General features: G+C 51.3%; 107 protein-coding genes (1 of these 107 running past the window's edge). 57 read left to right on the forward strand and 50 right to left on the reverse strand.

What is annotated here, in order from left to right:
* Nucleotides 1–524: 524 nt before the first annotated feature.
* Nucleotides 525–1,889 (reverse strand): DUF1501 domain-containing protein, encoded by a 1,365-nt coding sequence (locus ACN0YN_RS19515; protein ID WP_417386686.1) that lies wholly within the window; start codon nucleotides 1,887–1,889, stop codon nucleotides 525–527.
* A gap of 325 nt (nucleotides 1,890–2,214) precedes the next feature.
* Here ACN0YN_RS19515 and ACN0YN_RS19520 point away from each other — a divergent pair, with 325 nt between their 5' ends.
* From ACN0YN_RS19520 to ACN0YN_RS19535, 4 genes are all read left to right on the forward strand, one after another.
* Nucleotides 2,215–3,117 (forward strand): alpha/beta hydrolase fold domain-containing protein, encoded by a 903-nt coding sequence (locus tag ACN0YN_RS19520; RefSeq protein ID WP_417386687.1) that lies wholly within the window; start codon nucleotides 2,215–2,217, stop codon nucleotides 3,115–3,117.
* Nucleotides 3,118–3,464: 347 nt separating this feature from the next.
* The gene (locus ACN0YN_RS19525) at nucleotides 3,465–3,812 is read left to right on the forward strand and encodes a hypothetical protein (RefSeq protein ID WP_417386688.1); all 348 of its coding nucleotides are present in this window, start codon (nucleotides 3,465–3,467) and stop codon (nucleotides 3,810–3,812) included.
* A gap of 70 nt (nucleotides 3,813–3,882) precedes the next feature.
* On the forward strand, nucleotides 3,883–4,308 hold the full coding sequence (locus ACN0YN_RS19530) for a hypothetical protein (RefSeq protein WP_417386689.1): 426 nt from the start codon (nucleotides 3,883–3,885) through the stop codon (nucleotides 4,306–4,308).
* A gap of 46 nt (nucleotides 4,309–4,354) precedes the next feature.
* Nucleotides 4,355–4,699, forward strand: coding sequence for a hypothetical protein (locus ACN0YN_RS19535; RefSeq protein WP_417386690.1), 345 nt, complete (start codon nucleotides 4,355–4,357; stop codon nucleotides 4,697–4,699).
* Between the two features lie 150 nt (nucleotides 4,700–4,849).
* On the opposite strand, the gene ACN0YN_RS19540 is transcribed toward ACN0YN_RS19535, so the two are convergent.
* From ACN0YN_RS19540 to floA, 6 genes are all read right to left on the reverse strand, one after another.
* Nucleotides 4,850–5,332, reverse strand: a complete 483-nt coding sequence (locus ACN0YN_RS19540) for a TIGR03067 domain-containing protein (RefSeq protein WP_417386691.1) — start codon at nucleotides 5,330–5,332, stop codon at nucleotides 4,850–4,852.
* Between the two features lie 80 nt (nucleotides 5,333–5,412).
* Nucleotides 5,413–6,168 (reverse strand): SDR family NAD(P)-dependent oxidoreductase, encoded by a 756-nt coding sequence (locus ACN0YN_RS19545; protein WP_417386692.1) that lies wholly within the window; start codon nucleotides 6,166–6,168, stop codon nucleotides 5,413–5,415.
* Nucleotides 6,169–6,258: 90 nt separating this feature from the next.
* Nucleotides 6,259–7,158, reverse strand: coding sequence for an RNA polymerase sigma factor (locus tag ACN0YN_RS19550; RefSeq protein ID WP_417386693.1), 900 nt, complete (start codon nucleotides 7,156–7,158; stop codon nucleotides 6,259–6,261).
* Between the two features lie 1,185 nt (nucleotides 7,159–8,343).
* Nucleotides 8,344–9,993, reverse strand: a complete 1,650-nt coding sequence (locus ACN0YN_RS19555; protein ID WP_417386694.1) for an alginate export family protein — start codon at nucleotides 9,991–9,993, stop codon at nucleotides 8,344–8,346.
* A gap of 392 nt (nucleotides 9,994–10,385) precedes the next feature.
* Nucleotides 10,386–11,432, reverse strand: a complete 1,047-nt coding sequence (locus ACN0YN_RS19560; RefSeq protein ID WP_417386695.1) for a 3-oxoacyl-ACP synthase III — start codon at nucleotides 11,430–11,432, stop codon at nucleotides 10,386–10,388.
* 612 nt (nucleotides 11,433–12,044) lie between these two features.
* Nucleotides 12,045–12,989 (reverse strand): flotillin-like protein FloA, encoded by a 945-nt coding sequence (gene floA / locus ACN0YN_RS19565; RefSeq protein ID WP_417386696.1) that lies wholly within the window; start codon nucleotides 12,987–12,989, stop codon nucleotides 12,045–12,047.
* Between the two features lie 298 nt (nucleotides 12,990–13,287).
* Here floA and ACN0YN_RS19570 point away from each other — a divergent pair, with 298 nt between their 5' ends.
* The 9 genes from ACN0YN_RS19570 (at nucleotide 13,288) to hpt (ending at nucleotide 22,445) form a co-directional block, all read left to right on the forward strand.
* Entirely contained in the window at nucleotides 13,288–13,767 is a 480-nt protein-coding gene (locus ACN0YN_RS19570; RefSeq protein ID WP_417386697.1) for a RidA family protein, read from the forward strand.
* Nucleotides 13,768–13,955: 188 nt separating this feature from the next.
* Nucleotides 13,956–15,203 carry an FAD-dependent oxidoreductase gene (locus ACN0YN_RS19575; protein WP_417386698.1) on the forward strand — a complete coding sequence of 416 codons (1,248 nt, stop codon included), beginning with the start codon at nucleotides 13,956–13,958 and terminating at the stop codon, nucleotides 15,201–15,203.
* Between the two features lie 24 nt (nucleotides 15,204–15,227).
* Nucleotides 15,228–16,004, forward strand: a complete 777-nt coding sequence (locus ACN0YN_RS19580; protein WP_417386699.1) for an aldo/keto reductase — start codon at nucleotides 15,228–15,230, stop codon at nucleotides 16,002–16,004.
* Nucleotides 16,005–16,225: 221 nt separating this feature from the next.
* Nucleotides 16,226–16,972, forward strand: a complete 747-nt coding sequence (locus tag ACN0YN_RS19585; RefSeq protein ID WP_417386700.1) for a (Fe-S)-binding protein — start codon at nucleotides 16,226–16,228, stop codon at nucleotides 16,970–16,972.
* Between the two features lies 1 nt (nucleotide 16,973).
* Entirely contained in the window at nucleotides 16,974–18,344 is a 1,371-nt protein-coding gene (locus ACN0YN_RS19590) for a lactate utilization protein B (protein WP_417386701.1), read from the forward strand.
* Nucleotides 18,331–18,948, forward strand: coding sequence for a LutC/YkgG family protein (locus ACN0YN_RS19595; RefSeq protein WP_417386702.1), 618 nt, complete (start codon nucleotides 18,331–18,333; stop codon nucleotides 18,946–18,948). Before ACN0YN_RS19590 ends, ACN0YN_RS19595 begins: the two co-directional genes overlap by 14 nt.
* 141 nt (nucleotides 18,949–19,089) lie before the next feature.
* Nucleotides 19,090–20,766 carry a hypothetical protein gene (locus ACN0YN_RS19600; RefSeq protein WP_417386703.1) on the forward strand — a complete coding sequence of 559 codons (1,677 nt, stop codon included), beginning with the start codon at nucleotides 19,090–19,092 and terminating at the stop codon, nucleotides 20,764–20,766.
* 71 nt (nucleotides 20,767–20,837) lie between these two features.
* Nucleotides 20,838–21,911 (forward strand): tRNA pseudouridine(13) synthase TruD, encoded by a 1,074-nt coding sequence (truD, locus tag ACN0YN_RS19605; protein WP_417386704.1) that lies wholly within the window; start codon nucleotides 20,838–20,840, stop codon nucleotides 21,909–21,911.
* Nucleotides 21,912–21,923: 12 nt separating this feature from the next.
* Nucleotides 21,924–22,445, forward strand: coding sequence for a hypoxanthine phosphoribosyltransferase (gene hpt, locus ACN0YN_RS19610; RefSeq protein ID WP_417386705.1), 522 nt, complete (start codon nucleotides 21,924–21,926; stop codon nucleotides 22,443–22,445).
* A gap of 55 nt (nucleotides 22,446–22,500) precedes the next feature.
* Here the strand turns inward: hpt and ACN0YN_RS19615 are convergent, their stop codons facing one another.
* The 5 genes from ACN0YN_RS19615 to ACN0YN_RS19635 all read right to left on the reverse strand — a co-directional run bounded on the left by ACN0YN_RS19615 (nucleotide 22,501) and on the right by ACN0YN_RS19635 (nucleotide 28,763).
* Entirely contained in the window at nucleotides 22,501–24,996 is a 2,496-nt protein-coding gene (locus ACN0YN_RS19615) for a DNA gyrase subunit B (protein WP_417386706.1), read from the reverse strand.
* 110 nt (nucleotides 24,997–25,106) lie between these two features.
* On the reverse strand, nucleotides 25,107–25,451 hold the full coding sequence (locus ACN0YN_RS19620; RefSeq protein ID WP_417386707.1) for a DUF721 domain-containing protein: 345 nt from the start codon (nucleotides 25,449–25,451) through the stop codon (nucleotides 25,107–25,109).
* 3 nt (nucleotides 25,452–25,454) lie between these two features.
* On the reverse strand, nucleotides 25,455–26,585 hold the full coding sequence (gene dnaN / locus ACN0YN_RS19625; protein WP_417386708.1) for a DNA polymerase III subunit beta: 1,131 nt from the start codon (nucleotides 26,583–26,585) through the stop codon (nucleotides 25,455–25,457).
* A 535-nt stretch (nucleotides 26,586–27,120) separates the two neighbouring features.
* Nucleotides 27,121–28,149, reverse strand: a complete 1,029-nt coding sequence (locus ACN0YN_RS19630) for a DnaA ATPase domain-containing protein (protein WP_417386709.1) — start codon at nucleotides 28,147–28,149, stop codon at nucleotides 27,121–27,123.
* 38 nt (nucleotides 28,150–28,187) lie between these two features.
* On the reverse strand, nucleotides 28,188–28,763 hold the full coding sequence (locus tag ACN0YN_RS19635) for a glycine cleavage system protein R (protein ID WP_417386710.1): 576 nt from the start codon (nucleotides 28,761–28,763) through the stop codon (nucleotides 28,188–28,190).
* A gap of 275 nt (nucleotides 28,764–29,038) precedes the next feature.
* On the opposite strand from ACN0YN_RS19635, the gene ACN0YN_RS19640 reads away from it, so the two are divergent.
* Nucleotides 29,039–30,361 (forward strand): AI-2E family transporter, encoded by a 1,323-nt coding sequence (locus ACN0YN_RS19640; protein WP_417386711.1) that lies wholly within the window; start codon nucleotides 29,039–29,041, stop codon nucleotides 30,359–30,361.
* A 35-nt stretch (nucleotides 30,362–30,396) separates the two neighbouring features.
* Here ACN0YN_RS19640 and ACN0YN_RS19645 read toward each other — a convergent pair whose 3' ends face one another.
* The 18 genes from ACN0YN_RS19645 to ACN0YN_RS19730 form a co-directional block, all read right to left on the reverse strand.
* Nucleotides 30,397–31,602 (reverse strand): type II secretion system F family protein, encoded by a 1,206-nt coding sequence (locus tag ACN0YN_RS19645; RefSeq protein WP_417386712.1) that lies wholly within the window; start codon nucleotides 31,600–31,602, stop codon nucleotides 30,397–30,399.
* Nucleotides 31,603–31,617: 15 nt separating this feature from the next.
* Entirely contained in the window at nucleotides 31,618–32,688 is a 1,071-nt protein-coding gene (locus ACN0YN_RS19650) for a type IV pilus twitching motility protein PilT (RefSeq protein ID WP_417386713.1), read from the reverse strand.
* A 55-nt stretch (nucleotides 32,689–32,743) separates the two neighbouring features.
* A complete protein-coding gene (locus tag ACN0YN_RS19655) occupies nucleotides 32,744–34,492 on the reverse strand; it encodes a GspE/PulE family protein (protein ID WP_417386714.1) in 1,749 nt (582 codons plus the stop codon).
* Between the two features lie 18 nt (nucleotides 34,493–34,510).
* The gene (locus ACN0YN_RS19660) at nucleotides 34,511–34,846 is read right to left on the reverse strand and encodes an STAS domain-containing protein (RefSeq protein WP_417386715.1); all 336 of its coding nucleotides are present in this window, start codon (nucleotides 34,844–34,846) and stop codon (nucleotides 34,511–34,513) included.
* Nucleotides 34,847–34,856: 10 nt separating this feature from the next.
* Nucleotides 34,857–36,368 (reverse strand): GGDEF domain-containing protein, encoded by a 1,512-nt coding sequence (locus ACN0YN_RS19665; protein ID WP_417386716.1) that lies wholly within the window; start codon nucleotides 36,366–36,368, stop codon nucleotides 34,857–34,859.
* A 36-nt stretch (nucleotides 36,369–36,404) separates the two neighbouring features.
* Nucleotides 36,405–36,794 (reverse strand): response regulator, encoded by a 390-nt coding sequence (locus ACN0YN_RS19670; RefSeq protein WP_417386717.1) that lies wholly within the window; start codon nucleotides 36,792–36,794, stop codon nucleotides 36,405–36,407.
* A 58-nt stretch (nucleotides 36,795–36,852) separates the two neighbouring features.
* Nucleotides 36,853–38,319, reverse strand: coding sequence for a sensor histidine kinase (locus ACN0YN_RS19675; RefSeq protein ID WP_417386718.1), 1,467 nt, complete (start codon nucleotides 38,317–38,319; stop codon nucleotides 36,853–36,855).
* A gap of 210 nt (nucleotides 38,320–38,529) precedes the next feature.
* A complete protein-coding gene (locus tag ACN0YN_RS19680; protein ID WP_417386719.1) occupies nucleotides 38,530–39,609 on the reverse strand; it encodes a tetratricopeptide repeat protein in 1,080 nt (359 codons plus the stop codon).
* 2 nt (nucleotides 39,610–39,611) lie between these two features.
* A complete protein-coding gene (locus tag ACN0YN_RS19685; RefSeq protein ID WP_417386720.1) occupies nucleotides 39,612–41,993 on the reverse strand; it encodes a hypothetical protein in 2,382 nt (793 codons plus the stop codon).
* Nucleotides 41,994–42,052: 59 nt separating this feature from the next.
* On the reverse strand, nucleotides 42,053–42,709 hold the full coding sequence (locus tag ACN0YN_RS19690; RefSeq protein WP_417386721.1) for a hypothetical protein: 657 nt from the start codon (nucleotides 42,707–42,709) through the stop codon (nucleotides 42,053–42,055).
* Between the two features lie 108 nt (nucleotides 42,710–42,817).
* On the reverse strand, nucleotides 42,818–43,426 hold the full coding sequence (locus tag ACN0YN_RS19695) for a type 4a pilus biogenesis protein PilO (protein ID WP_417386722.1): 609 nt from the start codon (nucleotides 43,424–43,426) through the stop codon (nucleotides 42,818–42,820).
* Entirely contained in the window at nucleotides 43,419–44,165 is a 747-nt protein-coding gene (locus ACN0YN_RS19700; protein WP_417386723.1) for a PilN domain-containing protein, read from the reverse strand. The genes ACN0YN_RS19695 and ACN0YN_RS19700 overlap by 8 nt, the downstream gene beginning before the upstream one ends.
* A gap of 98 nt (nucleotides 44,166–44,263) precedes the next feature.
* Entirely contained in the window at nucleotides 44,264–45,334 is a 1,071-nt protein-coding gene (pilM, locus tag ACN0YN_RS19705; protein WP_417386724.1) for a pilus assembly protein PilM, read from the reverse strand.
* Nucleotides 45,335–45,372: 38 nt separating this feature from the next.
* Complete coding sequence (locus ACN0YN_RS19710) at nucleotides 45,373–45,954, reverse strand: GspH/FimT family pseudopilin (RefSeq protein WP_417386725.1); 582 nt, start codon at nucleotides 45,952–45,954, stop codon at nucleotides 45,373–45,375.
* A gap of 63 nt (nucleotides 45,955–46,017) precedes the next feature.
* Nucleotides 46,018–47,982, reverse strand: a complete 1,965-nt coding sequence (locus tag ACN0YN_RS19715; RefSeq protein WP_417386726.1) for a hypothetical protein — start codon at nucleotides 47,980–47,982, stop codon at nucleotides 46,018–46,020.
* Nucleotides 47,966–48,895 (reverse strand): PulJ/GspJ family protein, encoded by a 930-nt coding sequence (locus tag ACN0YN_RS19720; protein WP_417386727.1) that lies wholly within the window; start codon nucleotides 48,893–48,895, stop codon nucleotides 47,966–47,968. Before ACN0YN_RS19720 ends, ACN0YN_RS19715 begins: the two co-directional genes overlap by 17 nt.
* On the reverse strand, nucleotides 48,876–49,478 hold the full coding sequence (locus ACN0YN_RS19725) for a type IV pilus modification PilV family protein (protein ID WP_417386728.1): 603 nt from the start codon (nucleotides 49,476–49,478) through the stop codon (nucleotides 48,876–48,878). Before ACN0YN_RS19725 ends, ACN0YN_RS19720 begins: the two co-directional genes overlap by 20 nt.
* Before the next feature lie 444 nt (nucleotides 49,479–49,922).
* A complete protein-coding gene (locus tag ACN0YN_RS19730) occupies nucleotides 49,923–50,738 on the reverse strand; it encodes a HEAT repeat domain-containing protein (protein ID WP_417386729.1) in 816 nt (271 codons plus the stop codon).
* Between the two features lie 231 nt (nucleotides 50,739–50,969).
* On the opposite strand from ACN0YN_RS19730, the gene ACN0YN_RS19735 reads away from it, so the two are divergent.
* The 7 genes from ACN0YN_RS19735 (at nucleotide 50,970) to ACN0YN_RS19765 (ending at nucleotide 60,088) form a co-directional block, all read left to right on the forward strand.
* Entirely contained in the window at nucleotides 50,970–52,193 is a 1,224-nt protein-coding gene (locus tag ACN0YN_RS19735; RefSeq protein ID WP_417386730.1) for a protein-L-isoaspartate(D-aspartate) O-methyltransferase, read from the forward strand.
* A 363-nt stretch (nucleotides 52,194–52,556) separates the two neighbouring features.
* Nucleotides 52,557–53,633: a YgfZ/GcvT domain-containing protein gene (locus ACN0YN_RS19740; RefSeq protein ID WP_417386731.1), complete on the forward strand. Its 1,077-nt coding sequence runs from the start codon at nucleotides 52,557–52,559 to the stop codon at nucleotides 53,631–53,633.
* A gap of 98 nt (nucleotides 53,634–53,731) precedes the next feature.
* Nucleotides 53,732–55,069, forward strand: a complete 1,338-nt coding sequence (locus tag ACN0YN_RS19745; protein ID WP_417386732.1) for a hypothetical protein — start codon at nucleotides 53,732–53,734, stop codon at nucleotides 55,067–55,069.
* A gap of 156 nt (nucleotides 55,070–55,225) precedes the next feature.
* Entirely contained in the window at nucleotides 55,226–56,458 is a 1,233-nt protein-coding gene (locus tag ACN0YN_RS19750; protein ID WP_417386733.1) for an LL-diaminopimelate aminotransferase, read from the forward strand.
* A gap of 258 nt (nucleotides 56,459–56,716) precedes the next feature.
* Complete coding sequence (locus ACN0YN_RS19755) at nucleotides 56,717–57,433, forward strand: FKBP-type peptidyl-prolyl cis-trans isomerase (protein WP_417386734.1); 717 nt, start codon at nucleotides 56,717–56,719, stop codon at nucleotides 57,431–57,433.
* A gap of 272 nt (nucleotides 57,434–57,705) precedes the next feature.
* Entirely contained in the window at nucleotides 57,706–58,875 is a 1,170-nt protein-coding gene (locus tag ACN0YN_RS19760) for a hypothetical protein (protein ID WP_417386735.1), read from the forward strand.
* Between the two features lie 172 nt (nucleotides 58,876–59,047).
* Nucleotides 59,048–60,088, forward strand: a complete 1,041-nt coding sequence (locus ACN0YN_RS19765) for a ThiF family adenylyltransferase (protein ID WP_417386736.1) — start codon at nucleotides 59,048–59,050, stop codon at nucleotides 60,086–60,088.
* Nucleotides 60,089–60,114: 26 nt separating this feature from the next.
* Here ACN0YN_RS19765 and ACN0YN_RS19770 read toward each other — a convergent pair whose 3' ends face one another.
* On the reverse strand, nucleotides 60,115–61,635 hold the full coding sequence (locus ACN0YN_RS19770; protein WP_417386737.1) for an alpha/beta hydrolase-fold protein: 1,521 nt from the start codon (nucleotides 61,633–61,635) through the stop codon (nucleotides 60,115–60,117).
* A 116-nt stretch (nucleotides 61,636–61,751) separates the two neighbouring features.
* Between ACN0YN_RS19770 and ACN0YN_RS19775 the strand changes: the two genes are divergently transcribed.
* From ACN0YN_RS19775 to ACN0YN_RS19785, 3 genes are all read left to right on the forward strand, one after another.
* Entirely contained in the window at nucleotides 61,752–61,985 is a 234-nt protein-coding gene (locus tag ACN0YN_RS19775) for a SlyX family protein (protein WP_417386738.1), read from the forward strand.
* A 121-nt stretch (nucleotides 61,986–62,106) separates the two neighbouring features.
* The gene (locus ACN0YN_RS19780) at nucleotides 62,107–63,588 is read left to right on the forward strand and encodes a sulfatase (RefSeq protein WP_417386739.1); all 1,482 of its coding nucleotides are present in this window, start codon (nucleotides 62,107–62,109) and stop codon (nucleotides 63,586–63,588) included.
* Nucleotides 63,589–63,909: 321 nt separating this feature from the next.
* Nucleotides 63,910–64,956 (forward strand): fatty acid desaturase family protein, encoded by a 1,047-nt coding sequence (locus ACN0YN_RS19785; RefSeq protein WP_417386740.1) that lies wholly within the window; start codon nucleotides 63,910–63,912, stop codon nucleotides 64,954–64,956.
* Between the two features lie 84 nt (nucleotides 64,957–65,040).
* On the opposite strand, the gene ACN0YN_RS19790 is transcribed toward ACN0YN_RS19785, so the two are convergent.
* Together ACN0YN_RS19790 and ahcY are read right to left on the reverse strand one after the other, a co-directional pair.
* Nucleotides 65,041–66,060, reverse strand: a complete 1,020-nt coding sequence (locus ACN0YN_RS19790; protein WP_417386741.1) for a TIM barrel protein — start codon at nucleotides 66,058–66,060, stop codon at nucleotides 65,041–65,043.
* Between the two features lie 194 nt (nucleotides 66,061–66,254).
* A complete protein-coding gene (gene ahcY / locus ACN0YN_RS19795; protein ID WP_417386742.1) occupies nucleotides 66,255–67,586 on the reverse strand; it encodes an adenosylhomocysteinase in 1,332 nt (443 codons plus the stop codon).
* Between the two features lie 455 nt (nucleotides 67,587–68,041).
* On the opposite strand from ahcY, the gene metF reads away from it, so the two are divergent.
* A complete protein-coding gene (gene metF, locus ACN0YN_RS19800; RefSeq protein WP_417386743.1) occupies nucleotides 68,042–68,935 on the forward strand; it encodes a methylenetetrahydrofolate reductase [NAD(P)H] in 894 nt (297 codons plus the stop codon).
* A 12-nt stretch (nucleotides 68,936–68,947) separates the two neighbouring features.
* Here metF and ACN0YN_RS19805 read toward each other — a convergent pair whose 3' ends face one another.
* Complete coding sequence (locus ACN0YN_RS19805) at nucleotides 68,948–70,147, reverse strand: tetratricopeptide repeat protein (protein ID WP_417386744.1); 1,200 nt, start codon at nucleotides 70,145–70,147, stop codon at nucleotides 68,948–68,950.
* A 234-nt stretch (nucleotides 70,148–70,381) separates the two neighbouring features.
* On the opposite strand from ACN0YN_RS19805, the gene aroE reads away from it, so the two are divergent.
* From aroE to ACN0YN_RS19885, 16 genes are all read left to right on the forward strand, one after another.
* A complete protein-coding gene (gene aroE / locus ACN0YN_RS19810; RefSeq protein ID WP_417386745.1) occupies nucleotides 70,382–71,239 on the forward strand; it encodes a shikimate dehydrogenase in 858 nt (285 codons plus the stop codon).
* Between the two features lie 306 nt (nucleotides 71,240–71,545).
* A complete protein-coding gene (locus ACN0YN_RS19815; RefSeq protein WP_417386746.1) occupies nucleotides 71,546–71,983 on the forward strand; it encodes an SMI1/KNR4 family protein in 438 nt (145 codons plus the stop codon).
* Between the two features lie 94 nt (nucleotides 71,984–72,077).
* Entirely contained in the window at nucleotides 72,078–72,899 is an 822-nt protein-coding gene (locus tag ACN0YN_RS19820; protein ID WP_417386747.1) for an ADP-ribosylglycohydrolase family protein, read from the forward strand.
* The gene (locus ACN0YN_RS19825) at nucleotides 72,880–73,332 is read left to right on the forward strand and encodes a hypothetical protein (protein ID WP_417386748.1); all 453 of its coding nucleotides are present in this window, start codon (nucleotides 72,880–72,882) and stop codon (nucleotides 73,330–73,332) included. Before ACN0YN_RS19820 ends, ACN0YN_RS19825 begins: the two co-directional genes overlap by 20 nt.
* An 11-nt stretch (nucleotides 73,333–73,343) precedes the next feature.
* Nucleotides 73,344–73,841, forward strand: coding sequence for a hypothetical protein (locus ACN0YN_RS19830; protein ID WP_417386749.1), 498 nt, complete (start codon nucleotides 73,344–73,346; stop codon nucleotides 73,839–73,841).
* 9 nt (nucleotides 73,842–73,850) lie between these two features.
* The gene (locus ACN0YN_RS19835) at nucleotides 73,851–74,291 is read left to right on the forward strand and encodes a DUF6188 family protein (RefSeq protein ID WP_417386750.1); all 441 of its coding nucleotides are present in this window, start codon (nucleotides 73,851–73,853) and stop codon (nucleotides 74,289–74,291) included.
* A gap of 43 nt (nucleotides 74,292–74,334) precedes the next feature.
* Entirely contained in the window at nucleotides 74,335–74,775 is a 441-nt protein-coding gene (locus ACN0YN_RS19840) for an NUDIX hydrolase (protein ID WP_417386751.1), read from the forward strand.
* A 49-nt stretch (nucleotides 74,776–74,824) separates the two neighbouring features.
* The gene (locus ACN0YN_RS19845) at nucleotides 74,825–75,829 is read left to right on the forward strand and encodes a hypothetical protein (RefSeq protein WP_417386752.1); all 1,005 of its coding nucleotides are present in this window, start codon (nucleotides 74,825–74,827) and stop codon (nucleotides 75,827–75,829) included.
* 29 nt (nucleotides 75,830–75,858) lie between these two features.
* Complete coding sequence (locus tag ACN0YN_RS19850) at nucleotides 75,859–76,518, forward strand: hypothetical protein (RefSeq protein WP_417386753.1); 660 nt, start codon at nucleotides 75,859–75,861, stop codon at nucleotides 76,516–76,518.
* Nucleotides 76,519–76,572: 54 nt separating this feature from the next.
* The gene (locus ACN0YN_RS19855; protein WP_417386754.1) at nucleotides 76,573–76,842 is read left to right on the forward strand and encodes a hypothetical protein; all 270 of its coding nucleotides are present in this window, start codon (nucleotides 76,573–76,575) and stop codon (nucleotides 76,840–76,842) included.
* A gap of 20 nt (nucleotides 76,843–76,862) precedes the next feature.
* Nucleotides 76,863–77,315 (forward strand): hypothetical protein, encoded by a 453-nt coding sequence (locus ACN0YN_RS19860; protein ID WP_417386755.1) that lies wholly within the window; start codon nucleotides 76,863–76,865, stop codon nucleotides 77,313–77,315.
* Between the two features lie 86 nt (nucleotides 77,316–77,401).
* Nucleotides 77,402–77,656, forward strand: coding sequence for a hypothetical protein (locus ACN0YN_RS19865; RefSeq protein ID WP_417386756.1), 255 nt, complete (start codon nucleotides 77,402–77,404; stop codon nucleotides 77,654–77,656).
* 191 nt (nucleotides 77,657–77,847) lie between these two features.
* On the forward strand, nucleotides 77,848–78,669 hold the full coding sequence (locus tag ACN0YN_RS19870) for a hypothetical protein (protein ID WP_417386757.1): 822 nt from the start codon (nucleotides 77,848–77,850) through the stop codon (nucleotides 78,667–78,669).
* Between the two features lie 126 nt (nucleotides 78,670–78,795).
* Entirely contained in the window at nucleotides 78,796–79,290 is a 495-nt protein-coding gene (locus tag ACN0YN_RS19875; RefSeq protein ID WP_417386758.1) for a GNAT family N-acetyltransferase, read from the forward strand.
* A gap of 196 nt (nucleotides 79,291–79,486) precedes the next feature.
* Nucleotides 79,487–80,239 (forward strand): hypothetical protein, encoded by a 753-nt coding sequence (locus tag ACN0YN_RS19880; RefSeq protein ID WP_417386759.1) that lies wholly within the window; start codon nucleotides 79,487–79,489, stop codon nucleotides 80,237–80,239.
* A 73-nt stretch (nucleotides 80,240–80,312) separates the two neighbouring features.
* Nucleotides 80,313–80,771 (forward strand): hypothetical protein, encoded by a 459-nt coding sequence (locus ACN0YN_RS19885; RefSeq protein ID WP_417386760.1) that lies wholly within the window; start codon nucleotides 80,313–80,315, stop codon nucleotides 80,769–80,771.
* A gap of 12 nt (nucleotides 80,772–80,783) precedes the next feature.
* Here the strand turns inward: ACN0YN_RS19885 and scpB are convergent, their stop codons facing one another.
* From scpB to ACN0YN_RS19905, 4 genes are all read right to left on the reverse strand, one after another.
* Nucleotides 80,784–81,539: an SMC-Scp complex subunit ScpB gene (scpB, locus tag ACN0YN_RS19890; protein ID WP_417386761.1), complete on the reverse strand. Its 756-nt coding sequence runs from the start codon at nucleotides 81,537–81,539 to the stop codon at nucleotides 80,784–80,786.
* Nucleotides 81,540–81,615: 76 nt separating this feature from the next.
* Nucleotides 81,616–82,089 carry a zf-HC2 domain-containing protein gene (locus ACN0YN_RS19895; protein ID WP_417386762.1) on the reverse strand — a complete coding sequence of 158 codons (474 nt, stop codon included), beginning with the start codon at nucleotides 82,087–82,089 and terminating at the stop codon, nucleotides 81,616–81,618.
* A 159-nt stretch (nucleotides 82,090–82,248) separates the two neighbouring features.
* Nucleotides 82,249–83,004: a Crp/Fnr family transcriptional regulator gene (locus tag ACN0YN_RS19900; protein ID WP_417386763.1), complete on the reverse strand. Its 756-nt coding sequence runs from the start codon at nucleotides 83,002–83,004 to the stop codon at nucleotides 82,249–82,251.
* A gap of 192 nt (nucleotides 83,005–83,196) precedes the next feature.
* Entirely contained in the window at nucleotides 83,197–83,895 is a 699-nt protein-coding gene (locus ACN0YN_RS19905) for an NAD(P)H-hydrate epimerase (RefSeq protein WP_417386764.1), read from the reverse strand.
* A gap of 210 nt (nucleotides 83,896–84,105) precedes the next feature.
* On the opposite strand from ACN0YN_RS19905, the gene ACN0YN_RS19910 reads away from it, so the two are divergent.
* From ACN0YN_RS19910 to rpsR, 3 genes are all read left to right on the forward strand, one after another.
* Nucleotides 84,106–84,912 carry an SDR family NAD(P)-dependent oxidoreductase gene (locus ACN0YN_RS19910; RefSeq protein WP_417386765.1) on the forward strand — a complete coding sequence of 269 codons (807 nt, stop codon included), beginning with the start codon at nucleotides 84,106–84,108 and terminating at the stop codon, nucleotides 84,910–84,912.
* A gap of 165 nt (nucleotides 84,913–85,077) precedes the next feature.
* On the forward strand, nucleotides 85,078–85,347 hold the full coding sequence (rpsN, locus tag ACN0YN_RS19915; protein WP_417386766.1) for a 30S ribosomal protein S14: 270 nt from the start codon (nucleotides 85,078–85,080) through the stop codon (nucleotides 85,345–85,347).
* Between the two features lie 119 nt (nucleotides 85,348–85,466).
* The gene (gene rpsR, locus ACN0YN_RS19920) at nucleotides 85,467–85,748 is read left to right on the forward strand and encodes a 30S ribosomal protein S18 (RefSeq protein ID WP_145045814.1); all 282 of its coding nucleotides are present in this window, start codon (nucleotides 85,467–85,469) and stop codon (nucleotides 85,746–85,748) included.
* A gap of 91 nt (nucleotides 85,749–85,839) precedes the next feature.
* On the opposite strand, the gene ACN0YN_RS19925 is transcribed toward rpsR, so the two are convergent.
* The 6 genes from ACN0YN_RS19925 to ACN0YN_RS19950 all read right to left on the reverse strand — a co-directional run bounded on the left by ACN0YN_RS19925 (nucleotide 85,840) and on the right by ACN0YN_RS19950 (nucleotide 93,057).
* Entirely contained in the window at nucleotides 85,840–86,340 is a 501-nt protein-coding gene (locus ACN0YN_RS19925; protein WP_417386767.1) for a 6-pyruvoyl trahydropterin synthase family protein, read from the reverse strand.
* Between the two features lie 54 nt (nucleotides 86,341–86,394).
* Nucleotides 86,395–87,798 carry a hypothetical protein gene (locus ACN0YN_RS19930; RefSeq protein WP_417386768.1) on the reverse strand — a complete coding sequence of 468 codons (1,404 nt, stop codon included), beginning with the start codon at nucleotides 87,796–87,798 and terminating at the stop codon, nucleotides 86,395–86,397.
* Between the two features lie 25 nt (nucleotides 87,799–87,823).
* Complete coding sequence (gene hisI / locus ACN0YN_RS19935; protein ID WP_417386769.1) at nucleotides 87,824–88,309, reverse strand: phosphoribosyl-AMP cyclohydrolase; 486 nt, start codon at nucleotides 88,307–88,309, stop codon at nucleotides 87,824–87,826.
* Nucleotides 88,310–88,810: 501 nt separating this feature from the next.
* Entirely contained in the window at nucleotides 88,811–89,800 is a 990-nt protein-coding gene (locus ACN0YN_RS19940; protein WP_417386770.1) for a helix-turn-helix transcriptional regulator, read from the reverse strand.
* Between the two features lie 440 nt (nucleotides 89,801–90,240).
* Nucleotides 90,241–92,547 (reverse strand): TolC family protein, encoded by a 2,307-nt coding sequence (locus tag ACN0YN_RS19945; protein ID WP_417386771.1) that lies wholly within the window; start codon nucleotides 92,545–92,547, stop codon nucleotides 90,241–90,243.
* Between the two features lie 192 nt (nucleotides 92,548–92,739).
* Nucleotides 92,740–93,057 (reverse strand): DUF962 domain-containing protein, encoded by a 318-nt coding sequence (locus tag ACN0YN_RS19950; RefSeq protein ID WP_417386772.1) that lies wholly within the window; start codon nucleotides 93,055–93,057, stop codon nucleotides 92,740–92,742.
* A 218-nt stretch (nucleotides 93,058–93,275) separates the two neighbouring features.
* On the opposite strand from ACN0YN_RS19950, the gene ACN0YN_RS19955 reads away from it, so the two are divergent.
* The 3 genes from ACN0YN_RS19955 (at nucleotide 93,276) to ACN0YN_RS19965 (ending at nucleotide 97,396) form a co-directional block, all read left to right on the forward strand.
* On the forward strand, nucleotides 93,276–94,448 hold the full coding sequence (locus tag ACN0YN_RS19955; protein WP_417386773.1) for an isocitrate/isopropylmalate dehydrogenase family protein: 1,173 nt from the start codon (nucleotides 93,276–93,278) through the stop codon (nucleotides 94,446–94,448).
* Nucleotides 94,449–94,654: 206 nt separating this feature from the next.
* Nucleotides 94,655–96,019, forward strand: coding sequence for a hypothetical protein (locus ACN0YN_RS19960; protein ID WP_417386774.1), 1,365 nt, complete (start codon nucleotides 94,655–94,657; stop codon nucleotides 96,017–96,019).
* Between the two features lie 165 nt (nucleotides 96,020–96,184).
* Nucleotides 96,185–97,396, forward strand: a complete 1,212-nt coding sequence (locus tag ACN0YN_RS19965; protein WP_417386775.1) for a cofactor-independent phosphoglycerate mutase — start codon at nucleotides 96,185–96,187, stop codon at nucleotides 97,394–97,396.
* A gap of 70 nt (nucleotides 97,397–97,466) precedes the next feature.
* Here ACN0YN_RS19965 and ACN0YN_RS19970 read toward each other — a convergent pair whose 3' ends face one another.
* Nucleotides 97,467–97,892, reverse strand: coding sequence for a ferritin-like domain-containing protein (locus tag ACN0YN_RS19970; RefSeq protein ID WP_417386776.1), 426 nt, complete (start codon nucleotides 97,890–97,892; stop codon nucleotides 97,467–97,469).
* Nucleotides 97,893–98,301: 409 nt separating this feature from the next.
* On the opposite strand from ACN0YN_RS19970, the gene ACN0YN_RS19975 reads away from it, so the two are divergent.
* Nucleotides 98,302–98,661 carry a co-chaperone GroES gene (locus tag ACN0YN_RS19975; protein ID WP_002645001.1) on the forward strand — a complete coding sequence of 120 codons (360 nt, stop codon included), beginning with the start codon at nucleotides 98,302–98,304 and terminating at the stop codon, nucleotides 98,659–98,661.
* Nucleotides 98,662–98,689: 28 nt separating this feature from the next.
* Here the strand turns inward: ACN0YN_RS19975 and ACN0YN_RS19980 are convergent, their stop codons facing one another.
* The gene (locus ACN0YN_RS19980; RefSeq protein ID WP_417386777.1) at nucleotides 98,690–99,790 is read right to left on the reverse strand and encodes an XdhC family protein; all 1,101 of its coding nucleotides are present in this window, start codon (nucleotides 99,788–99,790) and stop codon (nucleotides 98,690–98,692) included.
* Between the two features lie 16 nt (nucleotides 99,791–99,806).
* On the reverse strand, nucleotides 99,807–100,973 hold the full coding sequence (gene eboE / locus ACN0YN_RS19985; protein ID WP_417386778.1) for a metabolite traffic protein EboE: 1,167 nt from the start codon (nucleotides 100,971–100,973) through the stop codon (nucleotides 99,807–99,809).
* A gap of 330 nt (nucleotides 100,974–101,303) precedes the next feature.
* On the opposite strand from eboE, the gene ACN0YN_RS19990 reads away from it, so the two are divergent.
* The 5 genes from ACN0YN_RS19990 to ACN0YN_RS20010 all read left to right on the forward strand — a co-directional run bounded on the left by ACN0YN_RS19990 (nucleotide 101,304) and on the right by ACN0YN_RS20010 (nucleotide 105,857).
* The gene (locus tag ACN0YN_RS19990; protein ID WP_417386779.1) at nucleotides 101,304–101,921 is read left to right on the forward strand and encodes an RNA polymerase sigma factor; all 618 of its coding nucleotides are present in this window, start codon (nucleotides 101,304–101,306) and stop codon (nucleotides 101,919–101,921) included.
* A gap of 31 nt (nucleotides 101,922–101,952) precedes the next feature.
* Nucleotides 101,953–102,477, forward strand: coding sequence for an anti-sigma factor family protein (locus ACN0YN_RS19995; protein ID WP_417386780.1), 525 nt, complete (start codon nucleotides 101,953–101,955; stop codon nucleotides 102,475–102,477).
* On the forward strand, nucleotides 102,449–103,750 hold the full coding sequence (locus ACN0YN_RS20000; protein ID WP_417386781.1) for a hypothetical protein: 1,302 nt from the start codon (nucleotides 102,449–102,451) through the stop codon (nucleotides 103,748–103,750). The genes ACN0YN_RS19995 and ACN0YN_RS20000 overlap by 29 nt, the downstream gene beginning before the upstream one ends.
* Nucleotides 103,751–103,877: 127 nt before the next feature.
* The gene (locus tag ACN0YN_RS20005) at nucleotides 103,878–104,612 is read left to right on the forward strand and encodes a hypothetical protein (RefSeq protein WP_417386782.1); all 735 of its coding nucleotides are present in this window, start codon (nucleotides 103,878–103,880) and stop codon (nucleotides 104,610–104,612) included.
* Nucleotides 104,613–104,927: 315 nt separating this feature from the next.
* Complete coding sequence (locus ACN0YN_RS20010) at nucleotides 104,928–105,857, forward strand: leucine-rich repeat domain-containing protein (protein ID WP_417386783.1); 930 nt, start codon at nucleotides 104,928–104,930, stop codon at nucleotides 105,855–105,857.
* Between the two features lie 24 nt (nucleotides 105,858–105,881).
* Here the strand turns inward: ACN0YN_RS20010 and ACN0YN_RS20015 are convergent, their stop codons facing one another.
* Genes ACN0YN_RS20015 through ACN0YN_RS20025 form a run of 3 tightly spaced genes read right to left on the reverse strand, consistent with a single transcriptional unit; the run spans nucleotide 105,882 to nucleotide 108,931 of the window.
* Nucleotides 105,882–106,655 carry an NAD-dependent epimerase/dehydratase family protein gene (locus ACN0YN_RS20015; RefSeq protein ID WP_417386784.1) on the reverse strand — a complete coding sequence of 258 codons (774 nt, stop codon included), beginning with the start codon at nucleotides 106,653–106,655 and terminating at the stop codon, nucleotides 105,882–105,884.
* Between the two features lie 42 nt (nucleotides 106,656–106,697).
* On the reverse strand, nucleotides 106,698–108,035 hold the full coding sequence (locus ACN0YN_RS20020) for a dipeptidase (RefSeq protein ID WP_417386785.1): 1,338 nt from the start codon (nucleotides 108,033–108,035) through the stop codon (nucleotides 106,698–106,700).
* Nucleotides 108,036–108,094: 59 nt separating this feature from the next.
* Nucleotides 108,095–108,931, reverse strand: a complete 837-nt coding sequence (locus ACN0YN_RS20025; protein WP_417386786.1) for a Rieske 2Fe-2S domain-containing protein — start codon at nucleotides 108,929–108,931, stop codon at nucleotides 108,095–108,097.
* Between the two features lie 123 nt (nucleotides 108,932–109,054).
* On the opposite strand from ACN0YN_RS20025, the gene ACN0YN_RS20030 reads away from it, so the two are divergent.
* The 4 genes from ACN0YN_RS20030 to ACN0YN_RS20045 form a co-directional block, all read left to right on the forward strand.
* On the forward strand, nucleotides 109,055–109,597 hold the full coding sequence (locus ACN0YN_RS20030; RefSeq protein ID WP_417386787.1) for a 5' nucleotidase, NT5C type: 543 nt from the start codon (nucleotides 109,055–109,057) through the stop codon (nucleotides 109,595–109,597).
* 309 nt (nucleotides 109,598–109,906) lie between these two features.
* Nucleotides 109,907–112,363, forward strand: coding sequence for a DUF1549 domain-containing protein (locus ACN0YN_RS20035; protein WP_417386788.1), 2,457 nt, complete (start codon nucleotides 109,907–109,909; stop codon nucleotides 112,361–112,363).
* 55 nt (nucleotides 112,364–112,418) lie between these two features.
* Entirely contained in the window at nucleotides 112,419–113,756 is a 1,338-nt protein-coding gene (locus ACN0YN_RS20040) for a DUF1501 domain-containing protein (RefSeq protein ID WP_417386789.1), read from the forward strand.
* Nucleotides 113,757–113,790: 34 nt separating this feature from the next.
* A protein-coding gene (locus ACN0YN_RS20045) for a pre-peptidase C-terminal domain-containing protein (RefSeq protein ID WP_417386790.1) crosses the window boundary here: on the forward strand, nucleotides 113,791–115,343 show its 5' portion. Its footprint extends 136 nt past the window's final position; 1,553 of the gene's 1,689 nt are visible here — the first part of the coding sequence; its start codon is at nucleotides 113,791–113,793; its stop codon lies beyond the right edge, outside the window.

Consider the following 115,343-nt stretch of genomic DNA (forward strand, 5'->3'; position numbering starts at 1 on the left):
TGAAGAAAGCAACGATGGCAGCTTCATTGGCGCACATCAAACGGGCCCGTTTCTCGATTTTACGGTGTTCATTTACGACGCAGACTGTGATACTATGCTTGTGAAGGTCGATGCCGGCATAAAACATGAGTGGTTCCTTTCTTTTGTGGAAACAAGGTTGAGAAAAACAATGTTTACCACGCGTTAAAGAATACCACCACCGGCTCGGCCTTCTTTCATAGTTTCACCCATTATTCTTTTTTTCGTGTGGTTTCGTGTTTTTCGTGGTCGTAAATCATAATGTATGACCCTGACTAAAATCGGGTGGCCTCGGATGCAATCCGAGGTTGTCGCAGACAACAGGAGGTTGTGCCAGTAACCTGCTGCGTCTGTGTTGAACTTGAGTTTCTGATCGATACTCGTGAATTGATCTCTACATGACAGGAAACCGAATCTGGTTTGAACGAGTGAGCTGCAACCTCCTGCTCGCTGCGCTCGGCCCGGATGTGCATCCGGGCTTACCCTGCCTGTTGGATGAACTTCACTCAGCTTTTCAGAAGCTGCATGATCGGTTTGGCGCCGTGGTCGGCGAGGGGGATCGGGCGGCCGATGTTGGACATGTTCTGCTGCTGGGGATCGAGGCCGAGGGCAGAGCAGATGGTCGCCATCAAATCGGGAACCGTGACCGGCTGATCGGTGACTTTCATGCCGTCTTCGCTGGTTTTGCCGATGACCTGACCGCCGCGTATGCCGCCTCCGCCGAGCACCGTGGTCCAGGCTGCGGGAAAATGATCGCGGCCCGTGTTCTGATTGATCTTCGGCGTACGACCGAATTCGCCCATCCAGATAATCAGCGTGGAATCCAACAGTCCCCGCTGTTCGAGGTCCGTCATCAGGGTTCCCCAGGCAGGGTCGAGGACTTCACTCAGACTTTTGACGGCTTCGAAGTTTTCCTGATGCGTATCCCAGCCGAACGCATTATTCCCCTGCACACCGTTGAGTGAGACTTCCACAAAGGGAACCCCCTGCTCAATCAGGCGACGGGCCAGCAGACAGCCCTGCCCGAAGCGATTGCGGCCGTAGGCATCGCGGAGTGCGGTCGGTTCTTTATCCAGCTGAAACGCCTCGATGGCTTTGGAGCGCATCATGCGGACCGCGGCGGCGTAGGCACTGCGATGACTGCTGGTCGGTGTGCCGGGATGCGTGGCGGCAAATTCGGTTTCCAGATCGTTCAGAATCGATAACCGCTCGTCGGCCTGCTTGCGGGTGATCCCGTTGGGCAGAGTCAGATTTTTGACCTTCAATGCGGCATCCACATTCGCATCATCGTTCTGGACGAATCCGGCGCCCTCGCCGACGACCAGCGGTGCGAACTGCGGTCCCAGGAAACCGGGGCCGTAGGCATTCGGGCTCAACGTTTTATTCGGAGCGATGCTGACGAAGTTAGGCAGATCGGCGTTTGTGTTGCCCAGTTCTTTACTCAACAGCGAACCCAGCGTCGGATAACTGAGAGGGCCGGACGGGAGATAACCGGTGCGCAGCAGATACGTCGCGCGGGTGTGGTCCCCTTCTTTGGTGCTCATCGAGCGAATGGGGGCCAGGTGCTTCATGACCTTTGCAAGTTGAGGCAGATGTTCGGAGATCTGCACGCCGGGCACGTCAGTGTCGATGGCTTTGAACGGGCCGCCATTTTCGTGCTGCGGTTTGAGATCGAAGGTATCGGTCTGACTGGGTCCGCCTGACATCCACAACAGAATGCAGCTACGTTTGCGCTGCAGGTTGTCGGCGGTTTCTGCGGCCAGACGTCTGAGCCAGCCCGACATACCTGTGCCGAGTACACCCATGGCAGAGAGCCGCAGGTAATCGCGACGGGAAATCCGGGGGCTCTGTCTGTCTAATCTGCCTCTCATCTGTGTGTCCTCCAGAGCGCATCACACTTTAGTATCGCATCGCTCGCATTATTATACTCGGTCCAACGGTCCCTGGAGACGTCGTAGTAAAACTGGACACAGTATATAGCGCTCTTTTCTTATTTTAGGGGATTTTTTGAAACAAATGCGAGACTTTTCCGGTAAGAATCATGAACCGTTGTCTGTTCCCGCCGGTCGCGGGCAGATTTTGTTTCAGTCGCTGTGATCCCTCTGATATGATACGGATCAGCGGCTGGTTTTATTTAACGGATTTCGTATTGGTGTCCGTTCTTCGACTTTTTATTTGCATGTCAGGCTTGAATTGATGGTGTGTGTTCCCCGATCCCGCGGCGTTGCGGCAGTTGCTCTGTTTGCGTTACTCCTTTGTGTTCCTGCTGTTAGAGCAGAAGAAACCGCTGACCTGCCTTATCATCAGCAGAAAAATGTGGTTTACGCGGAAGTGCATGGCGTAGGGCTGCTGCTGGATATCTTTACGCCCCGCTCCCAACCGAACGGGCTGGCCATTGTGGATGTGGCCTCGGGCGCGTATCACTCGGACCGGGGAAAAATCCGCGATCACAAGCGGGCACGGATGTTCGATATTTTCTGCAGTCGCGGCTATACGGTGTTCGCGATCCGACCCGGTTCGATCGCGAAATTTAACGGCCCGGAGATGCTGGAGAATGTCAATCGGGGGATTATCTGGGTCAAAGAACATGCCAGAGAGTACCAGGTCGACCCGGACCGACTGGCGCTGCTGGGTGCTTCGGCCGGCGGTCATCTGGCCTGCATGGCGGCAGTTTCCGCAGCGGATGCGAAAGCCAAAACGCGGGTGAAAGCGGTGGCCGTCTTTTTTCCCCCCACCGATCTGATGAACTACGGCGGCTTCAAAATTGACATCAGCGGCGACGATCAGCTGGCCCAATCCATCCGCCGCCTGATCACTCCGAAAGGATCAGAAACGATCGACGCCGACCGCCTGGACGAACTGCGAACCGCGTTCTCCCCGGCCCGCCTGGTGAAGCCCGGCCTGCCTCCGTTTCTGATCATTCATGGCACCGCGGATTTCATGGTGCCGATTCAACAGTCGCGGGTGATGGTCGCCGCCCTGCAGAAAGCGGAGGTGCCGGTGAAGTTCATCATCAAAGAAGGGGGCGGCCACCCCTGGCCCACGATTCACGAAGAAGTGGAACTGATGGCCGACTGGATTGACGGGCAGTTGAAGTAGGTTGGGTGGTCTGATCGTGTTTTTTCTACCACGAAAAGCACGAAATGACACGAAAGTAACTGGTTGGTGAGGTAACAACATTGGGTGGTCCCGAATGTAATTCGGGATTGTCGCAGACAACAGGAAACTGACAGAGAAAGTATTCGCATGATGGGTGTGATTTCGAATCAGGTTCCTGTTGGGTTCGGCTTTTCCTGAAATGAGCGCTTGCTCTGACAGTTTCCTGCTCGCTGCGCTCGGCCCGAATTTCATTCGGGCCTACCCTTTTTTACTATGATGGGACAGTTTTCAGATACTGTCGTTCCTACTGACAGATGTGATACGTGATAGATATCCGGAGCTGATGAATGACACTTCTGGTTAATGTTTTCAAGCGAGGTTCGAATGGAGAGATGCTGTTCATCCCAGTCGAACATCATAAAGAACTCGCAGGTTTTGAAAGCTGGAGGGAAACATTATATGGTTCTCCACAATCCATACAGTTGGGCTTACACCTGCTGTCAAAACTGAATCATGAAGATTTATACTGTGCTTCCCCAACGGATCTGGATCGTCTCCATACGGAATGCGATACTTTGCTCGCTCATCTTGATCAGTATCCACAAAATCCCGAGTCCATTACCTGTCGCATACAAAACATCATTGATGCCGTCGAACTTGCCAGAGAGTCTGAGGCGGAAGTCGTTATCTGGTGAGCGTAATCTACTGTCTCGTAAAGTATGATTGTGCTATTACTGCAAATAACTGTTGGACAGGATCAAATAAATGACGTGTGAGATTTCCTTTGAAGGTCGTTCTATCCAAATGAATCACAGACAGTTTTCAAATGTCATTCAATTCACGCTTGAATTAGCTGAGTCTGTTGCAAAGTCCGACGAAAAAGAACACGTCGTTCATATGTCTCAATTGCGTGATAAAGAATTCTGGCCCGGTCGAGGCATTCAGATTGAGAATGATTTCCCGAAAATCATTGAACGAAAGTTCTGGAGTAAAATGTTTTATGATACTGCTCGTGCGGTATACAATCGCGATGTTGGAAACCACGATCATTCCTATTGGCAAGCTCAGGCGATACACCAGATTTATTCGACTGGACAGCTTTTTGAGTATGCTGTGCAGCAGCAGGAACCAGGATGGTATGCAGACACTATGGACCGAGCTGAATTTAATAAGGTTGTAAACGGAAGTTAACAACATACTCTGTTTTTTAGCCTCAGGTTTGGCTTAAGGAGATTCATTGAAGACGATACAAGAGGTTCTCGAATGGATAGACTATGTCGAGCAAAATGCTCATCTGAGGCCACAGTTTTACGTGCAGGTTCCCATTGCATTAGAGGACCTTCTTTTAAATATCAACAACCTGAAATATATGATTATTGATGAAGAAGGTTTGTATGAAAGAGAAAGCTATTGCAAATTCTTACGAACTAAAGGGTATGGCGCCTACTGTTTCATTCAGAAAAATCAGCTTAACCAACAGGCAAATGATTCTGATGTTAGACAAGCTGACAAGGCAGACCTTGCAACAGAGTTCTGCGACTTCTGGCAGGATTATTTAGAGTGGAGATCAAATTTTAAATAACCTGATTTCCATTTTCAATTTAGTTGGGTTCGGCTATTCCTGAAATGATCGCTTGCTCTGACAGTTTCCTGCTCGCTGCGCTCGGCCCGAATTTTATTCGGGCCCACCCACTATTCTTTTTTCGTGTGGTTTCGTGGTAGTAAAAAAATATCAGGGAGACGCGGCTTTGCGTTGCAGGTTCAGCACCACATCCGCTTCGGGCAATTTGAATACATTTGGACGTGGTTTGCCGGTCCACTTTTTCTCTTTCCAGGCACCCACGACACAGGAAACTTTGAGTCGGTCGCCGTCCAGTTCATAGATTCCCAGAACATCACCTCCTTCCTTCTGGGCGGCGTGGGAGCGGTGGTCCCATCTTTTTGGCTTGGCTGTGGGATCAAGATCGAAGGTTCCCGACCAGAGTTCCTTGCCCTGCTGATCCAGTGCCGCGTAAGTCAGATCTTTGTGAAATACCAGTTGCGTTGCCTCTTTTGTCGCTCCTGCGGGTTCACTGGAAACGATCTTCCAGGTGCCGGCGAATTGCTGCAGCGCCTGTCTGACTTCCTGTCTGGGGGGCGCGGCTGCCGACTGTTCCTGTAAAGTCATCGTTGAAACACAAAGCAATAAAACGGCTGATGCATAATTCATATTCATTGGAATGTTCCTCTCGCTATTGAAGATGATGGAAAATCAGGGGACGCGTTTTCGTCGTGATTCAGTTCTACCGAGTCGTCTCAGCGCAGTCCCCCCGATGCCTGGATGATCTCGCCGGTCAGCCAGGCGGAATCGTCAGAGGCGAGAAAAGCGACCACGCGGGCAATGTCTGCTGGTGTGCCAATGCGGTTTAACGGAGTCATCGCGACCAGTTGTTTCTCGAAATCACTTTCACTGCCGTACAGGCCCGCTGCCTGCGTTCCCTCACTTAACGTCGCGCCCGGATTGACTGAATTGACCCGGATGTTGCAGGAGGCGAGTTCCTTCGAGAGTACCCCGGTTATCGCGTCGAGCGCGCTTTTGCTGGCGGAATAGATCGAAAAACCGGGGGGACACATTTTGGAAGCACCGGAGCCAATGTTAATGATGGTGCCCCCTTGAGAATCAAAGTACTGCAGCGACTCTCGGATGACTAACAGAGGACCAAGCACGTTGATATTGAATTCACGATGAAACTCTGTTTCAGTCAGTTCGCTCAATGGAGTCTCGCGATACACGCCGGCATTGTTTACCAGGATGTCGAGTCGACCAAAGGTTGAACAAACATCCTGGAATAAACGTACCACATCTGCTGCATTCGAAACATCTGCCTGCACCGCAACAGCTTGTCCGTTCTCCTGTTTGATTTGTTCTACCAGGGCTTCGGCACTCTGCCCATCGGTGGCATAATTCACAACCACAGCTGCACCTGAGGCAGCCAGTTCCCTGGCGATCCCCGCACCGATTCCCTTTGATGCCCCCGTGACTACCGCTACTTTTTTGTCCAGATTTAACATCGTATCTCCTCGTCTAAGTAATTGTGTTCGAGTGTCGCACTAATTCTTAGACGCAGTGAGGAGACCAGTGTGACAGTCGCCGCTTTATTTTCAGTTCAAACGTAACGCAGCGCGAATGCCCGGTTGCTCCAGTAGCTGTTGCAGCCAGTCGATTTGACTGGAAGGTTCCAGAAAGGGATGTGTGCGAAACAGGGCTGCATATTGCTGCTCCGTGGCGTCGTCCATTTTACGAATGGTATCGGAGGCCACTTCACTGATGCGCTGAACGTGTAATGGAACGAACAGTAAATGCTCGGGGTCGACGTGCCCCTCTTGGATGAAGCCCCTGGTTTTCTTCGGGCAGCGGCAGGGATTTCTCTCATTCACCAGACCACACTGGTTCTGCATGAACTGATATAAATCATTTCGGGCCCGTGACAGGCACTGCCGAAAATTGTCTGCCGACATCTCCATAATTTCACTCCCCACTTGATCGTTGGCTCCGAAGATTTCACCCAGAGTGAAGATCAGTCGTTGCCTGCGATCCAGACAGAGCAGCATTCCGGTTGTACACGCCACTTTCGCTTCTTCGACGAGCAGTGGCACATCCACGGGAACAGTCCTGGGATCTGGCAGATCCAGATCGGGAATGTCGTTAATCGCAGCGGCATAACTGGAAAATGTTTGCGGCTGAGCTTCTCCCCCGCGTCGTTTCATATTCAAAACGTGATTGACCGTGATGCGATAAAGCCAGGTGCGGAACTGACTGGTTCCCTGAAAAGTACTCAGCCTTGTGATGGCTTTGAGGAGGACTTCCTGCGTGACTTCTTCCGCATCGTGCGGGTGAAAAACCATCCGTATCGCGATGTTATATATCCAGGCCTGATGCCGGAGAACCAGCTTTTCGAGTGCACTGCGATCACCATTTTGGGCCTGATCAACCAGTTCGATATCCTGCTGATCATCGTCAACGATTTCGGTAAAGGGATTGTACATCAGGGGTTTGGGCATTTCGTCTCTCACTGATTGGAATGAACCTTTGGGTATTCTCTCCCTTTGACACATTCTGATACAGACTGTGACAGTCAGGCCAGTATTTTTTTAAAGAAACTTGCAGGGACCTGCTTCGTCTGTGCTGAACTTGAGTTTCTGATTGAAACTCGTGAATTGATTTCTACATGATCGGAAATCGAAGCTGGATTGGTTGAGTGAACTGCGACCTCCTGCTCGCTGCGCTCGGCCCGAATTTTATTCGGGTCCACCCATTATTCTTTTTTCGTGTGGTTTCGTGTTTTTCGTGGTAGTAAACAAAAGACACGAACACCGGGTGGCCTCGGATGCAATCCGAGGTTGTCGAAGACAACAGGAGGTTGCGATAGAATCCTGCTGCGTCTGTGTTGAAGCTGAGTTTCTGATTGAATCTCCGAAATGGATTTCTACATGATCGGAAATCGAATCTGGTTTGGTTGAGTGAGCTGCAACCTCCTGCTCGCTCCGCTCGGCCCGGATGTGCATCCGGGCTTACCCTTTTCTTTCGGTGGGTAGAGCGTTTCATATTCACTGTCGGGCAAGCCGACAGTGCCACCCGGGGGGTTGATTATGACACTCGTGGTGCTGATCACCGGTTGCTGATTTTCAGCTGGGCGGGCTGGGGGCTTTCCTTAAGATTCTCTCTGTGCCTGTGCGCGTTTTCTGATGCTGCGCGGGCCGCTGGCGGGAATACCTGGTTTGAGGGGAGAATCGGTCATGGGTTACCTATTGGAAAATGCTTTCTGTGGATTCTGGTTGCTGGTGGAGGGGGTGTTGTCTGTCATCCTGAGTGCGTCTGATCTTCGCGAACGGCGCGGCGGTGTCAACAGGGGTCAGAAGAAAACGGGGTGGCGATACTTGCTGACAGGGTCCCGATGTGAAGCGGTACGGGGGTGGTGCCGAGACGATGCTCGGCGATGTGTGGCGACCCGCAGGCATACAGGGGTCACCGGTGTAGAGAGTGCAGGTGAAGAACTGGAAAAAACGTCCGGTTTTCGCGTGAACCTCCGGAAGTGGTTCGCGCTGTTTCAGTGCACTGTAAACTGGTCACGCGCGCGACTCAGAACAGCGCTTATCGCTGTTGGCGCGGCGGGGTCAAGTACAAAGTGTGCAGAGACTCCGAGCGAGCAGTGCTCGGATGATTGTTATGCTAACCAATGGCGACGATTAGAAGCGGAGCGTGGTCTGCACGTAGAACTGGGTAGCGGTGTTGCGGGGTGGAATGTTAGTGCCTACAAAATCGCCGTACCAGAACCAGGAGTAACCGGCCTGGATGTTGAAGTTCGGGTTGAAGGTGTAGGTTCCGATCAGGTCGAATTCCTGTCCGATGTCGCGGCTGCCTCCCAGCGTACCGACGGGAGCACCGGCGACGTTGTAGAGATAGTCGTTGGTGGTGGCTTTTTCGAACCAGTGAAAGGCACCGACCAGTCCGACTTTTTTAGCGGGCTTGGCGTTCAGCTGCATACTCCAGTCATACAGGTTCTGACCGGACAGGTTATCGATGATCCCCCAGTACGCGTGTCCCAACGGGTAAAGGGTGTTGAAGGTATTGTTGGTGCTGCCGTTCGGATTGTGGTTACCGGAACCGTAATAGAACAGACCGCTCAAGCGGGGCGACCAGGGCAATGTGGTCCAGGTGTGACCGAGGACCGAGGTGAAGAAGCCGGCGGAGACGCGTTTGCCGTCATCGTTTCCGAACTGGTAGGCACCTTCGGTTTCGAAATCCCAGATGCGGGTGACTTTGCAGCAGTCGTCCTGAACTTCCCGGAGGGTTTTGAAACGACCGCCGGTTGTGTGCCGGGAACCATCGGGGCGATTGGGGGTGTTGGTTTCATCGCGCAACCAGAGGTAATACAGGTCGAGCAGTTCAGGACCGCCGTCCGACAGGATGGTGGCATAGATCCCGCTGAAGGTCACCGAGGTATCGGGTTTGTCTCTGCCGTTGTCGAACTGGCTCAAAGGCTGATTTCCGCCGCCGGTGTTCACAGGGTTGGTGATGAAGGCGTCGATGTGAACGGTTTCGGTATGGTGGAAATATTTAAACCCTTCAAAATTACGACGGGTGTTCGACCAGTCGAGTGGCGAGATCAGGTGCTGCGAACCGTAGAGCATTTCCTGTCGACCATAACGGAACCAGCCGGGTGCGCCGTTCCATTCGTGCAGCTTGACATCGACGAATGCGTTCTGAACATTCCAGCGGTTGATATCAATGGGCGTGGGAGGCAGATCGTTATCGAAAATGGAGGCATCGATGCCTTCAAAGTAAACGCGGGCGTAATCGCCGAGCTGGAAATCGAAGTACTGACGCCAGCGCCAGAGATTGTAATCGGTATTAACGGGTCCGCCTGGTCGCAGACGATTCTGTTCGTGCATCCAGCGATGACGCAGTTCGCCACCGACGGAAAGCGTGTAAGGCGAACAGTCATCGCCAAGCGGTATCTCCTTGAAGCGTTCCCCCAGCAGGTAAGGATGATCGGGATTGCTGAGGTAGGAGCCGAAGGTGTTATCGAAAAAGAGGCCTTTATATGGATCCGCGGGAGGTTTCACCGGCGCAGGATCATCGAAAATAATTTCATCTTCGGTCTCTTCTGGATTCAGGGAGCCTTCCGGTTGCGGATTCTGTTCTTCTTCAATCGAACCCGTTCCCGGCTGGAATACTTCCGCGACAGTTGTGAGTTCTGGTTCGACGCCGTCATATTCGGCCTGGGCCGCTGGTGCAGGAGGAACGGGAGCAAGTTCTGTTTCCGCGCGAAGCTGCGACCCGGCGAGGGCGGATGAAGCGACCACACTTAAAGATAAAATCACGCGAAGACGCATCTTGCATTCCTTGCTGTTTTTGTCTGGCGATAGAAAGTGCTATCCCGTTTGTCCGTTCGCGAAAACAAACTTTGAATTGATGACTGGCATGCGTCGCACCCTGATCCTGGATGATCGCGCAGTTTGGGTCTCCCTGCTCACAATCGGTCTGCCAGGTGTAATCGAACCATCCCGTTCAGTCAGATTTGCAGTAATAAACAGAACTTAGAAACCAATAAGGGTTAATTTAGCCAGAATCCAACCATCCAGCATAAGCAGCAAAATCAGTACAACTCCCCATTCCAGCCAACAGTGAGAAGCAACCCGGACGGTGATTCCACTCAGATAAACTGGTGAAAAGGTAACAGCAGACAGGTAGAATTATGAGCGACACAAGCCGTGTAGCGCGGCGACTACCATTGGACACCCAGCATGAGCGAATTGAGCCCGCTGCCGATGCCGAGCAGAGCGATGCGATCGCGTTCGTGGAGGATCTGATTTTCGATGCCGAGGGCCCAGGCCATGGGGAGTGCAGCGGCGCCGGTGTTGCCCAGCGTTTCGACGGTGGGATAGTCGAGACCGGAATCGAGGCCGAGTTGATCGAGCAGGAGTTTGCGATGTGCTTTACCGACCTGGTGGGTGAAGACACGGTTGACGTCTTCATTTTTCCAGCCGAGCGTGGTTCTGGTCTGTTCCCAGGTGGGAACAGCGAGGTTGACGCCGGCCACGAGCAGAGATTCGGAATCGGTCTGCATGCGGGGACGGTGATCGCCGTGCTTTTGGGCTTCGACACCGCCGGCGCAGAGTTCGTGGCTGGAGGTATCGGTCTGAAAGTGACCGCCGAGCAGACGATGTCCGGTCTGGCTAAGTCGTTTATCGCAAAGGAGAATCGCAGCGGAGCCACTGCCGATGGTCAGAGATGCAAAGTCGTTTTTAATGGATTTGCGGGTCAGGGTGTCGTCGTGCAGCAGATCGTGAATGGTGCCTTCAACGAGGTCGCGCCCGACTTCGGTGCCGACGACGATTCCGGCCTGGATCTGTCCCATTTCGATCATGTTGGCGATGAAGACCATGCCGTTGAGCAGACCGAGACAGGCATTACTGATGTCGAGGACGAGTGCAGAATTGGGAAGGTTGGCGGCATGATGCACGCCGCTGGCAGTCGCAGGTTCAAGCTGATCGCGGCAGACGGAGCCATGAATGAGGGCGCCGATGTACTTACGGTCGAGCTGACATTGATCGAGGAGTTTGTTGACGGTCTGGGCACTGATGGTACCGGGGAGTGTTCCGGGATCGAAAAAGCGGCGTTCCTGGATGCCGGTCATCAGTTCCAGTCGACCTGCAGGCAGACCGAGTCGATCATAAACGGGTGCCAGCTGCGCTTCGATTTCGTCGGATGTGACGATGTGGGGGGGCAGAGTACAGCAGACAGCTTCGACGCAAACATGCTCATAACGCATAAGCGGTAATAAATTCCCATTCCAACAGGATGATTAAACAGACGACATAACCGGGCACAAAAGTCAGAACTTCTGCGCGCAGAAAGAACGTCCTATTGAATTGGATCTGGGAATGAAACTCAACCTAAGCGCTGAGAAATCTTAGACCTGAGCAGCACTTTGTTTGCGAGGTGATGAATTCAGAGCATCGACGAGGGTTTCAATCTCGCTCAATTTCTCTGTGCGAGTGCGAACGTATTCCGTCGTCGGTTCTTCGACTCGCAATTTTTCAGCACTGCGTACATAGCGCAAACCTGACAACAGGAGGTCCAGTTGCTTATCCGTAATATTTATTGTTGTGATATCAGTCATAGGTAAACGAAAACTCTCTCGAGGTGATCCGGAGAATTCAGTCCACAACAACCTCCTGCTGCTGTTACTGACATAATTTTAGTCAATCACCAACCTAAATTTCAACCAGTAATTACAAAAACACATCCTGTCTGGTTTTTTCTAATCATCGACACATCAAAGAAGTTTGCTTTGAAAGCTTTTCCGGTGCTGTTGAATCCCTTACAGCCGGCCTGATTGAATCGATCGATACGCTTGAATTTAACTAAACACTCTTACAGATTAAATGGCTCGCAAATTGCCTTCCTGGAAGGAATCGGCCATGGCGAGCGGAATTTCGGCTTCGGCAAGGACCACTTTGGCCTGATTTTCCTGGGTCGTGGCGATCATTTCCTGTTCGGAGGCAACCGCTTCAGCCCGTCTTTCTTCTGCCAGGGCCTGAGCAATACGCATGTCCGCTTCGGCCTGATCGACGCGGAGACGAGCCCCGATGTTCTCGCCGACATCAATATCAGCAATATCAATGGAGACAATCGAAAACGCCGTCTGGGTATCCAGACCACGGTCCAGCACATTGCGGGCAATCACAGACGGATTCGCCAGAACTTCTTTATGGCTTTCGCAGGAACCGATGGCGGAGACAATTCCTTCGCCCACACGGGCAATAATGGTCTCTTCGGTGGCTCCCCCGACCAGCTGACTTAAGTTCGTTCGCACGGTGACACGGGCACGCGCCTTGAGTTGTATCCCATCCTTGGCAACGCCGTCCAGTGTGGGCCGACCACTTTTCTTGGGATCGGGACAATCAATGACTTTAGGGTCTACGCTGGTTTCGACGGCGGAGATGATGTTTCGTCCCGCCAGATCGATGGCGGCTGCAGTATCCCAGTCCAGATCAATGCGGGCACGGTGGGCGACAATCAGAGCATGAACGACGCGGTGTACATTCCCGCCTGCCAGATAATGGGCTTCAAATGCCTGGGTGGGAATGTCGGTCAGTCCGGCCTGCACCGCCATGATTTTCGTATCGACGATGACCGATGGTTTGACTTTTCGGAGAGACATGAAGACCAAAGCGAACGGACCAATTCTGGCACGGGAGCTGAATGCCTGGATCCATAATTTGAAATAACGGGCAAACAACGCCACGAAGACGATGCCCAGTAAAATTCCAACTCCAACGACGGCAAAAAATACAACTGGCCAGAGATCTTCCATTGTCTGCATAACTCCCTTGTTAGTATTTATTTCTGAGACAGCGGCCTCTGAAATATCATAACTGTCTGAAGGTCAAAACAAAAAGTATTTTTCAACAGCTTTTTGCATTTTTCGCATTAGTTCACACCAGAAAACGAAAACGAGCGGGAATTGGATCATTCTGTTTTTCAAAACAGTCTGGTTCAATCGATTGGAAATCGCTTTTCTGATCTTTATTCTGTTTTAAATAAACCATGTTTTTAAATTCCGTTGTTACCGGAACTGCGGATATTCGAATAGAACAGACTTCAAAAAACAGGAAAAACTTATGCCCATCGAAGCCAAGATCCAAGAACTGAATCTGGAACTTCCCGCAGCACCGAAACCGGGTGGGATTTATAATCCCGTGGTTCAGGTTGATGATATGCTGTATGTTTCCGGACACGGTCCCATCAAACTGGACGGCAGCATGCACACGGGACGCGTGGGCGACGATTTGACCGAAGAACAGGGCGTTGAAGCAGCGCGCGCCGTCGCTCTGACCATGCTGGCAACTTTGAAACAATATCTCGGCGATTTGAATCGGATCGATCGGTTCGTCAAAGTGCTGGGCATGGTGAATGCGGCTCCCGATTTCAAACGGCATCCACAGGTCATCAACGGTTTCAGTGATCTGCTCGTGCAGATCTTCGGCGAGAATGGTCGTGCGGCCCGTAGTGCGGTCGGCATGGGTTCTCTGCCAGGCAATATCACCGTCGAAGTGGAAGCGATTGTCCTGCTCAAAAAGAAAGAGCAGACCGTTCTCTAAGAGCACTCAGATACGAACTCTGAGCAGCAGGCAGAGGCTTTTTCTCGAAAACTGGTAATGTGAACAGTTCAATCGGGCTGATTCATCTTTCCGGATCGGGGAATTCCTAGTAAAACCCGTTATTCGCATGGTTTTGCGCTATCGGACCAGGGAATTGGTGCCTGCTGTATTGAGAAAGGATTCTCGGTGTGCCAAACGTTGATTTAATGATATTCGGAGGAGGTATCGCCGGCCTGTGGACAATGCACGAAGCCAGTCGACGGGGATACAGGTGCCTGCTGCTGGAAGCGTTCGCATTGGGCAGCGGGCAGACCGTCGCTTCACAGGGGATCATTCACGGGGGATTGAAATACACGCTGCAGGGCATGATGACCGGCTCCGCCCGCCGCATCCGTGAAATGCCGTCGATCTGGAGAAAATCACTGGCAGGCGAACAGCTGCCCGATTTGTCTCAAACCGAAATCCGTTCGAACAACTGCTATCTGTGGCGTACCGAATCGCTGTCTTCGCGTCTGGGAATGTTTGGCGCGAAGATGGGGCTGCAGGTGGTACCGAAAAATCTCGCTCCTGATGAAGTGCCCGACATCCTCTCTGGCTGTCCTGGTTCCATCGGACGAATGGACGAACAGGTGATTTCGCCTTACAGCCTGATCCAGAATATGGCGGATGCATTTCCCGAACAGATCTTCCGGTATGATCCGACGAATCTGAAATTCCTCCACGACAAAAACGGCACATTGAGCGCCGTTCAGATTCACGATCCGGACGGAACGCCGATCACCATTCAGACTGCGGCGGTCTTACTGACTGCAGGCAGCGGAAACGAAACACTGCTCAAGCTGGCAAACCCTGCTGCTACCGTACAGCAGAAAAGTGTCATGCAGAAGCGGCCCCTGCATATGGCTCTGGTCAGAGGAACATTGCCTCCTTTCAATGGTCATTGTGTGGATGGTGCGAAAACCAGAGTAACTATCACGTCAGACATCGACTGCCAGGGGCGCACGGTGTGGCAGATTGGTGGCCAGGTGGCAGAAACTGGCGTGAGTATGAATCGGCGCGAGTTGATCGAACATGCCGCCCGCGAGCTGTCGGCTTCAGTTCCCGGAATCGAATTGAACGGCCTGGAATGGAACTCTTACACGGTGGACCGAGCGGAAGGGGCCACGAAATCGGGTCATCGACCGGAAACGCCTCAGATCCTGCAGGATGGAAATCTGCTCACAGCGTGGCCCACCAAACTGGCGCTGGCACCACAGCTGGCGGAAGAAATCTGTGAGCGGCTCTCCGAGATTCATGTGGCTCCGACTCCGCTGGATGATTCCTGGAAGTCAGAGCTCAAGCGACTGCCTCGTCCCCAGGTGGCGCTGCCTCCGTGGGAAACAGCGGTCGACTGGGTCAGGCTTGATGAACAGTTTAGTCAACGAGAGGCGGCCTGATCTCTTTCAGGTTGAACTTCGAACATGCAATATCGTCCACTTGGAAATACCGGCTTTTCCGTCAGTGCACTCGGTTTTGGTGCGTTTAAAATTGGTCGCAACGAACAGATCAAGTACAGTCAGACTTATGATCTCCCGGATGATCAAACCACAGATCGCCTGTTGAATTCCGTGCTGGACCTGGGCATCAATCATATTGATACTGCGCCCGCCTATGGCATCAGCGAAGAACGTGTTGGCCAGTTTCTGTCACATCGTCGCAGCGAATTTCTACTGTCGACCAAAATCGGTGAGACGTTTGAAAATGGTGCCTCGTCTTACGACTTCTCACATAAAAGTCTGAAAGCGAGTCTGGAACGCAGTCTGAAACGTCTGCAGACCGATGTGCTGGATGTGGTGCTGATTCATTCGAACTGCTGTGAAGCTGAGATTTTGAACCACAGTGATGCCATCGAAACATTGCAGGCAGCGAAACAGGCGGGACAGATTCGCTGGATTGGTCTGTCTGCCAAAACACTTTCCGGTGCGATGTCGGCACTCGACTGGGCGGATGTGCTGATGGTGGAATATCATCTGCAGGACCGCAGTCATGAAGCACTTCTGACTCAGGCTGCAAAAAAGGGTGTGGGAGTCTTCGTGAAAAAAGGGCTCGCCTCAGGTCAGCTCTCTCCCGCCGAGGCCATCCCGTTTGTGCTGCGCAACCCGGGTGTCAGTAATCTGGTGGTGGGGGGCCTGAATCTCAAGCATATCCAGACCAACTGGCAGACCGCCTGCGACACCTCGATTGCGCCGGCTGCCTGATTCGAAACGCGTTCGATTTCTTTAAACAGCAGCGTTTATTGTAAGAAACATAAGTATTTCCTGCGCGGCCATTCTTCGCTGAAAAGCGGGTTTCAGCAGTGTACATCCCCTTTTCAACAGTGTCTGTCGGCTTGGCTTTCGAGGTGGTTCGGACTATAAAGGAGTAAAGCATCATCAATGTTTATCACGATCTTTACTGAACCCCTTTTGAGTCCCGCACTATGGCGCCCAAAGTCGGCTTGTTTATCCCCTGTTATATTGATCAACTGTACCCGCAGGTAGGCATTTCGACCCTGAAAGTCTTAGAACATTTCGGGGTGGAAGTGGAATATCCGGAAAGCCAGACCTGTTGTGGTCAACCCATGGCGAATACCGGCTGTACGAATGAAGTCGCGCCGCTGGCAAAACGCTTTCTGGAAATCTTCAAAAAGTATGACGCAGTGGTCTGTCCCTCAGGCAGTTGTGTCTCGATGGTGACGCATCACTATGATGAATACTTCTCGTATAACCCCGAGTATGAAGAACTCAAAGCGAAAACATATGAGTTCTGCGATTACCTGACGAGCGTCCTGGGAATCAAATCTCTGCCGGGCAAGTTTCCTCACAAGGTTGGTCTGCATCAGAGTTGTCATGGACTGCGTGAACTGCGACTGGCCAGCTCCAGTGAAATCATGGGGCCTCCGTTCGGCAATGTTCGTGAGCTGCTGCAAAGCATTGAGGGGGTGGAACTGTCTGAGCTGCAGCGGCCCGATGAATGTTGTGGCTTTGGTGGAACATTCGCCGTCGCGGAAGAAGCGGTCTCCTGCATGATGGGTGAAGATCGCGTGCACGATCACGAAGAGTCTGGTACGGAAGTTCTGACAGCCCTGGATATGTCCTGCCTGATGCACCTGGATGGAATTATCCGCCGACAGAAGAAACCGATTCGAGTCATGCATATCTCTGAAATTTTAGTTGAGTGTTTGTAAGATGCCTTCACATCCAAAACTAGCTGCGGAATTCGTTAAGAATAAAGATCGTGCACACTGGCACGATCAGTCGCTGTGGTTCGTCCGTTCCAAACGAGACAAAGCAGCACAACAGATACCGGAATGGGAACTGCTCCGCGAACAGGCATCGAAAATCAAGATGTATACGGTTTCGCATCTGCCTGATCTGCTGGAAGAATTCGAGCGCAATGCCACCGCCCGCGGGATTCAGGTGCACTGGGCCCGCAATGCCACCGAACATAATGAGATCGTCCATGGTCTGTTGAAAAAGCATAATGTGACGCGCGTGGTGAAGAGTAAATCCATGCTCACGGAAGAGTGTCATCTCAATCCTTACCTGGAACGCCACGGAATTGAAATCATCGATACGGACCTGGGCGAGCGGATTGTGCAGATGCAGAACAAGCCCCCCAGTCACATCGTGATGCCCGCCATTCATATCAAAAAAGAAGAGATCGGCGAACTGTTTCACGAACAGCTGGGAACGGAAAAAGGAGCAACGGACCCGCAATATCTGGCGGAAGCAGCACGCCAGCATTTACGACAGAAATTCATTGAAGCAGAAGCCGGAATTACAGGAGTGAATTTCGCGATTGCCGAGACCGGGGGCTTTGTCGTCTGTACTAATGAAGGGAACGCCGACCTGGGAACATCGCTCAACAAACTGCACATTGCCTGTATGGGGATCGAGAAGCTGATTCCCCGCGCGGGAGATCTGAGCGTGTTCCTGCGACTGCTGGCCCGTTCGGCGACCGGGCAACCGATCACCACATATTCCTCTCACTTTCATGGACCGGCACCCGGGGCAGAAATGCATATCGTGCTGCTGGATAACGGGCGGAGCGAAATTGCCGGCAGCGATGAATTTCGTCGTTCGTTGAACTGCATTCGCTGTGCCGCCTGTATGAATACCTGCCCCGTGTATCGACGCAGTGGCGGTTACAGTTACAGCAACACGGTGCCCGGCCCCATCGGTTCCATTCTGGGACCGGCCAAAGATCCGAAAGCAAACTCCACCCTGCCCTTCGCCTGCAGTCTGTGTGGTTCCTGCAGCGATGTCTGCCCGGTAAAAATCGATCTGCATCATCAGCTGCTGACCTGGCGAAAAGAGATTCGCATCAAAGGCTTTTTACCGTTCTCAAAACGAGTCTCGATGAAGATGATGTCCTGGCTGATGCAGGCACCGTCCCTGTATCGATTCGTGGGGAAAATGGCCCGTTCGATTGTGCCTTATCTGCCTCGCTTCATGCTCTACAACCGCCTGAACGACTGGGGCAAACAGAGAGAACTTCCCATCATACCCAAGCAGAGTTTCCGCGAGTGGATGAAGCAGAACCATGACGACAAGTAAAAACGACATCCTGAATAAGCTGCACAGTCAATCGATTCCTCAAACCGAGTTACCCGACCTGCAGTCGATTGAACTCTCCTCGCAGTGGATCCGCTATGAAGACCCGGCAGAGCAGTTCGCTGAGACACTCTCTGGTGTAGGCGGGCTCTGTTTCCGCGTCAAAAATGTGGATGAAGTCAATCAGCGCCTGACGGAGATCGCCGCATACCAGGAAGCCTCAAAAATCTGTTCGCAGATCGAAGGCTGTGGACAGGCGAATGTCAGTATCCCCGAGATCACCGACCCGCATGACTTTGAAGACATCGATTTCGCAATTTTGCCGGGGAAGTTTGCCGTCGCGGAAAATGGCGCCGTCTGGATCGCCAATGACGGGGGACCGGCACGAACCCTTTATTTTCTGTCACAACATGTGGCGCTTGTGGTTCCCGCCAGTGAGATTGTCCATCACATGCATCAGGCTTACCAGAGGCTGGGATTTGCTGAAAACGGCTTTGGAACTTTTATGTCCGGGCCTTCCAAAACAGCGGATATTGAACAGTCCCTGGTGATTGGTGCGCACGGTGCCCGTTCGCTGACGGTCTTTCTGGTCGAAGACGCTTTTTGAATTCACTGATCCGCTGATCAGATTTTGTCAGATTTTCTGTAACTTTCCCGGGTTCAAACAGGTACACTAAGCAGTACCCAGACTGTATCTGATTAATCTGACTTAATTCTTCTATCCGTTTTTCCATACCGGAGGTCCTCCGTGGCGACGCTGATTTCCAAATCCTTTGTGCAACGTGTAACGCTGACGCTCTGTTTTCTCTCGCTCGGTTCTCTGGTGCTGGCTCAAACCGATACTGAACCACGGGCTGAGAAAGTCGACTGGAATAAGCCGATTGCTGTTGCGTCGATCGCCAGCATTGACCGGGTTCTGGATGACATCGATTATACCTTTGCCACAATCAACAAGCCCGAATATCCGGCAATGATCAAAGGGTTTCTGGCACAGTATCGCAACCTGGAAGGCCTGGATAAAACAAAGCCACTGGGAGCATTCGTATTTCTGAACGAAGGCATTTCACCGCAGCCTGTCGTCGTGGGGTTCATTCCGGTGAAAAGTCTGGACGAGCTGACACAGACTCTGGGCGAAGTCGGCTTCCTGCTGAATCCGGTTGAAGGCAAAGAAGATCGCTACACGCTGGCGTTACCAATGTTCACTCTGCATCTCAAGATGGCCCATGGTTACGCATTTCTGCACATCAAAAGCGAAGCACTGGAGAAAGACTTTTACAATCCCGATGAGTTCACCAGCGCCCTTGCCAAAGAGTACGACATTGCCGGGTCGCTGTTTCTGAGTAATGTCCCCCAGCCGATGCGGATGATGGCCGTTGATCTGGTCAGTGCCCGTGTGGATGAACAGCTGCCACAAAAGCCGGGCGAAGACGATTTAAAATACAAGGCTCGAAAAGAAACAAGCTTGATGATGCTGAAGCAGTTTGAACGCGTCGCCCAGGATGGCGAACAACTGACGATTGGTTATAACCTGTCGAAAGAGAACAAGAACATTCAAATTCACCTGGGAGTGAAAGCCCAGCCAGGTACACCACTGGGCAAAGAATTTGAACAGTTGTCGAAATCATCCAGTGAGTATTCTTATCTCGACGAAAATTCGTCAGACTACTTAGGCTATGCAATACTCCCGTTGCGAAAAGATATTGAACAAAAAGCACTGATTGAACTACTGGAAAAATCAAAATCTGATGTACCTCCTGTCCTGCTGGGTGATGAGGTGAATCCGGGCCCGGTAGCAAAAATGCTTAAATCTGCCAAAGCAACCATTGAAGCAGGAAAGATGGATGCTCAAATTCAGATGCTGCAAACCTCTAAAGGCAAGCCTGCACTCATCGCTTCAATGAAAATATCAGAAGGCGAAACATTTAAACAAGGGCAGCAGGAATTGTTTGACTTATTAGAGCCTAATGAACCAAGCCCTAAATTTGAATCAAATGTCGCTGAAATCGATGGGGTAACAATACACAGTGTCACGCCTTCATCTCCTGGGCAACAAGCAAAAGACCTGTTTGGCGATAACCCCATGGTTTATATCGGATCAAATTCCGAAGAATTATGGCTGACAATTGGAGAAACTGAGTCTTTAGAGCAATTAAAAAAGGCTATTTCGCTTAACAAGACTCAATCCAAACTGAGAAAGCCTGGTCATCTCTTTCTGGTATCGATCAAGTTTATTCCTCTTATCGCCATGATTGAGGAAAGTGCCAAAGACCCCGAATTTGTTGAATCTGCGAAAGTGGCCTTCGCTTCCGGTGGCGATCTGATGACCATTTATCCTAAAATCACGGCCGATCAAGCCAGCCTGAACCTGGAATTCGGTGAAGGATTCATCAGGCTGATTTCTTTAGCCATTGTCAACCGCAAGTAGCCTGATTTCAGATTCACCTCAACGATGAGGCTTCCTGATTCTGAAACAGGCCCTGGAATAATTCACCCGCTATGCCTGAACCAGAAACTGAAGTACTCCCCTATCTGACAGAAGGTTTACCGGGAACCGGCGGTGAATTAAAGCAGACGCCTGAAGACTTTATTGTGGAGGAGATTCCGGTTTACGCACCTTCGGGTGCAGGCGACCACCTGTTTCTCTGGGTGGAAAAACGGGACGTCTCGGCACAGTTTCTGGTGAAGGTTCTGTCAGAACAGTTGAACGTCGATTCTCGCGAAATTGGCGTAGCGGGTCTGAAAGATCGCTGTGCCATCACACGACAAATGGTCTCTGTTCCCGCCGAATGCGAACCACTGCTGGAAAGTTTTTCTTTTGAAGGAATTCAAATTCTGCAGGCGACCCGACACGAACGAAAACTGAAAACGGGGCATCTCAAAGGGAACCGTTTTACGCTCTTGTTGAAAGGGACTGTGGAGAATGCGTTCGTCAATGCGACTGCGATCCTGGAAAAAATCAAAGAGACCGGCTTTCCGAATTACTACGGTACACAGCGGATGGGCCGGGATAATGAAACGCTGCGGATGGGAATGAAGCTCCTGAAAAATGAGAAGGTTTCTCCCAAATACTTTCGGAACAAATCATTAAAGCGGCTGGCTTTGTCGGCGGCGCAGTCCAACCTGTTTAACCGGGTGCTGTCACAACGGGTCTCAAATCATAGTCTGCATACCGTTCAGATGGGCGATGTCATGCAGGTCACTGAATCAGGGGGTCTGTTTGTCGTTGAGGATGTCGCTGCGGAGCAACAGCGGTTTGATCAACGGGAGACCGTCATCACCGGGCCGATTTTCGGTCCCAAAATGAAACAACCCACCGACGATGTACTGGAAACGGAGACTGCCATCCTGCAGGAGTTCTCCCTGGAACCTGCCTGTTTTTCACGTTTCAAAAAACTGACTCCGGGTGCCCGCCGACCATTCCTGATCTGGCCTGAAGATCTTAAAATCAGTCAGACAGAGGACGGCATCCAGTTTGATTTTACTTTGCCTTCCGGCGTGTATGCGACTATGCTGCTCAGAGAATTTATGAAGAACGAGACGGCTGTCATGTCACCGGGCGACTCGTTATGAAAGGAAGCTGCTGTGAAAGTTCTGATTGATCAGGGACAGATAAATTCGCGCGTGATTGAGCTGGGACGGGAACTTGCCCAGGAATATCAGAATCGCCCCTTAACTATCATCGGCATTCTGGCAGGCAGCCTGGTGCTGCTGGCTGATCTGATCCGGGCGATTGATGTACCTCACCAGGTAGGCGTTCTGCAGGCCTCCAGTTATCGAGGGAAATCAACCACGCCAGGTGAACTGCATGTGAACCTGGATTATCTGCCCGACCTGTCAGACCGCGATGTTCTGCTGGTCGATGATATTTTTGATACCGGCAAAACCATGCAGACCGTGCTGGCACAGATTCAGGACCAGAATCCGCGGTCACTGAAGTCAGCCGTCCTGCTCTGGAAAGAAGAAGCAACGCAGGTTGAACTGGAACCCGACTACCACTGCTTTAAAATTCCCGATCATTTCGTGGTCGGCTATGGCCTGGACTTCAACAACGAATATCGGCATTTGCCTTTCATTGCATCACTGGAAGGCTCGGATCTTGCTTAACGTCAATTTGTAGAACGCACACAACCCGCGTGCGTTCTACAGAATTCACGAACGATTACACATCCAGGTTCTTCACGTCGAGTGCATGTTTCTCGATGAACTCACGACGTGGTTCCACGATATCTCCCATCAACACGCGGAAGATTTCGTCAGCAGCGGCGGCATCTTCCATCCCAACCTGTAACAGAACCCGTTTTTCAGGATCCATGCTGGTATCCCAGAGTTCTTCCGAGTTCATTTCGCCCAGACCTTTGAAGCGGGTCAGTTTGAGACCTTTTTCACCGATGTCTCGCAGTGATGGCAGAAGCTGTCTGAGATTACTCAGCTTGATGGCATGGCTACCGCTGTTGATGCAAAACGGATAGATCGGTTCGCCGTTACGGTTTCCGGGAGAATAGAAATCTTTCAGATGGATTCCGTAACCTTTGAGCTTCTGCAACAGATCGTTGATCGTGCGGATTTCATGCAGATCGGTCACCTGCAGGGCACCTGTTTCTGCGAATTCATCTTCGTCTTCTTCGCTGCTTTCCGCTGTTTCGGCCTGGCCGTTGTCATCGGCAATCTGCAGTTCATCGCCGCGTTTGGTTTCTTCTTCTTTCAGGAACTTTGCCATCTCTTCCTGTGATGTGAACCAGAACTGCTGTTTGCCCAGGAAGATTCGATATTGAGGTAACAGACCTTCTTCGGTCGCAAAATTTAAAGCGACAAATTTCAGGTCGATGCCGCGACGATCCAGTGTTCCCAGTGGTTCTTCGAGATCAGAAACCAGGTCCACCAGTTTTTCCAGCATTTCGCCTTCAAAGATCGTCCCGTCTTCATGCTGCAGATTGGAATCGGAGAGAGCCAGTTCAACCAGCTCGTTCATCATTTCATCCTGCGTCTGCACGTAGCGGATTTTTTTGCCCTGGGTCACACGATACAACGGTGGTTGTGCAACATAGACACAGCCATTGTTAACCAGTTCCCGCATGTGACGGAAGAAGAAAGTCAACAGCAGCGTACGAATGTGGCTGCCATCGACGTCAGCATCGGTCATCAGAATGATCTTGCCGTAGCGACGTTTAGTCACGTCGTCAAAGGCTGCTCCGGGAGGAACGCCTACCGCTTTAAAGATGTTGGAAATTTCCGCGTTATCCAGAACTTTGACCAGCTGTGCCTTTTCCACATTCAGGATCTTACCACGCAGTGGAAGAATCGCCTGGATATTAGAATCGCGTCCGGTGTCTGCCGAACCGCCGGCAGAATCCCCTTCGACCAGGTAGAGTTCGGTAATGTCGAGTTCGCGGCTGCGGCAGTCGCGCAGTTTCTCGGGCAGCCCCCCTGTCGTGAGGGCTCCTTTGCGGCGGACCATTTCGCGGGCCTTTTTGGCTGCTTCGCGGGCTTCCGCTGCTAGCAGACCTTTGAGTGAAATCTTCTTCGCGACACCCGGATTCTCTTCGAAGAACTTCGTCAGTTTTTCGTTGACGACGGTCTGAACTATGCCTTCGACTTCGCTGTTTCCGAGTTTGGTTTTGGTCTGACCTTCGAACTGTGGATCAGGCACACGGACCGTAATCACTGCGGTCAGGCCTTCACGGAAATCGTCGCCGCTGGGCGTGAAATCCTTGAAGAGGTTGGCTTTTTTGCCGTACGCATTGATCGTACGGGTTAACGCACCGCGGAAGCCTGAGAAATGGGTACCGCCTTCAATGTTGAAAATATTATTGGCAAAGCAGCGTACATTTTCGGTGGAACCATCGTTGTGCTGCACTGAAATATCGACCTGCACTCCTTCGAGTTCACCCTGGATGTGAATGATTTCTTCGTAGAGCACATTCTCAGTTCGGTTCAGGTGACGTACAAACTCCACGAGTCCTTCTTCGTAATGGAATTCATCCGACTGGCCGGAACGTTCATCAGAGATGCGAATCCGCACGCCGGCATTCAGGAACGCGAGCTCCTGGAGTCGCTTGGTCAGCGTGTCGTAGACAAATTTGGTATCCGGGAAGATGGTACCGTCTGGCTTGAAGGTGATTTTAGTCCCACTTTTGTCGGTCTTGCCGAGTTTCTTGAGTGGAGTCTTTAGAATGCCCTGGTGGAAATCCATCGTCCAGACGTGTCCTTCGCGACGGACTTCGGCTTCCAGCCATTCGCTCAACGCGTTGACTGCGGTAATCCCGACGCCGTGCAGACCACCGGTTCCGGTTTTGTAGCCCCCTTCCCGGTCGAATTTTCCACCCGCGTGGATCTCGGTCAAAACCACTTCCAGAGCGGGCCTGTTATTCATGTCGGGCATGACGCCTACGGGAATTCCGCGACCGTCATCGCTACAGGTCACGCTGCCATCCGCGTTAATTTTAACGTTGATAATCGAAGCATAATTGTTCACGCATTCGTCGATCGAGTTATCGACGACTTCGTAGACCAGATGGTGCAGACCCCGGAGCGTGGTATCCCCGATATACATGGCCGGTCGAGTACGAATCCCTTCGACACCTTCCAGGGCACGAATATTGGATTCATCGTATCCCGATTTTTTCAATTCTGTCTGACTCTCTTCTTGATCACTCACGCTTTATCACTCCCGTGAATTTGTTTTCTGCTTCGCTGCTGCGAAACGTTGTCTGATCTTAGACCAGTCTCAAACAGTAATTTCACATTCCATTTTTTAATCTGTTTGAGCTACTTGTTAGATTTGGATTTCAGGCGAAATCGAATATCGCGGACATCCTGTTTCCCGTACTCCTGCTGTAATTTTGTCAGTAATGATTTCTTATGAAATGAATTCAGCTCATTCAACAGAGCCGAGTTTTCAACGCCTACCTGCACGATTCTGTTTTTGATGCCCATCACGGTTGTCAGACCGGCAATTTTTTCGCCGGCCGCCTGTTTCCAGGCATTGGTCAGCCGTTGATCGCCCTGCACCCGCGAGAGCCCTTTTAAGGCAATCAGCTCAGAAAGTACCTGTGAGACAGGCACCGGAGTTGGCACGGCACGACTCTGTTTGAACTCGTACTTCTGAGACATGTATTACCGTGCTTGCGAGAGAGGCATGATGACGTATGTGTAGCCATCGTCTGTTTTCAGAACCGCGGCGCTGTCGGAATCGATCAGCTGCAGTCTGATGTGGGCGGCTGAATCGAGCGTCTTCAGGAAATCAGCCAGGTAACGAACGTCAAACGTAATCACAATGTCTTCCCCTTCGAAGGGAATGGGAATTTCCACCTTGGATTCCCCGACAGAAGCGGCGACACTTTTCAGCGTCAACAGACCACTGGAGAAGATGAAATCGACTCCCCGTGTTTCCACATCGGTCACAATCTGTGCCTGACGGACTGCTCCAAAGAAAGTACCGACTTCCAGGTCGATGCTATGTGTCGGCTCGGGGGGAATCACATCGCGATATTTCGGGAAGCGACCTTCGACGAGACGACCAAAAATGGTAGAACGCCCGCTTTTGACGATCACATCGTTGGCTCGAATTGCGATCTGAATGTTTCCTTCATCGCCGGTCAGGCTCTTTTCGATCAGCGACATCGCTTTCGCAGGAATCACAGGGCGATTGTTTTCATACGCTTCGGATCCCTGGTAACTGCACGCCGATTCGACCATTGCCAGTCTGCGGCCATCGGTGGCGGCCAGGGTTAATTTATCACCTTCGACATCAAACAGAACACCGCCGAGTGCATACCGCGTGCTTTCCGGATCGGTGGCAAACACGGTGCGGCGAATCATTTCACGAAATGACTGCATCGGGATTTCGAAGAAGTTGGATTCGTTGAAGGTTTCGACAGCGGGGAATTCGGAAGGATCATGAACCGACAGACGGAATTCACTTTTGCCGGCCTGGATCAGAATGTAATCCTGCTCGGACTCTTCGTCTTTCTTGAGTTCAATTTCTACGGAATCAGTATGGGCTTCCCGCAGGATGGATACCAGTTCATGGACGGAGAGCAGAATCTGCCCGGGGATCGCGACTTCGACTTCTTCGAAATCAAAGCGAATACTGACTTCCAGATCCGTCCCGCTCAAGGTTGCTTTACCATCTGCTGCTTCCAGTTTGGCACACTTCAGAACCTCTTTCGGTGTGCGGGAACTGATAACGCTTCCAATAATCTGGAAGCCGGATAACAGGGTAGATCGAGAACAACTGAGCTTCATGTTTGAATCAACTTTTGTAAAAATGCGTGGAATTTGACGGCAGCCGCGGACATCGACGGGAACACTTTCTGGCTGCCTGAAATCTGTTCTTAAATGCTGATCTTATTTTATGTGATTTTCATGGGTTTCACAATCAATCTGAGGTCCCGAATCTCCACAACAACCTTGTTTTTCAAGGGAGTTTTCTTCTAAAAGATTTAAATTTAGAAGTAGTAGTATCAGAGGCGGGCAAAAATTGTGGATAATCCCAGGTTTATAGACGTAAGTATATGAAATAAAATGATTTAAATAAGGTTTGGCGACATGGATTTCTGTCGAAAACCTGTTGGTGGGATCTTGATGGGATGCAGACTGGCGGATCAGAAAGAGGAGGACTTTTGGAAGTCGCGATCAGCGCTGTTCAGAAACGAAAAACAACTCGACTTTTTGTCACAAACTATCAACAGTTTGTCGACAAAAATGGGCATCAGAAACCGTAAGGTCGAGCCTGGAAAAAGTTCTCTGATCCGATTTCTCTGTTTGAATTATCTGTCTGCTATAAAGGATATACCCCAAGTTGTTGCTTGATGCGAGAAATCTGCTGACGTAATCCGGGTGATTTTTCGAGATCGTTCTGAATTTGACGACAGGCATGAATAACCGTGCTGTGGTTCTTGCGATTAAAATAATTCGCGATATTTGCTAAAGATTCGCCGGTCAATTCCCGGGAGAGGAACATGGCACATTGCCGCGGCAGAACGATCTGCTGAGACCGGTTGGCAGAGCGGATCTGAGCCAAACTGGTTTTGAACTCTCGACAGACAATTTTGGTTATTTTGGCAGTACTGGTTCGAGGCGGAGTCAGATTCCCGTCCAGAAATTCCTGCACAAAACGACCATCGATCCGTTTCTGCTGAATGCGGCTGACCGTCTGCAGCTGATTGAGGAGCGCGGACAGCTCGCGTGGTGAGCACTCTTTCTGTTGTGCGATCAGAGTCAGTTCTTTTTCTTTGATGGGAATCTGTTCGAAATCGGCAAAGAATTTCAACAGCTCCAGCCTGCTCTGGTATTTCAAAGGAGCAATTCCCGCACAGACACCCCCATGAAATCGATTGATCAGCTTTTTCTGAAAATGGATCAGTTCACCGGGAGGCCTGGTCGACGTGATAATGGCGGTTCCACCCTGTTTCAGAATCGCATCTAGCGTCGAGAGCAGTTCCAGCTGTGTATGCATTCGGCTTTCCAGGCTGTGAATATCCTCCAGGACCAGCAGTTTCAGTTCGCGCAGTTTCTCCTGAAACGCGGCAATTTTCTTGTTTTTTGAAGCAACAGCATATTTGGCAGCAAATTCACTGGCTGTCATGCTGTTCCAGTCGGCGTCCGGATGGAGGGCAACAAAATCGGGTAACAGCGAGTTGATCAGAGCTGATTTTCCGCAACCCGAGGGCCCGTAAATATAGACCAACTGAGGATCAGGTACGTCTGCAGACTGCAATAACTGCGAAACAGCCGTAAACGCATATTGATATTCTTTGAATATCTTAAAGGGTCGTACGGTCGCAGATTGCCGGGATTTTGACATCATCTGGAGACTTCTTTATCAGAAATATCCTGCTCAGAGCCTTACAGCTTGAACATACGCGTCTGACTTTGAGAGCTGATAATGGCTGAATCGGATTCGCTGATGAAATCGACCGAGACACCCAGGTTACTGCAAATCAGTTCCATCACGCTTTGCATTTCCAGCACGTCCAGTGCTTTGGGAACCGCGATTTTGATCATCATTTCAAATGTTTGACCGTCTTCTGAACTCGTCGCTGAAAGGTCCAGAATATCCACTCCATCCTGGCCAAGTTGCGAGGAGATTTTTCTAAGGATCCCCGCATGGTTTTCACCAGAAATGGCAATCAGGTATTTTACACTTTCTCCCGGCGACATAATGGAGGGCACTTCGACTTCCGGATCTTTCACAGAAACATCAACATTGAAGGCGTTGCAGATACCTTCGATATGTTCCTGGATCAGTGTCGGATCGCGTTGTTCGGGAAAGTCAGCGGCGATCACAATCGAGAAAAAATTCTGGATTACAGCAATACTGGCTTCATGCAGATTGGCACCCAGCTCGTCCATGGCTGTGGTCACAGCAGCCATAATACCAACTCGGTTGGCGGACAGCAGAGAGATTATATAACGTTTCATACCAGACTCCGGTTCTGCAGAGACAGATAGACTGATCCCGATGCAAGTCATTCCTGAATGGGGAGTAGAAAATTGTATTGTAGCGAATTCGACAGAAAAATTGCGATTAGGATTCGAAAATATTAGATCTGATTACGGAAAAGCCCCGTTTCAGTGGGGAGGGAATCTGCCTATCTTTTCCGGTAAAATTGCTGTAAGTTGTTAAATACCATAGCGCCCGATCATCTGGTCGGTTGTACCGCTCAGTCGATAAATCAATTAAATGGAAATGGTTCATGGTACGGCTCGTTTCGCTTTGCGTCATCCTTTGCCTGATACTCGCTCTGGGGATCATGTTCTTCAAAGTGATCATGCCATTCATCCTGCCTTTATTCCTGGCAGCTGTTGTCGCGATGATCAGCCAGCCTCTGCTGAATTACTTTATCCGACGTACCAAGGGGCATGTCAGATTTGCCGCCGGTCTGACGACGACAATCATCGTCTCTGCCATTCTGGTTCCCCTGTGTGTGGGCATCTTTCTGGGATCGCTGCAGCTGTTTACGACGATCGTTGACACTCTGGACGAGGCGAACTGGAATAAAACGGTCAAAACGATTCGCGAAAAAGTCGAAATCAGCAATGATAAATTTCAGCAGTTTGTGAACTGGTCGCACGAATATCTGGAATACGATATGGACTCGCTGGTCACTACGGGCAAGTCGGGTGAGCCTAAGATCTCAGAAGATTTTCTCCGTAAAAATCTGCAGGCAACACTGGTTCCCATTGCCAAGCGTTCCCTGGGAGTCGCTGCTTCCACGGTCGGTCTTCTGGGGACATTGTTCTCGGCGGTGATCGCCTGGATCATGTTTATTATCGCCCTCTACTATTTTCTGGCGGATGGCTACCTGTTGATTGAGTCAACCCAGTCGCTGATTCCCGTGCACGTGGATTATCAGAGGCGGCTGATCGATCAGTTTCAAAAGGTGGTTCGCGCGGTGGTGATTGCCACATTTCTGGCAGCCATCGGACAGGGGCTGACTACAGCGATTGCCTTATCAATTGTGGGATTTGATCACTTTGTCATCTTTCTGATCCTGGCAACTATCACTTCCATGGTGCCTTTACTCGGTTCCTGGCTCATCTGGATGCCTTGCGCCATTTGGCTGATGTACCAGGGACACTGGGGCTCTGCCATCTTTCTGATCCTGATTGGAACCCTTGTTGTAGGCACGATGGATAATATTATTCGGACTTATGTGCTGCAGAGCGACGCGAAGCTGCATCCGCTGCTGGCCTTCGTCAGTGTGCTGGGGGGACTGCAGGTAATGGGGCTCTGGGGCGTGTTCATTGGGCCGATTGTCGCCTCCTGTCTGCATGCTCTGATCCAGATCTTTAATACGGAACTGAAAGCCTTTTCCCAGGAGAAGTTTCAGTCGCAGGGTCTGCTGGAAACCATGGCAGAGGTCCAGTCAACGGCAGCTACAGAAGAAAAACCAGCTGAGTCACCCGGAAGTGAATCACCTGCAGAAGCTTCAAAAGAGGCTGAGAAAGCGGAAAGCAAACCCGCTTCAGAACCAGCAAAAACGCCTCCCAAGCAGAAAAAGAAACGCCGCCGCTAGATGGATCGACGGCTCTTTATTCTGTTGTTAACGAATCAGTGACTGGTGCTCAAAGTGAAGATCGGCAACAGCATTGAGAGTGCAATAAAGCCGATAATCGAACCCATGCAGACCACCATGATCGGTTCGATCAGAGTGGTGGCAGATTTGATCGCGATTTTAACTTCACGGTCAAAGTAGTCACTGAGTTTATTCAGCACCATTCCCAGGCGACCCGTCGATTCACCCGAAGCAATCATCTGCTGCATGGTGGGAGGGAACAGCGTTTTTCCTTCCATTGCTTCATGAATCTGTTTACCAGTTGTCACCAGTTCGCTGATATCCAGCCAGCTCTGTCTGAAGTGCACATTATCGGTCACGCCGGAACTGAGTTCGAGAGCTTCCAGCATGGGAACCCCGGCATTGACTGTGGTTGCCAGTGTACGAATACTGCGACTGATGGCCAGTTTCTTGAGCATGGAACCAAAGACAGGCATGCGGATCAGCACCCAGTCAAAAGTAGATTTTCCCCAGGCCTGTTTCTTCACATAACAGAACGCACCAACCATTACAGCCAGAAACAGTAAAATTAAATACCAGTACGAAGTCATGGCGGTTGAGACCATTATCATGGCTTTGGTGGGAGCCGGAATGGCAGCGCCCCGAGAGGCGAACATCGGCATCAGTTTGGGAAAAACATACGTCAGCAGGAAAATACAGATACCAACACACATCACCAGCATGATGGCGGGATACATCAGAGCGCCTTTGACCTGCTGAATGGTTTCCTGTTCTTCTTCTGCCTGCGCAGCGATCCGGTTCAGCATTTGTGGCATGGTTCCACTGGCTTCACTGGCTTTAATCAGGTTGACATAGGTGCGATCAAACTGCCTGGGAAAATCTGCCAGGGCAGCCGAAAAGTCACTTCCGGATTCGACACTCTTTTGAATATGAGCCAGAATCTCGGCCAGAACCGGATTTTCAATCTGTTTCGAAATACCTTCCAGGGCAGTCGCGACCGGCACACCGGCGTCGACCATAATCGCCATCTGGTTGGTGAAATAAATGAGTTCTTTGCGGGGGACCCGTTTTTTGCGCGCAATGCTGATTGTGTCTGTGGAACTGGCATCAGATTCATCCAGCGCCAGCAGGTACAATCCTTCCTGCCGCAGTTTTGCGACGGCTTCTTCCCGGGAATCAGCGACCAGTTCACCGGTCTGATTCTGGCCACTTGTATTACGTGCTGTATAGGTAAACTGCATGGGAGTGCTTTCTGATTACGCGAGTAATCCCTGAGAATATTCTTTCGGTGCCTCTCCTTTTAACTCCTGCAGATGCTCATCAATGATGTCCGGATCGACTTTGCCATTCAATAATTGTTCTTTCAATGCCTGCTCCATCGTCTGCATGCCCATCCGCCGGCTTGTCGAGATAATCCCGGGGATCAGATGCGAAGTTGATTCTCGAATGCTGGTCTGAATGGCCCGGTTCATCAGCATGATTTCGAGAGCGGCGACGCGTCCTTTTCCTTCAATCGCTGGTAACAGTTTTTGTGTGATGACACCACGCAGGGTTTCGGCCAGGTGGCTGCGGACCTGAGACTGTTCTTCCGGCGGAAACACTTCCACAAGTCGATCTACAACCCCGGCTGCGGTGGAAACGTGCAGCGAGGCCAGAACCAGATGCCCTGTTTCTGCTGCCTGCAATGCGACACGGATGGTATCCAGGTCCCGCAACTCGCCGATGAGAATGACGTCAGGATCCTGTCGGAGAACATGTTTCAATCCGGAAGCAAAACCCGGACAGTCCTCGCCGATTTCCCGCTGCTCGATCAGGGATCTACCATGCTGAAACTGGTATTCAATCGGGTCTTCGAGCGTAATAATGTGCTTGGCATCCCGCTGATTAATGGCTTCAACCATGGCAGCAAGTGTCGTTGATTTACCGGAACCGGTCTGCCCGGTCACCAGGATCAGGCCGGTTTTCAGTCGCGTCAGTTCTTCGACTACCGGGGGTAAATCCAGGCTGCTTAATGAAGAGACTTCATTTGAGAAACGTCGGATGGCAGCAGCATAAGTACCACGCTGAACATGGATGTTAAAACGAAAACGTCCGAGCCTCGGCATGGTGATCGCGAAATCGACATCCTTCTGTCTCTCGAGTATTTCTTTCTGCTGTGGATTGAGGACCTGGTCACACAGGTCGCTGATTGTCGCCGGGTCGAGCGGTTCGAGAGCGGTTCTTTTCAGTTCCCCATCAATGCGAAACATGGGCGCAGCATCGATGGCGAGCAGAATATCAGACGCATTACTGTCAACGGCAGCATGTAACAGGTCATTCATTTCCATAGTGGAATCGCTTTCTCGAAATTCGATATATTCACACCGCAATTAAAAACGGTGATTAATGTTTGAGTGCGGACTTTCGCGGAATCCAGCCTTCATCACTGACTTTGAGGGCTTCCTCGATTGTGGTCAGTCCTTCTTTTGCTTTTCGCAGTGCATCATAGCGGAGCGGAATCATTCCATTGTTCTGTGCATACTCTTTGACCGATGCCACTGTGGGGTTTGTCGTAATGATTTCCCGCAGTGGGTCATCAATCGTCAGAATTTCATGTACGCCGATTCGGCCGGAAAAGCCGGTATTGCGACATCGTTTACAGCCTTTACCGCGATAAAACTCTCCGACGTCCAGTCCGACTCGTTCCACAGCCAGTTGCATTGCTTTGGGCAATTCATAGGGTGTTTTGCATTTCGGGCATAATTTGCGACACAGTCGCTGGGCCAGCGCCATGTTCAAGGCGGCTCCGATGAGGTAATCATCGACACCCATATTGATCAGTCGTGTGACAGCGGAAATGGCGTCATTCGTATGCAGCGTACTGAAGACCAGGTGACCTGTCAGAGCTGCCTGAATGGCAATTTTACCGGTTTCCTGATCGCGAATTTCGCCGACCATGATGACGTCGGGGTCCTGTCGCAGCAGACTTCTCAGAATGGCAGCAAATGACAGCCCGATTTTTTCATTCACCTGAAACTGGTTGATCATCGGCAGCTGGTACTCGATCGGATCTTCAACCGTACACACGTTTTTTTCAATCGAACTGACAGCATTCAACGCTGCGTAGAGCGTAGTACTCTTACCACTACCCGTGGGTCCGGTTACCAGAATAATTCCGTTAGGCTTTTCAAGCTGTTCGGTAAACTGTTCCTGAACCTCAGAACTGAAACCGAGCTGTTCCAGCGAAATATTAACGCTGCGGTTATCCAGAATTCGGATCACCACTTTTTCGCCGGTCGGCATCGGCAGCGTACTGACACGCAGGTCAATCGGTCGGCCTTCCATCAGCACGTGGATTCGACCATCCTGAGGAAGTCGACGTTCACTGATATCGAGGCTGGCCATAATTTTGATACGGGAAGAGACCGCGGGAGCTAAATGCACCGGCGGTTCCAGTGCCTGCTGCAGGACGCCATCCACACGGTAACGGACCCGCAACTGCTGTTCGGTTGGTTCAATGTGAATATCGCTGGCGCCTTCGCGAACGGCGTTGTAGATAATGTAGTTCACAAGTTTGATGATCGGGCTCTGGCCGGCAAACTCGGCATCAAAGCCGATGTCGTCGATCGACTCTTCAATCAGTTCGACATTCGTGCCGTTCGCATCGTCGATGATATCGTCGATCACGAAGACATTGGTATTCGGCATATAGGTTTGCACCATTCGCCGAATCTCACGGGCACTTGCCGCAACGATTTGAATTTCCGTTTTGGTCAGGTCTCTGAGCTGGTCCACCAGGAAGACGTTCGTCGGTTCTGCGACGGCAACGGTCAGAACATTTCGTACTTTAAATAGCGGAAGAACCGTATGTTTTTCAACGAAATCGCGCGGCAGCACATCAAAGATTTTCGAATCGAACATGCGGCTGTCGAGCTGCACGTAGGGAATTCGATACTCCAGCGCCAGACATTCCAGCACCTGCTCTTCGGTACAATATTCATTATTGACCAGCAGTTCGCCCAGCAGCTGACTGCCATCCCCCTGAGACTGCTCTTCCAGCGCGGACTCTAACTGTTCCAGAGTGATATACTCTTTGTAAACGAGCAGATCACCGAGTCGCATTTTCGGTTGCAGCAGTGAGTTGTTATTCATAATTGACGAATCGATTTATTATTGAAAACTGGAGACGGCATCGATTACGGAATCGAACAGATCGATTCTCTGATCAATGCGAGTGATCTCCAGAATTTTTTTACCTGGATCTTCCAGGCCACTGATTTTAAGATTTCCGCCTTGTTCGCGGGTCAGGTCCTGAATATCCAGCAGCGCTTCCAGACCTGCACTATCCAGGCTTTCGCTGCGGTCCATCTGCAGTACGATCTGGTAGTGTTGTTCATTAATGGCGGCTGTCAGGGCGTTGACGAATTCGGTGGATGTGTCATCCGTCAATTCGTCCGGCGTATGAGCCACCATGACATTTCCAAAAATTTCGGTTGTGATCTGCATGACTTAATATCTAAATACTGGGTTTTCTGGTGGACTTGGGATCGAGCCCGATCACCTGATTTCGACCACATTCTTTGGCTTTGTATAAATTTGCATCGGCAATCCGGACCAGTTCGTTTGTCGTTGTCGCCGGGTGTTTAAACTCGGTAACACCGAAACTGGCTGTGACCTGTAACTGCTGACCTTCAAACAGAATCGGGCAGTTTTCCAGCGTTTCACGCAGATCTTCGGCAATCTGCATGGCCTGTGAATATTCATGATCCAGCAGCACACCGATAAACTCTTCACCGCCGTAACGTGCGACAATCGCTTTTTCGGGCATGACGGTTTTCCAGATCCGTGCTACTTCTTTCAATACGAAGTCGCCGGCCTGATGACCGTAGGTGTCGTTAAACGATTTAAAGTGGTCAATATCGCTCATGATGATACTGAGATGAGTTGAATGGGCGTCTGCCTGTTTGACCAGATCGTGAAGTTTTTCCTGGAAGGTGGCGTGGTTGAACAAACCGGTCAGACCATCGCGGCTGGCCATTTCTTCAATCCGTTTAAACAACTGGGAATTTTTGATACCCAGAGCATAGATATTGGAAAGAATATACAGCAGCCGACCGATGGTAGGCGATTCCACATCGACTTTATCAATCACCAGCAGACCAATCAGGTCAGAACCGACGGTCAGAGGAGCGATGGCATCGGGCATGTGCGGATCATCGTCCAGAATCCGTTTGAGCCGGTAGTCCTGTTCTGCATCGTTCCGCATGACAATCTGGCGATGTTCAATCACCCAGGCAGCCACACCGGTGTGCGGGGTCGGTCGATAATTCAACTGGTCCCGTGCACGGGCAGGCAGCGCATTTTTCAGAGAACGCGATTTACTGTCCCACAGATAGACCTGGCAGTATTCACACTGCAGAGAGGCCTTTGCGGTACTGATGACCGTAGGAATCAGCGATTCATTTGATTGATTGGTAGAGATACGGCGACCAATGTCCTGAAGCGTCAACAGCAGCAGCGGATAATTAACGCCGACTTCTCCAGCAGAAGTGTCTTTGGTTTCAGCAGTTTGCCTGGGTTTTGTTTCATCTGTGTCTTCTGACTTCTGTCGATTCGCAAACGACTCTTTCTGAGATTCGTACAATTGACGCACCAGTTCATCGTTCTGATGATGGATATGTGAGAGTTTTCTCTTCAATTTGCCAATATACAGATCGATCAGTAATACCAGGCCAATCAGAACGGCTGCACTCAACATGCTGAGTGTATAGTTGTGATTCCCGTTAACGGAGTCTGTGCGGAAGTAAGTTTCCGCGAAACAGGAACCGACGGAGATGGCCGTGATCGTCCAGTAACAGACGCGTGGAGACGAGACAGCAGCAAGAACCGTAGGCGGTGCGAGCAGCAGCAATGGTGCTACACCGAGCGGCCAGTTCATATACGAGCCCAGGAAAACGGCAAGCGGACAGAGACAGACTACCAGCAGCGAGTAAGACCAGAACTGGATGGCAGTATAATAGTTTCGCATGGATAAGAGTTTCGGAAAATTTGTTTGTTGAGCGACTTAACCAATTACATCGTTGGTCAGATTGAGCGATTCCTGAACCTGAGTCAGCAGCTTTTTAGGGCTGAATGGTTTGACCATCACATTGGTAATTTTCAGTTTTTGCATATATTCATCATGATCGAATTCGAAGCCTTTTCCGGTTAATAACGTAATCGGTATCGATCTGGTTGTTTCTAATTCTCGAATTTTCTCACAAAGTTCCAGACCGTTCATGCGGGGCATCTGCAGGTCTGTGATAATCATATGAGGTGCCTGTTCCCGGGCTTTTTCCCAGCATTCAAAACCATCGGGAAAACACTCCACCTCAAAGCCGGCTTTTCGCAGCTTCATGCTGATGGCGCGAACGATATGCGAATCGTCATCACAAATATAAATCAGGTGATTCAATTTCTCACTCCTTTTTTCACTACATCTTACGTTGGGGGTTGTGAATCGTGTGTTCTATTCAGGCGTTTGCTGGCGGGGCCAGTTGTTTTTTGCGTTTCTGTTCTTTGTGACCCAGTGGGATTGTAACGGTGAAACAGGTCCCTTCATCGACTTTGGATTGTACTGAAATCGAACCGTTGTGTACGTTGGTAACGATAAAATGGACCAAAGCCAGTCCCAGGCCGGTACCGGCAGCGGAACGGTTATTTTCCGGAACACGGTAGAAACGATCAAAAATGTGAGGCAACGAATTCTCCGGAATTCCCATCCCGGTATCGCGGACTTCAATGACGGCAAACGTATCTTCCATGCGGCTCCGCAGTCGGACTTCTCTACCGTTTGGTGTGTACTTAACCGCATTCGACAACAGGTTAATGATCGCCTGACCCAGCATGTCTTTGTCGGCAAACACTGGCAGGTACATGTCACTTAATTCTGCGGTAAACGTAATGTCTTTTTCAGTGGCGGTAGGTGAAATCACATCCGCGGCTGTTTTGAGAATGTCATTCAGTTCATGATCGTGTCGTTTAATTTCCACTACGCCACTCTCGATGCGTGCCAGATTCAGCATGCTGTTGACCAGGCGGGTCAATCGATCGATCTGGTCATTGATAAATCCATACAGTTCTTCTGCTTCATCGGGTTCACAATCACCGTCGAGCAGCATTTCAATGTAGGCTTTGATTCCCGACATCGGGGTTTTCAGTTCATGTGCCACCGAGGAGACGAATTCGGCGTGTTGTGTTTTCTCATCTGCTTCTTCGCCGATATTTTCTACAACGACCACGGTTCCCAATGCGACGTGATTCTCATCACTGAGATGCGTCGCAATGGCGCGATACTGGTTTGTGACGCCGTTACAGGTGAATTCAAATTCGGTGCGTCTGGTCGGCGTTGCTTCTTTTCGTTCAATGGTTTTTGCCAGCAGGTTTGCCAGTTCCGGAATGACCGTTCTTTCAACAGCAGGTTTTCCCAATGAGAGACTGGATTCGCTGGTGGTATGATCCTGATCACTGCCTGAGATCAGAAACGAATTCGCAACCCGGTTGGTAAACTCCAGTTCCTGCTTCGCACCGAAGATCAGGATCCCGGTCTCAAGATTGTCGAGGACGGATTCGACCAGTGCTTCTTTTTTCAGCAGGGAATTGACCCTGGCTTTCAGCATGGTTTTGACCTGGTTCGTGGTGGAGAGCTCCGTGTCGGATTCTTCCATTTTATGAATCGCTTCTGCAAAAACAGATCCATAGAAGTTCTTACGCTGAATATCGGGGCGTACCAGTTCGGGATTTCTCATGCAGGCCGTGATCTGTTGCTGATCGTTTTTGATGCTTTTCATCAACCAGGCCCAGCCTGCCAGTGATGCCGTTAACGCAATGATCAGCGCATAACCCGGGCTTACCAATTGGCTCATGACCAGCAGGTTGTCCACACAACTCACTGTCAGCAGGAGCAGTATCAGAAACCAGTATTTGCCAGAAAAATTCATAGCCAGTTCTTTCTCAGTTGAAATAAATCCACTGAAAAACCTTATTCACATTAAACGTTCCGAGACGAGTCGTTCTTCACAGATTGCAACAGGGCCGTAAGGAAGATAACTCACTTTTTAAATCTAGGTTACAAACTGTCGATTGTCCAATTTCGGAACAGAGAATGTGATTGGCGCATAGCTATGTGTAAATGCGGTCACATAGAGAGGTTACCGGGCAGTGGGCTGTTCTGCCGGAATTAATGCAGCGACTTCGAGCAGGGTCTCATCGGTCGGCCATTTTTTGCGGGCTGTAGCGATTATGCTTTTTGCGCTGGTGCTCTGACCCCGGTTTATTGCGCATAACCCGCGTAATATTTCTACATGGAGTAACTGGCGCTGATACTTCACAGAAATATCATCAAACACGGATTGTGCTTTTTCCAGATTCCCAATCTGTAAAGCGGCATCACCAAAGGCAATCATTTCCGCCAGCGACAGTGATTCCGGATCGTTTTTCTGACAGGTAGAAAACTCTTCGAATGCCGCCGTGAAATTACCGGAATAATACAGGCAGCGTGCCCTCTGTTTCCGCCAGACATGGTTTTCGGGCAAATGATTGACCACCATTGCATAATAGACGCTGGCCTGGCTCCATTGCTGGTTGGCTTCACAGATCCGACCCAGGGCAATCGGTAAGCGTCGGCTTCCCGGAGTGGTGTGCAGCGCTTTCAGCAGGACTTTATGAGCTTCATCGGTTCTGCCTGCCTGTTCATAAAAGGAGGCCAGCTTGAGGGCATAATTTTCATCATGCGGTTTTAACTCGATGGCGCGCTTCAGACAGGCGATTCCTTCCTGGGTCTGTCCTGCCTGAAAAAACAGGGTTCCGATGGCACTCTGCTTTTCGGAATCATGTGGACTGGCAGCCCGGATGGCACGCAGCGATTGCAGAAACTGATTGCGGTCTCCCATGTCATAAGAGAGCTGTGCCTCGATTTCAAAAGTACCAATATGGCCGGGATCGATTTCACGTGCCGAAGCCAGCAGCGTTTTGGCGCGATTTAATTCACCATTCGAATAATGTTCGAGTGCCTGCTGAACGAGTTTGTTTGCCTGCTGATGGTAAGGGGAAGCAGATGCTCTATGCGCAGGTTCCCCGGCATCTGGTTCTGCAGATTTCTGAATCGAAGCAGCTTCAGGCAGAAAAGCCAGACTGGTGACGGGCACGGTAGAACAGCCACTACAGACCAGAACAGCAGCACAGAACATCATGCCGACATAACGAAAAGTTCTGTGGGAAACACGCCGCATGCTCAAGGTGCTCCTTCCAGAGTCGGAGCATGAACTTCCGGACCAGACACGGGGGGTAAGCCGATCATTCCCCGGTTTCGATTGATCAATGCCTGTTCGATGTAGTTTTTCAACTGAATCGCTTCGATATTGTTTTTGTCCAGGCGAGTGGCAATTTTGATCTGTTCTTTGGCTTTGGGCAGATTGCCGATTCGCAGGTATTTCTTCGCTCTTTCAATATGTGATTGTACGATACGGACCTGATTGATCGGCAGGAAGCTTTTCTTGAAGTTATCGAGGCGTTCTGCCCCTTCGTATTTCAGCGTTTCGCCTTCCACCAGCGCGGCTTCTGCCCGCACGATGCGTGGCGTGATCAGTACGATCAATTCTGTTCGGTTCGTGATTTCGCGCTGCTGACGGAAAGCATTGCCAATCACGGGAATCGCTCCCAGTAAGGGAACCTGATTCCGGGTATCAGAAGTTCGTTCTTCGATTAGTCCACCGATGACAACGGTATGGCCGTCTCGGACCATGACGTTGGTGGTAACCTCGGTCGTTCGCAGGTCGGGGAGATTGGTGCTCGGGTTGATGGTGGCAGAGCTGCGTTCGGGATGCACTTCCATGCGGATCTGACCATCGGGTGTGATGAAGGGCCGCAGGTTCAATACAATCCCCGAGTCCAGAAAGTTTACGTTCTGAATGGAAGTGTTACCATTCTGGGTCACGGTCGAATAACTGGTACGGTCACCGATAATCAACTCGGCTTTCTGTTTGTTTAACGCCCGTAATTGTGGTGAAGCAATCAGGTTGGTTTCGGTCACATCTTCCAGGGCTTCAATAAAACCGCTGATATCTCCATGCAGGAACCCATATTTCAGACCTGCGACATCTGCGACAAACTGCCCTGCAGGCGGCACAATGGAACTGGAACCAGAACCCGGGAAACCGCTGGAACTATTGAGCGTATTTCCGTTGCCGTCGACGACCAGGTTTTTGTTATTTCCACCCAGCATCGCAAAATTGACGCCGAACTTCATATCGTCGTTCAGAGAGACACTGAGAATCATCGCTTCGATCACGACCTGCATCGGTGGGACATCCATCTTTTCCAGCAGGCGATCGACCTCTTCCAGAATTTCCGGATAATCGCGGACGAGAATCGAATCTGTCTGGGCAAAAGAGTCTCCGCCAGCACTGGTGGGATCCGGTGCAATGCCAACTTCACTGGGTGTTGTCAGCGAAACGATGCCGATATTTTCGGTCAGAATCGGAGTGATCAGGTTCTGTAGCTCTTTGGCACTGATGTAAAACGGGCTATAGAGTTTGGTAACAACTTTGCGGCTGGATTTCTTTTTCTGTTCCAGTTGTGCCTGCGTCATCACATAGATGAATTCTCCCTCTTTTTCAGAGGTCAGATCGCGAGAGCGCAGAATGGCATCCAGAGCCTGAGCAGGGGTGACGTTTTTCAGATTTGCGGTGATCGTACCGGTAACGCCCTGCCCGGTCAGAATATTCATTCCGGAAAGTTCACCCAGCATATCCAGGACCTGCATGATTTCCGCATCCTGAATCTGGAGCGAAAAGGTTTCGCTGGAATCCTTGTTCGGACTGATTTTGAGCAGTGGTTTCTTCTTCGTTGTTTCAGATGCTTCGGTCGCTGGTGCTTCTGTGACGGGCGGCTCCGTTTTCTTTTCTGTCGCTGCGGGAGCTGCCGGGTCTTTGCTCTGCATGCCGTCCAGTTTCCGTTCCAGATCGCGCAGCTGATTCATCTGTTGCATCTGCTGTAGGAGTTGGGTCGCCTGTTCCAGACGGTTGGTATTTTGAGCGAGTTCCATGTTGGACTGCTGTTGTGCCTGCAGCTGCAGATTGGTCAACCGGTCGACCTGCTTGGTCAGGCTGGCCAGCCGGAGTTCCATTTTCGATTTTTCTGATTCCTCGTCAGCCGGATTCTGATCATTGGCGACATTGAATTTGATGGATCGCGCATAGGGACTGTTGTCCGGGATCGTCGAAATCTCAATTCCGGGTTCGACCAGCAGCCGGGAGCGGGGTGTCTGTTTGCTGACGGAAACCATTTTGGATTCTGTTTTCGCCGGTAGAACAGCGGGTTCTACCTGAGACTGTGGTTCTGCGGGTTGAGTGAAGCTCTGCTCAGTTCTAACAGGCGCATGAGAGACTTGCGCATGAGTGACCTGCGTTTCAACAGTTTCAGGCTGGATAGAAACAGGAGCCGGTTGTGCTGCTGTGGGTCTGATCTCAGCGGCAGGCAGTTGTGACTTCACTGAGTGTTGAGGCGAAATAAACAGAGACTGCGGCGTTTTGACGTCTGTCATCGCAGCAATCAGCAGCAGAGACAGTCCTGTGAGAGTTGCCCAGAAAGCCGGTAAAAAAAATTGTCTGTTCATGTTTCGACCATCATCCGTGATCGTTCGAATCAGTCTAAATCAGCCAGTGATGCGAACTGTTATTGTTCATATTTAATAAAGGCGGAAGGGTCATTTTGAATTTTCAATTCAAACTTCTGAGACCCCTGGCTCAAGATCACATTCCGGGCAGCGACCTGCTCCAGAACGTAAGTCGACTCGTTGTGCTCAAATGATTTGCCTTCGTAGTACAACTTGTTATTGATAATTGCCGCTTTCCGCGTTTTTCCGATGATCGTGGTTTTTAAAACCAGGTCTTCAGGCAATGCCGGTGCCGGAGTCGGTTCTTTCGGTTCCGGTTTCTCAACCGGTTCTCCAGGCTCTTCGGCAAACAGAATCGGAGGCGAGAACTGATCGCGGTTGACCTCAAACGGATTCTTCTGCATCGCACCCATCTGCACGGACTGCACGAGGGGATCGGTCTGCATTAACGAATCAAATTTTTCCCAGGAATGTCGTGGTTCGTCCGCCGATTCGCTCGCCGCAAAACTCATTTCTGTTTTCACGGGAGGGCGTTGAGGAATTTCTCTGGTGGCTGCTTTTGCCGGAACGACTGCTGCACTCGAACTTCCTCGAATGGCACGATAAAGCGGCGGGATCCAGAAATACATCCCGACGACCAGCAACAGACTTAAGACAAGCGTCTTCTGCCAGCTCACTTTTAAATCGTGTACAAGTTGTTCACTGAAAGATTTCACGCGTGAATCACCACTTTAAATCCATAAAAGACCGGAAGTTACATCATCTGGTCTAAACTGTTTTTTCACGAGGAACAGTCTGAGAGCAACTTGAATCAGAGTGCACCCTTATCTCTTATCGGCCGAAAGAAACGTCTTGCTAACCCTATTTTCGGAAAAATCAGAATAATCCCTCTGGTTCTCGTGTAATGCGTAAACCGACAGATCTATGGTTCCCTTGATAAGCCCCGTAGAATCTCCATTTTGTTTGACGAGCGAAACCTGATTGACGGTAAACACACGTTTCTCTTTATCCAGATCATTCAGAAACTGCAGGAGCCCCGAATACTGGCCGGTAATACTCAATTTGAAAGGCTGCCTGGTATAAGTGACATGTTCTTCCGTCTCACCCGGATTCAATTCGGAAACGGTGAGTGAAGCTGTTTTTGCCAGCATCGCGACACGCTGGAGCACCTGGTGTGTATCTTTGCCGACAGGAATTCTCTGACTGAGTCGATCAATGAATGCGATACGCTGATCCAGCTGCTGATGCAGTTCCTCCAGTTGCTTCACCTTGGCTGGAATGGCAGAGATTTTCTGATGATACTCGTCGATCTCCTTATTCAGCTGCTGCTTGCTTTTCAGTCCGGGTAAATAAACGACAAAGGTAAACAGGGCCACAACAACGGACAGGCCGATGATGGTGATCAAACTGTCGCGACGTAATTTATCATTCATGGAACAAGCCTCCTGCCGTGATCCAGCGATCCAGACCGGCGGTTAAATGGGTATCAATTTGGGGGATATATTTGCCTGGCGAATTCACGACCATTCTAAGACGAAATACCCGCAGCGGTTGTCCTTCAAACAGGGTCTCATTCGACTGAATCAGATCGATCTCTTTGAAGACGCCCATCTGATCCAGGTTTGACATGAAGTGGGAGATCGAAAGATGGTCTGGTGAGATGCCCTGCAGGTTGACGACCAGGTTTTCACTGGCGTGCAAACCCTGCAGGTGTTTCAGATCCACCAGTTCCGGCTGTTCGTTCTCCGTTTTTTTAGAGGGAGATTTTTTAATGAATGTCTCTTCTTTGACTTTGACGGGTGCTTTTTCAAACGTGAACTGAAATTCATTCAGGGAAACGTATTCCGGCAAAGCCTGACTGATCATATTCAGGATCTGTGCGGGTGATTCGTCCAGTAGCAGTCCCGCCAGCAGATCAGCCTGAATGTCCGTCTGTTGAATCTGGAGCATCAGTTGTGCGGGGTCTTCCAGTGAATCGTTCATCAATTGCGCACGTTTTTCCAGCGCGTCTTTTTTCGTCTGCAGCTGATGTTGAATTTCGCGCTGGCGCACCGTACTCAGGGTGACCAGTGTCAGGAAAATCAACACGATCGTTCGTCGCCAGATGCGGTTTCGTTGCCGCCTTCTGACTTCGCGATAACTGGCTGGTAAAAAATCAATTTCAGGTATCATATTCTCGCCCTTAGCGGGGTCTTAGCGGATGAGTTGAATTTCACATCCGTTTTAATAAATCAGTATGTTTGTGATTCCGTGTCGATCGGGTTCCGGCTCTAAATGGTTTTCTCTTTCATGGCCAGGCCCAATGCGGTCGTCCATCTGCCGGGTCGTTCCAGGATAGATGTAGAAGTCGGCCAGCGTTCCAGGCTTTCAAAAGGATTGCCCATTTCGCAGTCGGTATTTAACCGTTCTGAAAGAAAGTCGATCAGCCAGGGACTGCATTCATTTCCTGTGACGATCAACTGATTCAGCTTTTTCCCACGGAAGGTCACTTTGTAATAGCGCAGACAGTTTTCAATTTCCGTACTGATCGATTCCAGCAGTGAGCGAATCGAATCAATGACCGAGCGGTGCAGTTCATCACTGGCATCCAGGGACGTGGAATTGGTGACAATATTTCGCATGCGAATTGCTTCCGAAAGGGGCAGATCCAGATTCTCGGCGACCGCACGATCGAGGTGATTACTGCCCTGCATGATGTATTTCAGAAACAGCACGTTCTGCTGATCCGCAAAAATGACGGTGGTGGCTGCTTCGCCAAAATTCAGATAACAGTTGGCAGAATTGGATTGTGTTCCTCGAGAACCATCATGAAAACACCGCAGTGTTGCCGAAGGTTCCACATCAATGGCAACCGCGTTCAATCCGGCCTGCTCCAGAAGATTCAGATGACGTTCCAGAATTCCGGTGTGGCAGGCCAGCAGAATGACTTCCTGTTTGGTATTGGCTTCCTGACGCACCTGGCCGGCGGGCAGATGACGGATTTCTGCGTCTGCCACCGGATAAGGCAGTCTCTCTTCAGCTTCCCAGGCAACGACTTTTGTGAGTTCCTCAGTCGGTAGTTGAGGCAATCGAATATTCTGAATGAACAGCTCCTGCGATCCGAGGCAACTGATCACGCGGCGGCCTTTAAAGTGATGGTCGGAAAGAATGCGACGGATTTCCGCAGCGATTTTTGCATCGCGTTCATCGTGTGTCAGTTTCTCTTCAAAGTCAAACTGTTCTTGCGCAATTGCATGTACCACGCGATTATTGCGCGAGCCGGTTAACTGAACGAGGGTCACGGAATTCGGGCCCAGCTGTAAACCGATAGGACTATATTGTGATCGTTTGATTGAAATCATGTTTTCTGTTTCGTTTTCAGTGAATGAATCGCAGTGTGTTATAAAGTTTGAATCTCTTCCACCCATGCCTGGCCTGTGACCCAGGAAACGGTGATGAGGATGTAAAACGTATTTCCATTTTTTTGAGTGGTCAGCATCAGGACCGTGTCCTCGTTACGCGCAGGCCCAGTGCCGCCCAGCGGACCAAATGCTAAATCGCTGACGGCTGAGTCTGATGTTTTCAATTTGATTTGTCTGAGAACCGCCTGGCCGGGCAGATTCAGAGAATCGACCTGTATCTGTTTCAGATAGCGGTCTGCCTCTGCGCCGGATCCCGCAAGATTGTTTTTAGGAACCGGTAAATCACCCGCACCCGTATGCAGAATTTCATAAGTCTGTGCATTCAGGTCAAAATCGACCGTATATTCTGTATTGAATTTGATGGCATGATTGCGAGCCAGCTGCAAATCTGCTGCCAGCATGCGTGCGGTGGCATCAAGGGCCACGGAACCGCTGCTGTCAGTGGAAATCAGAGAGACGGTTGCCAGAATCGAAAGCAGGAGCACCACTATCATCAGTTCAACCAGCGTGAAACCGTTGCGAGCGGCGCGCAGGTTTTCTGTGGGTTTCCTTCTTTTCAAAGGAGACCTGCCTCTCAGCCGGTGATGTGGTTCATGGTGTTGCATTTGATTTCACTAACAAAATTATTGAGTCTCTTTCCAGTCCATCAGCGACCAGCGATACCCGGAGAGTTCCGGAGTCGTCTGTTCTCCATCGAAAGGTTGAAACAGCGGCGGTTCCCAGCGATAATCCTGATCTTGCAAATGCTGAATATGCAGCGTGGGTTCCAGGTTGAGTCCGTACGACTGGTAATACGAACCCCAGCCCGTAAAGTTGTAGGGGTTCTCCAGCCACTCGGTGAATCCAATTTCCGGATAGCCATAATAGCGTCGCAGGTTGTTTTCATAGTTCCAGTTATTTTTACGGTCGTACCAGTACGAACTGGAGAGCACCCATTCATCGAGTCGATTGAAGTTGAATGTTTCGGCGCAGATGGGACCGCGAATTTGTGTCAATTCCTGCTTGTGTCGTTTGATTTCATAGCCAGTGGGCGAAGCGATATCGATCTCGCCGCGAACCGTCACCTGCTGTTTTGCACTGTCCACTCCGACGATCGGATACCAGGATCCTGTTGCTCCGGTTTGTCCGGTCCCCGTTCTATTCAGCCAGATCGCATATTTCCCATTAGCGGAGATCAGATCGAGCAGTCGGTCTTCCCGGAGCGTGACTGTACTGTTAGGCTGTTCGATGGAAGTTGCCGTTGCAGTGCCCGTGTATGTGATGTTCGTGACATTCGGGTAATCGACAGATCCGCCGGCACCGACGACGTCCCCCTGACAGACGATGGCTCCTTCGAGTGTGGTCTGTGTTTCACGAATAAATTCAATGTCTTCAGCGACCACTGTCGGCAGTCTCGGCCAGCGGTCTGCATCAATCACCAGCGGTCCGCCATCCGCGCCTTTCCAGTTGAAGGCAGTGACATGGATGCCTTTACCGTGAAACGTGATTTTTGATGTCGCGACCAGTGTTCCCTGTATCACCACATTGTCGTACACATTCAGACTGCCACTGCGATAAAAAATGCCCAGCGGGTTCTCTGCAGTTGGTTTCAGTGTCTGATTATAGAGAGAGGAATTCAGCGAAACTGCCTGATAGAGCGGTCCACCTTCATACAGTCGATAGCTGGAAAATGCAGAGTAGTTTGAGCTGGGAATGCGCAGTCGGTTACTGGTTGTCGACCAGTGCAGCTTGAGGTCCGATAAATCGCTTCGGTTCGAGCTGGAAGGATAATCATAATAGGTCACCGATCCCGCGATGGGGTGCGGATATGAAATCGTTGTTGCTGAGAGATCTGATGAACCCGCGGGAAAAGAGACAAACCGTTTTCCCACGTCCTCCAGGAATTCTTCCCGTACTGAAGAACTCCAGGCAGGGTCCTGGTAGAGTACCAGGTTGTCGTAGAGCCAGATATTACCATCAATGCGGTCGCACGGATCCAGAATGAGTGAACTGGAACCTGCTTCAGCAAACAGCGCGTATTGTCGAATCTGATCGAAGTCTCCCGAGTTGGTCATCTGATCGGTGGCTGTTGCGGAATCGCCCGGCAGAATTGTGCGGCCCGTCAATCGGGGAACCAGTCGCATTTTTGCCGTGATCAGATACTCGGACCGCATATTGCTGTTGACTGCGGAGGTCCAGGCACCCAGTGAGTGGACCTTGAGTTCCAGCACGGAGTCGATGGAACCGCCGATCGATTCAAAAGAGATCGCATACGTACTGTCTCCCTCCGCGTCTGATAGAAATACGCGCTGGTACCGGTCGTTCACTCCGGTCCATTCCAGTGAATTCAAACGATTCAATGCATCCGTCATTCCTGCCCGGGCAGCATTCATTGCCAGGTCACGTTTCGAACTATTTTCGGTAACCTGAGTGAGTACGCTCTGGGTCTGGATAAAAGAATAAGTCAACACGAGTGACATACTTAAAGCAAACATCACCAGAATCATCGAGATGCCTGCACGCGACGTGCGCACCTTCAGCGACTGCCGACGACGTTCGTCGCCCGCTTTCTGATTTCGTAGATGCATTGCTTTAAGGTGTGTATGCATAGTACCTCGAACCGGATGCAAAAAATGGCAGAGCAGATGCGGAATTGATCTCATTCAAGTCGGTCTGTTCTGCAGTTTCGAATTGCACTTCACAGTTAACGGTAACCTGACGCAGGCCGCTGCTGGCACTGACGGTTCCCTGTGGCCAGGCAAGATTCATCCAGGCTGATGTTCCCGGTGAAACACTGCTCAAGCTGGAATCGCTGGGCGTTTTGACCAGACGGAAAAAGACATTTCCGTCCATGGGCCCCCAGGGATTTCCACCGAGGATATACTGGCTGCATTTAATTCGATCGCTCAACAGTGCCGATTCCCCCTGGTTCGATTTAATGGCGGAGCGGATCGTGCCGTTAAAGGAGGAACTGTTGAAATCGATGGTGGTAGTCACATCGGGAAAAGCGATTTCGATCAGTTTGTGTGGGTCAGCCGAATCGACCGTATAAATCAGAATTTCATTGAGCTGAGGCAGACGCGTGATGGTTCCCTGTTCGCTGAGGCCTCCGTTACGTCCACCTGACCAGACCACCAGAGTGTTGGGAATATCAATGCTGTTCCAGGAATTTGTGACGACCGCCAGTCCCACGCGCGGTGGTTGCCCACTGACCTGATAGACACCAGCCTGTGAGATCATCAGTTTGATTCGATCAAAGGAGGCATTGATCTGCGCCAGAGAGTCTTCAATTCCCCGCGTATGTTGCCAGGCAGACTGCGTGGCAGTCACAATGCCTGCCAGTGCAACAATCAGTATGGAAGAGATGGCCATCGACATCAGCAGTTCGACGAGCGTGAAGCCACGACAGGAAGTCCCTTTTCGTATAGCGCAGCAACGTACGCAAGTCCGTTTTGAGTGAAACGGACTCTCTGAAACTACAGGCGAAGCAGCCTTCAAGTGATCAAGGTGAAAATGGGACATAGCTGAATATTCTTGTTGCCTCCGAGATCACCTGTGCTGGTGAGTTTGCATTCATGGCCAGTTTGATGGTGACGGTCACCCGGCGATAACTGGTATTCGATTGAGTTACTTCCCAGCCTGTGCCTGTGATGTCAGGCTGGATTCGTTCTACTGAAACTTCACGCGTTAATCTGTTTAAAAACCCGGTATCCGGAACCAGGAGACTGGGACGGCCAATCGGGTATCGTTCCAGAATCGTGGTTGGTTCCATGCCGAGAGTGTAGCCCTGTTTGTTTTCTGGTGGTGTGGAAGTCCAGCTGTCGTAGTCATCCAGGTCATCAAAGTATTCCCGGGTACTTCGAAAGCCGGGTCTGGTGTCACTGGCAACAGGAAAGCGGACGGCGGCAAGTTCTTCCAGCATCAGGTCGGCGAGGCCTGTTCCGATGTTGTGATTCAGTGCCGAGTAACTGGTGCCCAGGGAAGCGCCAATGGCAGAGAATAGAGCGGCTCCGGCAATCGCGGTGATCGTCACAGAGACCAGCGATTCAACAAGAGTAAATCCGGTGCGGCAGGATCGCTGCAACCATAATGGTTTGGTTGCCATGAGCTCTTCCAAAGTTATACCGCTTGAGGGTGCTGATCTGCGGCGATGCGATTCACTATTTCAGAAGCATCACACGCGATCTGAGTATCCAGCACCATCAAGCCAGATGGTTCCAAGACATAAAAAGAGCGCGGCAAGGTCCCCTCAAAGCTCCCAGCTTTCCTTGCCGCGCTGTAGATCCTCGCTTCGATAAGAAGCGGAGGAAATCGTTGTATTGTTCGTTGAGCGGGTCAGTTGCCCCTCTCTGCCAGTAAAAGTAGGTCACGCAATTTGTTAGTCAAACAGAATTGCTCAAGAACTTGGGAAAAGATGGCTCACCGATATATTTCGGAACGCGCAGGGAGCCGTTAGAGCCTTTCGACCGGAATAATCATTACAGGCGGAAGTGGTTTAGAACGTCCCTGCCTGCCGGTAGAGCGGTTGCGAAGTGCGGATGTGATCGAATTATTTCTTCTGGCTCTGTTCGATCTGAGATTTTGAGGAGAGTGCCGCTTCGCGCAAGTCTTCGCTGGTATCGGTGTTGTCGATGAGTGACTGCAAGTCCGTCAGTGTGGTTTTGGCAGGTTCTCCCATCTGGCCAATGACCTTGATGGCCGCTAATTGAACGTCCGGGTCGGAATCGTTAATCGCGGCTTTGATGGCGTTCAACTGTTCTGGTGACTGTGATTCCAGATTTCCCAGGGCATAGATGGAAGTGAGTCGTGTATTCGGATCAGGGTGTTCTGTCAGACTGATTAATACGGGAATGGCTTTCTCACGATATTCGGGAAAATGCGTGAGTGTTGAGGCTGCATTGACCTGGGTAAACGGAGATTCGTCCTGCAACGCCTTCTCCAGCACCGGAGCAGCCTCTTTTGCTTCCGGACCCAGGCTGGCCAGATACATGCTGGCCAGTTCTCTGGCACCGGAATCGGTATGCGACATCGCATCTTTTAAAGTAGGGACGGCTGTTTTTCCAAATGCGATCAGTTTTTTATCGGCTTGTATCCATTCATCGGGATCCGGTTCTGTGCGAATTGATAACAGCTTCTCAAAAACAGCTTTGACTTCTGCCTGGGGGTCGACCGGTTCAGGAGTTTCCGCAGTTACTTTCTCTGTCGGTGCTGATGTCTCTGCTGAAGCAACAGTCGTCGAAGCAGGCGGTTTACTTTCGGAAGACGCTGGCTGCTGGCTGTCAGAAGTGGTGGCACTACCACAGCCCTTCAGAGAGAAGGCACACAAAACCAGACTTACGGCGAACACAACTCGAAACACTTGCATCTGACTGGAATCCATCCACTGAAAAAAATCTTCCTGAATCCTGAGAAGCTCGCATCATAGCGAATTCCCCGATCCGTGTGGATAGAAATTAAAAAATCCGGTTTCAATCTGCTGAAACAGCCCTGAATAACGGGAAATCGCCATTAACGCAGGTCCCCCCAAAGTGTTATACTTTCTGCTGATTCCTGTTCAAATCGTATTTTTCAATCACAGACTGCATCGAGGTTTCTCATGAGGCAGCTTATATATCTGGCCGGTTGTGTGGTAACCGGTTTCTCATTTTTTGTGACTCCCGCATCCGTTTATTCACAAAGCAGCGCTTATTTTCGCAATCAGCGTAATGATATGGTGACCCGCTATATCGAAGGGGAGGGAATCAAAAATCCGCGTGTTCTCTCCTCAATGCGCCAGGTTCCCCGGCATGAATTTGTCAGTTCGAATCTGAAACATCTGGCCTATCAGGATCTGGCGTTACCCATCGGCTATAAGCAGACGATCTCGCCTCCTTATGTTGTCGCCTATATGACAGAAACCATTGATCCACAGCCGGACGACAAAGTGCTCGAGATCGGAACAGGGAGCGGATTTCAGGCAGCCGTGCTGTCTGCGCTGGTAAAAGACGTTTATACCATCGAGATTGTCGAAGGCCTTGGTAAGAAGGCAGCCGTTCGACTGAAAAAACTGGATTATGACAACGTGCATACGAGAATCGGCGATGGGTATCTGGGCTGGCCGGAAGAAGCGCCCTTTGACAAAATCATCGTGACCTGTTCGCCGGAAAAAGTTCCTCAGCCTTTAATCGATCAGTTAAAAGAGGGCGGGATGCTGCTGATTCCACTGGGAGAACGCTATCAGCAGGTGTTTCATCTGTATCAAAAAGAACAGGGGCAGCTCAAGCATAAACGTTTAATTCCCACACTCTTTGTCCCCATGACAGGACGTTCCGAAGATAAGCGGGAAGTCAAACCGGATCCACTCAAACCGGAAATCGTAAACGGAAGTTTTGAAGTGGATGCCAACGCTGATCAGAAAGTCGATAACTGGCATTATCAGCGACGGGTAACCCGGATGACCTCGCAGGCACCGGAAGGGACCGCTTATCTGCAATTCGAAAATGACACGCCCGAACGACTTTCACAGATTCTACAGGGGATGGCCATTGATGGAGGCCACATAAATTCACTCGAGATCAGTCTGAAATTGAGTTATCTGAATACCGCTCAGGGCAAACAGGCTTTTCAGAAACCAGGAATTATCATCCATTTCTATGATTCGATTCGCCGCAATATCGGCCAGGCTTATCTGGGCCCATGGATTGGAAGTCGTGACTGGCATCTGGAAAAGAAAGTCATTTCTGTGCCGCCACAGACTCGGGAAGCTGTGATTCAACTGGGCCTGAATGGCGGAACAGGCGTTCTCAATGTGGATGACCTCAAAATAGAGAAGGTGAACTGAGTGTACAGTAATATTGAATCATTGAATTTACTCTTTTTAACGGGTTTCAGTAACGATCAATTATAACGGCCTGTTGTTGAGAGTCATGAATTCCTGTTGAAAGTAAGCCTGCCAGACCTTGGAAAATCAAACAGAGCCCCTAAAATACTGCTGTTATTCACATCTCTCACACGTTTTGAATACACCAGAATCTCATTCCTGACTCACTGAAGTCCTTGCCAGGGAATAAGATGTCTCAAAAGGGGGACAAGTTACAATCACAGGAAACAATGTTGTTTTCACGTGTGTTCCATGTGATTGGAATCTCCCGCCTTCACCAGAGATCAAAAACCCCACCTGTAATTGCGACCCACTTGGAAAAAAATGTCTTTACGTCAGTTTCAAATTCAACAACAAGCTTCTGGTGCGGTTTTTGAGCACCCAGAGGAAATCTATCCCCTTGCATCTCATTTTGGCTCTCCTGAAAAAGAATATCAGGCTGCCCGGGAATCGGCTGTAGTCTTTGACCTGAGTAATCGGGATCAGATCGAATTATCAGGTGCAGACCGGCAGAAATTCCTGCACAATTTTTGTACGAATGATATTAAGGGTTTGAAGCCTGATCAGGGGTGCGAAGCATTTATAACAAATGTCCAGAGTCGGATTCTGGGACAGATCAATGCATTTCTACATGAAGATTCGATCTGGATTGATACGGCACCCGGGCAGAGTGAGGAAATCACGAAACATCTGGATCGATATATCATTCTGGAAGATGCCCACCTCCTTGTGAGAACGCAGGAGTTCGGCAGTCTGTATCTCACAGGCCCGCGTGCGTCTGACATACTCAAGCAGCTTGAAATTGACGTCGATTCGCTTGAAGTGTTCCGGCAACTGAGAGTGAAAAACAGCGATGCCAGACTGACTGTGCGGCGTGTCGACTGGTTTGGCCAGCCGGGATATCTCTGCAGTCTGCAGTATGTGAAAATCGCCGAGTTCTGGAACAGTCTGCTTGAGGCAGGTGCTGTACCTGCAGGTCGGGAGACTTTCGACGCACTCCGAATCGAGTCACTTTATCCCATCTATGGGGTAGATCTTTCTGATGCGAACCTCGCTCAGGAAGCCAGTCGTACGGCACAGTCGATCTCCTTCAAGAAAGGCTGTTATCTGGGGCAGGAGCCGATCGCGCGGATTGACGCTTTAGGGCACGTCAATAAAGAGATTCGATCGATCGGGCTGGAGGGAACCTGGGTTCCACCTGTCGGTGCCACGGTAACCATTGGGGGAGACAATGAGCCTGAAGAAGCGGGTATTATTACTTCCTCAGCCAGGTCTTTTGGTAAATATCCCGCGGTGGCGATGGCCGTACTTCGCAAAAATGCTTATGAGCCTGGGACTGCAGTCGAAGTCGTCGCAGAGGATCAAAAGGCAAACGGAACGGTATTTACCGACCTGAATTGATCAGACAGATTCGCAATTTCTTGAGAGTTGATTGATCAGAACGCAGTGAAACGTCTGGGCGTGCGGTATAATCTGAATCAAAAACGGCGATTCAATTTATGATCCGCGAGCCACTCAAACTACAAATACGATTCCTCAAGCTCACGATGGCGCTCTTCGCGCTGGTGCTGTTAAGTCTAACCTGGAAGCTCTGGACGCCACAAACGCTCTTCCCACAGGTTCCCCTGTTTTCCCGTGTGTCCGGGTTACCAGCGAATACAGACTGGCTGTCGTTTGCCTGCATGGGGCTGTCTCTGATCAGCCTCCTGGTCTTGTCGGCAGCATCGTTGTTCATGAAGAAATCGGAGGGGGAATGTTGTCCCCGGTTTCAGAAGCTGTGTGGCTGTCTGTTTCTGCTGGCATTTTTGTGCCAGGTCATTTTTGATCAACATCGTCTGCAGCCCTGGGCCTATCAGTTTGCGCTGGGATTGCTGATTGTCACGGTGCTCAAACCGCAGCGTGCGATTCCGTTATTTCGTCTGTTTGTGATCAGTATTTATTTTTATTCTGCCCTCTCCAAATGCGATGCCAGTTTTGTTCAGACGCTGGGGCGTCAGTTAGCAGAGGGGCTGTTTTCCGCAGTAGGAATTTCAACCGCTTACTGGTCGAAACAGACTTTAAGCTGGATTGCTGCTTCCTTTCCCATCGGAGAGTTCCTGATTGCCTGCGGTCTGTTATTCCGACGTACTCGGCAATACGCGCTCTGGGCGGCCGTCGGAATGCACCTGACGCTGATGCTCGCGATTGGGCCTCTGGGATTGAATCATTACAAAGGCGTTCTCATCTGGAACATTTACTTCATTCTGCAGGATGTCTTTCTGTTTCATTCACGGTTTCAACTGCAGAAGCCCGCTGATTCTGTAGACATGCCCGCGGAGGATCGTGAAGCATTCCCCCCTTATTCCGGTTTGGAACGAGTCGTTCAGATTCTGGTCTGGCTGGTACTGCTGGCACCACTGCTGGAACCGACCGGCTATTTCGATCACTGGCCCAGCTGGGGGCTGTATGCCAGCCATCACGACCGCGTGGTCCTATTGATTGACGAGGAAGCAAAATGGGAGCTCCCCCCTGACCTGCAACCTTTTATTGATGCTCCTCAACCGTTAAGCAGCTGGTGCCGTGTGCGGGTCGAACGCTGGTCGCTAGCCGATCTGGGGGCACCCCTTTACCCGCAGGCGCGGTTTCAACTGGGAGTGGCAATCGCTGTCGGCAAAGCGGTCGAACAGAATCAAACACAGAATGGATCCCAACCACGCATCAGACTACTGTATGAAAGTGCCGCTGATCGCTGGTCGGGCAAGCGTAAAATCAGAGAGTATAACGGCTTATCCCAGATTGAGCCTTTGACTCGGGAATTTCTGCTGAATGCTTCTCCCCGCCCGTTCACGATGGAGTGACCAGAGAACCTTTTTAGCGAAAAACAGTCTCTCCTGTGTGCGTCGGTTGCAATTCGTAGTGTTTCAAAATACAACGGCTTTTCTGAAATGGAAACGAATTACAGGCTGTCATCCAGCGACTTATAGTTAAGCATTAATCTAGATTCGAGGCGTAAAATGGCTTTTATTAACGATCACTATCTCAAGCTCAAAGCGGGTTACCTGTTTCCGGAAATCGGACGTCGCGTCAATAAATTCTGTGAAGAGAACCCGAACGCGCCTGTGATCAAACTGGGAATCGGAGATGTGACCGAGCCACTGCCGGCTGCGATTCGTGAAGCCATGCACGCTGCCGTCGATGAGATGGGTGATGCTGGCAGCTTTCGTGGTTACGGCCCGGAGCAGGGTTATGGATTTCTGCGGGAAGCGATTGCAAAGAACGATTTTCAATCGCGGGGCGTCGATATTTCAGCGGACGAAATCTTCGTTTCGGATGGCTCCAAGTGTGATACCGGAAACATTCTGGATATCTTTGGTGCGAATAACAAAGTTGCTGTAACCGATCCGGTATATCCCGTCTACGTTGATACGAATGTGATGACGGGGCGCACAGGCGCTGCGGATGAAAGTGGCCGCTATGCGGGTTTGACCTATCTCCCGGTCACGGCTGAAAACAAATTTGTGGCCCCCCTGCCCGAATCACCGGTCGATCTGATTTACCTCTGTTATCCCAATAATCCCACGGGAACTGTGGCGACAAAAGAAACGTTGAAGCAGTGGGTCGATTATGCCCGGGCCAACGGTTCGATTATCCTGTTCGATGCCGCCTACGAAGCCTTCATTACCGATCCGGAGATTCCACATTCCATCTATGAAATCGAAGGTGCGAAAGATGTGGCGATCGAATTTCGGAGTTTCAGTAAAAACGCCGGTTTCACGGGAACCCGCTGTGCCTTCACGGTCGTTCCCAAGCAGTTGAAAGGAACCACTGCCAGCGGAGAGCCGGCAGAGATTCATCCGCTCTGGAACCGCCGTCATTGTACGAAGTTCAATGGGGTTTCCTATATCATCCAGAAAGGGGCGGAAGCCGTTTACTCTGAAGCGGGCAAAGAGCAGATTCAGGGGCTGATTTCCTTCTACCTGGAAAATGCACGGCTGCTTCGCGAAGGGCTGGAATCGGTGGGGATCTCCGTTTATGGCGGCGTGAATGCTCCCTATGTCTGGCTGAAAACTCCCGGCGAATCGACCAGCTGGGAATTTTTCGATGAACTTCTCCAGAAAGCACACCTGGTCGGAACCCCCGGCAGTGGTTTTGGAGCTTCCGGGGAAGGTTATTTCCGGTTAAGTGCATTCAATACCAGAGATAACATCAACGAAGCGGTCACCCGTTTTAAGAAAGTGGTTAGCTGAGCTGATCGTGGAGTTTTCCGGGAGAGGTGGCAGGAGAAAGCCCTGTTTTCTAGGAGAAGTATGCTTTATTCTAGACACTTCCCTTGAGATTCTCCTATAATTGATACTTTGAATTTGTCAAAGATCCTCTGTGCAAGAGGACGCCATGCAATCTACCACCTGCTAATTCGGGGGCAGACACAGCCAGCCGAATCTCGCCAGCTCGTATGGACTCTCCCGTTTAAACTCGTTTTCGTTGTTCACCGAAAGGTATTTCTTATGTCAAAATGGCAACTCACTGCCTGTTTATGTATCGCGTTTTTCGGTGTTTCCGCTTCGGCGAACGCACAAAATGAAAAAGCAGATTCCGGTAAATCAGGGCTCAAAGACCAGAAGCAGAAAGTCAGTTACGGAATCGGCTATAATCTGGGTCAGAACCTGATGCGGGATCAACTGGATCTGGATCCGCAGGTTCTGGCAAAGGGCATTGTCGATGCCATGACTAAGCAGAAGCCTCAAATGACGGAAGACGAAATTCGTGCCACCCTGATTGCCTTCCAGCAGGAACTGCGTCAGCAGCAGGAAGCTAAGATGAAAAAAGCTCAGGCTGAAAATGTGGCCAAAGGTAAAAAGTTTCTGGAAGCCAATGCGAAAAAAGAAGGTGTGAAAACCACCAAGAGTGGCCTGCAGTACAAAGTCATCAAATCGGGTAAGGGAAAAACTCCCGGTCCCCAGGACAGCGTCACCACACATTATCGTGGAACTCTGATCGATGGCACTGAGTTCGACAGCTCTTACAAACGCAACGAGCCAGCAACGTTTCCTGTGAGTGGCGTGATCAGCGGCTGGACAGAAGCACTGCAGCTGATGAAAGAAGGGGATAAATGGCAGCTGTTTATTCCCAGCGATCTGGCTTACGGAACACGTGGTTCAGGACCAGACATCGGACCCAACGAAGTGCTGATCTTCGACATCGAACTGCTTAAGGTCAACTGATCTGAGCCGATCGATTTTTCGATCAGAGAATCTCAAACAGGAAACCGACGTACTTCAGGGTACGTCGGTTTTTTTGCGTCTGGCTTGTAGCCGACTGTTTGTAGGGATTGCAGGGATTATCGGGTATGGGGCGTGCAGTTTTTCATGCATCAACAGTATTTTATCGAGATCAAAGTTCGTTGATGTGGCGTTTTGTAAGCTAAGGTTCACGGAGTCTCTCAAACAATTGTGTTGATCTACATACTCCGCCAACTTTAAAAAGTCACTGAGCCATGCCAGATACAAAACTACAAGATTCAGACGAGCTTTTACACGAGATCCAGCAGTCACAGGCGCAACCCACCTGCTCTGAATGTGGGACGTATGAGCCCTGGGGACTCTCTTCGTGGTGCCCCCGATGTGGATACTATCCCAAGCTGGGAAAATGTGTGGGTCATACAGACGTAGAGGGGCAACCACTGACACAACCCTCTCAGCCTCAGAATATCTGGGAACTGATTCCCGCCTGGGGGTGGGTGCTGGGGGTGGGAACCATCGCTGTTATCGGGCTGAGCGTTGCCGGTCGCTTCTATTGTGAAGATCCCGGACAACTCTGTCTCTGGACGATCACCCAGGCGACCGTCGGGCTGATCATGTTTTTAATCGGGCATTTTACTGCGTACCTGAATGCGGTTTCCCGATCGGTTGAGTTCAGCATCTTAAGTATCATCATGACACCGTTCAAAATCTGGCGGCCTGCGATCCATCGTTTTCCTAAAGGTGCCTGGAAAATCGATCTGGCAGTCTGGGGGTTAACTCTGGTCGTTGGTGCCTTTGCGATCGTTGGCGGTTTTGAATTCGATTCCCTGTTCAAAGACTGGGGCGTCAAAAAATCGGCCAATGTCAATCTGCTGGCTTCCGTTGTTGATCAGGCCAAGTCGGCAGACAACGAAGGTGGCGCAGATAATCTGGAAGATGCATTAAACGACTTTGCCGGCGGTACGGAAGAGGAAGAAGCGAAAGCAGCATCAGCCAAAGCAGCCGCTGCGAAAGCGGCAGCGTCGGCAGCAGTGGTACCGGACAAAGAAAAAGAGCCCAAAACAGAACCCGAACCAGAACTCCAGACGGTACCCATGAAAGAGTTTGACTGTCTGGTGGTAGGCTATTCGGCATTGCCTAATGGAACCATTGATGCAGTTCTGCTGGCCTCCTCGTACAATAAACATCTTGTCTATGCAGGATACATTCGAGGCAGTGATCTTCCCGAAGAAATCCGACTGGAATGGCAGAAACGTCTGCCGCAATTGAAACAGAAAAAGCCTTTTGTTGAAACCAGTCAGGTGGCAACCTGGATCAAACCCCGGATTACACTGAAAGTCAGTTCCGAAGGCTGGACCGATACCACACATCGGTTGATCAAGCCTCAGTTTGACTCGGTTCTACAGGAAATCAGCCTGGACTGAATTAGACTGGATCTGGAATAAAATCAGGCCTCGCTGAGTCGATCAGCGAGGCCTTTTTTCTGCGCGATCAAGTCTTCTTTCTGGTTCTGAGTCTGGATACCTGTTATCCGTCTGCCTGCCTGCTAAAATATCGGTAGACATTATTCTCTGGAACCAGACGGACAGACAGGCAATGAAACCCGAATTAGAACGTTACAGTCGACAGGTCCTTTTTTCAGAACTGGGCGAAGCAGGTCAGACGCGTTTGATGCAGAGCAGTGTGCTGCTGTGCGGCTGTGGTGCACTGGGGACCGTGCTGGCAGAAACTCTGGTCAGAGCGGGTGTCGGTCATCTCAAAATTGTGGACCGGGATTTCGTAGAGATCAGTAACCTGCAGCGACAGGTTCTGTTTGATGAGTCGGATGTCGCCGCGAAACTTCCTAAAGCAATCGCTGCCGTCGAAAAGCTCAAAAAAATCAACAGCACAGTCCAGATCGAAGCGGTTGTCGAAGACATCGATCACACTAATATTCTGGGGTTAGCTGAGAACGTCGACCTGATCCTGGATGGGACCGATAATTTTGAAGTCCGCTATCTGATCAATGATGTTTCACTGGAACTGGGTATCCCCTGGATCTACTGTGGCTGCATCGGCAGTACCGGCCAGACGATGACGATCCTGCCGGGCAAGTCGGCCTGTCTGCGGTGTCTGATTGATTCCGCTCCCGAACCAGGCAGTACCGAAACCTGCGATACCGCGGGCATTCTGGGGCCGACCGTCAATGTGATTGCCTCCCTGGAAGCCGTGGATGCCATCAAGCTGCTCTCCGGCCAGGTCGAACAGATCAAACCCGTGCTGACGGTGATCGATGTCTGGGATGGATCGTTTCGACAGATGAGTGTCGCCGAGCTGAGGGAGAAAGGAAAATGCAAAGCCTGTCACCAGGGGGAACGAATCTGGCTGAACGGAGAACAGGGTTCCCGCACGACGCGACTCTGCGGCCGCAACGCAGTTCAGGTTTCTCCCGCGGACAAAGGGAAAATAGCTTTTGAAGAACTGGCAGTAAAATTACAGAATTCAGGCACCGTTGACGTGAATCCCTATCTGCTGCGGCTGAATCTGAAGAACCCCGATTATGAAATCAGCCTGTTTCGGGACGGCAGGGCAATCATCAAAGGGACCGATGATCCATCCGTTGCCAAGACCATCTACGCCCGCTACATCGGCAGTTGAAACGCATCGGCATCATTCGAGAGTCGCTATTCTGCCCCCCGCATTTCCGCCTGATATTTCAGAAATGCCTGAACCATTTCCGCGCGGATGCGCAGCATCAACTCACGGGTTAACAGACTCGAATGGTCTTTGCCCTGGTGAATCTCAACTACAGCATCGGCATCCAGCTTATCCAGCGTCTGCTTGAGCAATTCGGTGGCACCATTCAGGTAGAAGGTGTCCTGGTCTCCCATGAAGACATGAATCTTTCCCGCAAGTTCGGGTGCCAGCTGTTTCCAGTTTGATTCCAGGATCAGGCGGATGTCGTATGCTTTCCAGGCTTCTGCCACTTCGGCATTGATGGCACCGGTCTCCCAGTCATAGAGCTTCAGCGGTTCGCCGTCGCCGCGGGGGCTGAAGACTGCTTCAAAACTGCGGAGCTGTCCGCCTGGTCCGAGCACCTGTTCCATCTTCGCGAAAGGTTCGAACCAGAGAATGGGCTGGTTGCCTCTGCGGGCGATCGGACGGAGCTGATTCTTCGCATCTCGATAGACGTTGCTCCCCGGTTCGTAGATGTTGATCTGCTGGAAGTCGCGAAAGTCAACCGGGTCGGGAGCAGTACTCCACGTACCCCCGAAAACAGTCGGGTAAGTGACCTGCAGCCAGAGGGACGACCATCCCCCGGAAGAGTGTCCGGTTAAGAACCGGGCGCGTGAATGAGGAATGGCGCGAAATGTTTTCTCCAGCTCCGGTATCAGTTCCGTAGTCAATGCTTTTCCGACAGGTCCGTTGGTAGCGGAATCGGCAAAGACGTGATGTCCCCAGCGACACTGCGGGTTGAGGAGTACGCGGATGAATTCAACGCCGCCGGCGTTCTGCTCTGCAATCGGTGCCTGCGGCAGGCCGCGCTGATGATCGCCGCCAAAACCGGGAATGGAATAGATGACCGGGTACTTGCGCTGAGGCTGCTGGTAATAACTTTGGGGCAGGATCACACTGGCTTCCAGGCTCGTATCCTGACCGTGAAACTTCGATAACAGCGGCGATCGTATTTTGAAATGTTTGATCCACTCGGTTTCGTGAAACGGTTTTTCCGGAACCAGTTGATCAATGGTGAAACTCGGAATACTTGACCTCAGGGCACCGATCAGCTGTTGAGCCTGGCTGAAGCCGTTTCCTGGAGCGGTGCCGATTTTAGGATCGGTTGTGTTAAAACGAGCGACCGCCTGCGCGTGATATCCGGCCAGATCCATTTCCGCTAACGGCTTCGGATAAGAGAGCAGCCCTTTCGTTTCAGGTCCCAGCGCGAGTGGTTCGCCTGGCTGCCAGTTGGTCACATCACAGGCAATGAAGGATTCCGGTTGAAACCAGGAGGGCCCCAGCCTCGGTTCGCGTCCGGACTTGTTAAAAATCAGATAAACGCGGCCCGTAAACGGTTCCGGGTGAATCGATTTCAGAAAACGGACCTGAAAGTGATTTTCGGCTGCCACGGATTCACGAGAAAAACCGTAGAGCATGACAAACGTCACTATGAGTAACAGCAGAGAGTACCGAAATCGTGGATTCATGGGGAATCGGACCTGTCAAATTGTTTCAAAGTCGAACGCGAGTCAATAAAATCCGAGTGTATTTTAACCCGCAAACTGTATAAGAAAAGCAGCTTCCCTGAAAGGCGATTTTCACCATGACAGAGAATCCTTCCCGTCTGGAAGAACTCATCGCACGTTTAACCCAGGTAGAATCTGTCTTGATGCACCTCCAGCACGATGTCGAACAGTTGGATGAAGCAGTACTGCAGCAGAATCAGATCGTGGATACATTGAGCAAATCTCTGAAGCTCCTGGATTCGCGACTGGGAGTATTGGAAGAAGACGGCGAGGGCCCCGATCCAGTACAGGACAAGCCGCCACATTATTAGACGGTGTCCCGTTTTTCACTAAAAACGCAGCTGTAATAAGAGTACAGCTTGAAAAGCGGATGGTGATGATTCATGCTTGATATCAACGTTGTTCTATCTGATATCCTGGAGGATTGCCATCATGTGCCGGTTCTATTCTGTTGCCTGCTGTTATTGTCTGATGCTGTTACTGAATTTCAGTTTCACAGATTCGCTTGCAGCGGCAGAGCAGAAGCGCCCCAACGTCGTGATCATCATGACAGACAATCATGGTGAGTGGACGCTGGGTTGCTATGGAAACAAGGATATCAAAACGCCCCACATCGATCAGCTGGCGAAAGAAGGAACTCTGTTTACCCACGCGTTTGCGAATAACGCCGTCTGTTCGCCGACCCGGGCCACGTTTCTGACGGGACTGATGCCGTGCCAGCATGGGGTGCACTGTTATCTGAGACCTCGGATTCAGACGGGACCGGAATCGTATAATACCCTGGAGGAGTTCCAATCAATTCCTCAGGTGTTACATGACGCCGGTTATGTCTGCGGGTTATCGGGTAAATGGCATCTAGGAGATAACCTGTATCCGCAGGAAGGGTTTTCTTACTGGATAACGAAACCACACGGTGCGAGCTCTGGCTTTTATGACCAGGAAGTAATCGAAGACGAGAAGATTCGTAAGGAACCGACTTATCTGACCGACCTGTGGACGCAGCATGGCATCAGATTCATCAAGCAGAATCAGGAGAAGCCGTTTTTTCTGTTCCTGGCTTACAACGGTCCTTACGGATTAGGTTCGGCGATGAAAGAACCGATTCGCAACCGGTTCAAAGCAGAATATGAAAAGCTGACCTTCCCTTCGTTTCCCCGGGAAAAAGCACAGCCCTGGAATTTCAATTATGGAGACTGGATTGGTGACCTGGGGATCATTCGTAAATACGCAGCCGAAGTCTCTGCCGTCGATGATGGTGTGGGCCAGATTATGCAGACGTTGAAAGATCTCGGACTACGCGAGAACACACTGGTGATTTTCACCGCCGACCAGGGATTGTCGGGCGGCCACAGTGGATACTGGGGCATGGGTGACCATACGCGACCGCTGACTGCGTTCGACTGGACGATGACGATTCCACTCATCTTTTCTCAGCCGGGAAAAATTGTCTCCGGTGCACGTCAGGATATGATGGTGGCCAATTACGATGTGTATCCCACGTTGCTGAACTATCTGGGTCTGCAGGATAAAATTCCCGCGAAACCCGCCACGCCCGGTCGTAATTTTGCACCGATTCTCAAGGGAGAACAGATTTCCTGGGACGAAGTCGTGTTCTATGAATTCGAGAATGTACGTGCCATCCGTACAAAGAAATGGAAGTACATCGAACGGTATCACGAATCACCCAATGAGTTGTATGACCTGGTCGCTGATCCACGGGAATACCGGAACCTGATCGACCAGCCTGAATTCCAAAAGACCAGAGAGTCACTCAAACAGCGAATGGATCAATTTTTTTCCCAAAATGCTGATCCAAAATGGGATATCTGGAATGGCGGCAAATCCAAGTCGATTCTGATGACCAAACAGCTGTTTCCCGAAAACTACCTCTATCTTCCTCCCGCAAAGCAATAATTTTTCCGGGTCATTTTGTCCACGGGAATTAAATTTGCTCGCATCTAGTCTGTGTAAGCATTATATTTGGTACAGACTACACAGTTTTCTTGCATTGTGTAAATTACCTGTGTTGTTGCATGTTTCATTTATGCATCACATCCAATCCTGACCTATGGTTAATAGGTCGGGAAAGTTGGGTAGTTTAGACAGATACTACCGCGACGCAATGTGAACTGGGCCAATTGTTGCATTTCACTTAATGGTGTTTGGACTCAACTTTCCGATACGTATTTTAACGATCCGTTTTGAAAGTTAGAGCACAACCAGGAGGTACGTGCCATGTCGGTGACCCTTTTTACCGCCAAAGAGATCGCTGATCTCGAGACAAAATCAACAACTCCCCGTTTTTTACATTCTCTGTTTGGTTCAGCAGCCATTCTGGCTCTGGCTTTTCAGTGGCCGACAACCGCCTGGCCGTTTACAATATTTTGTACACTGGTTGCCGCATACAGTATGTTCTGCTGGTCGAGCTGTTTCCATGAAACATCGCACCAGGGCATCTGCGGAAAGGCCTGGGTCAGCATCTGGCTGGGTCGCGCCATTGGGACCGGGCTGTTAGTTTCGTATACTGCTTACCGGGAAGCCCACATTCGTCATCACGCTTATCTCAACAAGCCTGGTGACTGGGAACTGTGGCCTTACTCCGATCCAACGACTTCACTCACGTTCCGTCGTATTTTCTGCTGGCTGGAATTTCCGTTTGGGTTCTTCACGTCCCCCTTCGTTTACAGTCGGCTCTGCTTCAGCAAAAACACGCCGGTTAAAAACCCCAAGGTCATTCAAACCATGCGACTCGAATATGCGGCGATGGCCGTGTTCTGGGCAGTCGTGCTGGGAACCATTGCCTGGTTCTCGCTGTGGCGTCCTTTTATTGTCGCCTGGGTGATTCCTCACTGGATCGCCAGTGTGATTCAGACCTTCCGGAAATTCACCGAACATCTGGGGATGCAGAGTTACGATCCCCTACTGGGTACGCGCACGGTGATCGGATCAAATCTGATTACCCGAATCTGTACTTACATTAACTTTGATATTTTCGTGCATGGTCCTCACCATCGACATCCCAAGATTGCTCACAACAAGCTGGTGGAAAAGATGGATAATTATCAGCAGGACAATCCTGATACGAAATACCCTGTCTTCACCACTTATATGTCAGCCATCAAACATACCCTGCCCGCTTTATGGAATCCGGGTGTGGGCATGAATGTCGGGGCCCCTGCTCCGAAAAAAGAAAAATGGCTGGGAGCAGATAACTTTGTGACGGATGTCGCACGCGAAATTCTCGCTGATCGCGATGTCTCTAAAGCTCATCGGGCTTCGTAGCGAAAATCAGAAACAGAAACGCCCCGGTATTCGTGTAACATCCGGGGCGTTTTTTATTAGATCAGGCGGACTGTCGTCCGCGGCTTATCTGCGAAACAGACGACGACGGAACAGGCCACGTCGGGGGACGTAGTAACCTTCCTGCGGGCAGCAGGGATCGGCTGTCGCTTCGGGTGTCAGTTCTTCCCGGACTTTGAGCAGCAGTTTTTTGCTGGCTTTGATGCCCGCGTATTCATCGAGTTTTTTGCCCTCGTATTCAATTCCCACGTATCCGTGGTATCCAGCGTCGAGGACGATCTGCATCATCTTCACGTAGTCGGTGTTGATTTCGTTACCGTCTTTATCGAAATCATGTGTTTTGGCACTGACGGCTTTGGCGAAAGGCATCAGTTCCTCAACTCCTTTATAGCGATCGTATTGTTCGCCGGTTTTGCGATCGAGTACGAAATTGCCGAAGTCGGGCAGTGTTCCACATTCGGGCAGGTTGACCATTTTCATCACTCCCGCCAGCCAGGCACCGTTGGACGAGAGCCCGCCATGGTTTTCTACCAGCACGTTGATGCCGTACTTCGTCGCGTATTCGGTGAGACGACGCAGGCCATCGGCGGCCAGTTTCTGCTGTTCTTCGTAACTGCCGTTACTGCGGGCATTCACGCGAATGGAATGGCAGCCCAGGGTTTTAGCAGCGGTCACCCACTTGTAATGATTTTCAATCGCCTCTGTACGCTTCTTCGCATCGGGATCGCCGAGCGCCCCTTCTCCATCGATCATGATCAGCACATTTTTCACGCCGACATCCGCGGCCCGCTTGTTCATCTCAGCCAGATATTTTTTATCGTTGGCTTTATCTTTGAAGAACTGATTCACATATTCGACGGCGTCGATACCAAACTCTTCTTTGGTGACTTTCGCAAAGTCGAGGTTATCGAGCTTGCCGCCACGCAACGCACGATGCAGAGACCATTCTGCCAGTGAGATTTTAAACAGAGGCTGGTTGAGAGCAGTCGTCGCTTGAGCAGAACCAGCCCAGCTGGAAAAGGCGAGCCCGGCAGCGAATGCAGATGTATGTTTCAGAAAGTCACGGCGTGAAGGGGTGCATGTCATGAAGCAGTCTTTCTCTGTTCGAATTGAAATGGTATGCAGGATCTGGTGGAACACCAGTAAAGTCTTGCGATTATAAAAACTCATTCACAAAGAGACAATCAGAGTTTTCTCTGTGAAACAAACAAACCCTCCGCACCACGATGAATCGTAATCCGGAGGGCTTTGTGAGATTCTGTTTTCAGCAGACCATCGCTCTAATAGCGATAGTATTCCGGTTTGTAAGGACCTTCTACAGGAATACCCAGGTATTCTGCCTGCTTGTCGCTCAATTTAGAGAGTTTCACACCCAGTTTGGCCAGGTGGAGACGGGCGACTTCTTCATCCAGTTGTTTCGGCAGCATGTAGACGCCGATTTCATATTTATCAGATTCGTTCCAGAGTTCGATCTGACCGATCACCTGGTTACTGAAGCTGTTGGACATGACGAATGAAGGATGTCCGGTTGCACAACCCAGGTTGACCAGTCGACCTTCTGCCAGCACGATCAGTGCTTTGCCGTCCGGGTAGACGAATTTATCGACCTGTGGTTTGATTTCAACTTTTTCGATGTCTGCACGGTTCTTCAGGTAGGCAACCTGAATTTCGGAATCGAAGTGACCGATGTTGCAGATGATGGCTTCGTTCTTCATCTGATCCAGGTGCTCGCCACAGATGACATCACAGCATCCGGTGGCTGTCACAAAGATATCGCCACGGCTGGCAGCATCTTCCATGGTGGTGACTTCATAACCTTCCATAGCAGCCTGCAGGGCACAGATGGGATCGATTTCTGTGACCAGAACGCGGGCTCCCAGGCCTTTCATGGCGTCAGCACAACCTTTACCCACATCACCATAGCCACAGACGACGACGACTTTACCGGCGATCATGATGTCGGTGGCACGTTTGATGCCGTCTGCCAGTGATTCACGGCAGCCATACAGGTTGTCGAATTTGCTCTTGGTGACCGAGTCGTTGACGTTGATCGCAGGCACACCCAGTTTGCCCTGCTCGAACATCTGATGCAGACGATGCACGCCGGTTGTGGTTTCTTCAGTCAGACCTTTGATCTCTTTCAGCAGTTCCGGATATTTCTCGTGAACCATGACGGTCAGGTCGCCACCATCGTCGAGAATCATGTTCAGTCCCTGTCCGTCGGGCCAGAACAGAGTCTGTTCGATACACCAGTCAAACTCTTCGTCGCTCATGCCTTTCCAGGCGAAGACGGGCACACCTGTCGCAGCGATGGCAGCAGCAGCGTGATCCTGAGTGGAGAAGATGTTACAGCTGGACCAGCGGACTTCCGCACCCAGAGCCGTCAGAGTTTCGATGAGGACTGCGGTCTGAATGGTCATGTGCAGACAACCGGCAATCCGGGCCCCTTTCAATGGCTGGTCTTTACCATACTTTTCCCGTAGCGCCATCAGACCCGGCATTTCAGTTTCAGCCAGTTCAATTTCTTTACGACCCCAGGCAGCGAGCTTCTGGAATTCTTCTGCGCTGTAGTCCTTTACTTTGTACGGCAGTGAGTTGGTTTCGGTCGACATTCTCAATCCTTGTTGGTTCAATAGAAAAGGGGAGTATCTAAATTCAATTCAAGCAGAAATCGACTTGAATCATCGTTTTAAAGCTGTTTTACTTGAGCAGATCAAAATCAGACTGACCAGAAACAGCAGTATCGACTATTATATCTTTGAATGGAACGGAGTAGTTTCTGTGTCTCAACGGTGCCTTCAAATCGAAGTCATTCATCTCTGAGTCAGGGAAAGGCGAATATCACTGTTGCTTCATTCAGTTCAGGAAGCATAAACTGCCAGCGGCTGAATCTGAATTCATCGTTGTCTACCTTGCTGCAAGATAGGCAATACGAAGCGGACTGGCAATAGAAAATACGGGTTTGTTGACCTGCAAAACACATAATTTATACACTACGCTTGCCTGAATCTCTGGCATTCTAGATCAGGACAGGCGAATTTAAACCCTCTGAAGACAAGAAAACCTAATGCGCATCAGTGAATTATACCAAGATGGAACGTTTGGCCTCTCTGTAGAAATCTTCCCTCCACGCAATGAAAGTGGAGATGCAGAGTTGTTTAAAACGCTGGAAGAGCTGATCCGCTATCAACCTGCTTTTGTCTCCTGTACTTACGGCGCAGGTGGGTCGACGAGCAAACGGACCATTGAATTATGTGCGCTGATTCAGAATCAGTTACATAATACGGCGACCGCTCACTTTACCTGTGTGAATTCCACCCGGGAGGAACTGGTGGAGTGGCTGCAGAACGCCGTCGATGCAGGCATCACCAATATTATGGCTCTGAGGGGTGATCCTCCAGCTGGTCAGGAAACGTTTGTACCCGCGGATGGGGGGCTGAAATATGCCAATGAGCTGGTAACGCTGATTCGTAAACATTTTCCCGATATGGGTATAGGTGTCGCCGGCTATCCGGAATGTCACCCGGAATCACCCGATCCAGACGTCGATCTGACGAATCTGAAGCGAAAGGTAGATGCCGGCGCCGATGCGATTTATACCCAACTGTTCTTCAACAATGAACACTTTTATCGATTTCGTGAGCGCTGTCTGAATGCAGGAATCGATCGTCCGATCATTCCCGGAATTATGCCGATCACCGAGTATCGGCGGATTCAACGTATCATGTCGATGTGCAGCTCCGAGTTTCCCGTCGATCTGGTCAACCAGCTGGAAGCAGTGCAGGATGATCTGGATGCCCAGTTCGAGATTGGGGTGGAATATGCGATCCGCCAGTGCGAGCAACTGATCAAAGACGGCGTCCCGGGGATTCACTTTTATGTCTTGAACCGGTCTCAGGCCTGCAAGCGGATATTCGATGCCCTCGGATTTCCGGAAACCCAGGGCAATATTGCGACCTAGTCGGAAACTTCATCAGCGTGCTGGCATGGGTTGCCTGCTTTGAAACTGTTGCACCAGATTTCGCCAGGCAGCCGCCTGTTTCTGCTTGCCCAGGATTTCCAGGTGCTTTGAAATCTCTTGCGCCAACTCAATGTCCGGTGATTCCAGCGCACCGCTGGAGACAAATTTATACAGTTCCCGATCACTGGCAGCCAGCTGTTTGGCACGTTGAAATTTTTCTGTCGCTTCTGTTTTTTTGCCCAGCGCCTGCAGCAGCATGGCTTCCTCCTGCAGATATTTGATCTCACCCGGACGCAGACGGGACGCTTTCTGGATGGATTCGAGCGCTGCAGATGTATTGCCCTGCTGCTGTTCCAGACGACTCAAGAGCCAGAGCCAGCGATCATCCTGCTGGAGCTGTTTCTGAAAATCCTCCGACCGGCTCTCTGATTCCGTCAGCAACTGTTGAACCGCTTCCAGGTCTCCCAGTTCGAGATAAAATTCAAAAGCGACCAGCAGCGTTTCCATGTTTTTCGGCTCTGCCTGCCTGGCGGCTTCGAGATAGGCTGTTGCCTGGTCGATCTCGCCCAGCTTCCAGTGACAATAGCCGAGGGCCCGCATGATGGAGGGTTGCCCCGGTTCTTTGTCATTGATGCGATTCAGCAGCTTGATCGATTCCTGCGCGATCGGATTTTTATGTTCGGTATTCAACAGGTGATACAGCAGGAGGAACTGGTTCGGGCAGGTATCCAGACTGCGCTCCAGCAGATCTTCCAGTTCCCGCAGACGAAACTGATTAAAATAAATCCACTGCAGTTGAGTGACCGCTTCCTGCGAATCGGGGAAGGCAGCCAGATGCGCTTTTAGAACCCGTTCCGCATCAGCCAGCTTCGCGATGTTCTCATAGCTGCGTGCCAGCGCGAAAGAAGAGCGTCGGTAATCGGGAAACGTTTCGTCGAATTGAGAGAGCGCTTCAATCGCCGCCGGATAGTCCCGTTTCACGAAGTAACTCTCACCCGCCAGCAGTTGTGCGCGGCGTTGACCGGGTTCAAACCAGCGGAGCCACGTAAGTTCATTCAAAGTGGCGTCCGGCTTCCCTTCTGCCAGGAACCGTTGTGCGCGACTGAGGGTGACCCGCGCATTGGATCTCACATTCCAGCCGACAAGAAAATAAATGCAGACCGGCAACAGAATGATAAGGACTGCCAGCGTAATGAGTAATCGTTTCTTCAAACGTCAAATTCTTTCGGACAGGTATAAATGCTACTGAGAGAGTCGCTCTGAAAGTTTTCAGTTTACGCGGGAAATAGACCTGCTGCAATCAGGGAATCAGAGGATTGACTAAAGTTGTGACTTGAAACGGGCCAGCGTATGATGGAACCTCTCAATCGGGCCCTGGCTGGTCTGTTCAGATCCCTGCATCACAAATGCGTATCGCTCAACTCGAATTCAGGAACTTGCGACATCATGACGAAGCCGTTGAATTTCAAACAGGAACTGACGTGTGTCTTCGGGCAGCCGGTGGCAGAGAATCCGACACAATGCATGATCGAGGCGGCTTACAAAGATTGTGGCCTGGAATGGCGGTATCTGACGATTGAAGTCGCGCCTGAAAATCTGGAGGCGGCGGTCGAAGGTCTGCGGGCGATGGGCTTCCGCGGTGCGAACCTGACGATTCCCCATAAAGTGGAAGTCATTCAATACCTGGATGGTATCAGCGATGCGGCGGCGATGATGGGGGCCGTCAACTGTATCGTCCGGCAAGGCGATCACCTGCTGGGTGACAATACGGACGGCAAAGGTTTCGTGCAGTCATTAAAAGAAGTGACCGACCCGGCGGGGAAAAAGATTGTGATGTTCGGTGCCGGCGGCGCGGCCCGGGCCATTGGTGTGGAAACGGCGCTCGCGGGGGCAGCAGCAATCACCATCGTCAATCGCAGTGCCGAGCGCGGCGAAGCGCTGGCCAAGCTGCTCAATGAAAAAACCGAAGTGCGCACCCGCTTTGAACTCTGGGACGGCGATTACACATTGGCCGATGATGTCGATGTCGTGATCAACGCCACGTCGATCGGCCTGTATCCCGATGTGGATGCGGTCTTCCCGCTCGATTTCAGTTCACTCAAGTCGAACATGATTGTCTCAGATGTAATCCCCAATCCCCCCGAAACCCACCTGCTCCGCGAGGCAGCGAAAGTCGGCTGTACGACGCTCGACGGCCTGGGCATGCTGGTCAACCAGGGCGTGATCGGTTTCCAGCTCTGGACCGGCGTAGACCCCGATCCGAAAGTGATGCGAGCTGCGCTGGAAGAAGTGTTCGGCGTGTGAAAGAATCGCACAACAGATTCCCCTCTCATGGGTGGCACCGAATGAAATTCGGTGTTGTCGAAGACAACAGGAAACTGTCAGTGAAAGCTGCGATTAAACAGACAGTGCCGATTCAGGATAGTTCAACTGCGAACACATTTACGTATCCATAATTATCTCTTTCAACTCTGACAATTTCCTGCTCGCTGCGCTCGGCCCCACCCACGTGATTGGTTGAGTTGAGAAATTTCTTGAGCCCCTTTTTCAGAGTTGATATTCTGAAATGATTCACAGCTGAATCGCATCGTTATTTTTGGATACACACTCATGTCCTGGAAAGATCAGATTCTGAAGTTATGCAGCGATGCCGAATTCTTTCCCGGTGCAACGTTGCATGCTATTCAGCAGGCGGAATCCGAACTGGGAGTCGTTCTGCCAGAGGACCTGGCCAGTCTGTTGCGGGAATCAAACGGGGTTGAAGGCGCATACGGGCTGGGGCTGATCTGGCCACTGGAGCGTATCGTGCGGGAAAACAAAGCGTTTCGCGAGAACCCGGACTTTCCGGAACTGTATATGCCTTTTGATCATCTGCTGTTCTTTGCCGACGCCGGCAATGGGGATCAGTTCGCTTATCCGATCCAGGCCGGAGAAATCCGCAGACCCGATGTGTTTGTCTGGAACCACGAAGAAGACAGTCGAACCTGCTGCGCCCCCTCGCTATCGGCTTATCTGGAACGCTGGCTCACTGGTGAGCTGATGTTATGAATGCTCCGTCACTCTTATTTCCAATGAGGAATTTTATGCTCAATATTCAAGGTAAAACCATTTTTTCTCGACCAGAATCAGTGAGTTACAGTTAATGTGGGGCGCTATTGCAGGCGATGTGATTGGTTCGTATTTCGAACATGTGCCCACGAAGTCGACACGGTTTTATCTGTTTCGCGAAGAGTCGACTTTCACTGACGACACAGTGCTCACAGCTGCAGTTGCGGACTGGCTGATGAACGATACTGATCTCGTCAAAACATTTCACCGATATGTGCGGTATTATCCCGACGCCGGTTACGGACATACATTTCTCTCCTGGGCACAGTTGCGACAGCGGATACCCTATCAGAGCTGGGGAAATGGTTCTGCCATGCGTGTCAGCCCGGTCGCCTATGCTGCGGAATCGTTAGAAAACTGTTTGTATCTGGCGAAAAAGTCAGCTGAGGTGACTCATAACCATCAGCAGGGTATTTACGGTGCCCAGGCAACGGCAGCTTGTGTCTTTCTGGCACGTACCGGAAAAACGAAGGCAGAGATTCGCGAGTTCGTCGAAAGCAAATTCCATTATGATCTGCAAAGAACACTGGAAGAGATCCGTCCTCATTATGTGTTTGATGTTTCCTGTCAGGGCTCTGTACCGGAGTCGATTATCGCGTTTCTGGAATCGACCGATTTCGAATCCGCCATCCGAAATGCAATTTCACTGGGCGGCGATGCGGACACGATGGCCTGTATCGCGGGTGCGATTGCAGAACCCTTTTATGGCGGCGTGCCTGAAGAAATTTCGCAACAGGTTTTACCGCTGCTGGATGACCGACTGAGGGAGACCGTGCAGACATTCCATCACCGTTTTGTTACCGGAAGCCCAATGAATCCGGATGGAAATAAAAACGATGCAACTGAAACTGACTGAAGACGAGGCGCTGGTACTTTTTGAAATACTCTCCCGATACTCGGAAGATTCTTTTTTAGGAATCGAGGATCAGGCAGAACAGCGCGCGCTCTGGAATCTTCAGGCAATCCTGGAACAGTCACTGACTGAACCATTCCAGCAAAATTATCAAAGTGAACTGGCGGCTGCCCGCGATCGACTTCGCGATGAACCCGCACTCACAAATGCCTATCAGGAACAGCAAAAGGGCCGGCTGGCACTCTGGCTCGAACCGAATCAGATCCAATTCCTCGCAAATGAATGGCGCAAGATCCCCAAAGATGCACCGGAGACGGTACAAAAACAGTGGGGCGAAGTAGCCTTTCGTTCGATGGCTGCATTACATCAGGCCGGCATCGAGTATGAACCCAAGTTCCCTCAAAGCGGGGAAGCTTATCAGGTGGAAACAGGATAGAATCATATTTGATGAAACACTCCGAATCAAATATAGACATCGATCACACTGTAAAACCAAAGCTGTCCCGGCAGCAGATCATCGGGCTGGCTCTGTTTGCGCTCTCCCTGACTACCATACTTGCGTTGTACGGGCCTTATGCCATTTTGACGATGGTTTATAGTAGCCCTCTGGAAGATGCGCCCTCAGAAATCAGGAATCTCTCTGGACCTGCCGTCATGGGGCTCTGGGGAATTACCGGGACCTCAATCTGGCTGCTGCTGCTGATAGCGAAAGCGTATTACTTTAAAACAAAGTCTACCATCGAAAGTTTGGCTGCCTGGGCATTACTGATGACGGTCCCTTTTGGACTCATGTTCCTTTTATTTTTTTATCTGTCAATCTCGATAAACGCCAAAGCCAGTCCCCTGGCGGCTGTCGGGCTGGCAGGCACGTTGTACCACCTTTACATATTTCGTTTAATAAGTCGCAGAACAAGCCAGACAGAAAAAGGTCAGTATCCAGGTTGAATTCAAACGATGAAAAGAATCACTTCTAGCGGACGCAATCTGTTACTGCCCATCGCCGGTGATACGTTGATCGCATTTCAGGAGACCGGACTGACGGGCCTGATCTTTGAAGACGAGGAATCCGTGCGGTCACTGATTCAGTTTGAGGACGAACTACAAATTTCGGATGCCAATGGCTCGCGCACGTTGTGCGGAACGAAGCCGGGCGCCGGTTTCTGGCGCGCGGATCTGAATCGCCTCAATTACCTGCTCGGCTTTCGGCTGACGTCAGCAGTCGCCCAGCCCGATGGTTGTTTGATATTGGAATTTGAAACCGGAACCCGCCTGGAAGTACAATCGACAACCGGCTATGAAGCCTGGCATTTTCAGTGTCCTGTGTCGCAGAGCTCAACGAAACAACAACTCATTTCCGTACATGGAGATCACGGACGTCTGATCGTGTTTTCCTGACAGCCGAAACAAACCATCAGTTCTGGAAAGACACGCTTTAGATATGAAGATTCGCACCAAAGTGATTATTTCACTGATTCATCGCGGGCAGGTGTTGCTGTCTGAGGGGCATGATCCTGTCAGGGATTTTCGGTTTTATATTCCTGTCGGCGGTGGCGTCGAATTTAGAGAAAGGCTGCAGGATGCCGCTGCGCGGGAGCTGTTTGAAGAGCTGGGGCTGAAAGATCAGGAGCTGCAGTTCCTCAATTTTCATGAATCGATTTTCGAATTTAATGGGGTTCCCGAACATGAAATCATGTATCATTACCTGTGCCGCATCGACGATTCTGTGAAAGCTGCTTTGCCGGCGGAAGGGATTGAGTCGGATGGCGCGTCGTTTAAGGTGACCTGGTTTACGGGTGAAGCACTGTCTTCGATACGGAACGGACTGGTACCGCCGAAGATCTACGACGATTTGTGTCAGGTTCTGTTAGAGGACAATTGAGGGCATCAGTCAATTCAAAATTAATGACCTGCATGGAAGGGAGTCTCCGATGTCAGGACGAATGATTCTGGTTTTTACTTTTCTGCTGATGGGGGCTGGACCCGTGCGCGAACCTGATGTGCCAAAACCTGTGATGCCGGTTGCTGTCAGAGAAATAGTCGAATGGCTGCCTTCCGACAGTGAATCGCTGATCGTCTCACAGGGGCCGATTACCTTTAAGAAAGCCACTTTCCCGACGTATTCATTTCTGGAATCGATTCGCGTCGCTCCTTACTCTTTGATAATGTCGTTTCAGAATGAAGCTTTGTACGAGTTACTGCAGGGGCAAAAGATCACTTTGGCCGTCGAAGGGAGTCGCCGCTTCAGGTCTCCGGTATCACTGGGATTGTTGCCTTATGAAGGCTGCCAGGTGCTGATGTTTGATCCGGGAGCGCACCAGAGTGTCGCTGAAGCATTTCAGATCTGCCTGCAGAGAGCCAGGAGAACGATTTCGATCGAGAAGTTGAAAGTAGCTGTATTCACCGATCGCAGGGAACAAGATGACTGGACGCTGTATCTGGCTCAGCCTCGCGCGGGAATTCTGCTGTGCGCGACAAATCAGGATTATCTGGAAGAGACACTGAAACGAATGCAGAGTCAGCAGCCGAAACGGGCTTTTCCCGACACGCTCGAAGAATGGAAGTACCTGAATACGGAGGCCTCCGTCTGGGGCTTGCGGCATTTCAGTGCGAAGTTCAGCAAAACCGATCCCACATCTCCCTTTGATGAAGGTTCAGGAGGCGTGCTTCCCGATAAAGACGCCATCGGATTCGTGTACTGGTTTGATCCTCAACAGGATCAGATTGCGCGGGCCGTCTATCTTTCGAAATCCAAAAAGGCCGCGGAAATCGTCCAGCTGCGCTGGCAGTACGAGGAAGAAAAACTGAATCCCATAATCCGGGAACGGGAGCCGGGAATTTTAGAAATCGCGGAACCGGTCGATGGAGATCCGGAAGAGTGGTATTACTTTTATATGATTCTAATGTGTCACCTGGGGCATGCGGTTTATCTTTGAGTGAAGTTGTTCATAGTGGGGAGGTCATAGTGTCAGAGAACTCCACGAAAAACAGTACGCTTGCGTTCCGCTTCTATCTTCGGAAGTTCTGGCTGAGTCTGCTGCTGATGACCGTGATCTTTCTGGGCGCTGCTTTATGCTATTTCGTCGTCCGCGGCTCTACGCGGAGGCACTATATCTCGGAACTGTTGAAATATGATGCTGCGATTCGCGCACAATATGATGAATACAAATACGACCCCCCCGTGATAGACGCGGGTGGTGGCCTGGTTTTAAGAATTGGGCGTGGTCAGCGCGCTGTGGGTCAAGTGTCAGTGGGGGAACCGCCGCGCCCTTTGAACTGGATTGTGCCTGTCGTGAGAGATTCCTGCTTTACTGACGTTACAGAAATCATCATTAGCGACAGCCGGTTTTCCGATAGTGATGTGGAATTGCTGCTTGCCTTTCCGGAACTCCGCGAACTGGATATCTCGGGGACAGCGGTTACCGATGCAGGGCTGGAAAAAATTGCAGCATTGGATCAGCTTGTACTGCTCTATGTGAATGACACAGCGGTCACAGAGAAAGGATTGCGATCACTGGCCAGCTGCCGAGAGTTAAAAGAATTGAAGATTGATTATACCATTTTGAATGCCAAAGTTCTCCAATTTCTGAAAGCGCAATTGCCTGACTGTGATGTGCGCTGGTAAAATTTGTCTGCAAAAACGCTTTCGGTAACCGACTGATGAGAGATCAAAAAACCAATGAAAAAAATGGATCTGTATCCCGCGTTAATCAACTGGCCGTTTCTGATCATGGGGTTTCTGATCGGAGCCAGCGGCGGCGCTCTGATCGTTCTGCTGGTGATTGCCTATGAACTGGTCCGTGTCTGGAGAATGGCAAAGGCGCTGACGGCAGACGTGACGCCGGAGACGATCCGCACTTATTTTGCCAGAGACAATGCCTATCACTGGATCCCCTGGCGCGATCAGGTGCGGGGGATTAATGAATTGTTGAAAAGTCAGGAAGGATAATTCAGGAAAGGGAGTTTCACATGCTGGTACGAATGGCCTGTTTCGTTGTAATCCTGTTATCGGGATCGAGTCTTGCAAAGACCTGTGAACCATTGATCGACACCGAAAAGTCGTCACTCACCGTGCGACTGTTTGAGCAAAACGAACGGCCCAAAGAGCTGGCCGAATTAACGATCCTGTTTTCAGAAAATGAAGAGTTCCGTTACCTGTCCGGTGGAGAACTGCCTGCAGCCGAAGGTGAGCCTCCGCTGGAAATGGGTGTCAGATTAACGGGAAAACTGAAGTCGCTGGACCAGAAGCAATTTCGCGCTGTGTTGAAACTGGATGTCGGCAACCATGTTTATTCAGAAGAACCTCAGACACAATTAGTCCGAACCGAGACGATTGAGATTCGGTCCGATCTGGTCAACGGAGTCAAAAAACGAATTCATTGTGGTGGACAGCAATGGCTGGAATTGTTGATCGAAAGATGAAGTTCCACTGTTATAATAGACTGGTATCTCTTTTCCTGCAGCAGCCGTTCAACTTTGTTCCTCAAACATCTTCAAGCGAGAGCGACGTGAAACAGTTTCCCCTTAACCGAAAACAGCATGGGGTTTTTCTGATCGTGTTTTCCCTGTGTGCCCTGCTCGGTCTGGCCAGCCTGGTGATTGCTGAAATTTATCTGCCCCGCAATCCAGGCGGTATGGCAGGCAGAATGGCCATGTATCGTTTCATGGGACTGGGGTCGCTGGCCTGGCTGGGAATTGCGATCTGGTCCGGATACTGTCTCTGGACCGACACAGATCTCGAACAGAAGTCCATTTCGAATTGACTGATGCGGCTCTCCCGCCCTGCAACCCGTTACTGACCGGTTCTCAATGAATTGATGCCGGGAAGATCAATTCTCTGAAATTGCGTGCCTGATAATATTTATCTGTTTTTCATTGGAGTCTACGGTCACATTATGGCATGATATTCGGATGTTTATATTCGATTTGCATTCAGATCAGATAAAGGGCTCCGATGAAATTTCTGCTGACAGGTATCTTGCTGCTGTGCTGTTTTCATTCCACCGTCTCTGCAGACAGCTTCACAATCGGCGATAAAACGATTGAGGTCCCGGCTCCGGCAGGCTATGTACGGGTGACGCCTGAGATGGGGGACGTCTATCGACTGGCGCGCAGCCTGGTTGATCCTGCCAACGATCTGCTGGCCTATTATATTCCCGAATCGGATGTCGCCGCAGCAAAAGCGGGGGAGATTCCGCCTCTCAACAGGACCTTCATGTTGAAGGTGAATAAACAACTGAAGACAGCGGAACTGGGTACCGGGGATTTCGCCAAACTCAAAAAGGGGGCAGTCGAGGAAAACCGGAAAATCACAGAGACACTGAAGAAGCAGTTACCCGATCTGTTTGACAAAGTGAATCAAGGTATCAGTAAAGAGTTCAACATGGATTTTGCCATGCAGGTGTCCCAGGTGGTTCCCCTCGACCCGCATTACGATGTTCCGAATGCCATGGCGTTTTCCATGTTCGTGACCTACAACGTGTCTGCGGAGGGAGAGAAATCAGATGATGTGGTCTGCTGTACGACCACGTTTCTGGATGCTGACGGCAAGGTCCTGTTTCTGTACTGCTACGCGCCTCAGGATGAACTCAGCTGGACCCAAAGTGCTGCCAAAGACTGGGCCGAATCAGTCATGGCCAGTAACCCGAAGCCCCCGACAGGAACGGTCCAGGGAGGCGGGATTCGCAAATACCGGGGTATGGTAAAGTGGATTATCGCCGGTGTCGTCTTTTTACTGATCTCCGTGTTTAAGGGGCGAGGCAGCAAATCTGCCTGAGATTCCGGTCGTCCGGAACCGAACATGTTCAGGCTGGACTTTGTCATAAACTAACGTGTTTGTCACCGTCTTGACACAGGGATGGGATCAGTCCCATCGCGTTTCTTGTTTGATGAGTCCGGAATCATGGAGTTCGAAGTCAGACCAATCCAGCTGGATGATCTTGCCGGTTTTCGCGATGCGATGGCGCGCGTGGCGGCTGAAAGAAGATACCTGCTGACTGTGGAACTCCCTTCCCCGGAGAATACGGAAGTCTATATCAGACATAACGTCGAACAGAACCATGCTCAATATGTGGCAGTGATCGACCAGCAGATTGTCGGCTGGGCCGACATCATTCCTCACGTGCGCGATTCCGTCAGGCATGTGGCGCGACTGGGCATGGGGGTCGTCGCAGAACATCGTGGCCAGGGAATCGGCAGCCAGCTGTTGGAACGGGCGATGGCGCATGCCTGGGCACAGGGGCTGAAGCGACTGGAACTGGAAGTATTCTCGGATAACGAAGTGGCTATGAACCTGTATCGCAAACACGGTTTTCAGGTGGAAGGGGTCAAGCGCTTCGCGAGATACATCGACGGCGCGTATCAGGACATCGTCATCATGGGCCAGTATCGTATCTGACGAGTTGCTGATGACTCAATGATTCGCTGCTATTGATACTTCAAGACTGGAGCGGCGATATTACTGTTGTGAGCAGAGGAGAACACAAAATCTCTTTTCAGATGTGACCGTCGAGATCCTCCGAACCGAAACGGGTGGGCTGGTGTCGTAGACGGGGATACGCTCAGTTTCGGGTCAGCAGGCAAGGGGTACGTTGATGGCTAATCAAAAATCGCGCAGACCGCGTCAGAATTCAGGCCGGCCTCGTCCGCAATTAGCACGTTATCCTTCCATTGAGGGTTTGCAGATAGATTTCCTGAACCAGCCCTGTGTTGCTTTCCACAAGTACGATGGCTCCAACCTGCAGTTCAAGTGGACACAAAATGAGGGATGGTGCCAGGCAGGGACGCGCAAAAGGACCATCGATGTAGAGAACCCGCTGTTCGGGAGCGCCCTTTCACTGTTCGAGTCGAAATACGCGGAGCAGATTCTCTCTTCATTACGGAAGTATAAGGAGTATCGGAACGCAAAATCGCTGGTCGCTTTCTGTGAATTCTTCGGCGAACATACGTTTTCGGGACTGCACCGCGACGACGACACAAAAGAGCTGAAACTGTTTGATCTGCTGATTCCCGAACAGGGGTTCGTTCTGCCCCAAAACTTTCGGCAGCATTTCGGGCATCTCGACATCGCTGAGGTAGTCTATGAAGGGGCGCTGACCCGGGAGTTCATGCAGGATGTTTATCAGGGGAAATATCCAGTCAATGAGGGAGTCGTCGCCAAAGGAGTGACGACCACGCAGCGCCGCAAAGGCAAGACCGAACAGGAGGTCTGGATGGTGAAGATCAAAACAAAATCCTGGCTGGAAGAGTTAACCCGCCGGGCAGGCGACTCCTCAGATTTGAAACAGGAACTGGAAGACAATCTGAAGCAACAGTTTGCATTGTTTCAGCAGAATGAATGGCAGTAAGCGTGCGACTTTGAGAGCTGAGCCGGTTACAATACAATCAGACGCTCAGAACATCATTCTCTTCGGCTGAATCATGAAATATCCAGAAACCTTATATTCTGATGTCTTAGGTAATATGCAGTTGGATGAAGTTGTCGACTACGCGACCAGTCGAGAGATCGATGGCTTTCAAAATGTGAATGTCGTGTTTGTTCCCGGTTTCCTGGTTCCTCCGCAACAGCAGACAGAAGAGGAATTCCAGGCGCGCTTGAACATCGCCGAGCAGATGTATGCCGAACTGATTCAGAAAAAACCGTCCGCTCTGTTAACTCCGCTGCATGCAAAGCTGAAAAGTCTGGCGCTGGAATATGGTTTTGACGAAGCAAATGAATCGGAGTCTGAACTGTACCAGAACTGGAAGCTGGAACATGTGATTTTATTTCACACCGGGATCCGCCTGATTTATTTTGGGATTACGGTCTTTCCTTCGCTCGATTTATGTCTGGACTATGATCGGCAATGGAATCTGGAAGAACTGTATTTTGACGGATAGCCGCTGCAAGTCTTACTTATGACTCAACGATTCGCTGTAAGGCAGTTCTTCGATGTTGCCTAAGCCGAAGACCTGCAGGAAGCGGGCGGTGGTGATGTATTTGACTTCCGCTTTTTTATCTTCGTTCCGTTCGATGGCAATCAGTTCGCGTCGGAGCAGCTGGCGCAGGACGCCGTTGGCTTTGTCTTTGCCGGCTTCGATGATCTGATCTTTCGTGATCGGCTGCTGATAGGCGACGAGCGCCAGGACCTCGAGGGCATCCTGCGAGAGTTTGACTTCTTTGGGACCGAAGCCATACACACGGTTGCGAATGCGTTCGAAGTCGTGCCTGAGGATCAGCCGGTAGCCCCCTTCTTCCATCCGGATCTCATAGGGTCGCGATTCTTCAATGTACTGGCGATTAATGTCATCGAGTAAATCGTCGACATAGGAAGAAGAGTATTCATCATTGAGCAGTGAGCAGAGCCTCTTCGTCGTCAGCGGTTTGCCGCCGACAAACAGGGCTGCTTCGATGATCTGACGCGGGGGAATGCGGGTCTCGCGTTTTACCGATGTACTGCTGCTTTTGGACGGTTCGGCAGTTTCTTCAGCGGGCTGTTCGTCTGGCAGTTCCAGATCCCGTTCGACCGCTTCGATGGCTTCCAGCGTCCGTTCGTAGTCGGCGTCGATCTCTTCATCGACCTGACTGCTTGCAGCGAAGGCGGCCAGAAAGTCGTCTTCATTGGAACTGGTATCGTCGCTGGCTGGTTGTTCTTCTTCCACAGACATTCCCTCAATCCTTTCAGGGAATCAAGCATCAAAGTTCAGAGTGCTCACCGGACGATCAAAGAGTCTTCTCAGAGTTTCATTGATTCAAAGCCAGCACATACGCTTCCCAGTCCGCCTGTCTCTGTCGGGCGGCTTTCAGCTGGGCCGGGTTATTGTGCATATTTGCTTCGATTTCATCAACCTTTTTCTGGCACTTGGGACAATGGGCGAGGTGGACCTGCATTTGCTCTGTAGTATGTTGATCGAGCTTATGGGCAATGTAGTCACCCGCATAGTCGAGGGCCTGCTTACAGTTAATGCCTCCGGGCATTTTTTTACCGGCCAGCTGGTCGCCGGAGGGAGTGGCAGAGCCCGAAATGGAATTCATGCCGATAAAACCGACCAGTCCTACGGCCAGACAGACCGTCAGGATCTCAGCACCGGTGATCAGGTGGCTGATCTTTTTCCGTTTTTTCATCACGGACACAAACTGACACAGGTCGCCTGGTGCGCAGTCGCGCCACTCTGTTTCGGTATCGATTGAAGATGTGGTTGGGTTGTTTTTGTTCATGTTAAAACCTCCTGCTACATCAGCAGGAATTTCTGCTTTCTTTCTTTTGTGGGACTTTTCCCCTGCTTTTATTATCGTAGCCAGTGCCTGTGTGATCTGTGAGATAGCTTACAGTTTCTCTGCATTTCGGTTCACAGAAGGGGGATGGCGGGATTTATTTCAGGCTTCGGCTCCTCTTAAGACGAATTCACCCGACTGATCCGGTTTCGACTGGAAGGCGGGTGTCAGTTTAAAATCAATCGAATGTGCCAGGTACCGGGCTTTCCGTAAGATAATGTGGCGCTTCTGGATATCGATGCTGCGTTCGTCCTGAAGTTCGCCCAGCAGAACAGTCACGGTTTCCCGCGTGCTGCCGATGATGCTGGCCAGTTCCTGATGCGAGAGTTTGATGTTGATCAGAACCCCTTCACTGGTGAAACGGCCATATTTTTCTGCTAATTCGAGCAGTAGATGAGTCAGTCGATCCCGATTGGAGCGAAACAGCAGTGATTTGAGTCGCTGCTCGATCCGTTGTCGGCGTAATCCCATCAGCTTGGTCACGCCCAGCGAGACGGTAGCATGATGTTCCATGAGATCCTGAATGATCTGTCCCGGGATGCGGAGAATCGAGGATTTCAACATCGCTTCTGCATATTCTTCGCGTTCGCCGCCCCCCAGAATGGCCAGCTCGCCAAAGAGTTCGCCGGGTTCGATCAACGCCAGCAGCGCCTGTTTTCCTTCGCCGGTCAGGTGATAGAGCTTGATTCTGCCGGACAGAAGCAGGTAAACCGAATCACTGCTCTCTGTGGGGAGATAGACCATATTTCCGCGAGCGAAATTTCGAACCGAGGAGTTCCGTTCGACATGCGCAATCTGATCCTGACTCAAGCGCTCGAACAGATCGCAATTCTTCAGGTACCAGAAATTTTTGTCCATGGAGACGAACCTTGCCCTGTTTCAGTTCACAGGGAATGACATGAGAAAGTCAACGGCAGCTGCAGAGTCCGGAAATTGCGTTTTCCGTCTGCTACCTAATATACAGCGTCAGAAGCGGTTTTGAGAACCCCCGTTTTATGGAAACGGGCTATTTTTTGGGTTTGCATCGATTTGTACAGAGCGAGAAAGGGCTCAATGTTCGCTGGAATCCTGTTTTTGCAGGAGATCCTCCACGATTTTGTCCGGCGCTCCGATGGGCAGAACATGGATGGTTCCCGTGTACTGGCGGGAATCGGGATTGGCGAAACCTTTTTTTTCGGCGACGAAGGTCGCGGTCTGGTGAGCGTGAATGCATTCGCCCAGAGGCACTCCAGTATCGCAGTCGAGGCCGGAAGGGAGGTCGACGGCCAGCTTGAAGCCGGGGGCCTGATTGATGAGCGAAATAGCGGTTGAGTAGGGTTCGCGAATGGTGCCTTGCAAACCGGTTCCCAGCAGGGCGTCGACAATCCAGTCTGCTGAATTCAGGAATTCGCGAAACGCCTGCGGTTGATTCAGGTCGGGATCGATGTGCATGTCGATTCCCATGCGCTGCGCCACGTGAAAGTTGATGGCGGCATCCCCTTTGAGTTCCGTGGGATCGGCCAGCAGATAGATTTCCACCGGGATGCCGGCGTTATCGAGATGACGGGCGATGACAAAGCCGTCGCCGCCATTATTGCCTTTACCAGCGCAGATTTTCACAGGTCCTGCTGCTTTCAGTGAAACGAGCAGTTCGAACACGCCGCGGCCGGCATTCTCCATCAGGGCAATGCCTGGCAGCCCGAATTCTTCGATGGTGCGCTGGTCAACGCTGCGTACTTCGTCCCGGCTGAGTCTGTTGACAGGGGGCATTTTTCTCCTCGGATTCTGATTCTGTAGCAATTGAGTAATTAAAAAAGGGTAAAAAATCGATCAAAGTAAGTTTATTATCAGTGGTTACGGGGTTTTCAACAGAGGGAAATTGAATTACGATCTCCGAGGACGCGGGCAGCACTTCTTCCCGACCTCTTTTCAAAATGGAAAATCTCAGTCTCCAAACAGGATACTTCTGGAGAGTCAGCAGTGATAGATGAATATTCTGATCGATGGGCTCTGATTACGGGTGCTTCATCCGGAATCGGCCTGGAGTTTGCGCACCGGCTGGCTGCCCGGGGGATGCATCTTGTGCTGACAGCCCGCCGTAAAGAGAAGCTGGAAGAACTGGCTGCAGAACTGCTGACCCGTCATGGCACGAAAACAGAAGTGATTGTGCTGGATCTCTCCGAAGAGGATGCTCCTGCCCGGCTGTACGAAGAAGTCAAAAAACGGGGCGTGCAGGTTGAGCTGCTGATCAATAATGCGGGCTTCAGTGTTGTTTCTGATATCGCTGCCACCGATCGAGAACGGGTGATGCAGATGGTCAGACTCAATATCGGTGCCCTGACCGACCTGACCTATTACTATCTGCCCGAGATGATGGAACGGGGACACGGGGGGATCATCAATATCGCTTCTGTCGCTGCGTTTCAGCCGGTTGCCTACATGTCAGCCTATGCGGCCAGTAAAAGCTTCGTGCTGCATTTCACGGAAGGCCTCTGGGCTGAAGCCCGCGATAAAGGGGTGACAGTGACGGCGTTATGCCCGGGAACAACGCAGACCGAGTTTTTCGATGTCGCCGGCGTGGAAGGCTGGTTGAAGAAACATCGTTACCAGACCGTCGATCAGGTGGTGAAAACCGGTCTCAAGGCGCTGGAAAAGAAGCGGCAGTACACGGTTTCCGGCTGGGGCAACTACATCCTGTCGCTGCTGGTACGCATCGCGACCCGGCGGACGGTGGTGGTCGAGTCGATGAAGTATTTTCGTCCGCAGCCCCCCAAAGAGAAAAAATAGCGCGCATGTACACTTTGTCGCTCCCCGACCGGGGAAGTTCGCGTTGAAGTTTGCGTTTTTTTAGTTGATTTTGCATTGAAAACAGCCCGCCAAGTTGACGATCTGGCGTGACAGGCAGTATAACTGTCGTTCCCAATTTTGGAATTTGTCGCAGAAGGTATATAAATGGCTTCCAAATCAAAGATTGAAAAACAGAAAAAGATTTACGCTCTGGTAGAAAAGCATGCTGCTAAACGGGCTGAGCTGATTGCCAAAGGTGACTACGAAGGCCTTGCTAAACTGCCTCGTAACTCCAGCCGCACTCGTATGCGTCGTCTCTGTCAGCTGACAGGTCGTCCCCGTGGCAACTATCGCAAGTTCCAGATTTCGCGTATCGCTCTGCGGGATATGGCTTTAGATGGCCTGATCCCCGGCATGAAGAAATCAAGCTGGTAAGCTGATCGTTCCCACGAGATCGAAGAGTGTGATCTTCGATTCCAGCCAGCAACGTCAAATCAGCGTCGCCCCGGATATCGGGTGTCCCTTGTTTACGGCGCATGAAAAAGGAAAACAGAATGTCAGTCGGTTTATCGCGTAAAGAGATTGTCAAACGTCGGAAAAAACGAGCTCGTCTGAAAAAGAAGCTCAAATGCCGGTTCTGCCCGGATGGTAACATTCCACGTCCCGTATACGTCGATTACAAGGATCTGAGAACTCTGCGTTCTCTCCTGGATCGCGAAGGACGTATTCTTCCTCGTCGTCGTACCGGCACTTCAGCCCTGTATCAGCGTGCTGTCCGTCGTGCGGTTCTGCGAGCCCGCTTCATCGGTCTGCTGCCTTACGTTGCAGAAGACTAAGCGACTGAAGAGAAGACACAAACGAAAAAGCTCTGGACTGATCTGGTCCAGAGCTTTTTTTATGTTTGTGGTTTCATTCTTAAGGTTGCGTTTACCAGTGCAGACCTGTCGGGAAGGAATCGGTTTGAAAGGCATCCAGCAGGCTGGGTTCGGATTTCTCTTTCTGGTCGATGGTTGCTTCCGCACAGGATTCTTCAGTCTCCCAGATCACGACTTTCACCGCCTGGACTCCGAGATCGTTGAGCAGGCCTGGGCAGACTTCATCCAGCAGGTAGCGGGCCATATTTTCTGCAGTGGGATTGTAAGGCAGGACGAAGTACTTGGTCGGTTCGACCATGCGGATGGCGTTTAAGCCGTTCTCGTCTTCAATGTTGAGCAGAAAACCGTGATCCCAGTTTTCATCAATCCAGCCTTTGAGCAGGCTTTTGAGGTGCGCAAAGTCGATGATCCGCCCGACCGCATCCGTATCGGGACCGGTGACGTAAAAGTCGGCCACATAGTTGTGACCATGAAAAAACTGGCATTTCCCTTCATGGCGGAATAAGCGGTGACCCGCATTAAACTTGATCCGCCGCATGATTGTCATACCCATGATATTATTTCGACCTCGTAATAAACGTGATTCGTAATACGTTGACTGATATTATTAACTGTCCAGCAGAGATTTCATACCCTGTGTCATCACGGCATCGATACCGGGATCACAGAAGGCGACGCTGACTTCGTAACCACCTGCGGGATACTCTTCCGCGACCGGGATGTACCAGGGACCGCCATCTCCATAAGCGGCTGTTGCGATGAACTGATCGGGCTGAATGCTCTGAGCTCTTAACTGGTACTCGATAAAGCTCTCTGCGGGCAGATGCAGCGTTTTGATGTCGTTCATCTGCAGAGAACTGAGCGTGATCGGAATTTTCTTCTCGACCCGTTGCAGCCAGGCCAGCATGTAGGAGGGCCGGTTTCGATTCACAACACTGTTATCCTTGTTGGAAATCGTCTTCGTCAATTCTTCTACGCTGAAAGTGCTGCGAACGGGAGGTAAAATGTCGTGAGTTTTCCAGGTCAGCTGCCCGACCGGTTCCGGTTTGAGCCCTTTTTCGGAGGCGACCATTCCTTCATAGATGCGTTTTGCCAGAATGCCCCGCATCGGTTTCGTGCCATCATTGTACTTACCGGCGGAAATGTTTCCGGAACAGCCGGTGAAGTAAATGTGCGTGCAACCTGGTTCTTCCTGCTGACGCTGCTTGCGGGCGATGCCGGTGAAGTCACTGCTGACGCGTCCGTCGCCGTAATAGCTCATGGGATGGGTGGCGTAGTAATGGCAGGAGACCAGCTTTTTATCTTTGTTGTAGAAGGCGATCGTTTTCAGGAAGGGATCGATGGTCCCTTCGGTCATGCTCCGCAGCTTTTCATCTCTGCAGCTGCTGCCTCGCATGCTGATGATCTTGCCTGCTTTGTCGCGGTTGATCCGACGGTTGGAGGCGACCTTGTCGACTTTTCCCTGGCTGTGTGCGACATGCGTCACAGGTTCTGCTTTGGGGAGCGCCGTGCTGACTGCTTTGCGGGCTTTGTCGAGACATTCGTTGAAGAAGTCGAGCTCGACGATGTGCGGCAGATCCCCTTGATCGAGGATGATCTGTTCGGCGTTCAGGCAGGCGAAGGGGGCGTTATGCTGATGCACACACTGGACGGCCACCCGATCGATGGTGGTGCCGGCGGCTTCGGCCAGAGCGGTTCGCCAGGCGATATGTGCGTCGTTGAGCAGACCGGTCCAGTCGACGGCGCAGACCACAATCGGCTTTCCGGCCCCGAGCAGGACGTAGCCGATCGCTTCCAGGGAATCGTCATACCCGACGACCGGTTTGATCCAGCCTCCGCAGAGGGAATGTCCTTCAGGCGGAGAGACATCGAACCGAAAAGGCGCAATATGCAGATTCGGATTGCGGGTCGTGTCTGCCTGATTCGCGAAGGTCCACTCATCAAGGGAAAACGCAGTGCCAGTCGCTGCCAGGGAGGCAGCGAGGAAGTCACGACGACTGAATTGGCTCATAGGTCACCTGTGTCCGTGATACGGTTTACAGTTTTGTTGGATTGGGAGCGTCTCCATAAACTTCTTTGGGGTCGAATACTTTTTCTGTTTCGGTGAACTCAAGTGCCAGACCCTTTTCTTTTGATTCTTCACCTACGGGCACGCGGCGGTAGAAACAGGAACGGTAGCCGACGTGACAGCTGGCGCCACCTCCCATGACATCGACGCGTAACCAGATCGTATCCTGGTCGTCGTCAATCAGCAGCGCTTTGACTTTCTGCACGAGTCCACTGGTGGCACCTTTGTGCCAGAGTACCTGGCGGCTGCGGCTCCAGTAAACGGCTTCACCCAGTTCGATGGTTTTCTTGAGTGCTTCCTCATTCATGTAAGCATGCATGAGCAGTTCACCCGAGGTATAGTCGGTCGTCACAACAGGAATTAAACCGTCCTGATCAAATTTGGGGGCCAGTTCATTTCCTTCTTCCACCTGCTCGACGGTTGTCCGTGCCGCGAATTGAATTCCATCTGACATGATTTTGTCTTTCCTCACTTCAATTTAATCTTTTGTCTGACTGTGGAGAGATTCTCCACTTCTTACTACCCGTAAAATGGGTTCTTAACTGATAGCAGAGCAGCAACTGAATTCGCTTTTGAAGTCCCTGGCTGCTCTGGTCTGGATCATGGGATCTTCCCGGGACGGGATGTGTTTCCATCCTCCGGGGGGTTGAATCTGTGTGGCTGGTTACATCATACGCAATGGTTGCGGTCAGACACACGTTCTCAGGCGTTGTTCAAGCGGAAATTAGCAGATTTCCTGCTTTGAGGTACGGATTTCCTACCCTGAAATAGTAAACCTAATGATGAGTCAGGTCAGCAGTTTGATGCGGGATTTTGAGAGGTTTCACAGAATTATCGGCTGTTGAGCCAGCATTAGTATACATGCGCGATCTCAATAAAATCAGACTGACCGGTTTACGGGTGGTATGCGAGGTTAGACAGCTGATAAAGGGGAAAGTTCGCGGTGATTTTGAAATCAGTTTTGGCTCGATTTCTTACTGTAAATTTGTGACATTTCCGAGATGCGGGTTTTGACCAGTTTTCGCAGCGAGGGGGGAGAGATCACTTCTGCCTGGTTCCCGAAACTGAGGAGCCAGTCGGTCATCTGATCCGGGTTACTTACGCGTGCCCGGAATTCGATCGTGCCCCCTTTGAGTTTTCTGATTTCCTGTGACGGGTCCCAGCTGATATGTGAGACAGCCTGAGCAGCATCGCTTTGAAACCGAATTTTGACAGAAACGGTTCTGGATGACTGCCGCACGGGATCCCAGGTATTGCCGACATAGCGATCGAGTTTAAAGCGGGATGGTTTTTTGAACCGTTCGTCGAGCAACTCTGATTTGATGATTTTCAGAATCGGAAAGACTTTGATGCCCCGATCGACGGAGGAGCGCCCTACGACAAACCATTCCCGATTCGAATACAGCATGTGATACGGGCTCAACATGGTGGAGACCGTCTTTTGTTCTTTCGGGCAGTCGTAGTGAATGCGCACGTTTTGTTTTGATGTGACCGCTTTCAGAATGGTTTTATAATGCAATTCGTTGCGTATTGAGGGATTGCAGGGCGTCAGCCAGATGGAGACGGACTGGGCCGCTTCAATCACCTGATCGCGTAATGTATCGGGCAAACTGCTCAGAATTTTTGCGGAAGCGGAGCGGGCGATGCCATCGAGAGGCAGCCCGACGATGGTTTTATCGAGGTCCTGACTGAGCACAAACAGCGCAAGAACTTCTTCAAAGGTGAGATCTTTGAAGGGGACGATGGTTCTCCAGGGAAGCAGATATCCCTGTTTATCATCATCGTAAAGAACGTAGATTCCGGCTTCCTGAAGGGTTTTCAGGTCACGGAAAACGGTCCTGCGACTGACTTCGCATTCGCTGGCAAGTTGTGCAGAGTTGTAAACACGTCCCGACTGTAACAGGGCAATCAGTCTGAGAAGACGATGAATTCGTCCAGCCACCATTGATTATCTTTTGTATGCTTTCCACAGGCCTGGTCAGTGGCGGGTGCTCAATCCCGAAAACTCAGTATGAACGGTCTGCAGCGCGCACAACGAAATGGAGGTTTCGTATGCGAATCGACAGTTCAATATCCGGAAACAACAATCGATGGAGATGGACATCGATACGGGTAAGTTTGAATGAGACAAGCGTCGGCAATGAATCAAACGAAAGTTATGTTTAAAACTAGCACGTGTTTACGGAAATGCATACCGAAATTCGTAAAGGTCTTTTCAAATTGTCGAATGCCCAAATTGTCAGACTGTGAAAGCAGTACGATCAGGGTAATGCGAACATTTGGAATTCTGTAACGCATCGCATTTGGCCGTAACATCTCTCAATCTATCATACTCGGTCCAGATGGCCCTTGAGACGCTACCAGATAACGAGACAGCTTAGTTATTCACTCTACAAAACTGGTAGCAGGCAGTAGTTCGACGTCGATATTTTTCTCAGTATCGGCAATCGGCAGCTCTTCCAGTTCTGCAGAGATCTGTCTGTTCCTGGGCTGAGGTTCAGGAGGTCCCGACTCAAGCGCGACCTTCACCGCTTGCTCAATCTCGGATTGAGCAAACGGATTTCGACTACTTTGATAACCCTCATCAAGTTGCAGACGTGCTTCCGGCTGGCCTGACGTGGCAGGTGCAGGCGGTGCATATTCTGGAGTGGTTTCCGGTTCCGGAACAGGCATGATATCAGGTGTGATCCCATCTTGTGAGGAAGAGTACGTCTGAGCCCCGGCTGCAGGCATGACACCCACTTCGCCGATGTAGCCGTCTGAAACGAATGGTTCCGGTTTGCTTCGCAGTTTATGAGCATCGATACCGTGTGTTCTAGCCCAGGCACGTCGGACAGCCTGCTGATAGGCAACCGGTGACCATTCCCCTTCCATGAGATGCACGTTGTTGTGTTGCAGCAAGGTGCCTTTCCATTTGTGGAGGTTCTTGATCGCGACGTTGTAGGCAACCAGTGAGCGGTAGTATTCAGTTTCAGCAGCAGCCAGTGAGGACTGTGCACGTAACAGCGTATCGAGTGTTGTCGTTCCTGCCTGAACTTCGGCGTCAAACAGTTCCACACGTCTGCGGGCGGCACGCCAGCGGTTGAAGTTGGATTGTGCTGTCGCATAGTTTTTGGTCAGGTCCTGGAATGTAATGGCCAGTTCCTGGCTGACATCCATTTCCTGTGCTTTAAGAACGGCTCGTGCTTTAGACAGACGGAATTCGAGGTTTTCCACCTGGGCATGTGCCGAACGGAAACCGAGAGGCATACTGAATTCCCAGCCAACGGTCCAGCTGTCCTGGTCATTGTCCAGCAGAGTTCCATAGGCACTATGCAGACCCTGAGATGTGATGCCATCGGTGTTTTTCTGGCTTAACAGGCGATCGCCGAAACCATTCACCTGATAACTGGAAACCAGGTCCAGGCGTGGTTTGGTCAGGCTGGTGGCAGCCATTCTCTGAAATTCCAGACTTTTAATGTTCCATTTCTGTTTACGCAATTCGACGCGATGTACCAGAGCTTCTGTCAGACACATACTCCAGTCGGGAGTAAATTCTGCTGCGATCGGGTCATCAATCGGACGAATGATTTTTCCATCGTTAACGGGCAGACCAACCAGTCGGCGAAAGCGACTTTCTGCGGTGTAAATATCGCTGCGTGTTGACTGAACCAGTGACTGTGTTTCAAACAGACGGTCTTTGGCCTGTGCTTCGTCAGCCGGCTTGAAGTTTCTGGTACCGCCGGCTTCCAGTTTCGCATGGGCTTCCCGCCAGCTGCGAAGTGCTGAGTTACGGGCCACCACCTGAGTGTCGTACAGGCGATAGGCCAGATAGAGCTGCCAGTAGCTTTCTTCAATATCGGAGATCAGGTTTCGCACATTTTTCTCGAAATCTGCAAGCACCAGGTCATTGTTGATGCGGGCGATCACGACCCCCTGGCTGACCCCGGTAATCCCGGTGAATCCGGAACCGATCGGGCCGGCAATCCGGGTGTAGTCGACGCCGGCACCTGCCAGGAATGGCTGACGATAAGAGAGTCCCACGTTCCCGGCGTAATTAGACGGGAACAGCTGACTGGTGGCATTACTGCCTGTGTAGTTCCAGTTATGTGACAGGGCAAACTGTCCGCCGTTCGCAAATGTTTTGGAGAGGCCGGACTGGAATTGTCCCGTTTCCTGTGCGAGTGTACCGCCGGGAATACCACCAAAGAACGGGCTGTTTTGCACCTGTTCGGAGCGGCCCCAGAGCATATTGGCAGTAAACGTCGTATCAAATGCAGACAACGCCGCTTCCACACCACGCGATCCACCCAACAGGACGTTCGTTTCCTGAATGGAAGGGTCGAAAATCGTAGGAGTACCATCCGGGTTATTTAACAGCCCGTTGCCGTTGGTTCCCAGAGTACCGGAGACACGAATGACTTCGCTGTTTGCCATACCCAGATGAATGGCGTCCATCAGGGGTAAATCCCAGATTTCATCCTGAGAACGGTCAGTCAGAGTCCGTGGTTTACCAGAGAATGTGATCTCCTCAGGTGTCTCATCATAGACCGCCGGGTATTCGATTTTTGTTGCAACATCCTCATAATACTGGAGTTCTTTGTCTCCGAGATAATGAAGATCGGTATCGGTACCCAGACCGTGACAGCCCACAAGCTGGCTGGTAATCAGGCATCCACAGAAAAACTGGTGTAACTTCTGGCGAAGGTTCATGTATTTATCCTTCAAGACATGAACGACGATTATGAGCACAAAGTGTTTGTTCATAATCACTTAAGTTCATAATCGATAGTACTTTCAGGGAGAAATCACCATTCAGGTAAGGCGGCCTTGGTGCAATGACGGTCGCATGAGCGCAGGGCAGGCAGCCTTTTCGGCAAAATCACTACATTCGGTATCGGCGCTTTAATCGTTACAACTTGACTTTTTTGACGATTGGTCAAAATTCTGTTGAATTTGAGTCCGAGGTCCGAATTCCGTGTAGGGTTTTCCCCTTAGTTTCTTGATCAAAATGAGTTCGCCTGCGTCATTCTGCTCGATGGCGTGCCCCAGAAACTGTAAGGCGTATCCTGCGAAAAAGGAGATTCCCGCATAAATCCAGTCTCCCGCGATGCCGAAACCGATCAATCCTCCAAAGGTGAGAGGGACGCCGATCAGGTGCAGGATCTGATTGGCTCTGTTCTGGTGTCGGAGCAGGTAATTACTGAAAAAACGCTGGATCATGAGAATCCCTGATTGGTGTGAAAAGTAAGCGTCAGCCATCGCGTATAGTTGAAAAGCGATTTCCGTTTTGATACGGTCACTGCTTGTCTGTGAGCTAAGTATTCAGTATCAACCAGTATGGCCTTCGGTTTCAAGAGTCAGCAGGCTCGTAGCGTGGTATTCACAGCACTTGAGAACCTGGTCGCATTCCCTTTTTGTCAGAAGTATTAGAGGAAACGATGTATAAAGTCACATTAATTCCGGGCGACGGAGTTGGTCCGGAAATCGCCGAGGCAACCAGAAAATGTGTTGATGCCACAGGCGTGAAAATCGACTGGGATGTTCAGGAATGTGGAATCGAAGTCATTGAAGCCGAAGGCGGCGTGCCTGATCGCGTGATGGAATCGGTTCGGGCGAACAAAATCGCTCTGAAAGCACCGATCACCACACCGATTGGAAAAGGGTTCCGCAGTGTGAACGTGTTCCTGCGACAGGAACTGGGTCTGTATGCCTGCATTCGTCCGTGTAAAACCTACAAAGGTGTGCGGACTTACTTTGCTGATTCCAACGTCGACCTGGTTGTCGTTCGGGAAAATACAGAAGACCTGTATGCCGGCGTTGAGTTTCAGGCTGGTCAGGAAAAAACAGCCGAGCTGATCAAAACGATCAACGAGTTCGCGACAGGTAAAAAGATCAACACCCCCCTCGATGAGACCGGCGTCAGTATTAAGCCGATGTCTTACCAGGGTACCCGCGATATCTGTAACTACGCGTTCAAATATGCCGTCGATAACAAACGCAAGTCTGTGACATCGATCTGCAAAGCCAACATCATGAAGTTCACCGACGGACTGTGGTACGATGAAACCCGTGCCGTTGCGAAAGCTTATGGTGCGAAATTCGAATGGGATGAACTCTCTGAAGGCGTCGATGCCGATCCGAAGCTGGCAGGCATTGCGACTGACTGCGGCGGCAGCATCGAGTACAACGAGCGTCTGATTGACAACATGTGCATGCAGCTGGTTCAAAAACCGGAACTGTACGACGTGCTCGTGACCTCCAACCTGTACGGCGACATTCTGAGTGACCTGTGTGCCGGCCTGGTCGGTGGACTGGGTGTTGCTCCCGGATCGAACATCGGAACGGAAGCCGCCATCTTCGAAGCGACTCACGGTTCTGCTCCTAAATACAAAGGGCAGAATAAAGTGAATCCGGTTGCTCTGATCCTGTCCGGTAAAATGATGCTGGATTACCTCGGCGAACACGAAGCAGCAGCGAAACTGGATCAGGCAGTTGCTGACGTGATTGCTGAAGGAAAAGACGTGACTTACGATCTGAAAGACGATCGCAACGATCCGACAGCCGTCGGAACTCAGGAAATGGCAGATGCCATCTGTGCGAAAATGCAATAATTCCTGAGTCACTCTACGATTAAATAAATACTGCGATGCGAGGCCAGTTGTGCTTTGCATCGCAGTTTTTTTATTCCCGCGCTGGTGATCGAAAAAATCTATAATAAATGGCAGGGCTCCTGAAAAAACTGGTGAAGAGATCAATCTATTTTGATACGATGAAATAAGATTCTCGCCTCGCTTTGCCCACCACAGGAGTCAACCTCATGTCAGATATTTTTTCTCACCAGTCCCTGTCCCCCCTTTCGCGACGTGAAATGTTAAAGCTGAGTGCCGCCGCTGTCGCTGGTACCGCCGGTCTGAACTGGCAGCAACAGCCTCTGAAAGCCGCCGATGAAAACAAACGTCCGCAAGTCGCTGCCATCTATACGCAGTGTTTTTATCTGTCGCATGCCTTTCATATTCTGCATCCCTTTTTAGGGCCGTACCTGTTTAACGGTAAGATTCAACAACCGCAGTGCGATGTGGTCTCTTTCTACGGCGATCAGTTTACGGAACGGGATCTCTCCCGGGGGATTGCGAAAAAATACAAGATCCCGTTTTATGAGACCATCGGCGAGGCGTTGACGCTGGGCGGCGATGAGCTGGCAGTGGACGCGGTCCTTTCCATTGGTGAGCACGGCGATTATCCCGATACCAAATTCGGGCAGACCAAATATCCGCGCAAACGGTTCTTTGATGAAATCGTCGCGGTCATGGAGAAATCAAAACGCTTTGTCCCCGTTTTCAGCGACAAACATTTTTCGTATCGCTGGGACTGGGCACGTGAGATGTATGACACTTCGCGGAAGTACGGGTTTCCCATGATGGTCGGCAGTTCGGTGCCACTCGCGCAACGGACGATTCCGCTGGAAATTCCTGATGGCACGGAACTGGAAGACGCGGTCTCGATTCACGGAGGGCCAATAGAGAAATACGATATCCACGGACTCGAAGTGCTGCAGTCGATGGTCGAATTCCGCAAAGGGGGCGAAACCGGAATTTCATCCGTTCAGTTTCTCAAAGGGGATGAGCTGATCAAAGCCGGTCGCCAGGGACGCTGGTCGATGAAGCTGGCCGAGGCAGCCATGCAGGCGGAACTGGGGGATAAGAAGCGGGGTCTGTTCGATCCGATTGGTTCGGAAGCGGAGACCGAACCGCATGGAATTCTGCTGGAGTACAAGGATGGATTTCGCGCCACCATGCTGAAGATCGGTTCGAATGGTGTCCGCTGGAATTTTGCCTGCCAGGTGAAAGGGGAAGCGGCGCCGAAAGCGACCACATTCTTCCCGGGCCCCTGGGGGAACCGCAACCTGTTCCGGGCCTTTTCGCATGCGATTCAATATCTGTTTGTAGAGAAGGAAGAACCCTATCCGTGTGAGCGGACTTTGCTGATGACCGGCGCACTGGATGCCGCCATGCATTCTTATTTTGAAAAGGGACAGGCTTTGATGAAAACACCTGAACTGGAGTTTTCCTATAAGCCGAAAAATTTCAATCAGTTTCGTGAAATGGGCGCTTCCTGGAAAGTTATCACTGCTGATATGACACCGCCTAAGGTTTTTGTCGGCGAGGATCCTGCTCCGCAATAAGCGGTTAATCCGATTCCAGATACATATTATTCGTTCAGAACAGGGAATGTCTCGACATTTCCTGATGCAGATTACTTGCAGGAACGGCGAAAATTCAGGATATTGAGGACAAAATCGTTCTCTTTTTTCAATTCCCAGATCCCGCCTGACAGTAAGTAACCTGATATGAAATATGTGCTCGTGATTCCAGATGGTTGTGCGGACGAACCGCAGGATGCATTGGGGGGTAAAACTCCTCTGCAGGCTGCCAGGGTTCCCCGGATGGATGCCGTGGTAGCAGAAGGAATTCTGGGACGGACCGATACGGTTCCCGCTTCCATGCCTTCCGGCAGTGATGTGGGGACGATGAGTCTGTTTGGTTACGATCCACTGGTGTATCACACAGGACGCGCACCGTTGGAAGCGGCTGCACAGGGAATTGAACTGGGTCCGCATGACTGGGCGATCCGTTGTAATTTCGTGACGATCACAGACGGGAACATGGCCAGCTTCACTGCGTCGCAACTCCCGAATGATGTCGGCGAAGAACTGGTGGGACTTCTACAGGAAGCGACAGCAGACGAACCGCAGTGGGAATTCCATCAGGGAGTCAGCTATCGGAACCTGCTCATCTATCGTGCGAAAGACGAAAACGATCAACCATTCGAAGCAGGCACTTCGACGACGCCCCCGCATGATCTGACCGATCAGCCGATCGAGCATGATCTGCCTTCAGGGAGAGGCAGCGAACTGCTGCTGGATCTGATGGAACGCAGTAAGAAACTGTTTACGAAATCCGCAAAGAATCAGAATCGTGCTGACGGACAGCCGCCGGCAACGCAGATCTGGCTCTGGGGTCAGGGAAGCCGCCCGGCTCTCAAACCGTTTCTGGAACAGTTTGACAAGACAGGAGCAGTCATTACCGCCGTCGACCTGCTGCGGGGACTGGGACGTCTGCTGGGCTGGGATGTGATTGAAGTCGAAGGTGCCACGGGATACACCGATACTGATTACGCTGCCAAAGGGCGGGCTGCCATCGAGACTTTGAAGAACTCAGACTTTGTCGTCGTGCATGTCGAAGCGACGGACGAAGCATCCCATGAAGGGGAAGTCGAAGAAAAGATCAAAGCGCTGGAGAATATCGACGAGCATATCGTGGGCCCGGTGCACGACTATCTGAAATCCCAGGGGGATTACCGGATTCTGGTCTGCCCGGATCACCCGACCTTTCTGCGAACGAAAACGCACAGCCACGGATACGTACCATTCGCCATCTGTGGCAAGAATGTCCGTCCGGACCAGGCAAACTGTTATGATGAAATCACCGCAAGCGCCAGTAATCTCCTGCTGCCGAAAGGCCATCAACTGATGCCGTTCTTCTTCGGAACCCCCAGCTGAGACCATAAAAAAGGTCAGTCAGTAATCGATACTGACTGACCCGATTCGAAATTCGGTGATCGCCTGTTGTTTACAGCGGCCAGTCCCGCAGGATGCGTTCGACTTCTTCCGCGTGCCCGCTTTCATCACGGACCATATCTTCCAGCTGGACGGCCATCCCTTTGTCGCCGAACTCTTCGGCTTCTTTGGCGCGTTTTGTATAACCGGCTGTCGCTTCTTTTTCAGCTGCGAGGACCGCTTCCAGCATTTCACGATTGTTTTTTGCTTCGGTGACTTTACCGGCAACCGTCACAGGCTCTCCGCCGAGCGCGACGATTTTGTTGGCCAGGTATTGTGCGTGTCCCAGTTCGTCGGGGACTTCTGCCAGAAAGAACTGGGTCAGCTGTGGTCGAAAGGGGCCGGTCGCCTTGGCAGCGTAAGTCGTATATTGAATGATGGCGGCCAGTTCACTCGCCAGATCCTCATTGAGGTTTGCGATCATTGTCTGCTTGTCCATGTGTCTCTCCTGTTGTCATTTTGAAAACTGGATCGAAGTCGATCCGCGTGTTAATTGCATAAGTCAACTCTGTACTATCTTTATAGATGTACAAACTCTTTTATCAACTATAGAAGAACGCGCTGCATCTGAAAATGCACTGAAAAACGACGAAAAAATGCAAAGATTTCACATTGAGGCGAATTCCCGAAGTCCGGTTCTGAATACGGAAAGCACAGGAGGACAGTTTGATTTTCCCGTCAAATCGAATGTAAACGGAACAGCGGCTCTCATTTTCGGGGTTCTTTTCAGGGGATGCATGGACTATGATTGTAATTCAAAGCAACATCAGGTTATTTTAACCTGTCAGTTTGTCGGATCGCAGGTGCCTGCGTTACACCGATTGAAATAGAATACAGGGAGATTTTTAGTGTCTGACTGGGTTGAACCTCTGGGAATGAGAATTCTCATTCGAAAAGACGAAAGTCGCCAGACGACCAAGGGGGGGATTGTCCTTCCCGATAAAGCCGAGATTCCAAACATCACCGGGCGCGTGGTGGAAATCAGCGTGCAGATTGCCCGGGATGATGATTTCCCGGTCAAGAAATACGACAAAGTGCTGTTCAACCCCAGCGATGCGATTCCCGTGGATTTCGAACCGGACAATGTTCTGTTTGTGGTTCCGATTGAAGACGTGGTCGCGGTATTCCGACGCGGTGATGCCAAGACCAACGAAGTCCGCTCTGCCGAGGATCGGGAATACGAAGATCCCGAAGACTGGGAAGAATAAGCGCCTCCCCTGCTCCACTCTGCTGATGTTAACCAGCGGGATGCGCTGCTTTGATCTCGTCCACCAGGCTCGGTCTCTGGTAACCTTCCGGAAGGGCATCCAGGTTTCGATAGGCGATCAGTTCGGCGACGATACTCACGGCGATTTCCGGGACCGTCTGTGAACCGATATCGAAGCCCAGCGGTGCATGCACCCGAGAGAGCGCTGCGCGTGGCGTACCCAGTCGCAGCAGATCCTCGAAAATGAGCTTCACTTTGCGTTTGCTCCCGATCATGCCAATGTACCGTGCATCCGTGACGGCCAGATGACCGAGCGCCTCTTCGTCGTGATTGTGACCGCGAGTGAGGATGATGATGAAGGTGTCCGGCGTGACTGACAGCTTGCCGAGAACCGTGTCGAACGATCCAACGATCAGCTGCTTTGCCGTCGGGAAGCGGTTGGCGTTACAGTATTCCTCGCGATCGTCGACGGCAATAATATCGAAGTCGACATCACTGGCCAGTTCGGCAACCTTCTGACCGATATGACCACAGCCGACAATCACCAGCTGGCAGGTCTGGTGGAACGTCAGATACGCGATGCCTTGACTGACATAAGGACGCGGTCGGTTCTGAATCGGTTTCAAGCCGTCAAACAGCTGGGCCGGCGGTTGTTCTGTACCGCGGAATGCGATGATGTTTGATTCCGCGTCGATCAGATATCGATCGGGCTGCTGTTCTTCCGCTGACGAGTCCGGCGGAATGACAATCGCTTCCGTGCAGCCTTTGTCGGTTTCCAGCAGTTGCAGCACGCTGTGATAATATTGCAGATCCTGTTCGGTTCTGACGGGATCGACGAGGACCTTCATGCGGCCGCCACAGATCAGACCGTCATCCCAGCCGTAGTCATTATCGAGCTGAAACGTCATGATCTCCGGGGATTCCGCGTCGATCAGTCGCAGTGCGCGGTGTTTGACTTCCGCTTCCACACAGCCGCCTCCCAGTGTACCGACCTGCGAACCATCACTGAAAATCAACATGGCGGCACCTGGTTTCTGAGGTGTGGAGCCACGGGTTTCGACCAGACAGGTATAACAGACAGGACGCTGCTGCCGGACCGCTGTTTCCAGTTCGAGTAGTAGTTCACGCATGGTTGAATCACATCACTTAGAGCGTATTCAAAAGGTTCTGAGCGGCCTGCAGTTCGCGCGTTAAGCCTTCGACCAGAGTGGGCTTCTGATCTCCGGGCAGGACTTCCCAGGTATAAGTTTCGACTTCCAGATGCGGGGCATAATCCAGTTCTTTGACGGTTGCCAGTGCCTGGCGCAACTCGCGGTGTGTGGTTCCCAGCGGTCCAAGCGACTGCGCATTGACGGGCACGTGAAAGTGGACCCGCAGCTTTTCGGTTTCTTTCAGACGGGAATCCGGATCGAGCAGAAAATCTCGGGTCAGATCCACGATGCGATACAGGTCGCCGTTCTGCAGGCTGCCGATCGTCTGATGCAGATAGCGGGGCTCTGCATACTGCGCCAGCAATTCACGACCGGCTGCATTCTCGCCGGGCCGGTCGAGTTCGACCGCGTTGGAAATATGAATTTTATTGATGCGGATTTCCGCATGGGTAATCTGTCGAATCGAACCGGGGATGTCTTCGAACTCCACTGCCTGATGACAGACATCGTAGCAGGCTCCCAGATATTCCCGAACGGTTCCCAGCAGCTGCTTTTCGGCGGCGCGTTCATACAGGCGTTCGAAGAAGACGATCAACTCGTGTGTGAATTCAATCACACAGAACGGTTCGGGCTCAATCGCCAGGCGAATGGTGCGACCGGTTTCTTCTTTCAACTGTTTGAGAAACGTTGCCAGCTCGATCAGTTGTTCAATACAGACTTTGCTGAAATCGGGCGCGTGTTCAAATTTTTTGAATCCCAGCGGGACGGTGGAGATACTGCCTTCTACATCTTCCGGCAGTAATGCAGCGAGCACCCGGGCACAGCCTTTTGTGTAATCCAGGCGCTCCGGCTCTGACCAGTCGGGGAGGTAGACATTTTCTTTCACGCGTTCACTGTGAAAGTTGCCGTAGGGGAAGGCATTCAGCGTGTAGCAGGTCAGGTTGCGTTTTTGAATTTCCTGAGCGAAGCCTGCGATACCGTCCGGGGTCGAGAGAATTTCCTCGATCACCGGCTGCGCCAGCCACAAACCGGCGGCCAGCGGGGCACCCAGCTGCTCTTGAATCGGCAGCGTGAATTCGTCGAGTTTCTGCAGGATTTCTGCGACCGTTAACCCGGGATGCACGTTGGTGCAATAACTCAAAGGCAGTGTATTTAAAGTCATGAAACTTCCTCAGCGGGCCCTTTTGTCAGCAGGAAGCAGAAAATGGATAGAATGTAGTACTGAAGATCACAGTTTCTATCATACCCGAGACCACTCTGCGGACTACCCGTTTCAACGAGATTAACCGGAGCGAATGCGGTACAGGAATGCATTTTCTATGGGTGGCTACTTGTGTTAACCTGTAAGTTTAGCGACGATAACGGTTACAATCCTGCTTGGAAACAGACAAAAAGCGGGTTTCTCGCAAACTCTGTGAGAAACTTTTTACGGCGCCGCGTGTTTAGTACACGTGGGTCAATTACCCCGAAAGATGGGAGTCAGCAGTCAGTCGTGGTTACAACGGAAATCGTGAATTCACCCTACTTACGCGACCCTGATGTGCAGCTGATGCTGCGCGCCCGGGAAGGCGATGAAGGTGCGTTCACCGAGTTGGTGGCCAATTACCAGGACCGGATTGTCGGCATTTTCTGTCATCTGCTGGGAAATCAGGAAGCAGCGGAAGATCTGGCCCAGGAAGTCTTTTTGCGGATTTATCGGTCGCGTGACAAATATGAGCCCAAAGCGAAGTTTTCCACATGGCTGTTCCGGATTGCCAACAATCTGGCCAGCAACTCGCGGCGGAACAAAGGCCGACGCAAAGAGGTGGCTCTCAGTCCTCAGGATTCCGGTCCGCTCGGAATCCGTCCCGAAGAGCAGTTATTGATAGAAAAATCGGGAATGATGCCGACGCGGCAGGTAGGATTAAAAGAAACGCAGGCCGTAGTGCGTCAGGCTTTGGGGACCCTCAACGAACGACAGCAGATGGCGGTCCTGTTGCATAAATTTGAAGGTATGAGTTACGCCGATATCGGTACTGCCATGAAGCTCTCGGAAGCGGCAGTCAAATCATTGTTATCACGTGCGCGAGAAAATTTGCGTGTTCAACTGGAAAAGCATATTAACGGTTAATTCGAGCAGGTCTGCGAAATAGAGTCCTCACATGAAAAAAGAATTGAATGATCAGGAACTCGAAAAGCTGGTTGCTTACCTCGACGGGGAAGTGACCGAGCAGGAAGCGATCGAAGTCGAGCAGTCGCTGTCGACCGATGAAGCCACGCGCGCGCACGTCGACGGGCTGGAGCGCACCTGGGAACTGCTGGATAAACTGCCGATTGCCAAAGCTTCTCAGGAATTTACCGACAAAACACTTTCGACCATCAAGACGGTGCAGCTGGAAGCGCTGGCGGAAGAAGAACAGAAGCGCGGCGGATTGAGCCGCAAATCAAAAGAGCGACTCCGCCGGGCCGGGATCGCTGCGGGCTGGACTCTGGGACTGGCCTGTTCGGTAATGCTCGGCTATCTGCTGACCAATCAGTGGGTCCCCGATGAATCCGATCCCCTGCTGGAAGAGTTTTCGTTTATCGAAAATCTGGATACTTATTCAGAAGTACAAAGTCTGGAGTTTCTGGAAGAATTGAAAAAGTCAGGAACGTTCGATGAAATTGCACAACAGCCAAAACGCTAAACAGAATGATGCAAAAGTGGCAGACGGACAATCCGGACTGTCGTCGCTGGCGCTGCGCGCTACCGGTCTGGTCTGTGGGCTGGTGGTTTGTGTGATGGTGCTGCTGGGCGCTGCCGATCCGGAAAGTGAATCGGAGCAGGAGAACCGCAAAAAGATCGAAGCGATGTCTCCCGCCGAACGCGCACAGTTAAAACGCAACTACGAAAAATTCCAGAAGCTGACACCTGAAGAACAACAGCGCCTGCGCAAACTGCATGAAGCGACGCGCAGCCAGCCGGAACTCAATCGGGTGATGCACGCTTATGACGAGTGGGTCAAAACACTCTCTCCCTGGGAACAGGAAGATTTACGTAAAGCAGAAACGACCCGGGAGCGGATGGCGCTGATTCGTAAATTCCGTTCGCCCGACGAATCGCCCGATCGTCGCAGAGGTGGCAGGAATTATTTTGAATTAGCGAAAATCATGGATGTGGATTTCAGAAAACCTCCCGTGGGATTCATTATCTGGGCACAGTCTCCCACGCCGGAAACCTATCACGATGCGATCAGTATTATCGAACGCAGTCTGCCGGTACCTGTCAAATATCCGCAACCGAAGTCGGAGCTCTCGGAATTCGAACGTTCCCTGGCGGTATTACAGTCTGCAGTGCGTGCAAAGAGCCGGGATGAAGATCGCAATGGTTCTGCCTGGCCGACCCCGGAAACCGTTAATCAGATCTCCGATCTGCTGGATGAGAAAAAGTATCAGCTCTGGGATAACGAAGATGCCCGTGGGTTCAGAGGCAAAGTCTGGTCAAAAGACGATCGAAAACGGATGAAAGTGGTCGTCTTCTTAGCCAAGGGGCTTGTGAATCAGCTGATGATGTCGGTCAAACAGGAACTGGATGGCATTCATCCTCCCGAAGATAAATTGCAGCAGTTCTTCGAGACACTGGATACGAAATCCAAAGATCATTTAATGCGTTATCCGCCGGATGAGATGCAGGAAAAACTCAAGTACAGATACCTGCAGAGCCATTTGCCGGAACAGGTTCGGCAATCGATCCAGCAGCGTGCGCATGAAGCCCTGAGAATTATAGCTGATTTTAATCCGGAAGCCGATCAGAATAATCAGTCCAATGGCCCGCGTCGAGGCGATATGAAAGAACGCATTCAGGATCTGAAAAATCGCCGCCCGAATGGCCCCGACGGCCGTCCCGGTAATCGACTTCCGCGAAGACTCAATGGGGAACCCGGTCAACGGCCGCGCGGTCAGGCTCCACCTGACGCTTGAAAAATAGCGGGTAATGCTGTCTGATAGACGCTATAGTTTTTCGAAATGCAGTACCCTGTTGCGCTGTTCATTTTGCGAAATGCGAATATCCTGCGAAAGCGCTTTTATCAAGAACGGGAGCCTTACCATGTTACGTACTCTGATCATCGCCGGCCTGATGACCGGTCTGATGCTGATTTCCTCTGCCAGCCTGCGGACTCTGTCAGCCAAAGAACCAGCGCCGCTGAAAACCTATGAGCCGGACCAGGTTCCCAAAATGATGCAGGGGCTGCCGCTGCTGTTCCACGAAAACTTTGAATCGGGCAAAGCCGATCACTGGGAACCGACGGACGCGAAAGCCTGGAAGATGATTCACCAGGGGGACAATCATGTTTTCAGCCTGGTGAATAAGCGGAGTAAATTCGAACCCCCCGTCCGTTCGCCTTACAACCGTGCCCTGCTGAAAAACATCGATGTCAGTGACTTTATTTTCGACGTCAAACTGCAGTCCACGATTCCCGACTACGGACATCGCGATCTGTGCCTGTTTTTCGGTTACCAGGATGACGCCCATTTTTACTATGTGCACTTAGGCAAAAAAATGGACGATCATGCCAACCAGATTTTTATCGTCAACGATAAGCCCCGCACCAAGATCTCCACGAAAACGACCGCCGGTACCGACTGGGACGACGAATGGCATCATGCACGCGTTGTACGGGATACGGAATCGGGTTCCATCAAAATCTATTTCGATAACATGGAAGAGCCGATCATGACGGCGACCGACAAAACGTTTCTGACCGGACGCGTGGGCATTGGCTCATTCGATGATACCGGCAATTTTGATGAGCTCCTGCTGTATGGCAAGCAGGTGAAATAAGCAATCACAGAATGACAGCTTTCTCGAGTCGCGCAGGTTTCATCAAATCTGTGTGGCTCGTTTTTTTATGGAATCGTCGTCCGATTTAATGCCTGTACACGCTCGCGACAGGAAATGCGGGGCTTAAGCAGCGTTTCAGACCAGTATTCCCGAAGAAAAATCGTCCGTTCACATGCGAAATTCCGGGATGATGTGTATATTAGAATTGGCGAGTGTTAGAAACAAAATCGGGAAAACCTGCACGAATGAATAGATATTCGAGGCGGGGCTCACCTGATTTGAGTCAGAAATATCAATTCGAAACAGGCGATCAATATGAGTAAAGCTGCCACCGATTCAGAGGAAGAAGTTCCCCAGGAATCAACGCTGGAAACGGATATCAAGTCGCTGAAAGAAATCAGCGCCAACCTGAAAATGGATTACAACGGCAACATTTCGCAGGTTTCGTTTTCAGGTTCCAAGCTGGTTGATGCCGGGCTGGTCTACCTGGGTCGCCTGTCGAAATTGCGAAAACTGGATCTGTCCGGTTCCAAAGTGACCGATGACGGCATGGTCCATCTCAAGTCGCTGAAAAGTCTGCGTGAAATTACACTGCATGGGATTCCCGTTTCTGACTCCGGGCTTGCGGAATTCAAAAAACTCTCCAATCTGGAAATCCTGAACCTGTCGCGCACCAAAGTGACAGACGCAGGTCTGAAACATCTCAAAGGTCTGGACAGCCTGAAAGAACTCTTTCTGACAGGGCTGGAAATCACCGCCGACGGGCTGTCTCATCTTTCCGGTTTGAAAAGCCTGGAAACACTGGGACTGTCTGAAACGCAGATCACGGACGATGCCTTATCGCATCTGAAGACGCTGAAAAAACTGCGTGTGCTGCTGCTGCGGGATACTCAGATTACTGATGAAGGTCTCAAGCAGATTAAAGGCCTGACTCGTCTGCAGCGTCTCTGGCTGCGAAATACGCAGATTACTGATGAAGGCATGAAGTATCTGGCCAAGATGAAAGACATGGAATGGCTGGAGCTGAATGATACGCAGATCACGAACGCCGGCATTTCCGAGATCAAGGTTCTCGAAAACATGGTGGATATGAACCTGCGGAATACCGATGTCAGCGATAAGTGTATTACTTCTCTTAAGAAGATGAAGAACCTGAGCACGCTGTATATCGATGGTACCGAAATCACCGAAGAAGGCATCTCCAAACTTGAAAAGAGTCTGCCTTACTGTCGCGTCGAACAATAAGCGGCGTTCGCGAGTGCTTGCGGTTCAGGCATAATGGTCTTCCGTGGGAATCGGCTGATCTTCGGTTCCCATGGTAAAGCCCAGTTCTTCCGGAACGAGTGTCGGCCGATAGCCCAGCAGTTTTTCCGCTTTACTGAGATCCCAGCGACGCCTGGAACTTTCACCGACGATGGTGATGACTTCGCAGCCTTGTATCTCTGCGGTCAACGCTTTCTGATACGCCTGCAGCAGGTCGGGGAACGGCACCCATTGCGGTCGCAGCGGGTGTGTCTTCCAGAGCGGGTGTTCCAGATCAATGGGCTTGGGAATCCGCAGGCAGACAATCGACATGCCGTATTCACGTGCATAATGCTGGCACATGACTTCGCAGAGCTGTTTCGTCAGAGCATACGAACCTACAGGCAGCGGCGGCGCATCCGATTCCACCCACTGCGGTGCCGTATATCCCAGGATTGTCATCACCGTACTGGTAAAGATAAACCGCTTCACACCGACTGCGCGGGCCGCTTCCAGCAGATTGAAAGTCCCTTTTACATTCACGTCAAAGCGTTTTCCATTCAGCTCATCCCCTTCCATCGGACCTTCGTCGGCCTGTTTCGCCAGATGAATGACGGCGTCGATGTTTTCCATCGCCGCACGGGTCTGAGCGGGATCAGTCAGATCGAGAGTGATGAACCGCGGATCATCGGGCAGCGGATGAATGTCCGCCAGCACCAGTTCCACATCATCCGAAGGCTGCCAGTGAGCGGCGAAGTAGCGACCGACATAACCGGCGGCACCTGTGATTAAAACTCGCATCTTAGTTGTTCCGTTGCAGGGAGAGAAAAATCCAAACAGAGTTTAAGTCAGCGATTCCTGACAGACACGCATCACATTACCGCCAATAATTTTCTGAATGTCGGCATCAGAGTAACCCCGCTGGACGAGGCCCACCGTAAACAAAGGCCAATTGGTCCAGGAGACGCTGGTTCGCATTTCGGGTGTTTCCACAAACGGATCATCGGGCCACAAGCTCCGCCACGGAGTTCGCGAGCGCGGTGCACGTGGCACTTTTTTGCTTTCCAGCGAATTGTTTCGCGAAGTATAAGACACGTCCGTTCCAATCGCGACGTAGTCGATACCGAAATTCTTCACTACATAATCGATGTGATCCAGCAGCGCGCTGATATCTCCTGTGCCGCCCAGATAGCGGGGAATACAGCAGATGCCGATCAGGCCGTTCGTGTCGACTATCGCTTTGATGACTTCATCCGGTTTGCTGCGAATATGTTTGTGGATCGACGCACACGTGGAATGACTGGCGACAACTGGTTTTTTGGAAACCTGTGCCGTCTCCAGACTGGTCTGCCAGCCGGAGTGGGCGACATCGGGAATGATGCCCAGTCGATTCATTTCCGCAACGACGGTCCGTCCAAAGTCACTGAGACCTGCGTTCGCCGGCTCCGCGCAACCGTCGCCGAGCATATTACGGCGGTTATACGTCATATGCATCATGCGAATGCCCAGCTGGAAAAAGATTCGCATGTATTTCATTTCGTCGGTCGTGGTTTCCCACTGCTGAGTCAGTGGCACGCCATTCCCTGTCAGATACAGACAGTGACGTCCTTCCTGTTTGGCTTGAACAATGTCTTCCGGCGTGACTGCTTTGGAGACAAAGTCAGCGAGCATGTCGGTTGTGAAGGTGAAGCGCGCCAGCCGCTTGATCAGTCGCAGCGGGTCCTGCCCTTCTTCACCCGCATTCTGAAAGATACAGGTGACGCCGGAAGCGTCGAAAGCTTCTTTGAATTCGCGCTGTTCAGCGGGGTCGGTCACACAGCGGGTCATCGACATGTCTTCCCGCAGGTCCTGGATTTCTGCGGTCGACGCATGATTGTTGATCGCTTCCGTCAGTCGGTCGCCATCGACGGCCGCGCGCGGTGCAAAGCCGTACGAATCGAAGACCAGTGATTCCGCATGCAGTGCCAGCCCATGCTCCAGTTGCTTCTTGCTGGGCTTCAGAATGTCGAGCGCCACCTGGCGGGCGTGCAGAATGACTTCGTTTTGAATCGGCTTCTGTTTGGCCGCAGGTTTGGCAGATGTCTGATCGGCGGCAGTGACGGAGTCGGCAGCAGCCAGACCCAGGCTGGTCGCAGCCAGGGAAGTGCCCAGAAAAGAACGGCGATTGATGGGGTTACTCATGATGTCTTCCGTTTTCTGTGTTGGAACAAGTTGTGGAGGGAGCTCTTCAGGCAGGTTGGTTATTTTTCATCGCAGCCACAACCGCCACTGGAACAGCCGGAGGCAGCAGGGGCTTCATCAACCGGGTGGAATACGATCCGCCAGGGATAATTGGCATTCAGTTCCTGTGCCAGTATTTCCAGCGCCGGCATGCGGCTTCCCAGATAATACAGCACGACGGTCTGCTGATCAAACAGTTGCTCGCAGTCGATGATTTCGGTGGGCATCCCTCGTTCCTGAATCAGGGTCTGGCAATCCTGGAACACGCGCGCGGTCACATCTTCCTGGCTGGTCAGCGTTGCCTGATCGTCGGGCGTGAATTCACGGACGATCGTACCGGCGGCAGTCGGCTGCTTTTCCATCGTGCCGGTCGATGAAAGAATCTCACCAACTTCTTCGCCGCGACTGGTTTCAATCAACACGCGGGTGCGATGCGGATACTCGTCTTCGGGTTCTGCGGAAAAATGATCGACCCAGCCCATGGCACCGTAGCGAACCAGGAACAGATTCGCGGGCGGTCCCGGTTCACCAAAGGCGTCACCATTGATCATTAACACGCCGGTTTCAATCTTGAGTTCAAAGCGGGTCAGGGAAAAGTCGGGAAAGTCATGACACTCACCTGTCGCGACATCGAAGTTCCAGTCGTGCAGCGGACAGATGACTTCGGTACCGCAACCTTCGCCTTCAATCAGGGAAGCGCCCTGATGCGGGCAGGCATTGTCGATCGCGTAAAACGTGCCCGGCTGATCTCCTTCAGCGACATGGAAGACGGCAATCTCGGTCCCTTTGACGGTATATGCTTTACGTGCGCCGGGCGCTATTTCGTAAGCGTTTCCCAGCGGGATCCAGTTGGTCATTTGGCTTCACCAGTATTAAAAACGGTCTGTAAGACGATGGTTGTCAGCTTCAGTTTATTATATGCTCAAAGGGTAATCATACCGTTTTATCATCAAAGTTTCTTCCCGGAGTGAAAAATCAGCATGGCTGTGCGACATATTTTACTGGACATGGATGGCGTGATTTCCGATTTCATGGGTGCCATACTGGAGTTACACGATCAGGGACATCTGCTGGAAGAGTGGCCTCCCGGCGAACGCGACTATGCAGGCGTACTGGGAATGACCAAAGATGAATTCTGGAAACCCGTCGATTCGGTCGGCGGTCGCTTCTGGGCGGAATTTCCTCCTTACCCGTGGCTGGATGAACTGCTGGCGCTGCTGAAACAGACAGCGCCGATCACCATCAGTACGTCCCCCAGTCGCAGTGCCGCCTGTGCTTCGGCCAAAGTCGAATGGCTCAGACAGCATTTCCAGGAGCCCTTATATATGGACTTCATGATCGGCACGAAAAAATACCTGATGGCAAAACCGGATGTGGTATTGATTGACGATCAGCATAAGAACATCGATCTGTTCCGGGAGCATGGGGGGCAGGCAATTCTGTTTCCCCAGCCCTGGAATGAGAATTATGCCATCGCCGACCGCATCGGTTACGTAAAATCAGAGCTGGAAAAAATGGCGTAAGCCGGATAATCGGCGAGCCACAGAGGCTAAAGAGTGTACTGATGATCCGTTTTTTGTGATATGGGGTAGTTTTTGCCACTCAGAGAAGGTATCCTGAGAGGTGTTTCATAAATAAAGTTGTTAAATGACAGTTGACGATTAGGAAATATAAGAGACAATATATACTTGCAGGCACGAGGAAGCGCAACGACGAGTGCTCACGAGTTGCTTTTAAATGTGCCTGCATCCCTGCCTATACTTCCTCGTAGCACTGATTACCGCCAAACCGCATTGCGTCTCCTACCTTTTGAATTGGGATAGAACAACGAGATGAGATCTCTTCTCTATCATTGTCTAGTCTGCATGCTGCTGTGTACCGCCGTTTCCGCGCGGGCCGCTGAGACTTCGCAGCAAACTCTGACGGTCTATCCAGAAAAAGTTCAACTGACTGGCAAGCGTTCCCGTCAACAGTTACTGGTGACTGGTCTCAACAATAAACAGAGTATCGACCTGACACGCGATGTGCAGTTTCAGTCAGATCAACCTGCTGTCGTTCAAGTGAATGCCGCCGGTGTGATCGAACCGGTTTCCAACGGAGCCGCGACAGTGACCGTCACTGATGGTGCCGTGAAAATCAAGGTCCCCGTCGAAGTCAAAGACTTTAACAAGCAGACGTTGATCGATTTCGAACGAGATGTGCATCCGCTGTTTTCGCGGTTCAGCTGTAATGGCGGTTCCTGTCATGGTAAGCAACGCGGACAGGGTGGATTTCAGTTGTCGATGTTCGCCTTCGACCCTGAGTTTGATTATGACGCGTTAACCAAGGAATCGCGGGGACGACGTGCTTCGCCTCTGGCTCCCGATCAAAGCCTGGTTTTGCTGAAAGGGGCCGGCAAGATTCCACACGGCGGTGGTAAGAAACTGCCGGAAGACAGTAAATACTACGACGTCATGGAACAGTGGATCGTGGAAGGTGCTACCCGCGCCGTCGCCGAGACACCAAAGCTCGCGAAGATCTCGGTGGAACCCACCGAGCGGATCATGCAGCCCAAAACAAAACAGCAGATGGTGGTGACCGCACATTACAGTGATGGATCCACCCGCGACGTGACAGACCTTGCCGAATACATGTCGAGTGAAAGCGTTTACGTTTCCGTTGATGAACATGGCCTGGTCACCGCTGGTTCGTTGATGGGCGAAGCCTCAATCATGGCCCGTTTCATGGGGAATTTCGCTTCTCTGAATGTGACGATTCCTTCTGAAAATACAGTCCCGGACAGCTTCTATGCCAAGCTGCCTCGCAACAACTTCGTTGATGGTCTGGTTTGGGACAAACTGCAGAAATACGGCCTGAAACCCTCTGAACCGGTTGACGATGCCACGTATCTACGTCGTGTTGCCATCGATCTGATTGGACGCACTCCGACTGCTGAAGAAGCACGGGCATTTCTGCAGGATCCTTCTCCCAACAAACGGGAGCGACTGGTCGATTATCTGCTGGAACAGCCCGAGTTCGGCGATCACTGGGCCAACAAATGGGCCGATCTCCTGCGACCTAATCCGTATCATGTGGGTATCAAGACCGTCATGAGTTACGATGCCTGGATTCGGAAATCGTTTCACCAGAATAAACCCCTCGATGAATTCACGTATGAATTGCTGACCGCCAAAGGGGGAACTTGGCACAACGGTGCAGTCACCATGTTCCGTGATCGTCGCAAGCCCGAAGAACTCACTACAATTGTCAGTCAGCTGTTCCTGGGAATTCGTTTAAGCTGTGCCCAGTGTCACCATCACCCCTCAGAAATCTGGGGTCAGGATGACTTCTACAGTTTCTCTGCCTACTTTGCAAAGATTGGCCGCAAAGGCCGCGGCATCTCCGCCCCGATTTCCGGTTCCGAAGAAATGGTCTTCACAGCGAACTCCGGCAGTGTGCGGCATCCACTGACCAACGAAGTATTGCCTCCCCGTCCGCTGTTCGGGGAAGTACCTGAGATCAAAGAGAACCAGGACCCGCGCGAAGTGCTGGCCAGCTGGATTATTTCTCCCCAGAATCATTTCTTCGCCGAAGTGAATGCCAACCGGGTCTGGGCCGATCTGATGGGGCGCGGCGTCGTAGAACCGATCGACGACTTCCGTGAGAGCAATCCGCCGAGCAACGCACCGCTGATCAAAGCACTGGGACAGAACTTCCGCGATCAGAAATTCGACCTCAAAAAATACATTAAAACGATTGTCGGTTCTTACGTTTACAGTCTGAGTGCCCTGCCCAATGAAACGAACGTCGGTGACACGCGAAATTACTCGCGGCATTACCGTCAGCGATTGCGGGCCGAAGTCCTGCTGGACAGTGTGAGCGAACTGGTGGGCGTGCCTGACTCATTTTCAGCGATGCCCGCCGACTCGACTGCGAAGCAGATCTGGACGCATCGCGTCAGTTCGGACTTCCTGGATTCCTTCGGGCGTCCCGATCCGAACCAGGATCCACCCTGCGAACGGACCAGCGATACGACCGTGGTGCAGGTGCTGCATATGATGAATTCACGCGACCTGTATGCCCGCATTCAATCCGGCAAAGGAAACAGTGCGAAATGGGCCAAGAGTGATATGACTGCCGATCAGATTGTTGAAGAGATTTATCTGACCGCTTATTCAAGATATCCGAGTATTGAAGAAAAACGGCTGGGACGTTCCCTGTTTGAAAAGGAAGGAGCCAACCGACAGCAGGTGATTGAAGACCTGATGTGGGCTCTGTTAAATACACCCGAGTACCTTTTCAAAAACTGAAGTCCCCTGCCTCGAAACATAACGTGGTTTTACTTTTAAAGTCACAGGATCAGAAATGAAAAACGTTTCAAAAAACTGCAATGGAATCACCCGCCGCAACTGCCTGCAGCTGGGCCTGGGTGCAATGACCGGACTGGGAATGGTTGACCTGCTGAGGCTGCAGTCTCATGCCAAAGGGACCAGCGCCGCCCAGCCTAAAGCGAAAGCCAAGAGCGTCATTCTGATCTGGATGGATGGCGGTCCGACCCATTACGAAACCTTCGACCCCAAGCCGGAAGCACCGGTTGAGATCCGCGGTGAATTCAATCCGATTGCTACAAAAATTCCGGGCGTCCAGTTTTCACAGCATATGAAACGTCTGGCTTCGATCGCTGACAAATACACGGTCATCCGCTCGATCCGCCACAACCAGGGGAACCATGGTGCAGGTAACCATTACATGATGACCGGTGCGCCGCCACGAATTCCCGTTGGCTGCGGTGCCTTCGTCAGTTTCCATCCGAGCATGGGTTCGGTTGTTGCACACGAAAAACCGACCACGAATAATCTGCCCGCTTACTTCTCCATGCCCAGCATGTCACGATCCGGCGGACCGAACTTCCTGGGAGCCAAGTATGCTCCGTTCGTCGTTTCCGATAACCCGAACTCCAAGAACTTCCGCGTCCGCGACCTGGCATTGCCCAGTGGCTTGACCGATGGTCGTTATGCAACACGCCGCGAATTACGCGAACAGGTCGATCAGCTCAAACGCATCAAAGACAAAGTCGCCGGCGATCCCGTGCTGAACCTCGACGAATACTACGATCAGGGTTACAGCCTGGTCGCATCGACGGAAGCACAGAAGGCGTTTGAAATCGATCGCGAGTCCGATGAAATGCGTGATAAATATGGTCGCAATTCCTTCGGACAGCGGGCCTTGCTGGCACGTCGTCTGTCGGAAGCGGGTGTGCCTTTCATTACATTGTACGAAGGGGGCTGGGATCATCACGGCAGCCTGTTCAAGACCTTCAATTCACGGATGCCTGCGTTCGAAAATACGATCGCGACTTTGATTGAAGACTTGGACGAACGAGGTCTCCTGGAATCCACGATGGTGCTGGCACTGGGTGAATTCGGTCGTACGCCGAAGATCAATCCGGGTGGCGGACGCGACCACTGGTCGAATGCGATGTCAGTGCTGATGGCCGGCGGTGGAACGCCCGGCGGTCAGGTTCTGGGTGCCACCGATAAAGCCGGTTACTCAGCCGTCGAACGTGTCCTTTCGCCAGAAAACTTTGTCTCGACCATCTATACCAAGATGGGCATCGATCCCGACAAAGTCCTCTACACGCCGGAAGGTCGTCCTTCGCATCTGGTCAGCGATCCGACGCCGATTCCGGAACTGTTCGCATAAACTGACCACCGTCTGACTGAGAATGAGTTTACCGATGTTTTCTACCGCTCGGATTCTGCCCGCTGTTGTCTCGTTTTCATTGGTTCTCAGCCTCTTCACAGAAGCGCAGAGCGCACCGCCGAGTGTGAACTATCTGAATCCCGCCGGCGGACAGGTGGGACAGAAGGTGGACGTCAGCGTTGATAAAACACTGGGCACCGCGCCCGTTTCGGTCTGGACGTCGGCTCCCGGTTTGACAGTTACGATTCCGGAGAAACCGGAAAAGGGTAAGGAAAAGCAGTTTACCGTTCAGATCGACGCGACTGCCAAACCCGGTTTGTACTGGCTGCGATTTCACAATGCGGAAGGGGCTTCTGAGATTCGACCGTTCGTTGTGGGCACACTCCCCGAGCAGGCCGAAACGGAACCGAACGAAGATCTGGAACGGGCCCAGAAGTGCGAACTGCCGGTCACCATCAATGGCGTGCTGGCCAAAAGTGGCGATGTTGACATCTTTCAGGTGAAACTGAAAAAGGGTCAGACCCTGATTGCGTCGCAGACCGCGAACGAACAACTGGGATCACCCATGGATGCCCTGCTGCAGGTGTTGAATCATCGCGGAACCGTGCTGGAGCAGATGGAAGATACCCTCTGGTATGACCCGCGGATTGTCTTCACGGCTCCGGAAGATGGCACTTATTATGTGCGCACGTTTGCCTTTCCCGCCGACCCGAACAGTACAATTCGCTTTGCTGGCGCTGCCTCGTATATTTATCGTCTGACGCTGACGACTGGACCGTTCATCGATCACAGTCTGCCGCTCGCCTGGCATCCCTCTTCGACGACGCCGGTGGCCCTGGACGGCTGGAATCTGCCTGAAGATTTAAAGACGCTGCTACCCACGATTACCGAGTCAAAAACGCAGGCGCTGCTCAGCCATCCGCAACTGGGGAACTGGTTGACGATTCCGTTAAGTACGACCCCGGTGGTGCTGGAAACGAAAGAGAGCCTGGCGGAAAAGGGACAACTGCTGACATTACCGACGACCGTCACCGGTAAAATTGCCGAGCCCAAAGAGATCGACGTCTATCGCTTCGCAGCCAAAAAAGGGGATAAGCTGACGTTTAAAGTGGATACACACATGCTGGGCTATCCCCTGGATGCCTACATCAAGCTGTTCGATGCGAATGGAAAACTGCTGAAAGAAGTCGATGATCCCCGCCGCAATTATTATGACGCACAATTCGATTTCGGCGCTCCCGCAGACGGCGAGTATCGGCTGGAAGTGACCGACCGTTTTGAGTACGGCGGCTTTCGTTATGTCTATCTGCTGTCAATTCTGCCTACCGAAGCCGACTTTTCGCTGCAGACTACCGAAGAACAATACACGTTGACCGCCGGCGACAAGCCGCTGGAAATCGAAGTCAAAGTGGATCGTCAGAGTCCGCGGTTCAGCGATGAGATTGAAATCAGCGTGGCTGGTCTGCCGGAAGGAGTGACGTGTGAGCCCGTGGTTTCCAAGATAAAGGAGAAGACCGAGAAATCGGTCAAGCTGAAGCTGGAAGCGAAGGCGGACGTAGTCTTCCAGGGTCCGCTGGAAATCAAAGG

It is taken from the genome of Gimesia sp., assembly GCF_048260065.1.
Taxonomy (GTDB): domain Bacteria; phylum Planctomycetota; class Planctomycetia; order Planctomycetales; family Planctomycetaceae; genus Gimesia.

Bases quoted from the DNA above. Each gene is read 5' to 3' on its own strand.
- ACN0YN_RS19685 (WP_417386720.1), bottom strand. From the start codon at position 41,993: ATGAACAGACAATTTTTTTTACCGGCTTTCTGGGCAACTCTCACAGGA.
- ACN0YN_RS19650 (WP_417386713.1), bottom strand. From the start codon at position 32,688: ATGGAAATGAATGACCTGTTACATGCTGCCGTTGACAGTAATGCGTCT.
- ACN0YN_RS20015 (WP_417386784.1), bottom strand. From the start codon at position 106,655: ATGCGAGTTTTAATCACAGGTGCCGCCGGTTATGTCGGTCGCTACTTC.
- ACN0YN_RS19895 (WP_417386762.1), bottom strand. From the start codon at position 82,089: ATGAACAAAAACAACCCAACCACATCTTCAATCGATACCGAAACAGAG.
- ACN0YN_RS19965 (WP_417386775.1), top strand. From the start codon at position 96,185: ATGAAATATGTGCTCGTGATTCCAGATGGTTGTGCGGACGAACCGCAG.
- ACN0YN_RS19840 (WP_417386751.1), top strand. From the start codon at position 74,335: ATGAAGATTCGCACCAAAGTGATTATTTCACTGATTCATCGCGGGCAG.
- ACN0YN_RS19780 (WP_417386739.1), top strand. From the start codon at position 62,107: ATGTGCCGGTTCTATTCTGTTGCCTGCTGTTATTGTCTGATGCTGTTA.
- metF (WP_417386743.1), top strand. From the start codon at position 68,042: ATGCGCATCAGTGAATTATACCAAGATGGAACGTTTGGCCTCTCTGTA.
- ACN0YN_RS19925 (WP_417386767.1), bottom strand. From the start codon at position 86,340: ATGGGTATGACAATCATGCGGCGGATCAAGTTTAATGCGGGTCACCGC.
- ACN0YN_RS19715 (WP_417386726.1), bottom strand. From the start codon at position 47,982: ATGCATACACACCTTAAAGCAATGCATCTACGAAATCAGAAAGCGGGC.
- dnaN (WP_417386708.1), bottom strand. From the start codon at position 26,585: ATGAAGCTCAGTTGTTCTCGATCTACCCTGTTATCCGGCTTCCAGATT.
- ACN0YN_RS19640 (WP_417386711.1), top strand. From the start codon at position 29,039: ATGGTACGGCTCGTTTCGCTTTGCGTCATCCTTTGCCTGATACTCGCT.
- ACN0YN_RS19940 (WP_417386770.1), bottom strand. From the start codon at position 89,800: ATGGTGGCTGGACGAATTCATCGTCTTCTCAGACTGATTGCCCTGTTA.
- ACN0YN_RS19635 (WP_417386710.1), bottom strand. From the start codon at position 28,763: ATGAAACGTTATATAATCTCTCTGCTGTCCGCCAACCGAGTTGGTATT.
- ACN0YN_RS19550 (WP_417386693.1), bottom strand. From the start codon at position 7,158: ATGCCCAAACCCCTGATGTACAATCCCTTTACCGAAATCGTTGACGAT.
- ACN0YN_RS19730 (WP_417386729.1), bottom strand. From the start codon at position 50,738: ATGCAAGTGTTTCGAGTTGTGTTCGCCGTAAGTCTGGTTTTGTGTGCC.
- ACN0YN_RS19785 (WP_417386740.1), top strand. From the start codon at position 63,910: ATGTCGGTGACCCTTTTTACCGCCAAAGAGATCGCTGATCTCGAGACA.
- ACN0YN_RS19660 (WP_417386715.1), bottom strand. From the start codon at position 34,846: ATGCAGATCACAACCGAAATTTTTGGAAATGTCATGGTGGCTCATACG.
- ahcY (WP_417386742.1), bottom strand. From the start codon at position 67,586: ATGTCGACCGAAACCAACTCACTGCCGTACAAAGTAAAGGACTACAGC.
- ACN0YN_RS19540 (WP_417386691.1), bottom strand. From the start codon at position 5,332: ATGAATATGAATTATGCATCAGCCGTTTTATTGCTTTGTGTTTCAACG.
- ACN0YN_RS19725 (WP_417386728.1), bottom strand. From the start codon at position 49,478: ATGGCAACCAAACCATTATGGTTGCAGCGATCCTGCCGCACCGGATTT.
- ACN0YN_RS19740 (WP_417386731.1), top strand. From the start codon at position 52,557: ATGTCTTTACGTCAGTTTCAAATTCAACAACAAGCTTCTGGTGCGGTT.
- ACN0YN_RS19830 (WP_417386749.1), top strand. From the start codon at position 73,344: ATGAAACACTCCGAATCAAATATAGACATCGATCACACTGTAAAACCA.
- ACN0YN_RS19755 (WP_417386734.1), top strand. From the start codon at position 56,717: ATGTCAAAATGGCAACTCACTGCCTGTTTATGTATCGCGTTTTTCGGT.
- ACN0YN_RS19855 (WP_417386754.1), top strand. From the start codon at position 76,573: ATGAAAAAAATGGATCTGTATCCCGCGTTAATCAACTGGCCGTTTCTG.
- ACN0YN_RS20030 (WP_417386787.1), top strand. From the start codon at position 109,055: ATGGCTGTGCGACATATTTTACTGGACATGGATGGCGTGATTTCCGAT.
- ACN0YN_RS19790 (WP_417386741.1), bottom strand. From the start codon at position 66,060: ATGACATGCACCCCTTCACGCCGTGACTTTCTGAAACATACATCTGCA.
- ACN0YN_RS20035 (WP_417386788.1), top strand. From the start codon at position 109,907: ATGAGATCTCTTCTCTATCATTGTCTAGTCTGCATGCTGCTGTGTACC.
- ACN0YN_RS20005 (WP_417386782.1), top strand. From the start codon at position 103,878: ATGTTACGTACTCTGATCATCGCCGGCCTGATGACCGGTCTGATGCTG.
- ACN0YN_RS19905 (WP_417386764.1), bottom strand. From the start codon at position 83,895: ATGCCCCCTGTCAACAGACTCAGCCGGGACGAAGTACGCAGCGTTGAC.
- ACN0YN_RS20000 (WP_417386781.1), top strand. From the start codon at position 102,449: ATGAAATTGCACAACAGCCAAAACGCTAAACAGAATGATGCAAAAGTG.
- ACN0YN_RS19590 (WP_417386701.1), top strand. From the start codon at position 16,974: ATGCCTTCACATCCAAAACTAGCTGCGGAATTCGTTAAGAATAAAGAT.
- ACN0YN_RS19875 (WP_417386758.1), top strand. From the start codon at position 78,796: ATGGAGTTCGAAGTCAGACCAATCCAGCTGGATGATCTTGCCGGTTTT.
- ACN0YN_RS19695 (WP_417386722.1), bottom strand. From the start codon at position 43,426: ATGAATGATAAATTACGTCGCGACAGTTTGATCACCATCATCGGCCTG.
- ACN0YN_RS19970 (WP_417386776.1), bottom strand. From the start codon at position 97,892: ATGGACAAGCAGACAATGATCGCAAACCTCAATGAGGATCTGGCGAGT.
- scpB (WP_417386761.1), bottom strand. From the start codon at position 81,539: ATGTCTGTGGAAGAAGAACAACCAGCCAGCGACGATACCAGTTCCAAT.
- ACN0YN_RS19775 (WP_417386738.1), top strand. From the start codon at position 61,752: ATGACAGAGAATCCTTCCCGTCTGGAAGAACTCATCGCACGTTTAACC.
- ACN0YN_RS19745 (WP_417386732.1), top strand. From the start codon at position 53,732: ATGATCCGCGAGCCACTCAAACTACAAATACGATTCCTCAAGCTCACG.
- ACN0YN_RS19630 (WP_417386709.1), bottom strand. From the start codon at position 28,149: ATGATGTCAAAATCCCGGCAATCTGCGACCGTACGACCCTTTAAGATA.
- floA (WP_417386696.1), bottom strand. From the start codon at position 12,989: ATGCAGACAATGGAAGATCTCTGGCCAGTTGTATTTTTTGCCGTCGTT.
- ACN0YN_RS19950 (WP_417386772.1), bottom strand. From the start codon at position 93,057: ATGATCCAGCGTTTTTTCAGTAATTACCTGCTCCGACACCAGAACAGA.
- ACN0YN_RS19655 (WP_417386714.1), bottom strand. From the start codon at position 34,492: ATGAATAACAACTCACTGCTGCAACCGAAAATGCGACTCGGTGATCTG.
- ACN0YN_RS20020 (WP_417386785.1), bottom strand. From the start codon at position 108,035: ATGAGTAACCCCATCAATCGCCGTTCTTTTCTGGGCACTTCCCTGGCT.
- ACN0YN_RS19815 (WP_417386746.1), top strand. From the start codon at position 71,546: ATGTCCTGGAAAGATCAGATTCTGAAGTTATGCAGCGATGCCGAATTC.
- ACN0YN_RS19995 (WP_417386780.1), top strand. From the start codon at position 101,953: ATGAAAAAAGAATTGAATGATCAGGAACTCGAAAAGCTGGTTGCTTAC.
- ACN0YN_RS19885 (WP_417386760.1), top strand. From the start codon at position 80,313: ATGAAATATCCAGAAACCTTATATTCTGATGTCTTAGGTAATATGCAG.
- eboE (WP_417386778.1), bottom strand. From the start codon at position 100,973: ATGACTTTAAATACACTGCCTTTGAGTTATTGCACCAACGTGCATCCC.
- ACN0YN_RS19750 (WP_417386733.1), top strand. From the start codon at position 55,226: ATGGCTTTTATTAACGATCACTATCTCAAGCTCAAAGCGGGTTACCTG.
- ACN0YN_RS19720 (WP_417386727.1), bottom strand. From the start codon at position 48,895: ATGTCCCATTTTCACCTTGATCACTTGAAGGCTGCTTCGCCTGTAGTT.
- ACN0YN_RS19765 (WP_417386736.1), top strand. From the start codon at position 59,048: ATGAAACCCGAATTAGAACGTTACAGTCGACAGGTCCTTTTTTCAGAA.
- ACN0YN_RS19560 (WP_417386695.1), bottom strand. From the start codon at position 11,432: ATGCGTTATGAGCATGTTTGCGTCGAAGCTGTCTGCTGTACTCTGCCC.
- rpsN (WP_417386766.1), top strand. From the start codon at position 85,078: ATGGCTTCCAAATCAAAGATTGAAAAACAGAAAAAGATTTACGCTCTG.
- ACN0YN_RS19880 (WP_417386759.1), top strand. From the start codon at position 79,487: ATGGCTAATCAAAAATCGCGCAGACCGCGTCAGAATTCAGGCCGGCCT.
- ACN0YN_RS19900 (WP_417386763.1), bottom strand. From the start codon at position 83,004: ATGGACAAAAATTTCTGGTACCTGAAGAATTGCGATCTGTTCGAGCGC.
- ACN0YN_RS19585 (WP_417386700.1), top strand. From the start codon at position 16,226: ATGGCGCCCAAAGTCGGCTTGTTTATCCCCTGTTATATTGATCAACTG.
- ACN0YN_RS19675 (WP_417386718.1), bottom strand. From the start codon at position 38,319: ATGAATTTTTCTGGCAAATACTGGTTTCTGATACTGCTCCTGCTGACA.
- ACN0YN_RS19980 (WP_417386777.1), bottom strand. From the start codon at position 99,790: ATGCGTGAACTACTACTCGAACTGGAAACAGCGGTCCGGCAGCAGCGT.
- truD (WP_417386704.1), top strand. From the start codon at position 20,838: ATGCCTGAACCAGAAACTGAAGTACTCCCCTATCTGACAGAAGGTTTA.
- ACN0YN_RS19645 (WP_417386712.1), bottom strand. From the start codon at position 31,602: ATGCAGTTTACCTATACAGCACGTAATACAAGTGGCCAGAATCAGACC.
- ACN0YN_RS19870 (WP_417386757.1), top strand. From the start codon at position 77,848: ATGAAATTTCTGCTGACAGGTATCTTGCTGCTGTGCTGTTTTCATTCC.
- ACN0YN_RS19960 (WP_417386774.1), top strand. From the start codon at position 94,655: ATGTCAGATATTTTTTCTCACCAGTCCCTGTCCCCCCTTTCGCGACGT.
- ACN0YN_RS19945 (WP_417386771.1), bottom strand. From the start codon at position 92,547: ATGAACCTTCGCCAGAAGTTACACCAGTTTTTCTGTGGATGCCTGATT.
- ACN0YN_RS20040 (WP_417386789.1), top strand. From the start codon at position 112,419: ATGAAAAACGTTTCAAAAAACTGCAATGGAATCACCCGCCGCAACTGC.
- rpsR (WP_145045814.1), top strand. From the start codon at position 85,467: ATGTCAGTCGGTTTATCGCGTAAAGAGATTGTCAAACGTCGGAAAAAA.
- ACN0YN_RS19595 (WP_417386702.1), top strand. From the start codon at position 18,331: ATGACGACAAGTAAAAACGACATCCTGAATAAGCTGCACAGTCAATCG.
- ACN0YN_RS19825 (WP_417386748.1), top strand. From the start codon at position 72,880: ATGCAACTGAAACTGACTGAAGACGAGGCGCTGGTACTTTTTGAAATA.
- ACN0YN_RS19620 (WP_417386707.1), bottom strand. From the start codon at position 25,451: ATGTCTCAGAAGTACGAGTTCAAACAGAGTCGTGCCGTGCCAACTCCG.
- ACN0YN_RS19515 (WP_417386686.1), bottom strand. From the start codon at position 1,889: ATGAGAGGCAGATTAGACAGACAGAGCCCCCGGATTTCCCGTCGCGAT.
- ACN0YN_RS19525 (WP_417386688.1), top strand. From the start codon at position 3,465: ATGACACTTCTGGTTAATGTTTTCAAGCGAGGTTCGAATGGAGAGATG.
- ACN0YN_RS19530 (WP_417386689.1), top strand. From the start codon at position 3,883: ATGACGTGTGAGATTTCCTTTGAAGGTCGTTCTATCCAAATGAATCAC.
- aroE (WP_417386745.1), top strand. From the start codon at position 70,382: ATGACGAAGCCGTTGAATTTCAAACAGGAACTGACGTGTGTCTTCGGG.
- ACN0YN_RS19700 (WP_417386723.1), bottom strand. From the start codon at position 44,165: ATGATACCTGAAATTGATTTTTTACCAGCCAGTTATCGCGAAGTCAGA.
- pilM (WP_417386724.1), bottom strand. From the start codon at position 45,334: ATGATTTCAATCAAACGATCACAATATAGTCCTATCGGTTTACAGCTG.
- ACN0YN_RS19835 (WP_417386750.1), top strand. From the start codon at position 73,851: ATGAAAAGAATCACTTCTAGCGGACGCAATCTGTTACTGCCCATCGCC.
- ACN0YN_RS19930 (WP_417386768.1), bottom strand. From the start codon at position 87,798: ATGAGCCAATTCAGTCGTCGTGACTTCCTCGCTGCCTCCCTGGCAGCG.
- ACN0YN_RS19665 (WP_417386716.1), bottom strand. From the start codon at position 36,368: ATGCGAAACTATTATACTGCCATCCAGTTCTGGTCTTACTCGCTGCTG.
- ACN0YN_RS19860 (WP_417386755.1), top strand. From the start codon at position 76,863: ATGCTGGTACGAATGGCCTGTTTCGTTGTAATCCTGTTATCGGGATCG.
- ACN0YN_RS19570 (WP_417386697.1), top strand. From the start codon at position 13,288: ATGCCCATCGAAGCCAAGATCCAAGAACTGAATCTGGAACTTCCCGCA.
- ACN0YN_RS19545 (WP_417386692.1), bottom strand. From the start codon at position 6,168: ATGTTAAATCTGGACAAAAAAGTAGCGGTAGTCACGGGGGCATCAAAG.
- ACN0YN_RS19520 (WP_417386687.1), top strand. From the start codon at position 2,215: ATGGTGTGTGTTCCCCGATCCCGCGGCGTTGCGGCAGTTGCTCTGTTT.
- ACN0YN_RS19955 (WP_417386773.1), top strand. From the start codon at position 93,276: ATGTATAAAGTCACATTAATTCCGGGCGACGGAGTTGGTCCGGAAATC.
- hisI (WP_417386769.1), bottom strand. From the start codon at position 88,309: ATGTCAGATGGAATTCAATTCGCGGCACGGACAACCGTCGAGCAGGTG.
- ACN0YN_RS19680 (WP_417386719.1), bottom strand. From the start codon at position 39,609: ATGCGGCGTGTTTCCCACAGAACTTTTCGTTATGTCGGCATGATGTTC.
- ACN0YN_RS20010 (WP_417386783.1), top strand. From the start codon at position 104,928: ATGAGTAAAGCTGCCACCGATTCAGAGGAAGAAGTTCCCCAGGAATCA.
- ACN0YN_RS19845 (WP_417386752.1), top strand. From the start codon at position 74,825: ATGTCAGGACGAATGATTCTGGTTTTTACTTTTCTGCTGATGGGGGCT.
- ACN0YN_RS19580 (WP_417386699.1), top strand. From the start codon at position 15,228: ATGCAATATCGTCCACTTGGAAATACCGGCTTTTCCGTCAGTGCACTC.
- ACN0YN_RS19820 (WP_417386747.1), top strand. From the start codon at position 72,078: ATGTGGGGCGCTATTGCAGGCGATGTGATTGGTTCGTATTTCGAACAT.
- ACN0YN_RS19770 (WP_417386737.1), bottom strand. From the start codon at position 61,635: ATGAATCCACGATTTCGGTACTCTCTGCTGTTACTCATAGTGACGTTT.
- ACN0YN_RS19555 (WP_417386694.1), bottom strand. From the start codon at position 9,993: ATGCGTCTTCGCGTGATTTTATCTTTAAGTGTGGTCGCTTCATCCGCC.
- ACN0YN_RS19760 (WP_417386735.1), top strand. From the start codon at position 57,706: ATGCCAGATACAAAACTACAAGATTCAGACGAGCTTTTACACGAGATC.
- ACN0YN_RS20025 (WP_417386786.1), bottom strand. From the start codon at position 108,931: ATGACCAACTGGATCCCGCTGGGAAACGCTTACGAAATAGCGCCCGGC.
- ACN0YN_RS19735 (WP_417386730.1), top strand. From the start codon at position 50,970: ATGAGGCAGCTTATATATCTGGCCGGTTGTGTGGTAACCGGTTTCTCA.